Source organism: Streptomyces sp. MJM8645 (assembly GCF_001625365.1).
In the GTDB taxonomy this organism is placed as follows: domain Bacteria; phylum Actinomycetota; class Actinomycetes; order Streptomycetales; family Streptomycetaceae; genus Kitasatospora.
On record NZ_LJJF01000001.1, the window covers coordinates 3,303,237 to 3,415,784 of the forward strand.

At 72.1% G+C, this 112,548-nt stretch carries 107 protein-coding genes and 2 pseudogenes (2 of these 109 running past the window's edge); 43 read left to right on the forward strand and 66 right to left on the reverse strand.

Annotated elements, in window-relative coordinates:
• Positions 1-601: the start of a hypothetical protein gene (locus A6F73_RS13980; protein ID WP_063348108.1), read on the reverse strand. The gene continues 1,313 nt to the left of window position 1, outside the view; 601 of the gene's 1,914 nt are visible here — the first part of the coding sequence; it begins with the start codon at positions 599-601; its stop codon lies beyond the left edge, outside the window.
• Between the two features lie 338 nt (positions 602-939).
• On the opposite strand from A6F73_RS13980, the gene A6F73_RS13985 reads away from it, so the two are divergent.
• Positions 940-1,668, forward strand: a complete 729-nt coding sequence (locus A6F73_RS13985) for a chitinase (RefSeq protein WP_063348109.1) — start codon at positions 940-942, stop codon at positions 1,666-1,668.
• 81 nt (positions 1,669-1,749) lie between these two features.
• On the opposite strand, the gene A6F73_RS13990 is transcribed toward A6F73_RS13985, so the two are convergent.
• Positions 1,750-2,022: a hypothetical protein gene (locus A6F73_RS13990; RefSeq protein WP_063348110.1), complete on the reverse strand. Its 273-nt coding sequence runs from the start codon at positions 2,020-2,022 to the stop codon at positions 1,750-1,752.
• A gap of 304 nt (positions 2,023-2,326) precedes the next feature.
• On the opposite strand from A6F73_RS13990, the gene A6F73_RS13995 reads away from it, so the two are divergent.
• Entirely contained in the window at positions 2,327-3,043 is a 717-nt protein-coding gene (locus tag A6F73_RS13995; RefSeq protein ID WP_063348111.1) for a DsbA family oxidoreductase, read from the forward strand.
• A gap of 70 nt (positions 3,044-3,113) precedes the next feature.
• On the opposite strand, the gene A6F73_RS14000 is transcribed toward A6F73_RS13995, so the two are convergent.
• The 5 genes from A6F73_RS14000 to A6F73_RS14020 form a co-directional block, all read right to left on the reverse strand.
• Positions 3,114-3,518 carry a DUF3052 domain-containing protein gene (locus A6F73_RS14000; protein WP_063348112.1) on the reverse strand — a complete coding sequence of 135 codons (405 nt, stop codon included), beginning with the start codon at positions 3,516-3,518 and terminating at the stop codon, positions 3,114-3,116.
• A gap of 104 nt (positions 3,519-3,622) precedes the next feature.
• Positions 3,623-3,832, reverse strand: coding sequence for a hypothetical protein (locus A6F73_RS14005; protein WP_063348113.1), 210 nt, complete (start codon positions 3,830-3,832; stop codon positions 3,623-3,625).
• Between the two features lie 78 nt (positions 3,833-3,910).
• On the reverse strand, positions 3,911-4,300 hold the full coding sequence (locus A6F73_RS14010; RefSeq protein WP_063348114.1) for a hypothetical protein: 390 nt from the start codon (positions 4,298-4,300) through the stop codon (positions 3,911-3,913).
• A gap of 105 nt (positions 4,301-4,405) precedes the next feature.
• Positions 4,406-4,669, reverse strand: coding sequence for a hypothetical protein (locus A6F73_RS14015; RefSeq protein WP_063348115.1), 264 nt, complete (start codon positions 4,667-4,669; stop codon positions 4,406-4,408).
• Positions 4,669-5,040: an ATP-binding protein gene (locus tag A6F73_RS14020; RefSeq protein WP_063348116.1), complete on the reverse strand. Its 372-nt coding sequence runs from the start codon at positions 5,038-5,040 to the stop codon at positions 4,669-4,671. The genes A6F73_RS14015 and A6F73_RS14020 overlap by 1 nt, the downstream gene beginning before the upstream one ends.
• A 162-nt stretch (positions 5,041-5,202) precedes the next feature.
• Here A6F73_RS14020 and A6F73_RS14025 point away from each other — a divergent pair, with 162 nt between their 5' ends.
• The 11 genes and pseudogenes from A6F73_RS14025 to A6F73_RS14075 all read left to right on the forward strand — a co-directional run bounded on the left by A6F73_RS14025 (position 5,203) and on the right by A6F73_RS14075 (position 13,277).
• Entirely contained in the window at positions 5,203-6,090 is an 888-nt protein-coding gene (locus tag A6F73_RS14025; protein ID WP_159398454.1) for a helix-turn-helix transcriptional regulator, read from the forward strand.
• A 12-nt stretch (positions 6,091-6,102) separates the two neighbouring features.
• Complete coding sequence (locus A6F73_RS14030) at positions 6,103-6,303, forward strand: DUF397 domain-containing protein (RefSeq protein ID WP_063348117.1); 201 nt, start codon at positions 6,103-6,105, stop codon at positions 6,301-6,303.
• 84 nt (positions 6,304-6,387) lie between these two features.
• A complete protein-coding gene (locus A6F73_RS14035) occupies positions 6,388-6,963 on the forward strand; it encodes a DUF1707 domain-containing protein (RefSeq protein WP_063348118.1) in 576 nt (191 codons plus the stop codon).
• Between the two features lie 215 nt (positions 6,964-7,178).
• Positions 7,179-8,033 (forward strand): helix-turn-helix transcriptional regulator, encoded by an 855-nt coding sequence (locus A6F73_RS14040; RefSeq protein ID WP_063348119.1) that lies wholly within the window; start codon positions 7,179-7,181, stop codon positions 8,031-8,033.
• Between the two features lie 147 nt (positions 8,034-8,180).
• Positions 8,181-8,408: a hypothetical protein gene (locus A6F73_RS14045; RefSeq protein ID WP_063348120.1), complete on the forward strand. Its 228-nt coding sequence runs from the start codon at positions 8,181-8,183 to the stop codon at positions 8,406-8,408.
• Entirely contained in the window at positions 8,386-8,904 is a 519-nt protein-coding gene (locus tag A6F73_RS14050) for a DUF6879 family protein (protein ID WP_063348121.1), read from the forward strand. Before A6F73_RS14045 ends, A6F73_RS14050 begins: the two co-directional genes overlap by 23 nt.
• Before the next feature lie 3 nt (positions 8,905-8,907).
• Entirely contained in the window at positions 8,908-9,753 is an 846-nt protein-coding gene (locus A6F73_RS14055; protein WP_063348122.1) for a helix-turn-helix transcriptional regulator, read from the forward strand.
• 313 nt (positions 9,754-10,066) lie between these two features.
• Entirely contained in the window at positions 10,067-11,251 is a 1,185-nt protein-coding gene (locus A6F73_RS14060) for a methyltransferase domain-containing protein (protein ID WP_063348123.1), read from the forward strand.
• Positions 11,252-11,330: 79 nt separating this feature from the next.
• Positions 11,331-11,846, forward strand: a complete 516-nt coding sequence (locus A6F73_RS14065; protein WP_063348124.1) for a DUF6879 family protein — start codon at positions 11,331-11,333, stop codon at positions 11,844-11,846.
• Between the two features lie 188 nt (positions 11,847-12,034).
• Positions 12,035-12,547: pseudogene (locus A6F73_RS14070) on the forward strand (DUF4157 domain-containing protein); the annotation flags it as partial.
• Between the two features lie 259 nt (positions 12,548-12,806).
• Entirely contained in the window at positions 12,807-13,277 is a 471-nt protein-coding gene (locus tag A6F73_RS14075; RefSeq protein ID WP_063348126.1) for a hypothetical protein, read from the forward strand.
• Between the two features lie 23 nt (positions 13,278-13,300).
• Here A6F73_RS14075 and A6F73_RS14080 read toward each other — a convergent pair whose 3' ends face one another.
• Positions 13,301-14,785, reverse strand: a complete 1,485-nt coding sequence (locus A6F73_RS14080) for a BTAD domain-containing putative transcriptional regulator (protein WP_063348127.1) — start codon at positions 14,783-14,785, stop codon at positions 13,301-13,303.
• A 132-nt stretch (positions 14,786-14,917) separates the two neighbouring features.
• Here A6F73_RS14080 and A6F73_RS14085 point away from each other — a divergent pair, with 132 nt between their 5' ends.
• The 4 genes from A6F73_RS14085 (at position 14,918) to A6F73_RS14105 (ending at position 20,508) form a co-directional block, all read left to right on the forward strand.
• Positions 14,918-17,950: a BTAD domain-containing putative transcriptional regulator gene (locus tag A6F73_RS14085; protein WP_063348128.1), complete on the forward strand. Its 3,033-nt coding sequence runs from the start codon at positions 14,918-14,920 to the stop codon at positions 17,948-17,950.
• A gap of 132 nt (positions 17,951-18,082) precedes the next feature.
• Positions 18,083-18,982, forward strand: coding sequence for a CAP domain-containing protein (locus A6F73_RS14095; RefSeq protein WP_079135680.1), 900 nt, complete (start codon positions 18,083-18,085; stop codon positions 18,980-18,982).
• 45 nt (positions 18,983-19,027) lie between these two features.
• Positions 19,028-19,885, forward strand: coding sequence for a peptidoglycan-binding protein (locus A6F73_RS14100; protein ID WP_063348131.1), 858 nt, complete (start codon positions 19,028-19,030; stop codon positions 19,883-19,885).
• On the forward strand, positions 19,885-20,508 hold the full coding sequence (locus A6F73_RS14105) for an RICIN domain-containing protein (RefSeq protein ID WP_063348132.1): 624 nt from the start codon (positions 19,885-19,887) through the stop codon (positions 20,506-20,508). The genes A6F73_RS14100 and A6F73_RS14105 overlap by 1 nt, the downstream gene beginning before the upstream one ends.
• Positions 20,509-20,823: 315 nt before the next feature.
• On the opposite strand, the gene A6F73_RS14110 is transcribed toward A6F73_RS14105, so the two are convergent.
• Positions 20,824-21,465 carry a TetR/AcrR family transcriptional regulator gene (locus A6F73_RS14110; protein WP_244293385.1) on the reverse strand — a complete coding sequence of 214 codons (642 nt, stop codon included), beginning with the start codon at positions 21,463-21,465 and terminating at the stop codon, positions 20,824-20,826.
• Positions 21,466-22,015: 550 nt separating this feature from the next.
• On the opposite strand from A6F73_RS14110, the gene A6F73_RS14115 reads away from it, so the two are divergent.
• The 3 genes from A6F73_RS14115 to A6F73_RS14125 all read left to right on the forward strand — a co-directional run bounded on the left by A6F73_RS14115 (position 22,016) and on the right by A6F73_RS14125 (position 24,584).
• On the forward strand, positions 22,016-22,369 hold the full coding sequence (locus A6F73_RS14115; protein WP_063348134.1) for a DUF6542 domain-containing protein: 354 nt from the start codon (positions 22,016-22,018) through the stop codon (positions 22,367-22,369).
• Entirely contained in the window at positions 22,362-24,014 is a 1,653-nt protein-coding gene (locus A6F73_RS14120) for an LCP family protein (protein ID WP_079135681.1), read from the forward strand. Before A6F73_RS14115 ends, A6F73_RS14120 begins: the two co-directional genes overlap by 8 nt.
• Before the next feature lie 189 nt (positions 24,015-24,203).
• The gene (locus A6F73_RS14125; protein ID WP_063348135.1) at positions 24,204-24,584 is read left to right on the forward strand and encodes a VOC family protein; all 381 of its coding nucleotides are present in this window, start codon (positions 24,204-24,206) and stop codon (positions 24,582-24,584) included.
• Positions 24,585-24,700: 116 nt separating this feature from the next.
• Here A6F73_RS14125 and A6F73_RS14130 read toward each other — a convergent pair whose 3' ends face one another.
• From A6F73_RS14130 to A6F73_RS14225, 20 genes and pseudogenes are all read right to left on the reverse strand, one after another.
• Positions 24,701-25,756, reverse strand: a complete 1,056-nt coding sequence (locus A6F73_RS14130) for a 2-oxoacid:ferredoxin oxidoreductase subunit beta (protein ID WP_063348136.1) — start codon at positions 25,754-25,756, stop codon at positions 24,701-24,703.
• Positions 25,753-27,657: a 2-oxoacid:acceptor oxidoreductase subunit alpha gene (locus tag A6F73_RS14135; protein WP_063348137.1), complete on the reverse strand. Its 1,905-nt coding sequence runs from the start codon at positions 27,655-27,657 to the stop codon at positions 25,753-25,755. The genes A6F73_RS14130 and A6F73_RS14135 overlap by 4 nt, the downstream gene beginning before the upstream one ends.
• Positions 27,658-28,007: 350 nt before the next feature.
• On the reverse strand, positions 28,008-28,670 hold the full coding sequence (locus tag A6F73_RS14140; protein ID WP_063348138.1) for a response regulator transcription factor: 663 nt from the start codon (positions 28,668-28,670) through the stop codon (positions 28,008-28,010).
• A 115-nt stretch (positions 28,671-28,785) separates the two neighbouring features.
• Positions 28,786-29,796 carry a polyprenyl synthetase family protein gene (locus A6F73_RS14145; RefSeq protein ID WP_063351191.1) on the reverse strand — a complete coding sequence of 337 codons (1,011 nt, stop codon included), beginning with the start codon at positions 29,794-29,796 and terminating at the stop codon, positions 28,786-28,788.
• Positions 29,797-30,099: 303 nt separating this feature from the next.
• Positions 30,100-31,722 (reverse strand): NADH-quinone oxidoreductase subunit NuoN, encoded by a 1,623-nt coding sequence (gene nuoN, locus A6F73_RS14150; RefSeq protein ID WP_063351192.1) that lies wholly within the window; start codon positions 31,720-31,722, stop codon positions 30,100-30,102.
• An 11-nt stretch (positions 31,723-31,733) separates the two neighbouring features.
• A complete protein-coding gene (locus tag A6F73_RS14155; protein ID WP_063348139.1) occupies positions 31,734-33,368 on the reverse strand; it encodes an NADH-quinone oxidoreductase subunit M in 1,635 nt (544 codons plus the stop codon).
• Between the two features lie 34 nt (positions 33,369-33,402).
• Positions 33,403-35,298, reverse strand: a complete 1,896-nt coding sequence (nuoL, locus tag A6F73_RS14160) for an NADH-quinone oxidoreductase subunit L (protein WP_063348140.1) — start codon at positions 35,296-35,298, stop codon at positions 33,403-33,405.
• Between the two features lie 13 nt (positions 35,299-35,311).
• The gene (gene nuoK / locus A6F73_RS14165; protein ID WP_030060110.1) at positions 35,312-35,611 is read right to left on the reverse strand and encodes an NADH-quinone oxidoreductase subunit NuoK; all 300 of its coding nucleotides are present in this window, start codon (positions 35,609-35,611) and stop codon (positions 35,312-35,314) included.
• A 245-nt stretch (positions 35,612-35,856) separates the two neighbouring features.
• Positions 35,857-36,660 (reverse strand): annotated as a pseudogene (locus A6F73_RS14170) (NADH-quinone oxidoreductase subunit J); the annotation flags it as partial.
• Entirely contained in the window at positions 36,657-37,259 is a 603-nt protein-coding gene (gene nuoI / locus A6F73_RS14175) for an NADH-quinone oxidoreductase subunit NuoI (RefSeq protein ID WP_063348141.1), read from the reverse strand. The pseudogene A6F73_RS14170 and the gene nuoI, both read right to left, overlap by 4 nt.
• Positions 37,260-37,265: 6 nt before the next feature.
• Positions 37,266-38,594, reverse strand: a complete 1,329-nt coding sequence (gene nuoH / locus A6F73_RS14180; protein ID WP_063348142.1) for an NADH-quinone oxidoreductase subunit NuoH — start codon at positions 38,592-38,594, stop codon at positions 37,266-37,268.
• Positions 38,591-41,134 (reverse strand): NADH-quinone oxidoreductase subunit G, encoded by a 2,544-nt coding sequence (locus A6F73_RS14185; RefSeq protein WP_063348143.1) that lies wholly within the window; start codon positions 41,132-41,134, stop codon positions 38,591-38,593. The genes nuoH and A6F73_RS14185 overlap by 4 nt, the downstream gene beginning before the upstream one ends.
• Positions 41,131-42,492 (reverse strand): NADH-quinone oxidoreductase subunit NuoF, encoded by a 1,362-nt coding sequence (nuoF, locus tag A6F73_RS14190; RefSeq protein ID WP_063348144.1) that lies wholly within the window; start codon positions 42,490-42,492, stop codon positions 41,131-41,133. Before nuoF ends, A6F73_RS14185 begins: the two co-directional genes overlap by 4 nt.
• Entirely contained in the window at positions 42,492-43,271 is a 780-nt protein-coding gene (nuoE, locus tag A6F73_RS14195) for an NADH-quinone oxidoreductase subunit NuoE (protein ID WP_079135683.1), read from the reverse strand. Before nuoE ends, nuoF begins: the two co-directional genes overlap by 1 nt.
• Before the next feature lie 17 nt (positions 43,272-43,288).
• A complete protein-coding gene (locus tag A6F73_RS14200) occupies positions 43,289-44,665 on the reverse strand; it encodes an NADH-quinone oxidoreductase subunit D (protein ID WP_063348145.1) in 1,377 nt (458 codons plus the stop codon).
• Positions 44,665-45,378 (reverse strand): NADH-quinone oxidoreductase subunit C, encoded by a 714-nt coding sequence (locus A6F73_RS14205; protein WP_063348146.1) that lies wholly within the window; start codon positions 45,376-45,378, stop codon positions 44,665-44,667. The genes A6F73_RS14200 and A6F73_RS14205 overlap by 1 nt, the downstream gene beginning before the upstream one ends.
• Entirely contained in the window at positions 45,375-45,929 is a 555-nt protein-coding gene (locus A6F73_RS14210) for an NADH-quinone oxidoreductase subunit B (RefSeq protein ID WP_063348147.1), read from the reverse strand. The genes A6F73_RS14205 and A6F73_RS14210 overlap by 4 nt, the downstream gene beginning before the upstream one ends.
• A gap of 100 nt (positions 45,930-46,029) precedes the next feature.
• On the reverse strand, positions 46,030-46,389 hold the full coding sequence (locus A6F73_RS14215) for an NADH-quinone oxidoreductase subunit A (RefSeq protein WP_030060100.1): 360 nt from the start codon (positions 46,387-46,389) through the stop codon (positions 46,030-46,032).
• Positions 46,390-47,094: 705 nt separating this feature from the next.
• Positions 47,095-47,775 (reverse strand): response regulator transcription factor, encoded by a 681-nt coding sequence (locus A6F73_RS14220; protein ID WP_063348148.1) that lies wholly within the window; start codon positions 47,773-47,775, stop codon positions 47,095-47,097.
• Positions 47,772-48,896: a histidine kinase gene (locus A6F73_RS14225; protein WP_063348149.1), complete on the reverse strand. Its 1,125-nt coding sequence runs from the start codon at positions 48,894-48,896 to the stop codon at positions 47,772-47,774. Before A6F73_RS14225 ends, A6F73_RS14220 begins: the two co-directional genes overlap by 4 nt.
• Positions 48,897-49,089: 193 nt before the next feature.
• Between A6F73_RS14225 and A6F73_RS14230 the strand changes: the two genes are divergently transcribed.
• Entirely contained in the window at positions 49,090-49,644 is a 555-nt protein-coding gene (locus tag A6F73_RS14230; protein WP_063348150.1) for a hypothetical protein, read from the forward strand.
• A gap of 13 nt (positions 49,645-49,657) precedes the next feature.
• On the opposite strand, the gene A6F73_RS14235 is transcribed toward A6F73_RS14230, so the two are convergent.
• Positions 49,658-50,686 carry a DMT family transporter gene (locus A6F73_RS14235; RefSeq protein WP_107452885.1) on the reverse strand — a complete coding sequence of 343 codons (1,029 nt, stop codon included), beginning with the start codon at positions 50,684-50,686 and terminating at the stop codon, positions 49,658-49,660.
• A gap of 230 nt (positions 50,687-50,916) precedes the next feature.
• Positions 50,917-51,582 carry a CatB-related O-acetyltransferase gene (locus A6F73_RS14240; protein WP_208869079.1) on the reverse strand — a complete coding sequence of 222 codons (666 nt, stop codon included), beginning with the start codon at positions 51,580-51,582 and terminating at the stop codon, positions 50,917-50,919.
• 94 nt (positions 51,583-51,676) lie between these two features.
• Here A6F73_RS14240 and A6F73_RS14245 point away from each other — a divergent pair, with 94 nt between their 5' ends.
• From A6F73_RS14245 to A6F73_RS14255, 3 genes are all read left to right on the forward strand, one after another.
• Positions 51,677-52,360, forward strand: coding sequence for a TetR/AcrR family transcriptional regulator (locus A6F73_RS14245; RefSeq protein ID WP_279634902.1), 684 nt, complete (start codon positions 51,677-51,679; stop codon positions 52,358-52,360).
• 85 nt (positions 52,361-52,445) lie between these two features.
• Positions 52,446-53,144 carry a peptidylprolyl isomerase gene (locus tag A6F73_RS14250; RefSeq protein WP_244293386.1) on the forward strand — a complete coding sequence of 233 codons (699 nt, stop codon included), beginning with the start codon at positions 52,446-52,448 and terminating at the stop codon, positions 53,142-53,144.
• Positions 53,145-53,290: 146 nt separating this feature from the next.
• Positions 53,291-53,653: a MazG-like family protein gene (locus A6F73_RS14255; RefSeq protein WP_063348152.1), complete on the forward strand. Its 363-nt coding sequence runs from the start codon at positions 53,291-53,293 to the stop codon at positions 53,651-53,653.
• A 34-nt stretch (positions 53,654-53,687) separates the two neighbouring features.
• Here A6F73_RS14255 and A6F73_RS14260 read toward each other — a convergent pair whose 3' ends face one another.
• The 6 genes from A6F73_RS14260 to A6F73_RS14285 form a co-directional block, all read right to left on the reverse strand.
• On the reverse strand, positions 53,688-54,977 hold the full coding sequence (locus A6F73_RS14260; RefSeq protein WP_063351195.1) for a geranylgeranyl reductase family protein: 1,290 nt from the start codon (positions 54,975-54,977) through the stop codon (positions 53,688-53,690).
• Between the two features lie 134 nt (positions 54,978-55,111).
• Complete coding sequence (locus tag A6F73_RS14265; RefSeq protein WP_063348153.1) at positions 55,112-55,807, reverse strand: demethylmenaquinone methyltransferase; 696 nt, start codon at positions 55,805-55,807, stop codon at positions 55,112-55,114.
• Between the two features lie 212 nt (positions 55,808-56,019).
• Positions 56,020-56,607, reverse strand: coding sequence for a hypothetical protein (locus A6F73_RS14270; protein WP_159398455.1), 588 nt, complete (start codon positions 56,605-56,607; stop codon positions 56,020-56,022).
• A 247-nt stretch (positions 56,608-56,854) separates the two neighbouring features.
• Positions 56,855-57,589: a hypothetical protein gene (locus A6F73_RS14275; RefSeq protein ID WP_063348155.1), complete on the reverse strand. Its 735-nt coding sequence runs from the start codon at positions 57,587-57,589 to the stop codon at positions 56,855-56,857.
• Between the two features lie 16 nt (positions 57,590-57,605).
• Positions 57,606-58,826 carry a cyclic dehypoxanthinyl futalosine synthase gene (mqnC, locus tag A6F73_RS14280; RefSeq protein ID WP_063348156.1) on the reverse strand — a complete coding sequence of 407 codons (1,221 nt, stop codon included), beginning with the start codon at positions 58,824-58,826 and terminating at the stop codon, positions 57,606-57,608.
• Positions 58,827-59,032: 206 nt separating this feature from the next.
• Positions 59,033-59,935: a menaquinone biosynthesis protein gene (locus A6F73_RS14285; RefSeq protein WP_063348157.1), complete on the reverse strand. Its 903-nt coding sequence runs from the start codon at positions 59,933-59,935 to the stop codon at positions 59,033-59,035.
• A gap of 368 nt (positions 59,936-60,303) precedes the next feature.
• On the opposite strand from A6F73_RS14285, the gene A6F73_RS14290 reads away from it, so the two are divergent.
• Positions 60,304-60,507 carry a cold-shock protein gene (locus tag A6F73_RS14290; RefSeq protein ID WP_052580872.1) on the forward strand — a complete coding sequence of 68 codons (204 nt, stop codon included), beginning with the start codon at positions 60,304-60,306 and terminating at the stop codon, positions 60,505-60,507.
• A 290-nt stretch (positions 60,508-60,797) separates the two neighbouring features.
• Here the strand turns inward: A6F73_RS14290 and A6F73_RS14295 are convergent, their stop codons facing one another.
• Positions 60,798-62,144 (reverse strand): dicarboxylate/amino acid:cation symporter, encoded by a 1,347-nt coding sequence (locus A6F73_RS14295; protein ID WP_063348158.1) that lies wholly within the window; start codon positions 62,142-62,144, stop codon positions 60,798-60,800.
• A gap of 423 nt (positions 62,145-62,567) precedes the next feature.
• Between A6F73_RS14295 and A6F73_RS14300 the strand changes: the two genes are divergently transcribed.
• Positions 62,568-63,785 carry an MFS transporter gene (locus A6F73_RS14300; RefSeq protein WP_063348159.1) on the forward strand — a complete coding sequence of 406 codons (1,218 nt, stop codon included), beginning with the start codon at positions 62,568-62,570 and terminating at the stop codon, positions 63,783-63,785.
• A 73-nt stretch (positions 63,786-63,858) separates the two neighbouring features.
• Here A6F73_RS14300 and A6F73_RS14305 read toward each other — a convergent pair whose 3' ends face one another.
• From A6F73_RS14305 to A6F73_RS14320, 4 genes are all read right to left on the reverse strand, one after another.
• Positions 63,859-65,049, reverse strand: coding sequence for a LacI family DNA-binding transcriptional regulator (locus tag A6F73_RS14305; RefSeq protein ID WP_107452886.1), 1,191 nt, complete (start codon positions 65,047-65,049; stop codon positions 63,859-63,861).
• 29 nt (positions 65,050-65,078) lie between these two features.
• A complete protein-coding gene (locus A6F73_RS14310; protein ID WP_063348160.1) occupies positions 65,079-65,423 on the reverse strand; it encodes a DUF4229 domain-containing protein in 345 nt (114 codons plus the stop codon).
• Positions 65,424-65,560: 137 nt separating this feature from the next.
• A complete protein-coding gene (locus A6F73_RS14315) occupies positions 65,561-66,088 on the reverse strand; it encodes a GNAT family N-acetyltransferase (RefSeq protein WP_063348161.1) in 528 nt (175 codons plus the stop codon).
• Positions 66,089-66,133: 45 nt separating this feature from the next.
• Positions 66,134-67,381, reverse strand: a complete 1,248-nt coding sequence (locus tag A6F73_RS14320; protein ID WP_244293628.1) for an MFS transporter — start codon at positions 67,379-67,381, stop codon at positions 66,134-66,136.
• A 272-nt stretch (positions 67,382-67,653) separates the two neighbouring features.
• Here A6F73_RS14320 and A6F73_RS14325 point away from each other — a divergent pair, with 272 nt between their 5' ends.
• Positions 67,654-68,625 carry a helix-turn-helix domain-containing protein gene (locus A6F73_RS14325; RefSeq protein ID WP_063348163.1) on the forward strand — a complete coding sequence of 324 codons (972 nt, stop codon included), beginning with the start codon at positions 67,654-67,656 and terminating at the stop codon, positions 68,623-68,625.
• A gap of 450 nt (positions 68,626-69,075) precedes the next feature.
• Here the strand turns inward: A6F73_RS14325 and A6F73_RS14330 are convergent, their stop codons facing one another.
• The gene (locus A6F73_RS14330) at positions 69,076-69,549 is read right to left on the reverse strand and encodes an ATP-binding protein (RefSeq protein WP_063348164.1); all 474 of its coding nucleotides are present in this window, start codon (positions 69,547-69,549) and stop codon (positions 69,076-69,078) included.
• A 631-nt stretch (positions 69,550-70,180) separates the two neighbouring features.
• Between A6F73_RS14330 and A6F73_RS14335 the strand changes: the two genes are divergently transcribed.
• On the forward strand, positions 70,181-70,864 hold the full coding sequence (locus A6F73_RS14335; RefSeq protein WP_063348165.1) for a sigma-70 family RNA polymerase sigma factor: 684 nt from the start codon (positions 70,181-70,183) through the stop codon (positions 70,862-70,864).
• A complete protein-coding gene (locus A6F73_RS14340; protein ID WP_063348166.1) occupies positions 70,861-72,096 on the forward strand; it encodes a zf-HC2 domain-containing protein in 1,236 nt (411 codons plus the stop codon). The genes A6F73_RS14335 and A6F73_RS14340 overlap by 4 nt, the downstream gene beginning before the upstream one ends.
• Positions 72,097-72,142: 46 nt before the next feature.
• On the opposite strand, the gene purU is transcribed toward A6F73_RS14340, so the two are convergent.
• Entirely contained in the window at positions 72,143-73,018 is an 876-nt protein-coding gene (gene purU, locus A6F73_RS14345; RefSeq protein ID WP_063348167.1) for a formyltetrahydrofolate deformylase, read from the reverse strand.
• Between the two features lie 190 nt (positions 73,019-73,208).
• Positions 73,209-73,643, reverse strand: coding sequence for a hypothetical protein (locus tag A6F73_RS14350; protein ID WP_107452888.1), 435 nt, complete (start codon positions 73,641-73,643; stop codon positions 73,209-73,211).
• A gap of 255 nt (positions 73,644-73,898) precedes the next feature.
• On the opposite strand from A6F73_RS14350, the gene A6F73_RS14355 reads away from it, so the two are divergent.
• Positions 73,899-75,197, forward strand: coding sequence for an ABC transporter substrate-binding protein (locus A6F73_RS14355; RefSeq protein ID WP_063348169.1), 1,299 nt, complete (start codon positions 73,899-73,901; stop codon positions 75,195-75,197).
• 99 nt (positions 75,198-75,296) lie between these two features.
• Here A6F73_RS14355 and A6F73_RS14360 read toward each other — a convergent pair whose 3' ends face one another.
• Together A6F73_RS14360 and A6F73_RS14365 are read right to left on the reverse strand one after the other, a co-directional pair.
• Positions 75,297-76,520 (reverse strand): hypothetical protein, encoded by a 1,224-nt coding sequence (locus A6F73_RS14360; protein ID WP_063348170.1) that lies wholly within the window; start codon positions 76,518-76,520, stop codon positions 75,297-75,299.
• 208 nt (positions 76,521-76,728) lie between these two features.
• Entirely contained in the window at positions 76,729-78,105 is a 1,377-nt protein-coding gene (locus A6F73_RS14365; protein ID WP_063348171.1) for a hypothetical protein, read from the reverse strand.
• A gap of 315 nt (positions 78,106-78,420) precedes the next feature.
• On the opposite strand from A6F73_RS14365, the gene A6F73_RS14370 reads away from it, so the two are divergent.
• Positions 78,421-79,125 carry a bifunctional DNA primase/polymerase gene (locus A6F73_RS14370; RefSeq protein WP_244293629.1) on the forward strand — a complete coding sequence of 235 codons (705 nt, stop codon included), beginning with the start codon at positions 78,421-78,423 and terminating at the stop codon, positions 79,123-79,125.
• Between the two features lie 567 nt (positions 79,126-79,692).
• On the opposite strand, the gene A6F73_RS14375 is transcribed toward A6F73_RS14370, so the two are convergent.
• Complete coding sequence (locus tag A6F73_RS14375) at positions 79,693-80,385, reverse strand: metal-dependent transcriptional regulator (protein WP_063348173.1); 693 nt, start codon at positions 80,383-80,385, stop codon at positions 79,693-79,695.
• A gap of 222 nt (positions 80,386-80,607) precedes the next feature.
• Here A6F73_RS14375 and A6F73_RS14380 point away from each other — a divergent pair, with 222 nt between their 5' ends.
• The 3 genes from A6F73_RS14380 to A6F73_RS14390 all read left to right on the forward strand — a co-directional run bounded on the left by A6F73_RS14380 (position 80,608) and on the right by A6F73_RS14390 (position 83,379).
• A complete protein-coding gene (locus A6F73_RS14380; protein WP_063348174.1) occupies positions 80,608-81,372 on the forward strand; it encodes a sugar isomerase domain-containing protein in 765 nt (254 codons plus the stop codon).
• Positions 81,373-81,592: 220 nt separating this feature from the next.
• A complete protein-coding gene (locus A6F73_RS14385) occupies positions 81,593-82,501 on the forward strand; it encodes a DUF4231 domain-containing protein (RefSeq protein WP_063348175.1) in 909 nt (302 codons plus the stop codon).
• 23 nt (positions 82,502-82,524) lie between these two features.
• Positions 82,525-83,379 (forward strand): alpha/beta hydrolase, encoded by an 855-nt coding sequence (locus A6F73_RS14390; RefSeq protein ID WP_063348176.1) that lies wholly within the window; start codon positions 82,525-82,527, stop codon positions 83,377-83,379.
• Positions 83,380-83,401: 22 nt separating this feature from the next.
• Here the strand turns inward: A6F73_RS14390 and A6F73_RS14395 are convergent, their stop codons facing one another.
• The 3 genes from A6F73_RS14395 to A6F73_RS14405 form a co-directional block, all read right to left on the reverse strand.
• Complete coding sequence (locus tag A6F73_RS14395; protein ID WP_063348177.1) at positions 83,402-84,370, reverse strand: D-glycerate dehydrogenase; 969 nt, start codon at positions 84,368-84,370, stop codon at positions 83,402-83,404.
• 65 nt (positions 84,371-84,435) lie between these two features.
• Positions 84,436-88,356 carry an FxSxx-COOH system tetratricopeptide repeat protein gene (fxsT, locus tag A6F73_RS14400; RefSeq protein ID WP_063351197.1) on the reverse strand — a complete coding sequence of 1,307 codons (3,921 nt, stop codon included), beginning with the start codon at positions 88,354-88,356 and terminating at the stop codon, positions 84,436-84,438.
• A gap of 83 nt (positions 88,357-88,439) precedes the next feature.
• Positions 88,440-89,819, reverse strand: coding sequence for a TIR-like protein FxsC (locus tag A6F73_RS14405; protein ID WP_063348178.1), 1,380 nt, complete (start codon positions 89,817-89,819; stop codon positions 88,440-88,442).
• A 207-nt stretch (positions 89,820-90,026) separates the two neighbouring features.
• Between A6F73_RS14405 and A6F73_RS14410 the strand changes: the two genes are divergently transcribed.
• A complete protein-coding gene (locus A6F73_RS14410) occupies positions 90,027-90,221 on the forward strand; it encodes a DUF397 domain-containing protein (RefSeq protein ID WP_063348179.1) in 195 nt (64 codons plus the stop codon).
• Positions 90,222-90,419: 198 nt separating this feature from the next.
• Here the strand turns inward: A6F73_RS14410 and A6F73_RS14415 are convergent, their stop codons facing one another.
• Both A6F73_RS14415 and A6F73_RS14420 read right to left on the reverse strand, forming a co-directional pair.
• On the reverse strand, positions 90,420-90,671 hold the full coding sequence (locus A6F73_RS14415) for a hypothetical protein (protein ID WP_063348180.1): 252 nt from the start codon (positions 90,669-90,671) through the stop codon (positions 90,420-90,422).
• Positions 90,668-91,036, reverse strand: a complete 369-nt coding sequence (locus A6F73_RS14420) for an ATP-binding protein (RefSeq protein ID WP_063348181.1) — start codon at positions 91,034-91,036, stop codon at positions 90,668-90,670. Before A6F73_RS14420 ends, A6F73_RS14415 begins: the two co-directional genes overlap by 4 nt.
• Positions 91,037-91,200: 164 nt before the next feature.
• Between A6F73_RS14420 and A6F73_RS14425 the strand changes: the two genes are divergently transcribed.
• Together A6F73_RS14425 and A6F73_RS14430 are read left to right on the forward strand one after the other, a co-directional pair.
• On the forward strand, positions 91,201-92,070 hold the full coding sequence (locus tag A6F73_RS14425) for a helix-turn-helix transcriptional regulator (RefSeq protein ID WP_159398456.1): 870 nt from the start codon (positions 91,201-91,203) through the stop codon (positions 92,068-92,070).
• Between the two features lie 2 nt (positions 92,071-92,072).
• Entirely contained in the window at positions 92,073-92,264 is a 192-nt protein-coding gene (locus tag A6F73_RS14430) for a DUF397 domain-containing protein (protein WP_063348183.1), read from the forward strand.
• A gap of 66 nt (positions 92,265-92,330) precedes the next feature.
• Here A6F73_RS14430 and A6F73_RS14435 read toward each other — a convergent pair whose 3' ends face one another.
• The 5 genes from A6F73_RS14435 to A6F73_RS14455 form a co-directional block, all read right to left on the reverse strand.
• On the reverse strand, positions 92,331-93,566 hold the full coding sequence (locus A6F73_RS14435) for a cytochrome P450 (RefSeq protein ID WP_063348184.1): 1,236 nt from the start codon (positions 93,564-93,566) through the stop codon (positions 92,331-92,333).
• A gap of 89 nt (positions 93,567-93,655) precedes the next feature.
• The gene (locus tag A6F73_RS14440) at positions 93,656-94,786 is read right to left on the reverse strand and encodes a methyltransferase domain-containing protein (RefSeq protein ID WP_063348185.1); all 1,131 of its coding nucleotides are present in this window, start codon (positions 94,784-94,786) and stop codon (positions 93,656-93,658) included.
• 249 nt (positions 94,787-95,035) lie between these two features.
• Positions 95,036-95,875 (reverse strand): helix-turn-helix transcriptional regulator, encoded by an 840-nt coding sequence (locus A6F73_RS14445; protein WP_063348186.1) that lies wholly within the window; start codon positions 95,873-95,875, stop codon positions 95,036-95,038.
• On the reverse strand, positions 95,876-96,391 hold the full coding sequence (locus A6F73_RS14450) for a DUF6879 family protein (protein WP_063348187.1): 516 nt from the start codon (positions 96,389-96,391) through the stop codon (positions 95,876-95,878).
• Positions 96,375-96,602 carry a hypothetical protein gene (locus tag A6F73_RS14455; protein ID WP_063348188.1) on the reverse strand — a complete coding sequence of 76 codons (228 nt, stop codon included), beginning with the start codon at positions 96,600-96,602 and terminating at the stop codon, positions 96,375-96,377. Before A6F73_RS14455 ends, A6F73_RS14450 begins: the two co-directional genes overlap by 17 nt.
• Positions 96,603-97,286: 684 nt before the next feature.
• Between A6F73_RS14455 and A6F73_RS14460 the strand changes: the two genes are divergently transcribed.
• Positions 97,287-97,871, forward strand: coding sequence for a DUF6879 family protein (locus A6F73_RS14460; RefSeq protein ID WP_244293387.1), 585 nt, complete (start codon positions 97,287-97,289; stop codon positions 97,869-97,871).
• Positions 97,872-98,060: 189 nt separating this feature from the next.
• Here the strand turns inward: A6F73_RS14460 and A6F73_RS14465 are convergent, their stop codons facing one another.
• From A6F73_RS14465 to pdxH, 4 genes are all read right to left on the reverse strand, one after another.
• Positions 98,061-98,870, reverse strand: a complete 810-nt coding sequence (locus tag A6F73_RS14465) for an AAC(3) family N-acetyltransferase (RefSeq protein WP_063348189.1) — start codon at positions 98,868-98,870, stop codon at positions 98,061-98,063.
• Between the two features lie 15 nt (positions 98,871-98,885).
• Entirely contained in the window at positions 98,886-101,381 is a 2,496-nt protein-coding gene (locus A6F73_RS14470) for an FxsB family cyclophane-forming radical SAM/SPASM peptide maturase (RefSeq protein ID WP_063348190.1), read from the reverse strand.
• A gap of 41 nt (positions 101,382-101,422) precedes the next feature.
• The gene (gene fxsA / locus A6F73_RS14475; protein ID WP_063348191.1) at positions 101,423-101,605 is read right to left on the reverse strand and encodes an FxSxx-COOH cyclophane-containing RiPP peptide; all 183 of its coding nucleotides are present in this window, start codon (positions 101,603-101,605) and stop codon (positions 101,423-101,425) included.
• A gap of 495 nt (positions 101,606-102,100) precedes the next feature.
• Complete coding sequence (gene pdxH, locus A6F73_RS14480; RefSeq protein WP_063351198.1) at positions 102,101-102,733, reverse strand: pyridoxamine 5'-phosphate oxidase; 633 nt, start codon at positions 102,731-102,733, stop codon at positions 102,101-102,103.
• 416 nt (positions 102,734-103,149) lie between these two features.
• On the opposite strand from pdxH, the gene A6F73_RS14485 reads away from it, so the two are divergent.
• Positions 103,150-104,250 carry a citrate synthase 2 gene (locus tag A6F73_RS14485; RefSeq protein WP_063348192.1) on the forward strand — a complete coding sequence of 367 codons (1,101 nt, stop codon included), beginning with the start codon at positions 103,150-103,152 and terminating at the stop codon, positions 104,248-104,250.
• A gap of 232 nt (positions 104,251-104,482) precedes the next feature.
• Entirely contained in the window at positions 104,483-105,601 is a 1,119-nt protein-coding gene (gene serC / locus A6F73_RS14490; RefSeq protein WP_063348193.1) for a phosphoserine transaminase, read from the forward strand.
• 333 nt (positions 105,602-105,934) lie between these two features.
• Here the strand turns inward: serC and thpR are convergent, their stop codons facing one another.
• A complete protein-coding gene (gene thpR, locus A6F73_RS14495; protein WP_063348194.1) occupies positions 105,935-106,522 on the reverse strand; it encodes an RNA 2',3'-cyclic phosphodiesterase in 588 nt (195 codons plus the stop codon).
• Positions 106,523-106,567: 45 nt separating this feature from the next.
• Here thpR and A6F73_RS14500 point away from each other — a divergent pair, with 45 nt between their 5' ends.
• A complete protein-coding gene (locus A6F73_RS14500; RefSeq protein ID WP_208869080.1) occupies positions 106,568-107,086 on the forward strand; it encodes a GNAT family N-acetyltransferase in 519 nt (172 codons plus the stop codon).
• An 81-nt stretch (positions 107,087-107,167) separates the two neighbouring features.
• Here A6F73_RS14500 and A6F73_RS14505 read toward each other — a convergent pair whose 3' ends face one another.
• Positions 107,168-108,457 carry an MFS transporter gene (locus A6F73_RS14505; RefSeq protein ID WP_079136268.1) on the reverse strand — a complete coding sequence of 430 codons (1,290 nt, stop codon included), beginning with the start codon at positions 108,455-108,457 and terminating at the stop codon, positions 107,168-107,170.
• 357 nt (positions 108,458-108,814) lie between these two features.
• Positions 108,815-109,249 carry a MarR family transcriptional regulator gene (locus A6F73_RS14510; RefSeq protein ID WP_063348195.1) on the reverse strand — a complete coding sequence of 145 codons (435 nt, stop codon included), beginning with the start codon at positions 109,247-109,249 and terminating at the stop codon, positions 108,815-108,817.
• Positions 109,250-109,400: 151 nt separating this feature from the next.
• On the opposite strand from A6F73_RS14510, the gene A6F73_RS14515 reads away from it, so the two are divergent.
• Both A6F73_RS14515 and A6F73_RS14520 read left to right on the forward strand, forming a co-directional pair.
• Positions 109,401-109,832 (forward strand): VOC family protein, encoded by a 432-nt coding sequence (locus tag A6F73_RS14515; protein ID WP_159398457.1) that lies wholly within the window; start codon positions 109,401-109,403, stop codon positions 109,830-109,832.
• A 337-nt stretch (positions 109,833-110,169) separates the two neighbouring features.
• Positions 110,170-110,985 carry an MHYT domain-containing protein gene (locus tag A6F73_RS14520; RefSeq protein ID WP_063348196.1) on the forward strand — a complete coding sequence of 272 codons (816 nt, stop codon included), beginning with the start codon at positions 110,170-110,172 and terminating at the stop codon, positions 110,983-110,985.
• Positions 110,986-111,126: 141 nt separating this feature from the next.
• On the opposite strand, the gene A6F73_RS14525 is transcribed toward A6F73_RS14520, so the two are convergent.
• On the reverse strand, positions 111,127-112,548 hold the 3' portion of the coding sequence (locus A6F73_RS14525; RefSeq protein ID WP_063348197.1) for a hydrogenase maturation protein. 291 nt of this gene lie beyond the right edge of the window; only the last 1,422 of its 1,713 coding nucleotides appear in the window; the start codon falls outside the window, past its right edge; the stop codon is at positions 111,127-111,129.

A 112,548-nucleotide genomic window follows, 5' to 3' on the forward strand; every position in this document is an offset into this window, starting at 1 on the left:
CCAGTTCGGCGAGTTCGACGGCGCGGTCGGTGGCGCCGAGGCGGCGGGTGAGGCCGGAGGCCATCGCGAGCAGCAGCGCGTGGTCGCCGTGGCGGGCCACCACGGACTGGACGAAGTCCTCGAACGGCTGGACGGCTTCGGCGAGTTCGGGGGGAAGCGGGTCGGGCAGTCCGCCGCTGGCCCGGGCCACCGCCTGGGCGACGGCGTCCGGGTCGACGAGGGCGGGCAGGTCCTCGCGGGCGAGCCAGGCGGCGTGCGCCCAGGGTCTCGCGGGCTCGTACTGGATCGCGGAGGCGAGCAGGCCGACGGCGGTGTCCCAGTCCCCGGCGGCGGCCTCGACGTGGGCCCGGCAGGCGACGGTGCCCAGGTAGACCTGGCCGTCCAGCGGGAACAGGTCGCGGGCGGCGGCCGGGCCTCCGGCGGCGGCGCACAACTCGGCCAGCGCCTCGTGCAGTTCGGGCAGCTGAGGGTCGGCGAGGATCGCGTCGGCCAGGTGGTCGGCGGCGTGCGGGAGGTCCCCGGAGTCGATCGCCAACCGGGCCACCGCCACCTCGCCCTCAGCCGCCAGCCGCTCGTCACCCTCGTCGTCGGCGTGCCCCATGTGGTCGTCCCCCCGCTCGCGGTGTCTGCCATGTGCGCGGACGAGGCTATCCCGCGTATCTGATGACCGGATGATCAATCTGTCGGTGTGTCGGACGAGCTGGAATTGGCCTGAATCGCGCTCACCTTCTGGGCCGGATACACCCCGAACGAGTGGTTTGGGTGCTGGTCGGCGCCTTTTCCCGGAATCGGCGCACCACGATGTTCCCCGGCGCTTCGCTCCCGAAGCACCCGCCGGAGCACCCCTCGGAGCATCCCGAAGCGCCACCGAAGCACCCCCGCAGCACCCCCGAAGCGCCCCCGAAGCGCCCCCACCCCGACGACAAGCGAGAAGTGACAATGAAGCTCTCCCGCACCCTGTCCATGGCCGCCTCGGCCGCCGTCCTGAGCACCGTCGCCCTGGGCACCACCGCGCTCACCGGGCACGCCACACCAGCGGCCGCCGCCTCGTTCGTGGTCAGCGAGGCCCAGTTCAACCAGATGTTCCCGAGCCGGAACTCCTTCTACACCTACCGCGGCCTGACCGACGCCCTCAGTGCCTACCCCGGGTTCACCACCACCGGCAACGACGCCACCCGCAAGCGCGAGGCCGCGGCGTTCCTCGCCAACGTCAGCCACGAGACCGGCGGCCTGAAGTACGTCGTCGAGCAGAACACCGCCAACTACAGCCACTACTGCGACACCTCGCAGCCCTACGGCTGTCCGGCCGGCAAGAGCGCCTACTACGGGCGCGGCCCGCTCCAGATCAGCTGGAACTTCAACTACAAGGCGGCGGGCGACGCCCTGCACATCGACCTGCTCAACAACCCCTCCCTGGCCGAGAAGGACCCGGCCGTCTCCTGGAAGACCGGCCTCTGGTTCTGGAACTCCCAGAAGGGCGCCGGGACGATGACCGCGCACGACGCCATCGTCAACGGCAAGGGCTTCGGCGAGACCATCCGCAGCATCAACGGCGACCTGGAGTGCAACGGCAAGAACCCGGACGAGCGCAACGACCGCATCAACCTCTACAAGAAGTTCGTCGGCGTCCTCGGCACCGACGTCGGCGGCGGCAACATCTCCTGCTGACCGGCAACGGTTCGCGTGGGAAGTCGGCCGATCCGACTTCCCACGCGCGGGGTCGCCTGGTGGCCGCGGCCAGGAACGACGTCAGCGCCGGGCGTCGAAGCGAAGGTCCACGAAGGCCCCGACCAGCCCCCCGAGCGCGACGGCCGGCACGACCGCGTCCCCGGCACGGCCGGCCAGCGCACCCGTGACCAGCACGACCGCGACGGCAGTCAACGCGCCCGCCCAGGCCGGTCCCGATCGCGGCAGCAAGGGCACGGGCCTGCCGTTCCGCCGCAACCTGACCCACTTGACGGCGAGCAGGAGCACCGCGACCGCGAGGAGCGGCGGCACCATGACGTGCGCGGAGTTTCCCATCCTTGTCCGCCTTCCGTTCGGGCTGTCACCGACACGGTAACTGCCGTACCAGCAAACGGCGATGGCGCCTCCCCGGCCACCGTCGCCGATGCACGGAACGGCCTGCGGGCAGAGCGCCGAACACCTGGGCTCGGGGACGTGAGAAGCGTTCCTGTGGGCCTTCCCGCGACGGCGCGACTGCGCTGCGGCCGGTCCCGTCGGCCACCTGAATATTTCATCACGAGAAATATTCAGGTGGTCGGCGGCGTTGGCCACGAAGCCGGGTGCGGGAAGGCCCCGCACGGCTGGAGACGGGAGCGACGCCGTGCGCGTGGAGATCTGGACCGACATCAACTGCCCGTGGTGCTACATCGGCAAGGCCCGGTTCGAGCAGGCCCTGGAGCGCTTCCCCCACCGTGGGGACGTGGAGGTCGTCCACCGCTCCTTCGAGCTCGACCCGCACTCGCCGGCCGAGGCGCGGCCGGTCGTCCCGCTGATCGCCGCCAAGTACGGGCTCAGCCTGGAGCAGGCCGAGGCGGCGGAGGCCCGGATCGCGGACAACGCGCACGGGGAGGGCCTGGCGTACCTCCGCGAGGGGCGCGACGCGGCGAACTCCTTCGACATGCACCGCCTGCTGCACTTCGCCAAGGACCACAGGCGGCAGGGCCAGCTGCTGGACGCGCTGTACCGGGCCAACTTCGCCGACGCGCGATCCGCGTTCACGGAAGGACGGCTGGTGGAACTGGCCGTCGAGGCGGGGCTGGACGGCGAGGCCGCGGCGGCGGTGCTGGCCGATCCGGACGCCTACGCGGAGGCGGTGCGCGAGGACGAGGCGACGGCGGGCGCGATGGGCGCCACCGGGGTGCCGTTCTTCGTGTTCGACCGGCGGCTCGGGGTCTCGGGCGCCCAGCCGGCCGAGACGTTCACAGCGGCCCTGGAGCAGGCCTGGGAGAGTCGGACGGTGGTGCCCCTGCTGGTCGGCGGCGGCGACGGTGGCGGCGAGGCGTGCGGGCCGGACGGGTGCGAGCTGCCGCAGCGGTGAGGTGAGGGGCGCGGAGCAGGAAGTCGGCGGGGCCGACTTCCTGCTCCGCCGCCTTCCTGCTCCGGGCAGGTCAGCGCTTGGGGGCGATGAGGCGGGTGCCGGCCCAGTCCGGGGCGGCGCCGATGGCCTTGGTCGAGGCGAGGCCGGCGGTCTGGGCGGCCTCGTTGACGTCGCTGGGCTCGACGTAGCCGTCCCGGCCCGACTTCGGCGTGAGCAGCCAGATCGTGCCGCCCTCTTGGAGGAGACCGATGGCGTCGACCAGGGCGTCGGTGAGGTCGCCGTCGTCCTCGCGGAACCAGAGCAGGACGGTGTCGGCCACGTCCTCGTAGTCCTCGTCGACGAGGTCCTGGCCGGTGATCGACTCGATGCCCTCGCGGAGGTCCTGGTCGACGTCGTCGTCGTAACCGATCTCCTGGACGACCTGCCCGGGCTGGAACCCGAGCCGGGCCGCCGGGTTGGTGCGCTCTGTCGTCATGCCGGTGTTCCTTTGACTTGGAGGCGCCTGTCGCCTCGCATCCGGGTAGCCAATCAGACGCGGACGGTGGTCGGCGCTGAACACGCCCGGAGATTGACGGTACGTCAGATCTCGCGGCAGGAGACGATCCCGGACGAGCTGACGGCCAGCAGGAGTTGGGCGCCCCCGGCGGCATCGGCCCGGGTGATGGTGGCGCCCAGCTCGCCGGGCGGGAGGGGGAACGTGTGCGGGTGCAGGTCGGCGTCGTGCGCCACGACTGCGTCGCCCTCGACGTAGAGCAGCAGGTATTCGGCGACGTCGGGCACATCGGACACGTCGGGTCCCCTCCCCTGGGGTGGCTGGCGCTTGGCCCTGCCCACGCTAGGGGCCGCGCGGGGCGCGGTCGGTGGCATTCACCCGGCACCACCCCCACGGGTGAATCCGACGGAGGGCGGGCGGGGGTTGGGGCCGGGGTTGGGGCCGGGGTTGAGGTGGGGGTTGAGGCGGGCGGGGTGGCCGGCGGCGTTGCGACCGGCGGCCTCGCGGTAGGCGATGCGCTGGACGGCGGTGACCAGGCGGTAGAGGTTGAGGGCGGCGTCGGAGTCGTCGGCGGCGAAGCCCAAGTGGAAGATGAAGGCTTCGAGTTCGCGCCAGTCGAAATCGTCGGGGACGGGCTGGGCGACGCCGGGGGCGAGGGTGTTGAAGGCGGCGGCGACGGCGTAGTGGGTCGCGGCGAGGGCGTTGGCCAGGAGGTTGGCCAGGGGGTTGGGGCCGAAGTCGGGGTCCGGGTCCGGGTCGGGCATGTCAGGGGTCCTCCTCGTCGGGCTTTGCAACGTTGAGTGCGGCGATGACGCCCAGGACGACGGTGGCGATCGCCAGGGCGAGGAGGACGGCGAAGGCGGCGGCGATCAGAAAGCGCACGGGTCTTCGCGGTCTCGGTCGGCGGCGAGGAGGAGGGAGAGGAGGTTGAGGAGCGTGGAGGCCGGGGCGGTGTTGAAGCGGACGAGGACGCGGCCGTCGATGGTCCGGTCGATGGTGGCGGAGGGGAAGATGAGGCCGAACCTGCGGCCGCGCTCGTCGACTTCGGCGAGGAGCGTGCGGATGTGGTCGTCGGTGTAGTACCGGATCCGGGGATCGGTCGGGAGCATCGGGCGGCGGCGGGGAAGGGGCATCAGGCGGCGTCCAACTGCAGCTCGAACCAGACGGATTTGCCCTGCTTGCGCAGGTCGGCGCCGAAGCGGTGGGCGAGGGAACGGACGAGGTGCAGACCTCGGCCGGAGAGCGCGTAGGGGTCGGCGGGGGCGCACGGCTCGGGCGGGAGGGTCTGGCTGTCGTCACAGACCGAGACGCGGAGCCTGCGCTCCAGGAGGGAGAGCACGACGAGGGGCGCGAGGCTCCCGGCGTGCTTCCACGCGTTGAAGAAGAGTTCGTGGAGGGCGAGTTCGGCGTCGCAGATGGTGGGGGGCGGCCAGCCGGCGGTGGTGAGGAGGTCGCACAGTTCGGTGCGGGCGGCGGTCCAGTCGGGAGGGTTGGAAGCACGCATGGGAGACCCCGGGAGGGAGAGGGGGGAGTCACTGACGATCCGTCATGTGACCGATGCAACACTGAGAGTAGGGGGGTCTATGACAACATTGCAAGACCGTCACTCGTTGGTGGCATCCCGGATGGGTTGTGCGCGAGACTGCGCCGACAGGGAAGGATGATCGTGGGATACAAGGGACCAATCAGCCAGCGACAGCGCCGATTCGGCGAGGAGTTGCAGCTTCTGCGTACGGCCGCCGGGCTGTCTGCACCGGAAGCTGGCGCGCTGGTGGGCATGAAGGGTCCGGCGGTGAGCCACACCGAGGCTGGCCGGATCACCCTCAACCCCGAGCGCCTTGAGATCTGGCTCGACGCCTACGGGTGCAACGATCCGGCCTATCGCAAGATCCTGGCCGAGATGGGCCGAAGCACCGGCAAAGGCTGGTGGAGCAGCTTCGAAGGCAAGGTTCCCGACCTCTCACTCGACCTGGCAGAGCTCGAAGAGCGCGCAACCCGCCTCGACAACTACGAGACTCTCTACATCCCTGGGCTACTTCAGTTGCCCGAATACGCAGAGGCCATCTACAAGGATGCTTACCGCAACGGACGATGGGATCTGGCAACAGCAGTCCAGTTCCGCATGGATCGCCAGCGCATCATCGACAGCGAGATCCAACGGCAATTCCGGTTTGTCATCCACGAAGCGGCCTTGCGCATGCTGTTTCCCGGCGTGGAAGTCATGAGGGATCAGCTGGTTCACCTGCTGGACATGGCAGAACACCCCAATGTCGCCATCCAGATCCTTCCCTTTGCGGCAACCAGGAAGCCGCCCCATTCAAGCTCCTTCCTCCTCTGCGACCCCGGCTGCACCGACCTCTCGACAATTGTCTTGGAGGCACCCGGGCGCGCAGAACACACTGGCACCCCTGAGAACATTGCGGCGTACGGATGGAAGTTCCAGCAGTTGAGCGAGATCGCGTTGCCAGCCATCGACGCAACAGCATCACGCGATCGCAGCTCGCGCGACTCATGGGGGCTTCTTCAACACCTCCTCTACCCGCTGCAAGTATGAGAGGCGCCACAGATGCCAGAGCTCTCCTGGAAGAAGTCATCGTTCAGCGGCGGAGATGACGGCCAAGCGTGCCTTGAACTGGCCCTCGGCGCCGACGACATCCTCCACCTCCGCGAATCCGACGACCCCGACGTCATCATCACCACCACCGCCCCCAAACTCCGCACCTTCGTCCTCGGCGCCCAGGCCGGCGAGTTCGACCACCTCGCCTGAACCCCGGCGGTCAGCACACTTGGTGCTGACCGCCTCCGCCCAACTCCCTGTTCCGGGCCGCCCGCCCTGGGTTAGCGTGGACCCATGTCGAGAGACCTGCCCGCGCTACGGGCATCCCATCAGGACCGGGACCGCATCGTAGAAACGCTGCAGGTCGCCGCCGCAGACGGCCGGCTCACCCCCGAAGAACTCGAAACCCGGCTGGAAGCCGCGCTCTCGGCCCGGACGCTCGCCGAGCTGGCCGAGCTGACCACCGACCTGCCGAGCTTCGCGTCGGCCGTGGCCGTGCCGAAGGACGTGCTGGTCATCGACCAACGCGGCGGCAAGTACACCCGGGCGGGGCGCTGGGTGGTCCCCCGGCACATCGAGTTGCGGCCGAAACACTGCACGGTCGTCCTCGACTTCACCGAGGCGGTGATCACGGCCGACACCCTTCTGATCGATGTGTCCCTGCGGCACGGCAAGCTGCTCATCATCAGCCCGCCGGGCCTCGTCACCCTCGACACCGACGGTCTCACCCTGGTCTTCTCCAAGGTCAAGCAGCGCTCCGACGGCGGCGGCGACGCCACCAGGCCCCAGCTCCGGATCGAGCTCACCGGCACCCTCAAACACGCCTCGGTCGTCGCGCGCCCTCCCCGCCGCCGCCTCTTCGGCGCTTGAGACAGGCCCACTCCACAGCTACGCACCCTCGCCCGCTCGTCGATCCCGACGAGCGGGCGATCTCGTTACCCAGCCAGATTCCCGCCCTCAAAGCGCCCGCCACGACGCGCCGTTGGCCGATTCCGACCTTCCGTCACGACCACGCCGGTGAGAAACTTTGAGAAATTTCGGCTAGGAGGAGCAATCGTGAAGCTGCGACTCACCGGCAGCCCGCGTTGAGCACCACACGACAGGGCGTCCACGAAGCCCGCCTGGAACTCGGCCGACGCCTTCGCACGATCCGTACGGCGGCCGGGCTCGACGGACGCACCCTCGCGGGCCGGCTCGGCTGGCCCGCGAGCAAGGTGTCCAAGCTCCAGCAAGGGCGGCAATCCCCCACGGTCGCCGACGTCCGGGCCTGGGCCGACGCCTGCGACGTCCCCGAGGCCGCTGCGGAACTCGTCGTCCAACTGCACGAGCTGGACGACCGGTACGCCCAATGGCGGCACGAGCTGCGACAGGGCCACGCCGCAGTCCAGAAGTCCTGGGCCGACATGGAGGCCGCGGCACAGACCATCCGCGCATTCGAACCCTGCTGGGTACCGGGCCTTCTCCAGACCGCCGACTACGCGGCCGCACGGTTCCGCGAGCACGCCCAGCTCAACGACAGCCCGCCGGACACGGACGCCGCCGTGGCCGCCCGCCTCGCCCGTCAGCAGATCCTGTACTCGCACTCGCCCGGCGGCCGGCACTGGCACATCCTCCTCACCGAGGCCGCCCTGCTCTACGGGACCGCCTCCGCCGAGGTGATGCGCGCCCAGATCGACCGCCTGGTCTCCGCGACGACCCTCCCGGCCCTGCGCCTGGGCGTCGTGCCGTTCCGCACACGCCTGCCCGCCTCACCCGTGCACGGGTTCTGGATCTTCGACGACCAGTTGGCCTCCGTTGAGGTCGTCAGCGGCGAACTCCGGCTGGGTCTGCCCGAGGAGATCGCCCAGTACCGCAAGGTCTTCGACCTACTGGCCCCGAGTGCGCTCTACGACGCGGACGCCCGGCGGCTGCTCACCGCGGCTGCCGAAAGCTGGATCTGATAGGGCATCAAAAAGAATGTCAGCGTCTTCCACTGCATGAACCTGCTCGCTCTCGCCGAGCAAGTTCAAGCAAGTTCGTGGTGCGGGTACCGAATTGTGCGGCAAGCTCTCTCACAGCGATCGACTCCAACCACGAGGAGGCCCACGATGGCGCTGCACAAGCTCGGACAAGACCCCGACAGCCCCGAAGGCAAGTCCCCGACCGTCTACCTCGATGACGTGACGGGCAACTACATCCTCCAGGGCTGGAAGGTCCTCGACCCGGACCGTCTCGCGCAGATGGACGTCCCCGGGCACGAGACCGTGATCGAATTCCCCAGGCGAATGATGCAGTTCTTCCCGGAGGTGAACGGTGGCAGCGGCCCCCACGCTTGAGGACCTGCTGCGGTCCTGCACCCGCTCGGCGCTTCACCTTGAGATGCGCGACGGCTACATGCGAGACGATCCGCTGTTCGTCCGCTGGCTCGACGGGCTCCGCGACGACCCGGCCGACCGTTCGACGTGGTGGAGCCCTTGGTTGCAGTTGGTCCAGGAGACCACCGCCCGAGGCGTCGAGATCCGGCGCGCCCGCGTGGTGTCGGAGCCGGTCAGCGAGTACGTCCGGTTCGAGCACGAGATCACGTTCCGGAACATCGCCTCCGGCGAGCAGGTCAGCTGGCTTCCGCGTAGGCAGACGACCGACCTCGCGCTCCCCGGCAATGACTTCTGGCTGATCGACGGGCAGTACCTCGTCGTCCACCACTTCAGCGGCGAGGGCGACTTCGTCGACGACGAGATCAGCACCGACCCGGAGATCCTGAAGCTCTGCCACTCCGCGTTCGAGGCCGTCTGGGAGCGGGCAGTGCCGCACGAGGACTTCCGGCTGCACTAGACCGTGTCCGCGTCATCCAGCGTCCAGCAAGCCAAACAGGCTCTCGGCCAGCGTCTGCGCGATATCCGGCGAGACTCCGGACTCAGCGCGCGGGCGGTGGCCGAGGCCGCTGGGTGGCATGAATCGAAGTGCTCCAAGATCCAGAGTGGCCGGGTGATGCCGTCGGAGGCTGACATACGCGTCTGGACGGCCATCTGTGGCGTCCCTGATCAGGCCGCGGACCTCATCGCGACTGCCCGGAACATCGAAGGCATGTACGTCGAGTGGCGCCGCCTCGAACGAGCCGGACTCAAGCGGGCGCAGGAATCCGTACGCCCGCTGTTCGAGCGGACACGCCGCTTCCGCATGTATCAGTCGTGGGTCGTCCCTGGCCTGCTCCAGACCGCCGCCTACACGCGTGCGGTGCTCCACACGATCGTGTCGCTGCGCAACACGCCCGACGACGTCGATGAAGCCGTCGCCGTACGGATGGAGCGGCAGAACGTGCTGCACACCGGAGACCACCGCTTCGCCGTCCTGGTCGAGGAGTGGGTGCTGCGAACGGTCATCGGCACGCCGGACGTCCTCCTGGGCCAACTTGGCCATCTGATCGGTGTCGGTTCCCTTCCCTCGGTCAGCCTCGGAGTGATTCCCCTCGGGACAACCAGGGGTGCAGGATGGCCGGTTGAGTCCTTCACCATGTACGACGATGCGCAGGTGAACGTCGAGCTTGTCTCCGCCCACCTCACCATCACCCAACCAGCGGAGATCGCCGAGTACGGCCAGGCCTTCTCCGAGCTGGCGAGCATCGCGGTCTACGGCGCCGAGGCGCGTTCGCTCATCACCCAGGCCATCAACGCGCTCGGGTGAATCCGGGCAAGGTCGAGCAAGTTCATCGACCGGGCGCAGGCCCCCTCCCTACCGTTGAGGACACAACGAGCTGACAGGAGCAGGCCGTTGCAGGTCACCGATCCCCCGAAGCCGAAGAAGCCCGCCTCGCCCCCGTCGCCGAGGCCGCCGGACCTGTAGCCACGCGACGACCTCCACACCTCACCGACCAACAGGGAGGGCCAATGAGCGGAACGGCCGGCAAGCACGCGGGCCAGCAGGACCCGGGCAAGGACAAGCCGTCCAAGGACACCTCGCGCCCGAAGCCGCCTCCGAAGCACGAAAAGAAGGACCAGTGACGGAGAACATCCACCAGGAGCAGGCCGCCGTGCGCGGCCTGCTCCTGGCCATCAGCGAAGAACTCGGCAAGCCCGTCCCGCAGGAATGGAAGGACGCGGTCAGGGCGACCCCGCGTCACCGGTTCCTGCCGGACCGGATCTGGCTGGACGACGAGAACGGAGACCTCCGGCCCTGCGACCTCCGGGACGAGCCCGACCGGTGGTTCGAGGCCGCCTACGCCAACGGGCCTGTCGTCACGCAGGTCAACGACGGCGAGGAACCGGCCGACAGCGCGGAGGCCTGGGCGTCGTCCTCCGCCTCCTCGCCCGCCATGGTCGTGCGGATGCTCGACGACCTCGGTGTCTGGCCGGGCTTGAAGGCCCTGGAGATCGGCACCGGAACGGGCTGGAACGCCGCGCTGCTCGCCCACCGGCTCGGCGCCGACCGGGTCACCTCCATCGAGGTCGACCCTGACGTCGCCCGGCAGGCCCGCGCCTCGCTCAACGCGGCCGGGCTCGCCGTGGAGGCCGTCAGCGGGGACGGCGCCGACGGCTGGGCCCCCCGGCAGCCGTACGACCGGATCATCTCCACCTGCTCGGTCAGCAGGGTGCCGACGGCGTGGATCGAACAGACCGACCCCGGCGGCGTGATCGTCACACCGTGGGAGAGCCCGATGCTCTCCTTCGGACTGCTCCGGCTCGTCGTCGGCGAGCAGCACACCTACGGGAAGTTCAGCGCGCACGGGTCGTTCATGCTGATGCGCGCTCAGCGGACGGACCTGCGGATCTACCGGGACGTCGTGCGCGACCACCACCAGCCCGACGAGTCCACCACCCGGCTGTCGCCGTGGCAGGTGTGCGGCGAGGACCTGGACGTGCGGTTCGCGCTCGGTCTGAAACTCGGCGACGTGTGGACCGCCTGGCACCACGAACCCGACGTCGAGGGGGTGGCCACCCGCCTGTGGGTGGCCACCACGGACGCCACCTCGTGGGCCGCGGTGGACCACGACGGCCGCCAGGAGGACCGGTTCACGGTCTCGCAGTACGGGCCTCGCCGACTCTGGGACGAGATCGAGAAGGCCCACGGCTGGTGGGAGAAGGCCGACCGACCGGGCCCGGACCGGTTCGGGCTCCGGATCGTCGGCGACGAGCAGCAGGTCTTCCTCGACGGCCCGACCACCGTCATCAGCCGGGTGCCGTAGGACGAGGCCCCTCCCGCCCGCTCGTTGGAAGCCAACGAGCGGGCGGCAAAGCAGATCTGCGCGGCGATGAGGAGGAGCTATGACGAACCCGGTACTTGAGGGCCTGGCCACGGCCAAGGTTTCCGCCGTACACCTTGAGATGCGCGACACCTACCAGCCCAGCGACCCCGAGTTCATCGCATGGCAGCAGGGCGAACGCCTTGACCCTGCCGCCGAGCGATCGTCCTGGTGGCGCCCCTTCCTGGACGTGGTGGCCGAGACGACGGCACGCGGTGTCGCGATGAGGCGCGCCCGGGTCGTCTCCGAACCGGTCACCGACTACATCCGGTACGAGTACGACGTGACGTTCCCGAACGTCCGAGCGGGTGAACAGGTCCGTTGGCTTCCCCGCCGGAAGGCGGCCGACATCGCGCTGCCCGGCACCGACCTGTGGCTGTTCGACGGGTCGTCGGTGCTGTTCACGTACTTCTCGGGTGTCGGTGAGGTCGTCGACCGTGAATGGCGCACCGAGCCGGATGTCGTCGAACTGGTGAAGTCGGCATTCGAGGCAGTGTGGGAGCGAGCCATCCCGCACGAGGAGTACCGGCTCCGCTGATCCGCCATGGCCGCCTCGCCTGCACGCCCTACGCTCGACGGCAATCCTCCTGCCCTGCCCGCACGTTGGGGACCGGTCAGCGGGCGGCGCTGCCCCCGGGGGCAGCGTTGCTGCCCCCGCCATCCCTACCGCTCCGGGCGTGGGCGGGGTATCCAGGACTCACCGGCCACCGACCCGAAGGGACGCCGATGAGGACTCGTGACAGTGACGACAAGGCGCACACCCCCTCGACCAGCTCTCCCGCCTCCGCCCGGACACCGGCACCCGCGCTGCTCGGGCTCCAAGCGTCCGTCGGCAACGCCGCCGTCGTCCAACGGCTCCAGCGGGCCGGCCAGGTACAGCGCTCCGGCGCCGCCGTCCACGACGTGCTGCGCAGCGGCGGCCGCTCGCTCGACGGCGCCACCCGCGCCGACATGGAGGCCCGCCTGGGCGCCGACTTCTCGGACGTCCGGATCCACGACGACAGCGCCGCCCGGAGCTCCGCCGCCGAGATCGGCGCCCGCGCCTACACCTCCGGCAACCACGTCGTCATCGGCGACGGCGGCGGCGACCGGCACACCCTCGCCCACGAGCTGACGCACGTCCTCCAGCAGCGGCAGGGCCCCGTGGCGGGCTCCGACAACGGTTCCGGGCTGAGCGTCAGCGACCCGTCCGACCGCTTCGAGCGCGAGGCCGAGGCCAACGCCCGGCGGGTGCTGTCCGGCCCGGCCGCAGACCGCGCCGACCACACCAGCCACGCCGACCACACCGGCCACACCGGCCACACCGCCGCCCACGAGGACGAGGAACACGGCGGCTGAGCCGTCCCGCCCCCGCCCATCAACGGGATCGTTCATCGTTTGTCTACCGCCTTGCCCCATGGTCGTTCCCACGGGGCGCCCCGTACTTTCACGGGCGCGATATGGACGAAAGAGGTACCCGGGGATGAAGGCAGTGAAGGCAGTGAAGGCTGTGCGACGCATGGCCGTCGGGGTGGCGGCCGCGGCGCTGGCGCTGACGGGGACGATGCTGGGGGCCGGCACCGCGCAGGCGGCGTACGACCCGTCGACCCACACGCTCTGGAACGACGAGCCGCTCTACCCGGGCTGGCACGTCGACTCCGAGAACTCCCGGCTGATCATGCAGTCCGACGGCAACCTGGTCGTCTACCGCGGGTACAACACCCCGAACCCGCTGGCCGTGTGGGACTCCCGCACCAACGTGAACCACTGCGGGTACAAGGCGGTCATGCAGTCCGACGGCAACCTGGTCGTCTACTCAGCCTCCGGGGGCGTCTGCTGGTCCTCCGGCACGTACGGGCACCCGGGCGCCCGGCTGGTGGTGAAGAGGCTCGGCGGCGTCGCCATCTACTGGGGTGACGGCGAGGTCCCCATCGTCACCACGCCCACCAGCGACATCCGCATGTGGGCGATGTCCTCGGACCTCTACTAACCCCTCCCCGAACGGAGCGCCGCTCAGGCGCCCCGTTCGGCGAGCCAGCGGACCAGGTCGGCGACGGACCACTGCGGGCGGGCCGCGAGGCGCGCCGCCACCGACCGCAGGAGTACGGGCAGGTAGCCGCAGAGCTCGGCGACCTCGGCGGCCGGGCCCGGCTCCCGGCGGATCCGCTCGGCGCCGACGACCCGGGCCAGCAGCTCGTACGCGTCCTGCGGCTCCAGCGGGCCCACGGCCAGCCGGGCCGCGGTGGCGGGCAGCGCGCCCGGTTCGGCACCGGCCACGACGGCCGCGCAGCCCGCCACCGCGGGCAGCAGCGGCGCCGGGTCGGTGACGCCGTCGAGCACGACGAGCACCCGCCGCCCGGCGAGCGCGGCCCGGTAGCGGGCGCCCAGTTCGCCGACGTCGGCGTCCTCGACGGGCCGCTCCCCCAGGGCCCGCAGGAAGGCGGGCAGCACCGTGCCCGGCTCCGCCGTCTCGCCGGCCGCGTACAGCTGCCCGTCCGGGAAGGCGTCCTGGACGGTGTGCGCCAGGTGCACGGCGAGCGCGGAGGTGCCGCTGCCGGCCGGCCCGGACAGGCCGAGCACCGGCGAGGCCCCGACGTCGGCACCACCGCCGTCACCGCCGTCACAGGCCGTCCGCAGGATCCGCTCGGCCTCCCGCACCTGGGCCGCCCGCCCGACCAGGTCGGGGATGTCCGGCGGCAGTTGGCAGGGCCGGGCGGGCCGCCGCGGCGGTACGGGGGCGGACGGCGCCGCGAGCTCGGCGCCCCCTCCGCGGATGCGGGCGTGCAGGTCCGCGACCGCCGGTGCCGGTTCGAGCCCCAGCTCGCGGTCCAGCCGTTCGCGCAGGGCCTCGAAGGCGGCCAGCGCCTCGGCCGTCCGCCCGCAGCGGTGCAGGGCCAGCAGGTGGAGGCGCTGCACCTCCTCGTCGCGCGGGTGTGCGGCGGCGAGCGCGTCCAGCGCGGGCAGCGCCTCGGTGTGCCGGCCGAGCGCCAGGTCCAGGTCGTGCAGCACCTTGACGGCGGCGTGGTGGCCGGCGGCGAGCCGTTCGCGGGCGCGTTCGGCGAAACCGCCGGGCACGCCGTCCAGCGCGCGCCCCTCCCACAGCGCGAGCGCGCCGGCGAGCAACTCCCGGGCCCGCAGGGGGTCGTCGTAGCGCAGCGTGACGGCCTGGCTCACTCCGTCCTCGTAGCGGAACAGGTCGACGGCGGCCCGATCCACCTCCAGCCGGTAGCCACCGGCCGTGGCGACCAGTAGGCCGGGGGCCGCGAGGGCGCGGCGAAGCCGGTGCGCGTGGGTACCGATCTGGCCGGCCGGAGCCTTGGGCCAACGGGCGTCATCCTCGCCCCACAAGCCCTCGACCAGCCGTTCAGTGGGCACGAGCTGGCCCGGGGCCAGCAGCAGGGCGGCCAGCACGGCCCGCTGCTGCGGCCGACCGAGGTCGATCTCGTGGCCGTCGCACCGGGCCCGCAGCGGCCCCAGCACACGGAATTCGAGCCCCATGCCCCCACCCCTCGAAGCCATGAGTTTCAAGTACACAATCCGTGACAGAGCATAGGTGACCGGATCAGGGGGCGCCGCCGTCCGTACGGAAGTGGCGTGATCCGGGCACCGGACGACATTCGGGGACGGGACATGGTTGACATCGGGGCGTCCGGGCTGCGGTTCGGACTGCTGGGGCCACTGCGCGCCTGGCACGGGGAACGGGAGATCGAACTGGGCCGGCCGCAGCAGCGGGCCGTCCTGGCGGTGCTGCTGAGCGCCGCCGGACGGACGGTGGCGACGCCGGTGCTGGTGGAGGGGGTGTGGGGCGGGGCCGCGCCCGCCGACCCCCGCAAGGCCGTCCAGTTGGCCGTCTCCCGGCTGCGGTCGGCCTTCAAGCCGTACACCGGGCCGGATCCGCAGCGGATGCCGCTGGTGCGCGTCGGCGACGGCTACGCGCTGCGGGTGCCCGACGCGGAGGTGGACGCGGCCCGCTGGGAGGAACTGCTGGCCACGGCCGGACGGCTGCGCGACGAGCAGGCCCCGCCGCAGGAGGTCCGGGAGGTCCTGCTGGCCGCGCAGCGGCTGTGGGTCGGCGAACCGCTGGCCGGGCTGCCCGGGCCGCACGCCGAGGCCGTCCGCTCCCGCCTCGCCGAACAGCGACTTCACGCCAAGGAGACGCGGCTGGAGCTGGACGCGGAGATCGGCGACCACACCGGCCTGACGGCCGAGGCCGCCGCCCTCGCCCTGGAACACCCCGAACGGCCCCGGCTGACCGCCGTCCTGATGCGCGCCCTCTACCAGGCGGGCCGCAAGGCCGAGGCGCTCGCCGTGTACGAGGACGCCCGCCGATGGCTGCCGCCCGGCGGGGACGGGCCCACCCGGCACCAGGACACCCGCCGGCCGCCGACGGCCGCCGCCGCGCCGACGGCCGAGGACGGCCCCGCCGCACTGCACCTGCGGATCCTGCGCGAGGACCCGTCCCTGCTGCCCGCCCCCGCCGCCTCCGCCTCCGCCCGCGCCGAACCCGCCCCCGCCTGGCAGCCGCCCGACCAACTGCCCGACGGCCTGGCCGACTTCACCGGCCGCACCGACGAGGTCGAGACCCTGGTGGACCACCTCGCCGGGGCCGGCGGGCGAGCCGTCGTGGTCTCCGCCCTCGACGGCATGGGCGGGGTCGGCAAGACCACGCTCGCCGTGCACGTCGCCCGACAGGCCCACGGACGCTTCCCCGACGGGCGGCTCTTCGCCGACCTGCGCGGCGCCGACCACACCCCGCTGGACCCGGGCGCGGTGCTCGCCGGCTTCCTGCGCGCCCTCGGCGTGGCCGCCGCCGAGATCCCGCTCGACACCGGGGAGCGCTCCGCCCTCTACCGCTCGGCACTGGCCGGGCGGCGGGTCCTCGTCGTCCTCGACAACGCCGCCACCCTCGGCCAGGTCGAACCACTCCTGCCCGGCTCGTCCGGCTGCGCCGTCCTCGTCACCAGCCGCGTCCGACTGGCCGGCCTCGCCGGGGCGCACCAGATGCGCCTGGACACCCTGCCGCCCGCCGAGGCACTGGAACTGCTGACCCGGATCATCGGCGCCGACCGCGTCGACGCCGAACCCGGGGCCGCCGAGGAGATCGTGCGAGCCTGCGGACTGCTGCCGCTCGCCGTGCGCATCGTCGCCTCCCGACTCGCCGCCGACCCCGCGCTCACCCTGGCCGCGCTCGCCGACGGACTGCGCCGGGAACACCGACTGGCCGAACTCAGCGACGGCGAACGGACGGTGGAAGCCACCTTCGCCCTCTCCTACCACCGCCTCGACACCGAACTCGCCCGCGCCTTCCGCCTGCTGTCCCTGCCCGACGCCCCCGACGTCCCGCTGCCCTGCGCGGCCGCGCTGCTCGGCCGCACCGAAACCGAGACCGACGAACTCCTCGAAGCACTCGTCGACCTCAACCTGCTGCACTCCCCCCGCTTCGGCCGCTACGGCTTCCACGACCTGGTCCGCGACTACGCCCGCGGCCGGCTCGCCACCGAGGAACCCGCCACCGAACGCACCGCCGCCGCCGACCGGCTGGTCGACTACTGCCTGGCCACCGCCCGCAACGCCGACCGCGCCGCCCGCAAGGCCGACCCGGTCGAACTCAGCCTGCTCGACGCGCCCGTCCGCTCCCCCGGGAAGACGATCACGGACGGGCCCGCCGCCGTCCGCTGGATGCGCGAACAGGCCGGCGTGCACGCCGCCGCCATCGCCCTGAGCTGCGCCGACCCGGCGCTGCCGCTCGACCGCGCGGCCGAACTCGCCGACCGGATGGGCTCCGTACTCGCCGAACGCACCCAGACCAGCGACATCGCCGACCTCTCCGACCGCATCGCCCGCGAGGCCGCCGCCCGCGGCGACCACGGCCCGCTCGCCCTCGCCCGCTACGTGCGCGGCGGCATGCTCTGGCACATCAACCGCTACGCCGAGTCCGAACAGGACATCCACCAGGCCGTCGCACTCTGCCAGGACGACGACGGCGGCAACGGGGGCAGCGGCGACGGCCCGAAGGTCCGCGTCCTCGCCAAGGCCCTGCTCACCCTCGGCGGCAACGCCCGCGTCCACGGCCGCTACGCCGACGCCGCCCGACACGCCGGCCGCGCCGCCGACCTGTTCCGCCGCCTCGGCGCCGAACGCTCCGAGGGCAGCGCCCTAGGCGAGTTCGCGTTCAGCTGCGCCCAGACCGGCCGGCTGGCCGAGGCCCGGGACGCCGCCGAGCGCGGCGCCCGCCTGATGAGCGGCTCCGGCCCGGTGTCCGCCGCCACCGGCCGCTACTACCTGGCCAGGGTCCTGCGGCTGTGCGGCGACCCGGAGGCGGCACTCGCCCACGCGGTCGGCGCCCGCGACGAGTTCGCCGCCCTCCAGGTGACGGTGTTCGCGGCGGCGGCGGGCGACCTCGCCGCCCGGATCCACGCCGAGGCCGAGCGCTGGCTGCTCGCCGCCGACGCCGCCGAGGCGGCGCTGCCGCTCGCCCGCCGCACCAGCGCCGCCCTGGAGGCCGCACTGCTGCACACCCTGGGCACCGCGCTCACCGGCCTCGGCCGCCCCCGCCAGGCCCGCGCCTGCCTGGCGGACGCGCTGGAGGTGTACGAGCGGCTCGGACTCGCCAAGGACGCCGAGCAGACCAGGGCCCTGCTGGACGGCCTGCCGCAGCCCTAAAGCGTGTCCCCGACGGCCCTCCACCCCTTGTTGATCACTTGTCTACCGCGGTCCACGATCTTCTCTCTCGTCAGGTCGCGGACCGCACCAGTGCGGAGCCGGGGCCACTCCCACCGAAGATAGGCGCCACGCATGCCCACGCTCCCGCAGAACGGCCAGACCTGGACCCTCAAGTCCGCGAACGGAACGGTCGCCGACGTGCGCTCCAGCCAGAGCAGCCCGGGCACCCCGGTCCAGTCCTGGGGCCCCAACGGCACCACCGCCCAGGGCTGGGTCTTCTGGGCCAAGGACGGCGGCAGCTGGCTCCTGGAGACCCAGCTCACCAACGGCAAGCACGCCCCCGGCCAGGCCGTCGTCATCGACTACAACTACTCCACCGGCCAGACCTGGCTGTTCAACGAGCACGGGCAGCCCAACCAGCGCTGGGTGCTGGACGTCATCGACAACGACTGGTTCCGGGTCCGGACCGCCCGCGGCGACGAGGGCCAGCTGTTCCTCACCGCGGCCGCCCCCGGCGCCCCGCTCACCCTCACCAAGCAGGACGACAACAACCCGGCGCAGCGCTGGCAGCTCATCCCGGCCGGCGGCCAGAACGGCGGCGCCGGCGGCCAGCAGCAGCCGCAGCCCCAGCCGCAGCCCCAGCCCGGCGGCGACTTCCGCACCGAGATGCTGGCCTCCGTCAACACCGAGCGCGGCCGGGCCGGCCTCCAGCCGCTGCGGCTCGACGACCGCCTGAGCGCCGCCGCCCAGCGGCACGCCAACGACATGGCGTCCCACGACCTCACCCAGCACGACGGCACCGACGGCAGCAACCCGTGGGACCGCATCCACGCCGCCGGCTTCCAGTTCCGCTCGGCCGCCGAGAACGTCACCCCGGGCAACAGCGTGGCGGAGGCCATGCAGATGTGGATGAACAGCCCGCACCACCGCGACAACATCCTGGGCCGCGACTTCACCTCCATCGGCATCGGCTACACCCCCCGCCAGCGCGGCAACTGGGGCCGCTACGTCCAGACCTTCGCCCAGGCCTGACCTCCCCGTCCCCCCAGCAGCCACAGCAAGCAAGGAGCCACCCTCATGTCCTCGAACGCGGCGGACCTGATCCGCGTCGCCCGAGACGAGGTCGGATACCAGGAGGGCCGCAGCGGCTCGCACTGGAACAACATCCAGAAGTACTCCCCGGCCGTCCCCGGCCTGGAGTGGTCCCAGGGCGAGGCCTGGTGCGCGACCTTCGTCGCCTGGTGCGCCCGGCAGTCCGGCAACGCCGGGCTGTTCCCGGTGACGGCCTCCTGCGCCGAGGGCGTCGCCTGGTTCAGGGACCGCGACCGCTTCACCGACTACCCGGTGATCGGCGGCCAGGTGTTCTACGGCCCCGGCGGCGGCAGCCACACCGGCATCTGCGTCGCCTACACCAGCTCCACCATCACCACCGTCGAGGGCAACACCAACGACGACGGCAGCTCCGAGGGCGACGGCGTCTACCTCAAGACCCGCGACCGCAAGTCGAGTTGGGTGTACGGGTACGGCGTCCCGGACTTCGCCGACGGCGTCATCCTCGCCGACCCGCAGTGGCGGGACCGCCAGGGGGCGGTCTACTTCGGGCAGGAGGCCTCCGCCGCCGACCAGCCGAACGGCGGCGCCCGGCCCCAGGCCGACAGCGGCGGGGACGGGGGCGGGAGCGAGGGCGGCTACGAGCCCTTCCCCGGCGCCGACTTCTTCCAGGACGGCCAGAAGAGCGACGTCATCACCCGGATGGGAGAGCGCCTGGTCGCCGAGGGCTGCTCCGCCTACGCCGAGGGCCCCGGCCCCGAGTGGTCCGGGGCGGACCTCGAATCCTTCCGCAACTGGCAGCACAAGCTGGGCGACTCCGGCAGTGACGCCGACGGAATCCCCGGCCCCAAGCAGTGGGACGCCCTCCAGGTCCCGCGCGGCTGATGCCGCACCTCCACCACACCCGGATCCACCACACCCGGATCCACCACACCCAGAAGGAGAACCCGATGAAACCCGTCACCCGTACCCGCAGGTTCCTCGCCGGGCTCGGCGCCGTCGCGGCCGTCGCGGGGGCGGCCGTGGTCACCGCCCCGGCCGCGCACGCCGCCGGCTGCGAGCTGGCGCCGAACCTGCAGACCGTCACCTCCGTCTACAACGGCGCCACCGGCGCCCTCGACCTGCCGGCCAACACGGAGGTCAACGGCCAGCGGATCGGCGTCTACCAGGGCAACCAGAGCGCCGCGCAGACCTGGTCGTTCTGGGGCTACTGCGATGGCACCACCGCCATCTCGCACGGCTCGGCCGGCAAGGTCGTCGACCTCGACACCGGCTCGGGCGCCGTCCAGCTGTGGGACACCCCCGGCGGCTGGGACGGCCTCAACCGCCCGGCCGGCGACTGGCTGCCGGCCAACCAGAAGTGGATCCGCACCGACGAGGACCGCGGCTGGTACCTGATCCGCAACGCCGCCACCGGCCAGTGCCTCAAGTCCAACGGCGTCGCCCAGCTCACCTCGGTGACGTCCTGCAACGGCAACGACCCGGCCCAGCGCTGGAAGATCGGCTGACGGCTCGCCGAGAGGGGTCCGACGGTTCCCGCCGGGGGCGCGAACCGTCGGACCCGCCCCGTCCCCGGTCCGTTCGCCGGCCTCGGCGAGCGGACCGGTCCGCGCCCACCACCCTCCTCCCGAGCCACCCCTGGGCCGGCGGAGGGGTTCGTGGGCGAGCCGGTCCTCGACCTGCTCGCCCACGAGTGGGCCCCGTGACGCGCCGCCGAACCCCTCCCCGGCGGCGCGTCACGGTCAGGCTTCCGCCGCCACCGTGCCGCGGGCGTCTCACGCTCCGGCACCCGCGCCGTCACCGCGCCACCGGCACCCGCGCCGTCACCGCACCGCGGGCACCCGGTGGATCCGCAGGAAGGCGTCGACACCGAGCGCCGAGATCCGGGCGAGCTCCTCGTCCGACACTGGCAGGGCGCCCCAGAACGAGCGCTCGGCGACGCCGTGGAAGGTCAGCAGCGTGAACTGCTCGGCGGTCTGCGGGGCGTCGTCGACGGCCAGCAGGCCTCGGTCCGCGATCGCCTCGAACCGCTGCGCGAGGTCGCGCTGCGAGGCGATCGGGCCGGCCTCCAGCCACGCCTCCAGGACGTCGGCCGGGATGTTGGCGACCTCGGCGCGGATGGCCCGGCCGAGCGCGCCGCGATCCCCGGCCGAGAGGACGGCCCGGGCCCGTTCGACCGCGAAGTCGGTGAGGTCCTGGCGCAGGTCCACCACCCGGTCGAGGTACTTGTCCATCAACTCGCGTATGACCTCGGTCAGTTCGGCCGAGTCCTGGAGTGCGACGGAGAGGAAGAGGGTCTCCTTGTCGGCGAAGTGGTTGTAGACCGTGCGCTTGGACACCCCGGCCTCCGCCGCGATCGCGTCCATGCTGGCCCGGACGTAGCCCTCGCGCCCGAACACCGCCGTCGCGGCCCGCGTGATCGCCTTGCGCTTCTCCGGCCGTCCCGCTCCGCCCGTCGCCGCCACGGCGTCACTCCTCATCTACCGGGGCTCTCGAAAACTGCCCGGTGTAGTGTCTCCCGAGCCCGCCTGAGCCGGGTTGCCATCGAACAAGGGTGCTCTATGCTGCCTACAACCTCTACACCCGTGTAGAGGGAATTCAACAGCACGCCTGCCCCCGACCGGAAAACGGAAGCCGAGCGCGGGAACCGGCCGGCCGAACAGCAGCGTCCAGAAGTGGCAGCGCACAACGGCTCATCACACGAGGACCGGGCGCAGGCGCCACAGGGGCGCAGAGCACGGGAACACCGGGGGTGAGTGCGTGGCGGGGCGGCGAGGACGGACGTCCAACCAAGAGGCACGCGGGCGAACGCCCGGCCAGGAGACGCAGGCGCGGACGACCGACCAACGGACGACCGACCAACGGACGACCGGCCAGCGGACGACCGGCCGGCAGGCACCGGGGCGGACGACCGACCAGCGGACACCGGGGCGCACCTCCGACCAGGGAGCCCGCCGGCGGGCGAACAAGGCCCCCGCCCGCCCCCGCCCCTTCCCCGGCGGAGCGGCCCTGCCCGTGGCCCTGGCCGTGGGGCTGCCGGCGGCAGGCGCCGGGATCGACGAGCTCTCCGGCCCCGGCATGGGGACGGCCTTCCTGGTGGGCGCCGTGCTCGGCACCGGCCTGGCGGCCGCACTCAGCAGCCGCAACGGCTGGTGGTGGGTCCTCGCCGCCTCCCCGCTACTGGTCCTGGGGGTGACGGCCGGCGCGGAACTGCTGGCCAACGGCGACGCCTACCAGGGCAAGAACCTGGCCACCGGCTCCGCGAAGTGGGTGGTCCACGACTTTCCCGTGATGGCCGCGGCCGTCGCAACGGCCGCCCTGGTGATCGTGGTCCGGCTGGTCCGGGACCGGAGGAGGGACCATGGCTGAGAACCCGCAGACCCGGGACGGCGGCCGCACCGCCGCACCCCCGACCCGCCGCACCTCCCCCCTGCTGATCGCGGGCCGGACGCTGGCCTGCTCGGTCGCCCTGGCGGTGTTCGCCGCCAGCGGGGTGGTCTGGTACGAGGTGACGTCCCTCACCGACGGGATGACCACCTCCAACGCCATCGCCGAGACCAAGAAGAACGCGCCCAAGCACCTCGACAACTCGGTCAACATCCTGCTGATCGGCCTCGACAGCCGCAAGAACATGGACGGGACGGACCTGCCGCCGGAGTTCGTCCAGGACGAACTGCACGCCGGCCACAGCTCCGACATCGGCGGCTACAACACCAACTCCCTGATCCTGCTGCACATCCCCGCCGGCGGCGGCAAGGCGCAGGCCGTCTCCATCCCCCGTGACGACTACGTCATGACCTACACCGGGGACGGCAAGCAGGCCGGCATGCGCAAGATCAAGGAGGCCTACGGCGAGGCCAAGGAGAAGGCCACCCCGGCCCTCCAGGCGAAGGGACTCAAGGGCGCGGACCTGGAGAAGGCCGGCCGCGACGCCGGCCGGGCGGCCACCATCCAGACCGTGCAGAAGTTCCTCGACCAGCCCGTCGACCACATAGCCGAGGTCAACCTGATGGGCTTCTACGACATCGCCAAGGCCGTCGAGCCGATCGAGGTCTGCCTCACCCACGACACCAAGGACCCGGCCATGGAGGGCCAGGGCTCCGGCGCCGACTTCCACAAGGGCATCAACAAGCTCAACGCCTCCCAGGCACTCTCCTTCGTCCGCCAGCGCCACAACCTGGACGGCCCGGACGGCAACAGCGGCGACTTCGCCCGCACCCACCGCCAGCAGGCCTTCATCTCCTCCGTCGTGCACAAGCTCAAGCAGGACGGCGTCATCAGCGACCTCGGCAAGCTGCAGCAGCTGTTCGGCGTGGTGCAGAAGGACCTGGTCATCGACAACGAGTGGAACGTCCTCGACTTCGCCCAGCAGGCCCCCAACCTCACCGGCGGCAACGTCGAGTTCAACACCCTGACCTTCGACGGCTTCGGCACCCGCAACGGCCAGGACGTCAACCTCGTCACCCCCGCGAAGCTCCAGAAGGTCGTCAAGCAGATCTTCGGCTACGCCGACTCCGCCCCGGCCGCCCCCGACGCGGCGGGCGACACGCCCACCCCGGCGGCCTCCTCCGCGCCGGCCACGACCCCGCCGCCCACCACCAAGGCCGCCGCCCCCACCACCGTGGACGTCTTCAACGCCTCCACGGCCGCCGGGGTCTCCTCCACCGCCGAGTCCAAGGCCCTGGTCGCGATGGGCTTCAAGGCGGGCAAGACCGGCAGCGCCGCCGCGAAGCCCAAGACCACCACCGTGGCCTACGGCAAGGGCGCCAAGGAGGCGGCCGACCAGATCGCCGCCCGCTACGGCGTCACCGCCACGGAGTCCGCGTCGGCCCCCGCCGACCGGGTGGTCGTCACCCTCGGCACCGGCTTCACCGGCGTTACCGACGACAAGACCGGCGCCGCAGCGCCGGGCGGCGGCGCGACCGGCTCCCCGTCCGACCCGGCGGCCAACCTGCCCGTGCAGGGCCCGTCGGTCGACGCCCAGAGCGACGGCGGCATCCCCTGCGTCTTTTGACACACCGCACCTGACGCACCGCACCGAGCCGTAGGGAGGCTCCCACCCGGGAGCCTCCCTACGGCTTTTCCCCGCGCCTTCCCCCGCGTCCGGGCCCAGGCCGCACATCCCTCGCGCAATTCTCCGTACTATGTATAGTGTACTGCGTACGGGATAACCGCGCGCTCGCGCCGACGAGAGGGCTCCGCCATGCAGATCACCACCACCACCCTCGCCCTGACCGTCGAGGACGTCACCGCCTCCGCCGCCTTCCTCCAGCGGCACTTCGGCTACACCGAGGAGATGTCGGCCGACGGCTTCGTCTCGCTCCAGCACCCCGGCGGCGGGGTCAACGTCGTCTGCCTGCGACGCGGCCTGGAGGTGCTGCCCGAGGGCCAGCGCGACCGGACCGCGTCCGGCGTCATCCTGGCGTTCGTCGTCGAGGACCTCACCGGCGAGGAGCGGCGGCTGCGCGGCGAAGGGGTCGAGATCACCCTGCCGCTGCGCGAGGAGCCGTGGGGCGAGAAGCTGTTCCAGGTCACCGACCCGAACGGGGTCGTGATCGAACTGGTCGAGTGGGCCAAGCAGTAACCACGCGCCCGAGCAGTGACCGCGCGCCCGAAGCGACGGCGCCCCCTCGGCCGATGGCCGAGGGGGCGCCGCGGTGACCGGACCAGGCCGGACCGGACCGGACCGGACCGGACCGGTCAGTCCACCGTCCAGGTGTCGCCGCCCGCCAGCAGCGCGGCCAGGTCGCCCGGCCCGCGATCGGCCTGCGCGGCCGCCAACTGCCCCGCCATCAGCTCGTCGTAGACAGGCCGCCGCACATCGCGCAGGACACCGATCGGGGTGTGGTGCAGGGTGTCGGCGTCGGCGATCCGGGACAGCGCGAAGGCCGCCGTCGGGTTGGCCGCGTGCGCGTCGTGGACCAGCACCCGCGCCTCGTTGTCCGCCGTCACCGGGGCGGTGAACAGCTCGCCGTCCGGGCCGCGGAACACGCCGCCGGCCAGGTCCGCGCCGAAGCGGATCGGCTGGCCGTGCTCCAGCCGGATCAGCGCCTCGTCCCGGGTGCCGGGCTGCTTCAAGGCCTCGAACGCGCCGTCGTTGAAGATGTTGCAGTTCTGGTAGATCTCCACCAGCGCGGTGCCCTCGTGCGCGGCCGCCGCCCGCAGCACCGACTGCAGGTGCTGGCGGTCCGAGTCGATCGTCCGGGCGACGAAGGACGCCTCGGCGCCGATCGCCAGCGAGAGCGGGTTGAACGGCGCGTCCAGCGAGCCCATCGGCGTCGACTTGGTGATCTTGCCCAGCTCGCTGGTCGGCGAGTACTGGCCCTTGGTCAGGCCGTAGATCCGGTTGTTGAACAGCAGGATCTTCAGATTGACGTTGCGCCGCAGCGCGTGGATCAGGTGGTTGCCGCCGATGGACAGCGCGTCGCCGTCCCCGGTCACCACCCACACGCTCAGGTCCTGCCGCGCGGACGCCAGCCCGGTCGCGATCGCCGGCGCGCGCCCGTGGATCGAGTGCACCCCGTAGGTGTTCATGTAGTACGGGAAGCGCGAGGAACAGCCGATCCCGGAGACGAACACGGTGTTCTCGCGCTTGATGCCGAGCTCCGGCATGAAGCCCTGCACCGCCGCCAGGACGGCGTAGTCCCCGCAGCCGGGGCACCAGCGCACCTCCTGGTCGGTCTTGAAGTCCCGTGCGCTCTGCGGTTCTTCGGCCTTGGGCACCAGGCGCAGGGAGGGGAAGCCGTTCTCGCTCATCGGTGGTCCTCCTCGTCCAGGGTGCCGATCGCCGCCGACAGCACGTCCGCCAACTGTGCCGCCTTGAACGGCAGTCCACGCACCTGGTTGTAGGACTCCGCGTCCACCAGGTACTTCGCCCGCAACAGCAGCGCGAGCTGGCCGAGGTTCATCTCCGGCACGACGACCTTCTCGTAACTCCTGAGCACCGCACCCAGGTTGGCCGGGAAGGGGTTCAGGTGGCGCAGGTGCGCCTGGGCGACCTCCCCGCCGTCCGCCCGCACCCGCCGCACGGCCGCGGTGATCGGCCCGTACGTCGAACCCCAGCCGAGCACCAGCACCCGCGCCTCGCCGCTCGGGTCGTCGACCTCCACGTCGGGGACGGCGATCCCGTCGATCTTCGCCTGCCGGGTGCGGACCATGAAGTCGTGGTTCGCCGGGTCGTAGGAGATGTTCCCCGTCCCGTCCTGCTTCTCGATCCCGCCGATCCGGTGCTCCAGCCCCGGCGTGCCGGGCAGCGCCCACGGCCTGGCCAGGGTCTTCGGATCCCGCAGGTAGGGCCAGAACGAGCCGTCCTCGCGGTTCGGACCGGTCGCGAAGTCCGGGCTGATCAGCGGGAGTTCGTCCACCTCCGGGATCCGCCACGGCTCCGAGCCGTTCGCCAGGTAGCCGTCCGAGAGCAGGAACACCGGCGTCCGGTACGTCACCGCGATCCGCGCCGCCTCCAGCGCCGCGTCGAAGCACTCGGCAGGCGTCGCCGGGGCGACGATCGGCACCGGCGCCTCGCCGTTGCGCCCGAACATCGCCTGCAGCAGGTCCGCCTGCTCCGTCTTGGTCGGCAGGCCGGTGGAGGGGCCGCCGCGCTGGATGTCCACGACCAGCAGCGGCAGTTCCAGCGACACCGCCAGGCCGATCGTCTCGCTCTTCAGCGCCACCCCGGGGCCCGAGGTCGTCGTCACGCCGAGCGCGCCGCCGAAGGACGCGCCGAGCGCGGCGCCGATCCCGGCGATCTCGTCCTCGGCCTGGAAGGTACGGACCCCGAAGTTCTTGTGCCGGCTCAGCTCGTGCAGGATGTCCGAGGCCGGCGTGATCGGGTACGAGCCCAGGTACAGCGGCAGCCCCGAGCGCTGCGCGGCGGCGATCAGGCCGTAGGAGAGCGCCAGGTTCCCCGAGATGTTGCGGTAGCGCCCGGCCGGGAGCTTGGCCGGCGGCACCTCGTAGGAGACCGCGAAGGTCTCCGTGGTCTCGCCGAAGTTCCAACCCGCCTTGAACGCGCTGATGTTCGCCTCGGCGATCTGCGGCTTCTTCGCGAACTTGCTGCGCAGGAAGGTCTCCGTCCCGTGGGTGGGGCGGTGGTACATCCAGGACAGCATCCCCAGCGCGAACATGTTCTTGGCCCGCTCGGCGTCCTTGCGCGCCAGCCCGCTGTCCTTCAACGCCTCCAGGGTCAGCGTCGTCAGCGGCACCTTGTGCAGGTGGTAGCCCTCCAGCGAGCCGTCGGCCAGCGGATCCGCCGCGTAACCGACCTTCGCCAGCGCGCGCTTGGTGAACTCGTCCGTGTTGACGATGATCTGCGCGCCGCGCGGCAGGTCCTCCAGGTTCGCCTTCAGCGCCGCCGGGTTCATCGCCACCAGCACGTTCGGCGCGTCCCCCGGGGTGAGGATGTCGTGGTCCGCGAAGTGCAGTTGGAAGCTCGACACGCCCGGCAGCGTCCCGGCGGGCGCCCGGATCTCGGCCGGGAAGTTCGGCAGCGTGGAGAGGTCGTTGCCGAACGACGCCGTCTCCGAGGTGAACCGGTCACCGGTGAGCTGCATGCCGTCACCCGAGTCGCCGGCGAAACGGATGATCACCCGGTCGAGTCGGCGAATCGGCTTGCCGTGCCTCGGCGGCGAACCTCCCGGGGCCGTTGGATCGGCGGGCACGGCCGCACCGGGGCGTCCGTCACCACTCCCGGAACGACCACCGTCGCCGTCCGAGCCGTCCACTGCCTCTGACTGATCGACCTGACTGGTCACTGCCGCGGACCTCCTCGAGGGCACACCACCGCGGGCGCGGCCCCGTGCCCCGTCCGCTTGGTGCACCTCCCGCATCCTATGCGCGGGCACTTGATCCCGGACGGAACTCCCACGTGCGGCGGGAAAACACCGGCCCGCGCCCGAACCGCACACGGGGTACAACGTCCGACCGCCGGAGATCATTCCGCGTCCGACGGCCGCTCCCCCGGCCCCCTGCCCCCGCTCTCCGCCCCCGAGCTGCCCGGCCGCCCGGCCGGCTACGAGTTGAGGTAGGTGAGCACCGCCAGCACCCGGCGGTGGTCCTCCGGGCTCTGCGCCAGGCCCAGCTTCAGGAAGATGTTGCTGACGTGCTTCTCCACCGCGCCGTCCGAGACCACCAGCTGCTTGGCCACCGCGCTGTTGGTGCGGCCCTCCGCCATCAGCCCGAGCACCTCCCGCTCGCGCGGGGTGAGGTTGGCCAGCACATCGCCCTTGCGGCTGCGGCTGAGGAGTTGCTGCACCACCTCCGGGTCCAGCGCGGTGCCGCCGTCGGCGACCCGGACCACCGCGTCCGCGAACTCGCGCACCTCCGCGACCCGGTCCTTCAGCAGGTAGCCGACGCCCCGGGTCGAACCCGCCAGCAGCTCGGAGGCGTACCGCTCCTCCACGAACTGCGACAGCACCAGCACGTTCAGCTCCGGGTAGCGGCCGCGCAGCTCGACGCAGGCACGCAGGCCCTCGTCGGTGTGGCTCGGCGGCATCCGCACGTCGGAGACCACGACGTCCGGCAGCTGCCCGGCCGCGGCCAGGTCGTGGATGGTCTTCACCAGCGCGGCACCGTCCCCGACACCCGCCACGACCTCCAGGCCCCGGTCGGTGAGCAGCCGGGTCAGACCCTCCCGCAGCAGTACGGAGTCCTCGGCTATGACGACACGGCGCATGGTGACCTTCCCGGCAGGGCTGAGCTGACAGAGGCCAGTCTCCCCCATCCGGGCAACCACCCGACCCACCGTCCGCGGATCCGCCGGCCGGGGGCCACCGCCCGCCGCGCCCCGGTCACATGGTCCGGATCGCCACCGCGTCGCAGAGCCCCTCCAGGGCCGCCTTCGCCGCGCAGTCCGGCAGCGGGGCGAGCAGCGCCCGGGCGTCCTCGGCCTGGCGCAGCGTCTCCCGGCGGGCGCGCTCCAGCGCGGGGTGGCGGCGCAGCAGCCGCAGCGCCTCGGCGTGCAGTTCGTCGTCGGCGAGGTCCAGGGTGAGCAGTTCGCGCAGCCGGGTGTCGGCCGGGTCGGCGGGGTCGGCCGGCATCTGCTCCAGCAGCAGGGTCGGCAGGGTCGGCACGCCCTCGCGCAGGTCGGTGCCGGGGGTCTTGCCGGACTCCTGGCCGTCGCTGGCGATGTCCAGCACGTCGTCGGCCAGCTGGAAGGCGATGCCGATCCGCTCGCCGAACTCGCTGAGGGTGTCCACCATCCACGACTCGGCGCCGGCCATCAGTGCTCCTATCCGGCAGGAGACCGCGATCAGCGAACCGGTCTTGCCGGCCAGCACGTCGAGGTAGTGCAGCAGCGGGTCGCCGTCCGGGCCGGGGCCCCGGGTCTCCAGGATCTGGCCGGTGACCAGCCGCTCGAAGGCGTCGGCCTGCATCCGCACCGCCTCGGGGCCGAGGTCGGCGAGCACCTGGGAGGCGCGGGAGAACAGGAAGTCGCCGGTGAGGATGGCCACCGAGTTGTCCCAGCGGGAGTTGGCGCTGGGGGCGCCGCGGCGCACCGGGGCCTCGTCCATGACGTCGTCGTGGTACAGGGTCGCCAGGTGGGTGAGCTCGACGACGACGGCGGCCGGCACCACCCCGGGTGCCCCCGGGTCGCCGAACTGCGCCGCCAGCAGCAGCAGCAGCGGGCGGAAGCGCTTGCCGCCGGCCTCGATGAGGTGACTGGCGGTGATGGTGATGAACGGGACGTCGCTCTTGACGGCCTCGGCGAGAGCCGTCTCCACCGCGTCCAGTCCGGCCTGAACGTCCCGGGTCAGGTCGCGGTCCTGCACGCTGAGCCCGAAGGGTCCCACGACGGTCACGAAGACCACTCCTCTGTCCCTGGTCGATCTAGCGGCCTGGTCCCTGAGTGCCGCCGCTGGCCATACAGGCAGGGTATCCGGTCACGAGTGGATCACTGCACGGGCGTGCGGATCCTGTCATGATCGGGCCGGATGCCCTGGTCAGGGCGGCTGTGGGGGCAGTACTGCGGTGGGGGCGAATTCAGCTGGAAAACACGGGCCGGAGCCCCTGCGCCGGCAGGCCGGCGGCAAACGCGCGTCCGGACCGCGCGCCGAGGGCGCGGCCCGGACGGGCCCGGGGCGGCCGCGCCGCCCCGGCGGCGGTCAGCGGACGAACAGCGCGGCCTTCGACGCCAGGTCCAGGAAGTACTGCGGCAGCAGGCCGAGACCCAGCGTGACCAGCACCCCCACCCCGATCGCGGTCGCCGTGAAGGCACTCGGGATCGCCACCGTCGGACCGCCCGGCTTCGGGTCGGAGAAGAACATCAGCACGATGACCCGGATGTAGAAGAACGCGGCCACCGCCGAGCTCAGCACACCCACGATCACCAGCGGCGTCGCCCCGCCGGCCGCCGCCGCCTGGAACACCGCGAACTTCCCGGTGAACCCGGAGGTCAGCGGGATCCCGGCGAAGGCCAGCAGGAACAGCGCGAACACCGCCGCCACCAGCGGCGAGCGCCGGCCCAGCCCGGCCCAGCTGGACAGGTGGGTCGCCTCGCCCTTGGAGTCGCGTACCAGGGTGACCACGGCGAACGCGCCGAGCGTCACGAAGGAGTACGACAGCAGGTAGAACAGCACCGAGGACAGGCCCTGCTTGTTGGTGGCGATCACGCCCGTGAGGATGAACCCGGCGTGCGCGATCGAGGAGTACGCCAACAGCCGCTTGACGTCCTGCTGGGTGACCGCCAGCACCGCGCCCACCACCATGGTGAGGATCGCCACCCCCCACAGCACTGGCCGCCAGTCCAGCCGCAGGCCCGGGAAGGCGACGTAGAACAGCCGCAGGAACGCCCCGAAGGCCGCGACCTTCGTCGCCGCCGCCATGAAACCGGTCACCGGGGTCGGCGCGCCCTGGTACACGTCCGGGGTCCAGGAGTGGAACGGCACCGCGCCGACCTTGAACAGCAGGCCGACCGCGAGCATCGCCAGGCCGATCAGCAGCAGCGCGTCACTCTGGGTGCTGCTCAGCTGCGCCGGGGTGGTCATCGCCTTGCCGGAGATCACGTCCGAGATGTCGCCGAGCTTCACGCTGCCCGCGTAGCCGTACAGCAGCGCGGTGCCGAACAGGAAGAACGCCGAGGCGAAAGCGCCCAGCAGGAAGTACTTGACGGCCGCCTCCTGGGAGAGCAGCCGGCGGCGCCGGGCCAGCGCGCAGAGCAGGTACAGCGGGAGGGAGAAGACCTCCAGCGCCACGAACATCGTCAGCAGGTCGTTGGCCGCGGGGAACAGCAGCATCCCGCCGACCGCGAACATGGTGAGCGGGAAGACCTCGCTGGTGGCGAAGCCGGCCCGGACCGCGGCCCGCTCCTGCTCGCCGCCGGGGGTGGCGGCGGCCTGGGCCGCGAAGGCGTCGGCGGGCAGGCCGCCCGCCTTGGGCTCCAGCTTCCGTTCGGCGTAGGTGAGCACCGCGACGACGGCGACCAGCAGGATCACGCCTTGCAGGAACAGCGCCGGGCCGTCCAGCGCGACCGACTCCATGGCCAGCAGGTCGACCCGGGTGGAGCCGAAGCCCTGGGAGGCCAGCACCACCACGGCGACGAAGGAGCCGATCAGCCCGGCCAGGGCGAGCGACACCTGCGTCCAGTGCCGGTACCGGCGGGGCACGAAGGCCTCCACCAGGATGCCGGCCACGGCGGCGCCGAACACCACCAGCATCGGGGAGAGCTGGCCGTACTCCAGGTGCGGCGCCGGGATGCTGGCGGTGTTGCCGCCGGCGGCGGCGAGCATGCCGGTGGTGCTCACTTCTGCTCACCTCCTGAGGTGGCGGCGACCGGGTGGGCCGGCGCCGGGTCGGTCTCGTGGACCTGCGAGAGCGTCGCGTTCACCGAGGGGTTGACCAGGTCGGTGAGCGGCTTGGGGTAGACGCCGAGCAGGATGGTCAGCGCCACCAGCGGGGCGACCACGGCCAGTTCGCGGACCTTGAGGTCGGGCATCCCGCCGACGCCGGCCTTCACCGGGCCGGTCATGGTGCGCTGGTACAGCAGCAGGGCGTACAGCGCGGCCAGCACGATGCCGAAGGTCGCCACGATGCCGATCGCCGGATAGCGGGTGAACGTGCCCACCAGCACCAGGAACTCACTGACGAACGGGGCCAGCCCGGGCAGCGACAGGGTCGCCAGACCGCCGACCAGGAAAGTCCCGGCGAGCACCGGCGCGACCTTCTGCACCCCGCCGTAGTCGGCGATCAGCCGCGAACCGCGACGGGAGATCAGGAAGCCCGCCACCAGCATCCACGCGGCGGTGGAGATGCCGTGGTTGACCATGTAGAGGGTGGCGCCGCTCTGGCCCTGGCTGGTCAGCGCGAAGATGCCCATGATGATGAAGCCGAAGTGCGAGATCGACGCGTAGGCGACCAGCCGCTTGATGTCCTTCTGGCCGACCGCCAGCAGCGCGCCGTAGATGATCCCGATCACCGACAGGACCAGGATCGCCGGGGCGAAGGTCTTCGAGGCGTGCGGGAACAGCCCGAGGCAGAAGCGCAGCATCGCGAAGGTGCCGACCTTGTCCACCACGGCGGTGATCAGCACGGCGGTACCGGCGGTGGCCTCGCCCATCGCGTTCGGCAGCCAGGTGTGCAGCGGCCACAGCGGGGCCTTCACCGCGAAGGCGAAGAAGAAGCCCAGGAACAGCGCCTTCTCGGCGGTGCCGGACAGCTGCAGCTTGCCGTCGGCGATCGCCGAGGTGAGGGTCTGGAGGTCGAAGGTGCCGAAGCCCTGGTCCTGCGCGATCACGTACAGGCCGATCACGGCGGCCAGCATCACCAGGCCGCCGAGCAGGTTGTAGAGCAGGAACTTCACGGCCGCGTACGAGCGCTGGCGCGCCGCGTCGGGGCCGCCGGCCCGGTCACCGAAGCCGCCGATCAGGAAGTACATCGGGATCAGCATGGCTTCGAAGAACACGTAGAAGAGGAAGACGTCGGTGGCGTAGAAGGAGACGACCACCATCGCCTCCACCGCCAGGATCAGGGCGAAGAAGCCCTGGGTGCGGCGCCTGCCCTCAAAAGTGTCGGGGGCGAAGGTGCCGTCGGGGCCGGCCGGCCCCGGGTCGGCGTCGTGCCAGGAGGCCAGCATCACCACCGGCACCAGGACGGCGGTGAGCAGGGCGAGGACGGCGCCGATGCCGTCCACGCCGAGCGAGAAGGTGATGCCGAAGGAGCGGATCCAGCTGTACGACTCGGTCAGCTGGTAGCGGTCGCCGTGCGGGTCGAAGCGGGTCGCCACCACGGCCGCCAGCACCAGGGTGACGACCGAGACGCCCAGGGCGACGGCCTTGGTGGTCGAGCGGCGGCGCTCGGTCGACCCGGCGGGCAGCGCGGCGGTCAGCACCGCGCCGGCCGCCGGGACGGCACAGGTGGCGGTCAACAACGCGCTCATGGCCGCACCCCCCACGTGGAATCTGCGCGAGTCATCAGACGGACCTCATCAGGAGAGTCGTGGCGACCAGCACCAGCGTGCCGCCGAACATGGAGAGCGCGTACGAGCGGACGAAGCCGTTCTGGATCCGCCGCAGCCGACTGGACACCCCGCCGATGGTGGCGGCCAGGCCGTTGACGAAGCCGTCCAGGCCGCGGCTGTCGAAGTAGACCAGCGTCGCGGTGAGCGCCGAGCCCGGGCGGACCAGGACGGCGTGGTTGAAGTCGTCCTGGAGCAGGTCGCGGCGGGCGGCCCGGGTGAGCGGGGAGCCGACCGGCGCCACCACGGGGACGGCGGAGCGCCCGTACATCAGGTACGAGACGAGGACGCCGGCCAGCATGCAGGCCGTGGTGAGCACGGTGACCACCAGCGGGGCGAGCGGCGAGTTGCCCTCGGAGTGTCCGGTGACGGGCTCCAGCCAGGTCAGGAACGAGTCGTTGAAGGCGAACAGCCCGCCCGCGAAGACCGAGCCGAAGGACAGCAGGACCATCGGGATGGTCATGGTCTTCGGCGACTCGTGCGGGTGCGGGGCATTGCCCTCGGCGTCCGGCTGCCAGCGCTTCTCTCCGAAGAAGGTCAGCAGCATCACCCGGGTCATGTAGAACGCGGTGACGGCGGCGCCGGTCAGCGCGCACAGGCCGAGGATCCAGCCCTCGGTGCCGCCCTTGGCGAAGGCCGCCTCGATGATCTTGTCCTTGGAGAAGAAGCCGGACAGACCGGGGAAGCCGATGATCGCCAGGTAGCCGAGGCCGAAGGTGACGAAGGTGACCGGCATGAACTTGCGCAGGCCGCCGTAGTGACGCATGTTCACCTCGTCGTTCATGCCGTGCATGACCGACCCGGCGCCGAGGAACAGCCCGGCCTTGAAGAAGCCGTGCGTCACCAGGTGCATGATCGCGAAGGCGTAGCCGATCGGGCCGAGCCCGGCCGCCAGCACCATGTAGCCGATCTGCGACATCGTCGACCCGGCCAGCGCCTTCTTGATGTCGTCCTTCGCGCAACCGACGATCGCACCGAACAGCAGCGTGACCGCGCCGACCACCACCACGGCGGTCTGCGCGGCCGGCGCCAGGTCGAAGATCGCCGACGAGCGGGTGATCAGGTAGACGCCGGCGGTCACCATGGTGGCCGCGTGGATCAGCGCCGACACTGGGGTCGGGCCCTCCATCGCGTCGCCCAGCCAGGACTGCAGCGGCACCTGCGCCGACTTGCCGCAGGCCGCCAGCAGCAGCATCAGGCCGATCGCCGTCAGCTTGCCCTCGCTCGCCTGCGCCGCCCCGCCGAAGACCGGTTGGAAGGCGAAGGAGCCGAACTCGGTGAACATCAGCATGATCGCGATCGACAGGCCCAGGTCACCGACCCGGTTGACGATGAACGCCTTCTTCGCCGCCGTCGCCGCGCTCGGCTTGTGCTGCCAGAAACCGATCAGTAGGTACGAGGCGAGGCCCACGCCCTCCCAACCGAAGTACAGCAGCAGGTAGTTGTCGGCGACCACCAGCAGCAGCATGGCGGCCAGGAACAGGTTCAGGTACGCGAAGAAGCGGCGCCGACGCTCATCGTGCGCCATGTAGCCCACCGAGTACAGGTGGATCAGCGTGCCGACGCCGGTGATCAGCAGGACGAAGGTCATCGACAACTGGTCGAGCCGGAACGACATGTCGGCCTGGAACCCGTTCACCGGGATCCAGCTGAACAGGTGTTGGGTGACGGCCCGGTGCTCGGCCTCGCGGCCCAGCATGTCCCAGAACAGCGCCAGGCCGAAGCCGAACGAGAGCGCCGCGAGGGCGGTGGCCAGCCAGTGGCCGAAGCGGTCCAGCGCGCGGCCGCCGAGCAGGAGCAGGGCGGCGCCGGCCAGCGGGGCCGCCACCAGCAGCGGAATGAGAGAGTTCACCGAGGCCCTCCGCCTACAGCTTCATCAGATTGCTGTCGTCGACCGAAGCGGAGTGCCTGGTCCGGAAGATGGAGACGATGATGGCGAGGCCGACCACGACCTCGGCCGCCGCGACCACCATCGTGAAGAACGCGATGATCTGGCCGTCCAGGGTGCCGTGCAGCCGGGAGAAGGTCACCAGGGCGAGGTTCGAGGCGTTCAGCATCAGCTCCACACACATGAACAGCACGATCGCGTTGCGCCGGATCAGCACTCCGGCCGCGCCGATGGTGAACAACAGGGCCGCGAGGTACAGGTAGTTGACCGGGTTCACTCCGCTCCCCCCTCGTCGGCGCGGCCGTTCAGGCCGTCCTTGCCGTTCAGGCCGTCCTTGGCGTTCAGGCCGTCCTTGCCGTTCAGGCCGTCCTTGGCGTTCAGACCGCCGTTGGCATTCAGACCGCCGTTGCCGTTCAGACCGTTCGGACCGCCGTTGCCGTCCTTGCCGTTCACCGACGCCGGCACCGACGCCGGCACCGGCTCCAGGGACTTGCGCGGTCCGGCGACCGCCGGCCGCTCGGACGACGGCCGGCCCAGCCAGTCCGCCGTGGTGTTCTCCAGCTCGGCCATCCGCCGCAGCATCTCCTGACTGACGTCCCGGACCTGGCCGCGCTCGCGCAACGTCGCCATCACCGAGTCCTCGGCGATCGTGCCGTCCGGCAGCAGCGCCGGAACGTCCACCGCGTTGTGCCGCGCGTACACGCCCGGCGCCGGCAGCGGCGGCAGCTGCAGGTTGTCCACGACCCGCTGGGCGGCCAGCTCGCGCTGCGTCTTCGGCGCCTTCACGTGCTCGCGGTGGGTCAGCACCATCGCACCGATCGCCGCGGTGATCAGCAGCGCGCCGGTGACCTCGAACGCCCACACGTACCGGGTGAAGATCAGCCGGGCCAGGCCCGGCACATTGCCCTCGGCGTTCGCCTCGGACAGGCCGGTGAAGTGGTCCAGCCGCGCGTTGGCGATCCCGGCGATCAGCAGCACGCCGAAGCCCAGCCCGCACAGCACCGCGGCGACCCGCTGGCCCTTCAACTGCTCCTTCAGGGAGTCCTCGCTGGTGACGCCGACCAGCATCACCACGAACAGGAACAGCATCATGATCGCGCCGGTGTACACGACGATCTGCACCACGCCCAGGAACACCGCGCCCTGCGCCATGTAACAGACCGCCAGCGCCATCATCGTGGCCGCCAGGCACAGCGCGCTGTGCACGGCCTTGCGCATCAGCACCATGCCGAGCGCGCCGCCGACCGCGAGCACCGCGAGCACCCAGAACTGGACGGCCTCCCCGACGGAGGTCGTCCCGGTCGCGGCCAGGTTGAGGGAGGTCACTGCTGGACCTCCCGCTCCCGGTCGGTGCGCTCCTGCTGGACCGTCCCGGGCGCCGCCGCGGTGATCTCGCCCCGGTAGTACGCGCCCTCGTCGGCGCCCGGGAAGATCGAGTGCGGGGAGTCCACCATGCCCTCGGACAGGCCGACCAGCAGCTGCTCCTTGGTGAAGATCAGGTCCCGGCGCGAGGAGTCGGCCAGCTCGTACTCGTTGGTCATGGTGAGCGCGCGGGTCGGACAGGCCTCGATGCACAGCCCGCACAGGATGCAGCGGGCGTAGTTGATCTGGTAGACCGCGCCGTAGCGCTCGCCCGGCGAGTAGCGCTCCTCCTCCCGGTTGTCCGCGCCCTCCACGTAGATGGCGTCGGCCGGACAGGCCCACGCGCACAGCTCGCAGCCGACGCACTTCTCCAGGCCGTCCGGGTGCCGGTTCAGCTGGTGGCGGCCGTGGAAGCGCGGAGCGGTGGGCTTCTTCTGCTCCGGGTACTGCTCGGTGAGCCGCTTCTTGAACATGGCCTTGAAGGTCACGCCGAAGCCGGCGGCCGGGCCGAGGATCGACGGCTTGTCGGGCCGTTCGGCCCGCTCCGTCTGGTCGGACGACATCTCGGTTCAGCTCCCTTCGGTATGGTCGGCCCCGTTGAGGGCGTCCTGGAGTTGCTTCGGGGCCCGGCTGCGCCGGCGCGGCACCGGCGGGAGCTCCTGTCCGGGCAGCGGGGGCACCGGGTAGCCGCCCGCCATCGGGTCGAACTCCCCCTTCGGCAGGGTTGGTTCGTGCTCGGGTTCCTTCTTCAGGAAGTCCCGCAGCAGGGCGAGCAGCAGGATCGCCCCGACCGGCGCGCCGACGTACAGCACCACCTCGCCGAAGCCGTAGCCCTCGTTGCGCAGCGCCCGCACGCTCGCGATCAGCACCAGCCACACCAGCGAGACCGGGATCAGCACCTTCCAGCCCAGCTTCATGAACTGGTCGTAGCGGAACCGGGGCAGCGTGCCGCGCAGCCAGATGAAGAAGAACAGCAGCAGCTGGATCTTCAGCGTGATCCACAGCATCGGCCACCAGCCGTGGTTGGCGCCCTCCCAGAAGGTCGACACCGGCCACGGGGCCCGCCAGCCGCCCAGGAACAGGGTGGAGGCCACCGCCGAGACGGTCACCATGTTGACGTACTCGGCCAGCATGAACATCGCGAACTTCAGCGAGGAGTACTCGGTGTTGAAGCCGCCGACCAGCTCGCCCTCGGCCTCCGGGAGGTCGAACGGCGCCCGGTTGGTCTCACCCACCATCGCGATGATGTACACGATGAACGACACCGGCAGCAGCGCCGCGAACCAGGTCGGCTGCTGGTGCGCCACGATCTCCGAGGTCGACATCGACCCCGAGTAGATGAACACCGCCGCGAAGGACAGGCCCATCGCGATCTCGTAGCTGACCATCTGCGCGGCCGAGCGCAGCCCGCCCAGCAGCGGATACGTCGAACCGGACGACCAGCCGGCCAGCACGATGCCGTAGATGCCGATCGAGGCCGTCGCCAGGATGTACAGCAGCGCCACCGGGAAGTCGGTCAGCTGCATCGCCGTCCGGGTGCCGAAGATCGACACCTCGTTGCCGGCCGGCCCGAACGGGATCACCGCGAAGGCCATGAACGCCGGGACGGCGCAGACGATCGGGGCCAGGATGTAGACCACCTTGTCCGCGCCCTTGACCACCAGGTCTTCCTTGAGCGCGAGCTTCACGCCGTCCGCCAGGGACTGCAGCATCCCCCACGGCCCGTGCCGGTTCGGCCCGATGCGCAGCTGCATCCAGGCCACCACCTTGCGCTCCCAGACGATCGCGATCAGCACCGTCAGGACCAGGAAGCCGAAGCAGAACACCGCCTTCAGCAGCACCATCCACCACGGGTCCTGCCCGAAGAAGTGGAGCGTCTCGTACGGCTGCGGAGTCATCGCTCCTCCCCTTCACTGCCCGCGTCGCCCGCCGCGGCCTCGGCCCGGACGGCCGGCTCGGGGGCGGCCACGGCGATCGTGACCAGATGGCCGACGGTGGTGCCGAGCGCGCGATGGGCGCCGCCCGGCGTGGAGTTGAGCGGGATCCAGACCGTGCGGTCCGGGATCGAGTCGGTGACCTCCAGCGGCAGGGTCAGCGAGCCGGCCGGGCCGGTCAGCCGCAGCACCCCACCCTCCCCGCCCGCCTCGGCGCCGGTGTCCTTCGCGCCGATCTCCTTCGCGGTGGCCGGCGAGACCCGGGCCACCGCCCGGTGCCGGGTGCCCGCCAGGTGCGGATCGCCCTGCTGCAACGTGCCGTTGTCCAGCAGCTGGCGCCAACCCGCCAGCACCGCCTGGCCGGTGGCCGGGCGGGGCAGCACGCCGGGGTGCGCGGCCGGGTCCGCGGACCGGTCACCCGCCCACGGGGTGAAGTGGTCCAGCTCCAGCCGGGCCGCCCGGACGTCCGGCAGACCCAAGCGGTGGCCCAGCGCCTCCGCCAGCATGGTCAGCACCCGCAGGTCCGGGTACAGATGGCGGCCCATCTGCTGATCGGGCTTGAGCGCCGCCTCGAACATCCGCAGCCGGCCCTCCCAGTCCAGGAAGGCACCGGCCTTCTCCGCCACCGCCGCCACCGGCAGCACCACGTCCGCGCGCGCCGTCACCGCGGAGGGCCGCAGCTCCAGCGACACCACGAACGGCACCGCCGCCAGCGCCGCGTCGGCCAGCGCCGGATCCGGCAGGTCGTCCGGGTCGACGCCGCCGACCAGCAGCGCGTCCAGCTCACCGTGCGCCGCGGCCGTCAGGATCTGCTCGGTGTCCCGGCCCGGCCCGGACGGCAGCTCCGCCACCCCCCACACCCCGGCGGCCTCCGCCCGGGCGGCCGGAGCCGCCACCGGACGGCCGCCGGGCAGCAGCCCCGGCAGCAGGCCCGCCTCGACCGCACCGCGCTCACCCGCCCGGCGCGGCACCCACGCCAGCCGGGCGCCGGTCGCGTGCGCCAGCCGCAGCACCGCCGTCAGCGCGCCCGGGGCCGCGGCCAGCCGCTCGCCCACCAGGATCACCGCGCCCGGGCCGCGCAGCAGCTCGGCGGCCCGCCCGGCCTCGTCGTTCAGCGGCTCGTCGGCGGCCAGCGCGGCGAACCACTCCGCCTCCGTGCCCGGGGCGGCCGGCAGCAGCGCGCCGCGCAGCTTGGCCAGGCCCCGGGAGGCGAACGCCGCCACCGAGTACACCTTCAGGCCCCGGTCGCGGCTCGCCTTGCGCAGCCGCAGGAAGACGATCGGCGACTCCTCCTCCGGCTCGAAGCCCGCCAGCAGCACCGCCGGCGCCTGCTCCAGCTGCTCGTAGGTGAGGCCCTCGCCGTCCACGTCCACCCCGCGCCCGGCGACGGCGGCGGCCAGGAAGTCCGCCTCCTCGCCGCTGTGCGGGCGGGCCCGGAAGTCCACGTCGTTGGTGCCGAGCACCACCCGCGCGAACTTCCCGTACGCGTAGGCGTCCTCGACGGTCACCCGGCCACCGGTCAGCACCCCGGCGCGGACGCCGCGCAGTCCCTCAGCGGCCCGGGCCAACGCCTCCGGCCAGGAGACGGGCACCAGCTCGCCGTCCACCCGCACCAGCGGGGTCGCGATCCGATCCCGCTGCTGGGCGTACCGGAACGCGAACCGGCCCTTGTCGCAGTTCCACTCCTCGTTGACCGCCGGGTCCTCGCCCGCCAGCCGGCGCAGCACCTTGCCGCGCCGGTGGTCGGTGCGCTGGGCGCAGCCCGCGGAGCAGTGCTCGCACACGCTCGGCGAGGAGACCAGGTCGAACGGGCGGGAGCGGAAACGGTAGGCCGCCGACGTCAGGGCGCCCACCGGGCAGATCTGGATGGTGTTCCCGGAGAAGTACGAGTCGAGCGGCTCATCGTCCCCGGTGCCGACCTGCTGGAGCGCGCCGCGTTCCAGCAGGTCGATGAACGGGTCCCCGGCGATCTGCTGCGAGAAGCGGGTGCAGCGCGCGCACAGCACGCAGCGCTCCCGGTCCAGCAGCACCTGGGTGCTGAGCGGGATCGGCTTCTCGTAGGTGCGCTTCATCCCCTCGAAGCGGGTGTCGGCGTCACCCGTGGACATCGCCTGGTTCTGCAGCGGGCACTCGCCGCCCTTGTCGCAGACCGGGCAGTCCAGCGGGTGGTTGATCAGCAGCAGCTCCATCACGCCGCGCTGCGCCTTCTCGGCCACCGGCGAACTCACCTGGGTGCGCACCACCATGCCCTCGGCGACCGGGATGGTGCAGGAGGCGACGGGCTTGCGCTGGCCCTCGATCTCGACGATGCACTGCCGGCAGGCGCCGGCCGGGTCGAGCAGCGGGTGGTCGCAGAAGCGCGGGATCTGGGTGCCGATCCGTTCGGCGGCCCGGATCACCAACGTCCCCTTGGGGACCTGCACTTCGACGCCGTCGATGGTGAGCGTGACCAGCTCGACCGCGGCCTTGTCGCCCGTGGAGGTGGATGGCTCTGTGATCGTCACGCGTGCACCTCCCTTTCGGTGGCGGACTGGTGGCCGGGGCGGGGGCCGTCGGCCCAGACGGTGGAGGCGGCCGGGTCGAACGGGCAGCGGCGCTCGGCCAGGTGCTGCTCGTACTCGGCCCGGAAGTGCTGGAGGGAGGAGACGATCGGGCTCGCGGCGCCGTCGCCCAGTGCGCAGAAGGACTTGCCGTTGATGTTGTCGGCGATGTCGAGGAGCTTCTCCAGGTCCCCCTCGACGCCCGCGCCCGCCTCGATCCGCTTGAGCAACTGGACCAGCCAGTAGGTGCCCTCGCGGCAGGGGGTGCACTTGCCGCAGGACTCGTGGGCGTAGAACTCGGTCCAGCGGGTGACCGCCCGCACCACGCAGGTGGTCTCGTCGAAGACCTGCAGCGCCTTGGTGCCGAGCATCGAGCCGGCCGCGCCGACACCCTCGTAGTCCAGCGGGACGTCCAGGTGCTCGTCGGTGAACATCGGGGTGGACGAGCCGCCCGGGGTCCAGAACTTGAGCCGGTGCCCGGGGCGGACGCCGCCGCTCATGTCCAGCAGCTGGCGCAGCGTGATGCCCAGCGGCGCCTCGTACTGGCCGGGGTTGGTGACGTGGCCGGAGAGCGAGTACAGCGTGAAGCCGGGGGACTTCTCGGTGCCCAGGCCCTTGAACCACTCCTTGCCGCGGGCCAGGATCGGCGGCACCGAGGCGATCGACTCGACGTTGTTGACCACCGTCGGGCAGGCGTACAGGCCGGCGATCGCCGGGAACGGCGGCCGCAGCCGGGGCTGGCCGCGGCGGCCCTCCAGCGAGTCCAGCAGCGCCGTCTCCTCGCCGCAGATGTAGGCGCCGGCGCCGGCGTGCACGGTGATGTCGAGGTCGACGCCGGAGCCGAGGATGTCCCGGCCGAGCAGCCCGGCCTGGTACGCCTCGGCGACGGCCGCGTGCAGGCGGCGCAGCACCGGGACGACCTCGCCGCGCAGGTAGATGAACGCGTGGTCGCAGCGGATCGCGTAGGAGGCGATGATCATGCCCTCGATCAGCGCGTGCGGGTTGGCGAACAGCAGCGGGATGTCCTTGCAGGTGCCCGGCTCGGACTCGTCCGCGTTGACCACCAGGTAGTGCGGCTTGCTGTCGTTCTGCGGGATGAACTGCCACTTCATCCCGGTGGGGAAGCCGGCGCCGCCGCGACCGCGCAGCCCGGAGTCCTTCACCAGGGCGATCACGTCGTCCGGCGGCATCGCCAGGGCCGCCTTGAGGCCGTCGTAGCCGTGGTGGCGGCGGTAGGTGGCCAGCGTCCAGGGCCGGTCGTCGTCCCAGGAGGCGGACAGGACGGGGGTGAGCAGCTTCTCGGCCGGCTCGGCGGCGGTCATCACGCTTCCGTCCCTTCGTGGCCGGTGCCCTCGTGGCCGGTGCTCTCGTAGCCGGCGCCCTCGTGGCCGATGCCCTCGTGGCGGGGCGCGACGACCTTGGTGCCGCCGGTGCCGGGCAGCGCCTCGCCCTTGGCCAGGCGCAGGCCCGCCAGCGAGGGCGCGCCACCCGCGCCGGACTCGTCGTTGGCACCCGGGCGCTCGTCGGGGAAGCCCGCCAGGATCCGGGCGGACTCCTTGAAGGTGCACAGCCGGGCGCCGCGGGTCGGCCGGACCTCCCGGCCCGCGCGCAGGTCGTCGACCAGCCGCTTGGCGCTCTCCGGGGTCTGGTCGTCGAAGAACTCCCAGTTGACCATCACCACGGGCGCGTAGTCGCAGGCCGCGTTGCACTCGATGTGCTCGATCGAGATCTCGCCGTCCCCGGTGGTCTCGTTGTTGCGCACGCCGAGGTGCTGCTGGAGCTCGTCGAAGATCTGGTCGCCGCCGAGCACCGCGCACAGGGTGTTGGTGCAGACCCCGACGTGGTACTTCCCGGCCGGGCGCCGCCGGTACATGGTGTAGAAGGTCGCGACGGCGGTCACCTCGGCGGTGGTGAGGTCCAACTGCTCGGCGCAGAACCGGATGCCGGTCGGGCTGACGAAGCCCTCCTCGGCCTGCACCAGGTGCAGCAGCGGCAGCAGCGCCGACCGGGCCTGCGGGTAGCGGCCGATCAGCTCCGCGGCGTCGGCGGCCAGCCGGGCGTGCACCTCCTCGGGGTACGGTGTGGCCGGCAGCGCCGGCATCCCCAACTGAACGTCTGTCACCGGTCCACGCCTCCCATCACCGGGTCGATCCCGGCCACCGCGACGATCACGTCGGCGACCTGGCCGCCCTCGCACATCGCCGCCATCGACTGCAGATTGGTGAACGACGGGTCCCGGAAATGGACCCGGTACGGGCGCGTCCCGCCGTCGCTGACCACGTGCACGCCCAGCTCGCCCTTGGGCGACTCGACCGCCGCGTACGCCTGGCCGACCGGGACCCGGAAGCCCTCGGTGACCAGCTTGAAGTGGTGGATCAGGGCCTCCATCGAGGTGCCCATGATCTTGCGGATGTGGTCGAGCGAGTTGCCCATCCCGTCCGGTCCGACGGCGAGTTGGGCGGGCCAGGCGATCTTCTTGTCGGCCACCATCACCGGGCCCGGCCGCAGCCGGTCCAGGCACTGCTCGACGATCCCCAGCGACTGCCGCATCTCCTCCAGGCGGATCAGGAAGCGGCCGTAGGAATCGGCGCTGTCCGCGATCGCGACCTCGAAGTCGTAGTCCTGGTAGCCGCAGTACGGGTCGGTCTTGCGCAGGTCGTGCGGCAGGCCGGTGGCGCGCAGGATCGGGCCGGTGGCGCCGAGGGCCAGGCAGCCGGGCAGGTCGAGGAAGCCGACGTCGACCAGGCGGGCCTTGAACACCGGGTTCCCGGTGGCGAGTTTGTCGTACTCGTGCATCCGGGAGCGCAGGGTCTTCACGCACTCGCGGATCTGGTCGACGGCGCCGGGCGGCAGGTCCTGGGCGAGGCCGCCGGGGCGCACGTACGCGTGGTTCATGCGCAGGCCGGTGACCAGCTCGAAGACGTCCAGGATCAGCTCGCGGTCGCGGAAGCCGTAGATCATCAGGGTGGTGGAGCCGATCTCCATGCCGCCGGTGGCCAGGCAGACCAGGTGCGAGGCGATCCGGTTGAGCTCCATCATCAGCACCCGGATCACGGTGGCCCGGTCCGGGATGTCGTCGGTGATGCCGAGCAGCTTCTCGACGGCCAGGCAGTACGCGGTCTCGTTGAACAGCGGGGTCAGGTAGTCCATCCGGGTCACAAAGGTGGTGCCCTGGACCCAGTTGCGGAACTCCATGTTCTTCTCGATGCCGGTGTGGAGGTAGCCGATGCCGCAACGGGCCTCCTTCACCGTCTCGCCGTCGATCTCCAGGATCAGCCGCAGCACGCCGTGGGTGGACGGGTGCTGGGGGCCCATGTTGACGATGATGCGCTCGTCGTCGGCCCGGCCGACCGCCTCGACCACCTCGCCCCAGTCGCCGCCGGTGACCGTGAAGACCCGGCCCTCGGTGGTCTCCCGGGCCTCTGCCTGCTCGGCTCCTTCGTGGGGACGAGTCCCTTCGTCGTGCCGAGCCTCTTCGTCGTGCCGAGTACTCATCAGCTGTACGACCTCCGCTGGTCGGGAGCCGGGATCTGGGCGCCCTTGTACTCGACGGGGATGCCGCCGAGCGGGTAGTCCTTGCGCTGCGGGTGGCCCAGCCAGTCGTCCGGCATCATGATCCGGGTGAGCGCCGGGTGGCCGTCGAAGACCAGGCCGAAGAAGTCGTAGGCCTCGCGCTCGTGCCAGTCGTTGGTCGGGTAGACGCTCACCACGGAGGGGATGCGCGGGTCGGCGTCCGGCGCGGTGACCTCCACCCGGATCAGCCGTCCGTGGGTGATCGACCGCAGGTGGTAGACCGCGTGCAGCTCGCGGCCCTTGTCGTCGGGGTAGTGCACGCCGCTCACGCCCAGGCACAGCTCGAAACGCAGCGCCGGGTCGTCGCGCAGGGTGCGGGCGGTCCGGAGCAGGTGGGCGCGGTCGATGTGGAAGGTGAGCTCGCCGCGGTCGACAACGGTCTTCTCGATCACCTCGGCCGGGTCCAGGCCCTGCTCCTCCAGGGCACCCTCCAGCTCGTCGGCGACCTCGTCGAACCAGCCGCCGTACGGCCGTTCGCTCGGGCCGGGCAGCACGATCGGCGCGGCCAGGCCGCCGAAGCCGGAGGTGTCACCGCTGCCCAGGGCGCCGAACATGCCCTGCCGGCGGCCGACCACCTCGACCGGGATCTCGCGGACCGGGTGCTCGCGACGCGTCTCGGGTACCTGCTCGTTCATCGCAGCAGCCCCCGCATCTCGCTGACCGGGGTGGCCTTGAGGGCGAGCGCCTCGCCGAGCTCCTCGGCCCGGATCCGGTTCGCGCCCAGCGGCTCGTGCTGGATCTTGTCGTGCAGCTTCAGGATGGCGTCCATCAGCATCTCCGGGCGGGGCGGGCAACCGGGCAGGTAGATGTCCACCGGGACGATGTGGTCGACGCCCTGCACGATCGCGTAGTTGTTGAACATCCCGCCCGAGGAGGCGCAGACGCCCATCGAGATGACCCACTTCGGGTTGGCCATCTGGTCGTACACCTGGCGCAGCACCGGGGCCATCTTCTGACTCACCCGACCCGCCACGATCATCAGATCGGCCTGCCGGGGGGAGCCCCGGAACACCTCCATGCCGAACCGGGCCAGGTCGTAGCGGCCGGCACCGGTGGTCATCATCTCGATCGCGCAGCAGGCCAGACCGAAGGTGGCCGGGAAGAGTGACGCCTTGCGCACCCAACCGGCGGCCGTCTCCACGGTCGTGAGCAGAAAGCCGCTCGGCAGCTTCTCCTCGATTCCCATCAGATCCCTCTCAATGCCCTCAAGAAGCCCTCAAGTCCTGTGGTACGTCGGCCCGTTCGGGCTTGTCCGCTCGTTCACAAAGGCGGCGGCCACCCCGCGCTCAGTCCCACTCCAGGCCGCCGCGGCGCCACACGTAGGCGTAGGCGACGAAGACCGTGGCGATGAACAGGAGCATCTCGACCAACCCGAAGATCCCCAGGGCGTCGAAGGTCACCGCCCAGGGATAGAGAAAGACGATCTCGATGTCGAAGACGATGAAGAGCATCGCCGTCAGGTAGTACTTGATCGGGAACCGACCGCCGCCCACGGGCTGCGGGGTCGGCTCGATGCCGCACTCGTACGCCTCCAACTTGGCCCGGTTGTAGCGCTTGGGGCCGGTGAGTGAGGCCATCACGACGGAGCCGACCGCGAACGCCGCCGCGATGGCACCGAGTACGAGGATCGGCGCGTAGGCATTCATAGCCCCCGCTCCCTCCGTCCAGTCGTCCTTGACTGCAGATCGGAACCGGCGAGTCACGCTGAGGTGAACCCGCGTTCCGGTTCCCGGGATCCACCTCATGTGAGGCAGTTCACAAAGCCTGGAACGAGCGCATCCTATGCCCGTCGGCTTGTGATCTGCGACACGCAGTTCAACGTCATCTTTGTGATCTACGCCACGATGGGAATCGTGCCGAATATGAACATGCCCAGAGTTGTCGACACAAAGAAGTCAAATGGTCACAACCAGTCGCATTTACTTGTGAAGCGGCTGGTCAGAGCCGCGCTCCTATATCAACTATGCGTCGACGGGAGCAAATTTCGAGGCGCCATGTTGACGTGTTATAGCGGCTCACTCTGAGGGGTGGCGGGGGGCCGAACGCTCGCTTGACCCTTCGTTCACAAGCGCGCGAAACGGTCCTTGGGGCCCTCCCCCCTCCCCCCCACCCCGCCCGCCGCCCGCCGCCCGCCGCCCGCCGCCCGCCGCCCGCCGCCCGCCCGACCCTCTCCTGCGCTGGGCCATGCCCGGCCCAGCGCGCGGCGCCCCGACCTCCGTGCGCTGCCCTTCCCGCGCCGCCTTCCCTGGGGCCCTTTCCTGGGGGCCCTTCCTCGGGGCCGCTGCCCTCTGCCCTCGCGCCCGCGTCCGGGCTCGCCCCACCGTTCACCGGGGCCGGTTACCGGCTACCGGCTACCGGCCCTGCTCCCAGACCCAGGCCGCGATGCCCACCCGGTTACGGGCACCGAGCTTGCGCTGGACGTTGGCGAGGTGGTTCTTGACCGTCCCCGGCGAGATGAACAGCCCCGCTCCGATCTCGGCGTTCGTCGCGCCGTCTGCCACCTGTTCGGCGATCTCCCTTTCTCTCGCGGTCAGTTCCTCGATCGGGCCGGCTATCGGCGGCGCCGCCGCCGAAGGCCCTGCTCCGGCCGTACGGTCGCTCCCGGGCGCCGTCATGTGCCGCAGCAGCCGGACGGTGACCTGTGGACTGATCAACGCGTCCCCGGCCATCGCCGCCCGCACCGCCTCGATCAGCAGCACTGGCCCCGATCGCTTCAGCAGGAAGCCGGCCGCCCCATGCCGCAGGGCCGTATGCACGTACTCGTCCAGGTCGAAGGTGGTCACCACGATCACCTTGCACTCGCCGGCCAGCTGCCTCGTGACCTCCAAGCCGTCGAGCCTAGGCATTCGAATGTCCGCGAGCACGACGTCCGGTCTAAGCCGTCGGGCCTCCTCCACCGCCGCGGCGCCGTCCGCCACCTCCGCCACCACCGACATGTCCGGCTGAACGTCCAGGATCATCCGGAACGCGGTGCGGACATCGGCCTGGTCGTCCGCGACCAGGATCCGGATCGGCCCTGTGCTGCCGATCATTTCCACCTCTCCCCTGAACTGGTCCTCACCGGAATCACTGGTTTCTCCTGACTCTCCTGTCGTTCCTGCCTCTCCAGCGGCAGTCTCGCCGCCACCCGCCAGGCCTCCCGCTCCTCCGTGCCTGCCGCGAACGTGCCGCCGAGCGCCTCCACTCGGGCCGCCAGCCCCGGCAGTCCGCTGCCGCCGCCACCGCGCGGGCGCCCACCCGCGCCGGGTGCGAGTCCGTCGTTCGTCACGGTCAACTCCAGCCACCCGCCCGCGCGACGGGCACGGACCTCGACCGTCCGGGCGCCCGCAGCGTGCCGCCGAACGTTGGTCAGCGCCTCGACCACGATCCGGTGGACCGTGCCCTCCACCTCCCGGGGGACCGGCCTGTCCGGCAGCTCCAGCCGGACCTCGGCGCCGCCCAAGGCGGTGAACCGTTCTGCCACCTCCGCCAGTTCGGCCAGCCCCTGTTGCGGTCCGCGCCCGCTCCCCTCCTCCGTGCGCAGCAGCTGAACCGTCCGGTCCAACGAGGCCAGGGCTCGCTGCCCGGCCTGTTCTATCCGCTCGAACATCTCGACCGCCCGGGCCGGGTCAGCCGCGGCCAGGTACACCCCGGCCTGAGCCTGGGCGACCATGCCGCTCACGTCGTGCGCCACGAAATCGTGCAGGTCGTGGGCCAGTTCGAGCCGCTGGGAACGCCTGGCCTCGGCCACCGCCCGACACCGCCCCTCGTCCAGGCCGCGCAGGTAGAGCCCGGTCAGGACGGCCGGCAGGGCCAGCATCGACCCGAATCCGAAGAGGGTGAGCACGTCTCCGGGCCCGCCGATCGCCTCGAACCGGGACGGCCAGAGCGCGACCGCGCCGCAAGCCGTCCACGTCGCCAGCGCGCACCGGAGGCCGTCCTCGGCGCGCAGGGCGAGGACCACGGACAGCAGGAGGGCGGCCAGTTCGACCAGGCCGACCAGCCCGGGCCACCGGTCCGACTCCGTCCAGCGGCCGGTGAGCCAGACGGCAACCGTGACCAAGGCCGACATTGCCCCGGCCGTCGCGGTCACGACCGCCATGCCCTGGCGCCTGCGCGCCGCCCGGACCAGCGGAAGCGCGGCCGGGACGATCACCGCCAGCATCTGATTCATCGCCATCTCCTCCCTTCGACTGCCGCCACGTTACGACGCGGCGCAGGTTGCCCGCCTGTGCCGATCGGCATATTTCAGAGGCCTGTTGAGCAGGGAGAACAGCCCGATCGGCAGCTGCCGCTCGCCGCGTGGAACGGCCAGGCTTGAGCCATCGAAGCGGCCGGAGGGCTGGCCGCGAAGGGAGTTCACCACCATGTCAAAGCTCGCGATCAACGCCCGGACCACCACCCGTCCGGCCGTCCCGCCCGCACCACGCTGGGCCGAGTTCGCCGCCAAGGCCACCGTGCTGACCACCGTTCCCTCGGGGCTGTGGCGGATCGCGTTCGGCTTCGGCGTCCCGGTCGGCTTCACGGGTGCCACCGCCGCACGGTACGCCGAGCACCAGCCGGGCTGGGGCACGGTCTACGTCGTGGTGCTGAGCGCCCTGGCCGAAGCGCTGGCCTTCTTGACCGTCGGGCTGGTCCGGCCCTGGGGCCAGCTGGCGCCGCGCTGGATCCCGCTGATCGGCGGCCGGGCGGTGCACCCGCTCGCCGCGATCGTTCCGGGCGCGCTGGGCTCGGCGTTTCTGACCGTGCTCGGGATAACCGCGGCGGTCGGCGGCTGGGGCCGGAACATGGCGGAGCCGGACTCCCCGCACGGTGCCGCCGGCCTGGTAATGACCCTCGCCTACCTGCCGCTGGTGGCATGGGGTCCGCTGCTCGGCGCGGTCACCATCGACTACGCCCGTCGGACGCTGAGTCGCCGGTGACCACCGCAGCGGATCACACCGGAGCCGGCTCCGGGCCCCGCTCCCCGACCCCGGTCGCGGACTCGGACTCGGCAACAACAGATCCAGCGGCCTCGGACTCGACGACCTCGGACTCAGCGGCTTCGGTCTCCCCGCGCCGGACGGGGGCGGGAGCGGTGCGGCGGCCCCACTCGGTGGCGACCACGACCAGGGCTCCGCCGACCAGGGCGAGCGGCCCCATCCGGTTCCCGGCGATGGTGATGCCGAAGACGGCGGCCCACAGCGGTTCGGTGCCGAGCAGCAGACTCACCCGGGACGGCGAGGTGGCGCGGACAGCCCACATCTGAACGAAGAAGGCGAACAGCGTGCACAACAGGGACAGGTGCAGCAACCAGGCCCACTGGCCGGGCCCGTACAAGCGGGCGACGGCCCACGGCGACGGCCCTACGGCTGGTGCGACGGCCGCGAACACGGCGGTCGCGACGGCGAGTTGGACCCAGGTCAGGGCCAGCATGTCGGTTTCGCGGACGGCGCGGACGCGGGCCGTCGCCAGGACGAAGGCCGAGCGAACCAGGGCAGCTCCCAGCACCAGCAGGTCGCCGAGCGAAGGCGGGCGCAGCCCGCCGTCCCCGGTGAGCAGGGCGACGCCGAGCACGGCCAGCGCGGCGGCCGCGAGGAAGGCGCGGGGCGGTGCCGTTCGGCTGAGGACGCTCTCGCCGAGCGGGGTGAGCACCATCGCGAGGCTGATGATCAGCCCGGCATTGGTGGCGGAGGTGTGCACGGCGCCGTACGTCTCCAGCAGGAAGATCCCGCTGAGCACCAACCCCAGTGCACCGCCGCCCAGCCACTCGGCGCGGCTCAGCCTCCGTAGCGCCGGCCAGGCGACCATCCCGAGCAGCGGCAGCACCAGCCCGAACCGCAGGACCAGCATCGCCACGGCCGTCCCGGGCTCCGCCACCCGCTGGACGGCGAGGAAGCTCGACCCCCACACCGCTGCCACCAAGAGAACCGGCAGGTCGCGAAGGGCCGATGAGGACGAAGACATGGACAGGGAGGCACGCATGAGTCAGATCCCTCCGAGCGAACGGAACCGGCGGGGCGCGAGTACCGTACGGCGTCGGACGGACCCTGGAGCTGGGCGAAGGGCACAGCTATCGACGGGGCGGAGCATGGAGCAGGGGAACGCCATCCTCCCGCACCGGCCCACCCGTGATCAACGCCCTGCCGTAACTCGCTGGATCTCCGGAGGGATCCAGCGTCCCCGGGGCCAACGCCTTTCCCAGGCCCGGCAGGTCAGCGGGCGAGCAGGCCGTTCGCCGCGGCGATCTCCTCGATGTCGGCCGGGGTCCCGGACATGATGGCGCGGACGTGCTCGGTGACGAGCTCGACCGGCCAGTCCCACCAGGCCGCACGGAGCAGGCGCTCGACGTCGGCGCCCTCGAAGCGGCGCCGGATCGGCCGGGCCGGGTTGCCGCCGACGATGGTGTACGGCTCGACGTCGGCGGTGACCATCGCACCGGCCGCGATGATCGCGCCGTCACCGATCCGGACGCCGGGCAGGACGGTGGCACCGAAGCCGAACCAGACGTCGTTGCCGATCACGGTGTCGCCCCGGCTGGGCAGGCCGGTCACGAGGTCGAGGGTCCGCTCGGTCCACTCACCGCCGAACATCGTGAACGGGAAGGTGGACACGCCGATGGTCGGGTGGGCGGCGCCGGCCATCAGGAAGCGGGCCCCGGTGGCGATCGCGCAGTACTTGCCGATCACCAGCCGCTCGGGTCCGTAGGCGTAGAGGACGTTGCGCTCCTCGAAGCGGGTGGCCCCCTCGGGGTCATCGAAGTAGGTGTACTCACCGACCTCGATCCGCGGGTCGGTGACGAGCGGGCGCAGCAGGACGACCCGGTCGTGGCCGGCGAGCGGGTGCAGGGCAGTGGGGTCGGGAATGGCGGTGGCGGTCACGCAGGCTCCTCTCGTAACGCGACCAAAGTCGCATTACGATGAGCATGGCACGACCGCCACACCGCAGCAAGCCTTAACGCGACTGGAGTCGACTTTGAACGAGAACGCCCCGGAGCCGACTCACCTCGAAACGACCCACCCAGAGCCCCGCACCCCGACCCCGCGCCCCGGCGGCCGCAGCGCCCGGGTCCGCGAGGGGGTGGTCGCCGCCACGCTCGCCGAGGTCACCGAGAAGGGGTACGACGACCTCACCATCGAGGCGGTCGCGAGCCGCTCCGGCGTCCACAAGGCGACGCTGTACCGGCGGTGGGGCGGAGTGGACGGCCTGGTCGCGGACGCCCTGACCGCCTCGGCCGACCAGCCCTGGCCGCTGCCCGACACCGGCGACCTCCGCGAGGACCTGCGACTGATCACCCAGGAGGTGTTCACCGTCTTCACCGATCCCGACCTGGGGGCCACCCCCACCGCGCTGATCTTCGCCGCCCAGCGCTCCGACACCGGCGCGACCGCCCTGCGCGCCTTCTTCGCCTCCCGTCACCGCCAGGCCGCCGAGGTCGCCGAACGAGCCGTCGCCCGAGGCGAGTTGCCCACCGGAACCGACGGTGCCGAGGTGGTCCGGGCCGCCACCGCCCCGCTCTACTACCGGCTGTTCGTCACCGGCGAGCCGCTGGACGCCCGCACCGCCGAGCGGGCCGCCGACGCCGCCGCACTGGCCGCCCGCACCGGACTGTTCACCCCCGCCCCCCGGGTCAACCCCGTTCCCCCGGAGTCCTCCTGACCCTCCACCCGCCCGACGGGGCCTGAACCCCACCGCTCCCTACCGCCCCCTACCGGATCGCCGCCCCGGCGTGGATGATGGCGCCATGCCAACCCCGCCGTCCACCACCCTTCGGAAGGCCCGTCACGTGAAGCGCGCACCCTGGGCTCTGCTCGCCGTCGCCACCGTCCTCCCGCTCACGGCAAGCACCGGCACCGCCGTCGCGGACACCACGCCGCCCGCGCCCGCCTGCACCTACACGCCCGCGGTGCCAGCCGACAACTTCAAGGGCATCCCGGTCTTCGACGCCAAGAAGGCCGCCCAGCCCTACCGCGCCACCCTGCGCACCAGCCAGGGCGCGATCACCTTCCAGGCGTTGACCGACAAGGCGCCCTGCACCACCTTCTCGTTCCGTTTCCTCGCCGAGCACGACTACTTCGACCACAGCCACTGCCACCGCCTCACCACCCAGCGGCTCTACGTCCTGCAGTGCGGCGACCCGACCGGAACGGGCAGCGGCGGGCCCGGCTACTCCTTCCCGGACGAGAACCTGACCGGCGCCACCTACCCGGCCGGCACAGTGGCGATGGCCAACGCCGGTCCGAACACCAACGGCAGCCAGTTCTTCTTCGTCTGGAAGGACACCAAGCTCTCCCCCGCCTACACCCCGTTCGGCCGGATCACGGCGGGCCTGGACGTCCTGCAGAAGATCGCCGCGGGCGGCGAGGACGACCAGAACAACCCCGGCGACGGCTTCCCCACCCTCCCCGTGAACATCCGCCACGTGAAGATCAGCACCCGCTGACCGGGAGCCCGCCCCTCACCGCCAGCCCCTCACCGTCCACCCCTCACCGCCCGTGCCTCACCGCCAGCCCCCACGCCGTTCCCGTGCGTCGGCAGCGCCTCCCGTACGGTGGCAGCACCAACGGACACCGCACGGGAGCAGCGCGCATGGACAGCCGGATCTGGGAGAGCGTGGACCACCTCGTCGCGTGGCTCGACGAGCAGGGCACGCAGTCGCCCCGGGAGGAGCGCCTGCTGCGGATCCTCAAGCTCTCCGAGGAGGTCGGCGAGGTGGGCGCCGCGGTGATCGGCGCCACCGGCCAGAACCCGCGCAAGGGCGTCACCCACAGCTGGGAGGACGTCCAACACGAGCTCTGCGACGTCGTCTTCACCGCCCTCGTCGCCCTCCGGACGCTCACCCCCGACGCGGCCCGGGTCTTCGCCGACCGCCTCGCCTACGTCGAACAGCGCTCCGCCGCCTCCCGCCGCCCGGCGGACGGGGAGCGGAAGGCGGCGGAGGAGACGCCTTGAGGTCCTGGAAAGGACCAGGGGAAGGCCCAGGCCGCTACGCGTTGGGCGCGACCTTCGCGAGGCCGTTGATGATGCGGTCCATCGCGTCGCCGCCCTGCGGGTCGGTGAGGTTGGCGAGCATCTTGAGGGTGAAGCGCATCAGCATCGGGTGGGTGAGGCCGCGCTGGGTGGCGATCTGCATCACCTTGGGGTTGCCGATGAGCTTCACGAAGGCGCGGCCCATCGTGTAGTAGCCGCCGTAGACGTCCTTGAGGACGCGCGGGTAGCCCTGCAGAGCGCGCTCGCGCCCGGTCTCGGTGACCCGGGCGTGGGCCTGGACGATGACGCCGGCGGCGATCTGGCCGGATTCCATCGCGTAGGCGATGCCCTCGCCGTTGAACGGGTTGACCATGCCGCCCGCGTCGCCGACGAGCAGCAGGCCGCGGGTGTAGTGCGGCTGCCGGTTGAAGGCCATCGGCAGCGCGGCGCCGCGGATCGGGTCGGTCATGTTCTCGGGGGTGTAGCCCCACTCCTCCGGCATGCCGGCGCACCAGGCCTTGAGCACCTCGCGCCAGTCGAGTTCGCCGAACGCGGGCGAGGAGTTGAGGATGCCGAGGCCGACGTTGGAGGTGCCGTCGCCCATGCCGAAGACCCAGCCGTACCCGGGCAGCTGCTTGCGCTGGCCGCCGCGGGTGTCCCACAGCTCCAGCCAGGACTCCAGGTAGTCGTCGTCGTGGCGCGGCGAGGTGAAGTACGTCCGGTAGGCGACGCCCATCGGGCGGTCCTCGCGGCGGTGCAGGCCCATGGCGAGCGAGAGCCGGGTGGAGTTGCCGTCGGCGGCGACCACCAGCGGGGCACGGAAGGTGACCGGCCGCTTCTCGTCGCCGAGCTTGGCGGTGACGCCGACGATCCGGCCGGTGCGCTCGTCCAGGACGGGCCCGCTGACGTTGCAGCGCTCGTAGAGCCGGGCGCCGGCCTTCTCGGCCTGACGGACCAGCAGCTCGTCGAAGTCGGCGCGCTTGCGAACCAGGCCGTAGTCGGGGAAGGCGGACAGCTCGGGCCAGTCCAGCTCCAGCCGGACGCCGCCGCCGATGATGCGCAGGCCCTTGTTGTGCAGCCAGCCGTTCTCGGTGGAGACGTCGATGCCCATGTCCACCAGCTGCTTGGTGGCGCGGGGGGTGAGGCCGTCGCCGCAGACCTTCTCGCGCGGGAACGCGGTCTTCTCCAGCAGCAGCACGTCCAGCCCGGCCTGGGCGAGGTAGTACGCGGTGGTGGACCCGGCCGGACCCGCGCCGACCACGATGACGTCGGCCGTGCTCTCGACCGGGCTGTCCGGCTTCGTCAGATCGGCTGCGGTCTCGGACACGGTGGACACTCTCCTGGAGCTGCGGCTGTGGGGACGGCGGCTTTTGTCTCCGGCAGTCTAGTTCCGTCCCCGCCGCCGGAAACGACCACGCCCCCATCCCGCCGGTGCAGCGGCTACCCGAGCTTGTACGCCCGGTGCAGCGCGACGATGCCGCCGGTGAGGTTGCGCCAGGCGACCTTGGACCAGCCGCTCTCCTGCAGCCGGGCCGCCAGCTCGGGCTGGTCGGGCCAGGACCGGATGGACTCGGCGAGGTACACGTACGCGTCCGGGTTGCTGCTGACCGCGGTGGCGACCGGCGGCAGGGCGCGCATCAGGTACTCGGTGTAGACCGTCCGGAACGGCGTCCAGGTCGGGGTGGAGAACTCGCAGATCACCAGCTTGCCGCCGGGCTTGGTGACGCGCTGCATCTCGCGCAGCGCCGCGTCGGTGTCCTGGACGTTGCGCAGCGCGAAGGAGATCGTCACCGAGTCGAAGGTGCCGTCCGCGAACGGCAGCCGGGTGGCGTCGCCGGCGGTGAGCGGCAGTTCGGGGTGGCGGCGCTTGCCCTCGACGAGCATGCCGACGGAGAAGTCGCACGGGACGACCTGCGCGCCGGCCTCGGCGAAGGGCAGCGAGGAGGTGCCGGTGCCGGCTCCGAGGTCGAGCACGAGGTCCCCCGGTCCGGCGGCCACCGCCTCGGCCACCGCCCGGCGCCAGGCGCGGGCCTGGCCGAGGGACAGCACGTCGTTGGTGCGGTCGTACTTGGCCGCGACGTCGTCGAACATGGCGGCGACTTCGTGCGGCTGCTTGTCCAGAGAGGCTCGGGTCACGCCCCCATTGTTCACCCTGGCGCCGACAGCCCGACCAACGGGGCACGCCGCGGGGCGTCCGCACCCACCACACGGGCCCCGCCGCACAGACCCGTCCACCCGGCACCCGTCGCACGGACGTCGCCGCGCGCCCCCGCCGCCCAGCTCCCCCGCCCAGTTCCCCCGCCCAGCCCACCGGCGCCCCACCCGGCCCACCAGTGCTACGCGCCCCGTCAGTGCTGCGCGCGCCGCCCGCCCGCGCGCCGCCGGCGCCGGGAGCGCTTGCCGTGGGTTATCGCGGGCATCCCGTCGGCCAGCGCCCCGGTCGCCAGCGCGACGGTGGTGGCCAGCCGGCCCTGCCCGGCGCGGACCGCGAGCGCCCGCCGGTGCCGCCGGATACGCAGCACGCAGATCACGAACATCCCGACCGCGACCGGCACGCTGAACCGGGCCAGGCCGACGCCGACCGGCTGCGGGTAGGTGTCGCCGCAGATCCGCACCGCCCCCGGGTCGTCGGCGGCGTGCTCCAGGCAGATCGGGTCGCCGATCCTGGCGCCGTCGGCGAGCGGCAGCGCGGCCGCGGTGTGCGACTGGCCGGACGCCCGGTAGCTGACGGCACTGTAGGAGCCGCCGCCGGTGGGGAGCTGGGTGACGACGCCTTCGACTCTCACGGGGTGGGCGCCGATCCGGTCGGCCTGGTCGGCCTGGCGCCAGCCGAGCAGGCACATGCCGACGGCCAGCACGGCGCTGAGCACGGCGGCGAGGTACCAACCACGGCCCATCCGCGGGGATCGCGGCGGGGGGACGGTCGCGGATCGCATGGTTCCTGTCCTGGCTTGCCTTCGGGGCCTGGGACACGGCCCCGCCACCCGCGGGCACGGGCGGTAGGTGGTGAGGGTACGGAGTGAGCTGTCCGGGATCGTATCCGCTGGCGGGCCCTCAGGTCACGGCGAAGGGGGAATCACCCCACAGGGTGGACAGTGGAGTTCGGCGGCACACGAAGGAAGTGCCGTACGCCGCAAGGAAGTCCGACTACCGGCGAGTACGTCGCCCGGTTCCCGGCCTCGTTCAGCGCCGCCGGTACACCAACCGCCCGCCCAGTACGGCGGCCAGGCAACCGCCCGGCGATGGCTGGGCGAAGCCCTCCCCAACGGCCGGGAACACCGCGAAGTCGGCCCGGCCGCCCGCCGCCACCCGGCCGTGCACGGCCGCCGCGAGCGGCAGCACCGACAGCGGGTCCAGCGGGCCGTCTCCCAGGCCCAGCAGGCAGTCCCCCGCGCCCACCGCACCAGGGCCACCCCCCGCGCCCGGGCCACTCCCCGCCTCAGGGCCACCCCCCGTGCCAGGGCCGCCCCCCGTGCCAGGGCCGCCCGGCAGCGCGACCAGCCCGGAGCGCGCCACGGCCGTGCGCACCGCGGCCCGCTCGAACGGCCCGACCACCGCCGTCACCCCGAACCCGAGCATCCGTTGCAGCCCGCGCCGGGCGCTCGCGCCGCAGCGCCCCTCGTCGGCGGAGCCCGTCAGCCCGTCCGCGACCGGCTCGACGCCGATCTCCTCGCGCGGGTCCGGGTGGTAGGCGTGTTCCAGCAGCCGGTGCCCGTACGGGTTGCGCAGCCCCGGCGTGAGCACCGCGGCGCCCCAGTCCCGCAGTCGCGCCCCCGGGTGCGCGGCGGCCAGTTCCCGGTACGGTCCGACAGCCTCGACGCGGTCACCGCGCACCAGCACCGCCCCGTCCGGGAGGGACGGGGCGGTGGGGTCGGCCGGGTGGGGCAGCACCAGGGCCGCCCGGTGCAGGGTCAGCACAGCGGTGCCCCGGGCCTCAGTTGTCCAGGATCTTCAGCTCGGGGTGCGCGGTGCCGCCCTCGATCGCCGTGGAGGCGATGTGCGAGGCGACCCGCGGGTCCACCGGGTCGTTGGCCGGGTCGTCCAGCACCCGCAGGTGCTCGTACGTGGTCGCGCGCTGCGCCGGGACGCGGTCGGCGGCCCGGATGAGGTGGATCAGCTCGGTGAGGTTGGAGCGGTGCTTGGCACCGGCCGCCGAGACGACGTTCTCCTCCAGCATGACCGAGCCGAGGTCGTCCGCACCGTAGTGCAGCGACAGCTGGCCGGCCTCCTTGCCGGTGGTGAGCCAGGAGCCCTGGATGTGGGCGATGTTGTCGAGGAACAGGCGGGCGATCGCGATCATCCGCAGGTACTCGAAGACGGTGGCCTGCGTCGAGCCCTTCAGGTGGTTGTTCTGCGGCTGGTAGGTGTAGGGGATGAAGGCCCGGAAGCCGCCGGTGCGGTCCTGCACGTCGCGGATCATCCGCAGGTGCTCGATCCGCTCGGCGTTGGTCTCGCCGGTGCCCATCAGCATGGTGGAGGTGGACTCCACGCCGAGGCCGTGCGCGGCCTCCATGATCTCCAGCCAGCGCTCGCCGGACTCCTTGAGCGGGGCGATCGCCTTGCGCGGCCGCGCGGGCAGCAGCTCGGCGCCGGCGCCGGCGAAGGAGTCCAGGCCGGCCCGGTGGATCCGGGTGATGGCCTCCTCGATCGAGACGCCCGAGATCCGGGCCATGTGGTCGACCTCGGAGGCGCCCAGGGAGTGGATCACCAGCTGCGGGAAGTCGGCCTTGATGGCCGAGAACGCGCGCTCGTAGTACTCCACGCCGTAGTCCGGGTGGTGGCCGCCCTGGAACATGATCTGGGTGCCGCCCAGTTCGACGGTCTCGGCGCAGCGGCGCAGGATCTCGTCGAGCTCGCGGGACCAGCCCTTGTCGCTCTTCGGCGGCACGTAGAAGGCGCAGAACTTGCACGCCGTCACGCAGACGTTGGTGTAGTTGATGTTGCGCTCGATGATGTACGTCGCGATGTGCTCGGTACCGGCGTAGCGGCGGCGGCGCACCGCGTCGGCGGCGGAGCCGAGCGCGTGCAGCGGCGCCGAGCGGTACAGCTCCAGCGCCTCCTCCGGGGTGATCCGGCCACCGCCGGCGGCCCGGTCGAGCACGGCCTGCAAATCGGTGCTGGGCGCATCGAGGGTGGTCGCTGCGAGCTCGGTCACCTGGCCGCCTTCTCTCTCTCGGATACTGCAGTTCTCGGCGCTGCCGCCCCCCGGACGACGGGCGTCCGGGTACGGCCGAACCAGCCTACGCCAGGCCTTTCGAGCGTCCGCGTCAGCCCGCTGCCCGTCGGCCCCGGAGCACCTGAGCACCTGAGCACCTGAGCACCTGAGCCGGCGCACCAGCGCACCGGAGCGCCCCGCCGCACTCAGCCGACCGGCAGCGCCGCCGGCTCCAGCAGCCGCACCGCGACGTCCGACGCGAAGCCGCTGTCGTGCGCGACCCGGCGGGCGAACTCGGCGACGCCGGCCAGCTGCCGCTCGCCGAGCGAGAAGTCGAGGGCCTCGCTGAAGTACCGCTCCAGCACGTCCGCGCCGAAGGCCTCCCAGCGGGCGGCCTGTTCGGCGACCTTGGCGGCCTCGACCAGTGAGAGGTCGCGGGACTCCAGGAAGGCCCGGTGCACGGCCGCGGTCAGTTCCGGACGGCGCTCGGCGAACTCGCGGCGCACGGCCCAGACGGCGAAGACGAACGGCAGGCCGGTCCACTCCTTCCACATCTCGCCGAGGTCGTGGACGGTCAGTCCGAGGTCGGCGGCCTGGCCGAGGTAGGCGCGCAGCGCCGGGTCGCCGATCAGGACGGCGGCGTCGGCCTCGGCGAGCATCGAGCTGAGGTCGGGCGGGCAGCTGAAGTAGTCGGGGCGGACGCCCTCGCGTTCCTCCAGCAGCAGCCGGGCGAGCCGGACGGAGGTGCGGCTGGTGGAGCCGAGGGCGACGCGGCGGCCGTCCAGGTCGGCGAGCGGCACCTTGCTGACGATGAGGCAGGACATCACCGGGCCGTCGCTGCCGACCGCGATGTCGGGCAGGACCAGCAGGTCGTCGGCGTTGCGCAGGTACTCCACGCAGGTGATCGGACCGATGTCCAGCGAGCCGTCGACGAGCTGGTCGCTCAGCTTCTCCGGGGTGTCCTTGGTGAGGTCGAGGTCCAGGAGGTTGCCGGTCCTGGCGAGGCCCCAGTAGAGGGGTACGCAGTTCAGGAACTGGATGTGGCCGACGCGAGGCCTGACCGGGGTGTGTTCCTGGGGCTCCCGCGATTGTCCGTCCGGTGCTGCCACTGCGCCGCTCCCTTGTACTGTTCGTGCGCTTTCCCGCAGCGTATGCCTGCTGTTCACAAAGGCCTGCACCGGGCACCCGACACGCGCTCGCGAGGCCTGCGGGACGCGCCTGCGAGGGCCTACGACACGCGTCGTGGGGGCCGCAGTTCACCCCTGGTCGTCACAGCGACCGCATGCTAGCGTTGCCCTCAGTTGCAGTTTGATTCCCCTTGCAGTACTTGAAGCCTGCGGAGCATGTAACCGCGGGCTTTTTGTAGTTTTTCAGCAATATCGAAAAACTTCGGACTCGTCCGGAGGCAGGGCGATCAGCGCAGCGGACCGGGTGCCACACGGTGTGGCCCCGACACGTCCCTCGCAAGGAGAACGGCATGGCCACGGGAACCGTCAAGTGGTTCAACGCTGAGAAGGGCTTCGGCTTCATCGCCCAGGAGGGCGGCGGCCCCGACGTCTTCGTCCACTACTCCGCCATCAACGCGAGCGGCTTCCGCTCGCTGGAGGAGAACCAGGCGGTGAACTTTGACGTCACCCAGGGCCCGAAGGGCCCGCAGGCGGAGAACGTCACCCCCATCTGACCATCTTCTGATGTTCTGATCGCTCGGGACCCCAGCGGGTCCGTCGGCGGCTCCCGACAGCCGTCACCATGAGCACAAGAGCAACACCCAAGGGGGCCCGCCCAACCGGCGGGCCCCCTGCCTTTTCCCCTGGCCTTTCCACCGCCCCTTTCCCCCGGCCGCCGCCCCGGGGAGCAGCACACGAGCCCGCGCCGGTGCCGCCGCCCCCGCGCCCCGCGGCACGCACAAGGGCCCGCTGCCGCACCGGGGAACGGTGCGGCAGCGGGCCCTTGTCGCCGAGCCGGCGGGGATCAGGCGGCCACCGGGGCCGCCTTGTCCGCCTGCGCCGGGACGACGGCCGACGGCGCGTCCTCGTACAGGTCGCCGGAGGGGCGGTTGTAAGCGGCGACGTCGAGGATCTTCTCCCGCGAGGCCACCAGGACCGGCACCAGCACCTGGCCCGCGACGTTGGTCGCGGTGCGCATCATGTCGAGGATCGGGTCGATGGCGAGCAGCAGGCCGACGCCCTCCAGGGGCAGGCCCAGGGTGGAGAGGGTGAGCGTCAGCATGATGATCGCGCCGGTGAGGCCCGCGGTGGCGGCCGAGCCGACGACCGAGACGAAGGCGATCAGCAGGTAGTCCCGGATGCCGAGGTCGATGTTGTAGACCTGGGCGACGAAGATCGCGGCGATCGCCGGGTAGATCGAGGCGCAGCCGTCCATCTTGGTGGTGGCACCGAACGGCACGGAGAAGGACGCGTACTCGCTGGGGACGCCGAGGCGCTCGGTGACGCGGCGGGTGACCGGCAGGGTGCCGACCGAGGAGCGCGAGACGAAGGCCAGCTGGATCGCGGGCCAGGCGCCCTTGAAGAAGTTGACCGGGTTCAGGCCGGCGGCGAACTTGAGCAGCAGCGAGTAGACGACGAACAGCACCAGCGCGCAGCCGACGTAGATGTCGAGGGTCAGCGTGGCGAAGGGCTTGAGCAGGTCCCAGCCGTACTTGGCGACGGACTTGCCGATCAGGCCGAGGGTGCCGAGCGGGGAGAGCCGGATGACCCACCACAGGGCGGTCTGGGTCAGCTCCAGGACGGACTCGCTGAGCTTGAGGACCGGCTCGGCCTTGCTGCCGAGCTTGATGATCGCCGCGCCGACCACGACCGCCATGAAGACGATCTGCAGGACGTTCACCTTGGCGAAGGCGTCGACGATGTTGGTCGGGAAGATCCCGGTCAGGAAGTCGATCCAGGAGCCCTTGGAGTCGAGCGCCTTGAGGCCGTCGGTCTTGAGGTTGGTGCCCTGGCCGGGGTTGGTCAGCAGGCCCAGGCCCAGGCCGACGGCCACCGCGATCAGCGAGGTGATCATGAACCAGAGCAGCGTGCGGGTGGCCAGGCGGGCCGCGTTGGTGACGTTGCGCAGGTTGGCGACGCTCACCACGATCGCGGTGAACACCAGCGGCGGGACGGCCAGCTTGAGCAGCTGGACGAAGATCTTGCCGATGGTCTCCAGGGTGGTGGCCAGCCAGGAGATGTCGGCGGCGCGGGCCAGGTAGCCCAGGCCGACGCCGAGCAGCAGGCCGCCGACGATCTGGACCCAGAACGGGGTCTTGCGGATTCTCGCGAGCACGGACGGCGACGGGGTCGCCTCGGGCGCTGTGGACATGACGGTGCGGCTCCGGGGGAGGGCGTTGCTGACGGTGGGGTGTGACGGAGGAGGCGGCACGGCGCGCGGGCCGGGTGGGGAGGTCCCGGCCCCCGGTCAGGGGCGTGCCGCCGGGATACAGCTCGTGGCGCGACAACGGCGCGGGCTGTCCACAGCACCGGTCAGAGCGCACCGGCGGGCGGCGCCGGGCAGCGAGCCCTGGCCGTTCTTCCGCGATGCGTCTGAGGTGGTCATGGCCGACACATTAGCAGCAAAGGTTTGAGATGTTCAAAGTAGTTGTTTGAGGTTGGGGTGAGATCCGGACACGAACGAAGCTGACGCACCATCAGATCGTCCTCACCGGCCCGATTGACCGCTGAGCGGTTATACGTATAACTTTGACGGCGTCCCCGCCCTCGCCTGCCCAGACCGGAGAAGACGCCGATGGGCTACCTCGCCCTGCTCCGCGCCCCCCACGTCAGCCGCCTGCTCCTCGGCACCCTGCTCGGCCGCCTGCCCGCCGGCATGACCGCCCTGGTGATCGCCCTCGCCCTGCGCGAGGCCGGCGCGCCGTACGGGCGGATCGGACTGGCCACCGCCGCCTACGCGATCTCCGCCGCCGTCGGCGGGCCGGTGCTCGGGCGGATCGTGGACCGCACCGGGCAGCCCCGCGTCCTGCTCGCCTCCGCCGTGCTCGCCGGCGGCGGGTACGCGCTGCTCGCCCTCGCCCCCGGCTCCGGGATCGCCGCCCCGCTCGGCGCCGCGATCGCCGGGCTCGCCATGCCCCCGCTCGAACCCTGCCTGCGCTCGCTCTGGCCGGACGTGGTGGAGGAGGAGCAGCTCGACACCGCCTACGCCTTCGACTCCGCCTCCCAGCAGATCCTCTACGTGGCCGGCCCGCTGGCCGTCGCCGGGATCGCCGGCCTGTTCAGCCCGGTCGCCGCGCTCTGGATGGCCGCCGGACTGGGGCTGGCCGGCGCGCTGATCGTGGCCACCACCGCCCCGGCCCAGGCCTGGCGCGCCCCGGCCCGCGCACACTCCGCCGGGCTGCTCGGCCCGCTGCGCTCCCCCGGCCTGGTGCTGCTGCTGGTCGGACTGGCCGGGGCCGGCTGGGCCGTCGGCGCGCAGAACGTGCTGTTCATCGCCTACGCCGAGCACCACGCCGACGCCCTGCCCGGCGGCGCGGGCACCCTGCTGGCGCTGGCGGCGCTCGGCGGCCTGCTCGGCGCGCTCGCCTACGGCGCGGTGAAGTGGCGCAGCAGCACGGCCACCCGCACCTGGGTCATGGCGCTCGCGATGGCCGCGTCCTACCTGCCGCTGGTGCTGCTGCCCGGGCCGTACCCGATGGCCGCGCTGGCCTTCCTCTCCGGGATCGGGCTGGCGCCGCTGCTGGCGGCGGCGTTCGTGCTGGTCGCCGAGCTGGCGCCGACCGGGACGGTGACCGAGGCGTTCGCCTGGCTGGTGACGCTGTTCGCGACGGGCAACTCGCTCGGCTACGCGGTGTCCGGCAACCTGGCCGAGGACTCGCTGCGGCCGGTGGCGCTGTGCGCGGCGGGCGGGATCGCGCTCGGCGCCCTGCTGCTGTTCGGCGCCCGCCGCTGGTTCCACCCGGTGCCGCCGGCGCCGTCGGTGCAGCCTGTGCAGCCGGTGCCGGTGGGCTGAGGCCCCCCACAGACGACCGCGCCCACCGGGGTCTGGCCGGCGGGCGCGGTCTTTCGTTCTCCCCTACTACTACCTACTGCTTCGCGCCCCGCCCCGGCCCGCCGACCGCCGGCGCGGTGGAGGAGCGCAGCACCAGCGAGGTGGCCAGCGGCAGGACGGGCGCCGCCCGCTCGCCGCGCAGCAGGCCCGCCAGCGCCGCCGCGCCGACCCGGCCCAGCTCCTCGCCGGGCAGGTCGACGGTGGTCAGCGGCGGGGCCAGCAGCGCGGCCACCGCGACGTTGTCCATGCCGACCACCGACAGGTCGGCCGGCACCCTCAGCCCCAGCTCGGCGGCGGCCTGGTACACCCCGGAGGCGACCACGTCGTCGTCGCAGATCACCGCGCGCGGGCGGTCCGGGCGCTCCAGCAGGCGGTGCGCCACCGTCCGCGCGGCCGGCTGGCCCTCGTTCAGGCTCACGCCCAACTCCACGACCTCCAGGTCGAGTTCGGCGGCGACCTGCTCGAACGCGGCCTGCCGCACCCGGAACGTGTACGCGGAGTGGGTGGAGCGCAGCCGCCCGATCCGGCGGTGGCCGAGCCCGGCCAGGTGCTCGACGGCGGCGCGCATCCCGCCCGCCACGTCGAGTTCGACGGTCGGCCGGGCCCGGTCGGTGCCCGGGTCGGCGTCGAGGAAGACGACGGGGGTGTCGGCGGGCAGCTCGCCGAGCTGGCTGTCGTCCGGGGAGCAGATCAGCAGGCCGTCGAAGCGGCTGGTGGTGGCGGCCTCGGCGAGGGTGGCGCTCCCCCAGCCGGAACTGACCACGACCGCCAGGCCGTGCCGGCCGGCCTCCTCGTGGACGCCCTCCAGCACCCGGCCGAAGAACGGGCCGAGGATGTTCGGCACCGCCAGCAGGATCATCCCGCTACGGCCGAGCCGCAGCTGCCGGCCGGCCGCCTGCGGGCGGTAGCCGAGGCTGCGGGCGGCCTCCCGGACCCGCTCCCGGGTGGCGTCGGAGACCCTGCGGCCGGCCTCGGCGCCGGAGAAGACCAGTGAGACGGTGGCTTGGGAGACCCCGGCGAGCCTGGCCACGTCCCGGCCGGTGGGCCGGCGCACCGGGGCCGGCCAGGTCCCGGCCTCCGCCTCGACGGACGACCCCTCGACGGCCGACCCGCGCAACGCGGACGGCCCGGACGGCGGGTCGGCCGGTCCGGGCTCGGAAGCCGCAGAAGCGGAAGCGGGGTCGGGGTCGGAAGCGGAGGCGTCCGAGGCGGCGGAGTCGGGCACGGCGGCTGCGGTCGCGGGTCCGGCCGGGGTCAGCTCTGCCGGACGGCGGCCGTCCGGGCCGCCTCGTCGACGGCGTCCTCCTCGGCGTTCTGCGCGGCGATCCGCTCGGCGGTGCGGCTGCGCAGGCCGGAGACCTTGGTGGTGATCTGGGCGGACATGTCGTCGCGCTGACGGCTCAGCAGCACGTAGCTGAGCGGCGCGGACGCGATCGCGGCCAGCAGGAACAGGAAGATCACGCCGGCCTGGCCACTGACCGGGATGATCTTGAAGTGCCCGAGCAGCAGGGCGACCAGCAGGCAGCCGAGGAAGATGCTGACCCGCAGGGAGGTGTAGCGGAGCGTGGCGTGCGACTTCTCCTGGCCGGTGCTGCTCACGGGACACATCCTTTTCACTGGTCTGGCTTTTCACTGGTCTGGGCGGGGGCCGGTCTCCCAGTGAAGCATGCCTGACGGGCGGCGAGGGGAAGGGGGCGCCCGTCCCCCGCCCGCCGCCGCCCGACCGGACCCGCCGCTCAGCGCAGGTCGAGCCAGAGGGTGATGTCGTCGCGGTCGTCCCCGGGGGCGACCCGGATCGCGGCCGGCACCCGGCCGACCTCCCGGTAGCCGCAGCGGGTGTAGAAGCGCTCCAGGCCCTGGCCGCCGCGCGCGGTCAGCCGCAGGCTCTCCAGGCCCCACTCCCGGGCTATCCGCTCGGCCTCGGCGAGCAGCCGGGCACCGTAGCCGCGGCCCTGGCAGTCGGGGTGCACCATGACCCGCTTGAGCATCCGCCAGTGCTCCATCAGGTCGAAGCGCATCGACTCGAAGAAGAGGACACCGACCAGCCGGCCGGTGTCACTCTCGTGGGCGACCAGCAGCCGGTCCGGGCCGTCCGGCTCGACCCCGGCGAACTGGTGGTCGGCGGTGTCCCAGACCTCGTCCTCCGTCACCGGCGCCACGAAGCCGACCGCGCCGCCGGCGTTGGTGACGTCGGCCCACAGTCGGACGACGGCGGTGCGCAGGTCCGGGTCGAGCTTCGGGTCCAGGGTGAAGGTGAGCGCCATGGTCGCGGAGCCTAGCCGTCCGGTCCGACAGGCCCCCGGCCCGCCCTACGAGAGGGCCGGGACGGGGCGGTCCGGCCGGCTGGTGCGCAGCGCCAGGCAGAGCCCGACGGCGACCACGCACAGGGCGCCGGCGCCGTACCAGGTGAGGTCGTAGTTCCCGAGCGCGTCGCGGGCCAGGCCCGCCAGCCCGGCGACGACGGCCGCGCCGATCTGGTGGCTGGCCAGCACCCAGCCGAAGACGATCGGGGCGTCCCCGCCGAAGTGCCGGCGGCACAGCGCGACGGTCGGCGGCACGGTGGCCACCCAGTCCAGGCCGTAGAAGATGACGAAGGCCAGGATCGGCGGTTGCAGCGAGCCGGCCAGCAGCTGCGGCAGCAGGAGCAGCGAGATCCCGCGCAGCCCGTAGTAGGTGACCAGCAGGATCCGGGAGTCGACCCGGTCGGTGAGCCAGCCGCTGAAGATGGTGCCGACCACGTCGAAGACGCCGATCATGGCGAGCAGGCTGGCCGCGGTGGTCACCGGCATGCCGTGGTCGTGGGCGGCCGGGATGAAGTGGGTGCCGACCAGGCCGGCGGTGGTGGCGCCGCAGATCGCGAAGGAGCCGGACAGCAGCCAGAACGCCCGGCTCCGGGCGGCGTCCCGCAGCACCCGCAGCGAGCGGGTCAGGGCGCGGCCGTCGGCGGCGGGCGCCGGGGGCTCCTCGGTCGCCCCGTACGGGAGCAGGCCGAGGTCGGCGGGCCGCTCGCGCATCAGCAGCAGGACGGGGACGGCGACCGCGCTGGCCGCGAGCGAGACCACGATCACCGCCGAGCGCCAGCCGTGGTGCTCGACCAGCCAGGCGCCGACCGGCAGGAACACCAGGTTTCCCGCTGCCCCGGCGGCGGTCAGCACGCCGGTGACCAGGCCCTGGCGGGCCTGGAACCAGCGGCCGGTGATGGTGGTGGCGAAGGCGCCGGCCATCGAGCCGCTGCCCAGGCCCACCAGCACGCCCCAGCAGAGCACCAGTTGCCAGGGCTCGCGCATCAGCATGGTGAGCCCGGAGCCGACCGAGATGGTCAGCAGCGCGCAGACCACCACCAGGCGCACGCCGAAACGGTCCATCAGGGCGGCGGCGAAGGGGGCGGTGAGGCCGTAGAGGGTCAGGTTGACGGAGGTGGCGCTGGATATCGTCCCGAGCGACCAGCCGAACTCGTTGTGCAGGGCGTCCATCATCAGGCTGGGCGTGGACCGGAAGCCGGCCGAGCCGAGCAGGACCAGCAGCGAGACACCGGCCACCACCCAGGCGTAGTGCACCCGGAAGCGGGCCGGACGGGCGGGGCGGACGGGTCCTTCGGGGGCGGGCGCGGGGGCGGGGGCGAAGGCGTTGCGTTCGGTCACGCGGACGAGTGTCCCGAAGCGGCGCGGCCGCGACGAGTGGCCTGAATGACAGCTTTCGCAAGAATCGGGCCACGGTCCCGGCGTACCCTGGCCCGAACCGGCCGGACTGGCCCGAACCGACCCAACCGACCCGACCGGCCGAACCGACCCGACCGGCCCGGGCGGCCGCACCACCGAAGGGGAACGGCATGGCCCACCTGGTCGCGGTACTCGCCCTCGACGGCGTGATCGCCTTCGAACTCGGCATCCCCGCCCGCATCTTCGGCGGCGCCAAGGACCCGGCCGGGCGGCCGCTCTACGAGGTCGCCACCTGCACGCTGGACGGCCGGCCGATCGCCACCAGCGCGGACTTCCGAATCAGCGTCGACCACGGGCCCGAACTGCTGGAGCGGGCCGACACGGTGGTGATCCCGGCCTCCGCCGACGCGAGCACGGCCACCGTCGACGCCGCCTTCACCCCCGAACTGGCCGCCGCCCTGGGCCGGATCCGGCCCGGCACCCGGCTGATGTCGATCTGCACCGGGTCCTTCCTGCTGGCCGCCGCCGGACTGCTGGACGGCCGCCCGGCCACCACCCACTGGCGCTACACCCGGCGCTTCGCCGAGCTGTACCCGAAGGTGCGGCTGGACCCGGACGTGCTCTACACCGACGACGGCGACGTCCTCACCTCCGGCGGGGTGGCCGCCGGGGTGGACCTGTGCCTGCACGTGGTCCGCCGCGACCACGGCAGCGCGGTGGCCAACGCGGTGGCCCGCAACTGCCTGGTGCCGCCGTGGCGCGAGGGTGGCCAGAAGCAGTACGTCGAGGCCCCGAGCCCAGTGGACTCCACCGGCCAGGGCACCGCCGCCGTCCGCGCCTGGGCGCTGGAACACCTGGACCAGCCGCTGGCACTGAGCCGGCTCGCCGACCGGGCGGGCATGAGCCTGCGGACCTTCACCCGGCGCTTCCGCGAGGAGACCGGCGCCAGCCCCGGGCAGTGGCTCACCGTGCAGCGCACCGAGCGGGCCCGGCAGCTGCTGGAGCGCACGGACCTGACGATCGACCAGGTCGCCCGGGAGTCCGGTTTCGGCACCGCCGCCTCGCTCCGGCTGCAATTGCGCGGCCGGCTGGACGTCGCCCCGAGCGCCTACCGGCGAACCTTCCGCGCCGTCCCCGGGTGACCCCGGGCGGCTTCAGGTGCCCTGGACGGCTCTCGGCCGAGTGGCCGGAAAGCGCCGCCGGACAACGGCGGATCGGACGGCGGCCGGCCGCGTGCACCCCGAGCACGGCGCGGCCGGCCACCATCCAATCGCGACGCGCGGGCCCTGAACCCGCGCCGCACCCTCCGCACTCGCCAAGGAGCGCCCGCGACCGGCGGTCCACGGCCCCCCTGCTGGCGTGGTCCCCCTGGACAACAGCACCGCGGCGGCGTTCGGGCGTCCCCTCGGCGTCCCCTCACTGACGGAGAGCCGCACCCAAGCGTGATCAGTCGGATACGTCACGTCAATGGGTAGTCCGAAATTCGGAATGGTTGCGTCAACTTTCGGCCGGTGATCTCCACCAGTGATCTCCGCCGACGATCACCGGCGGGAACGGCAGCGAACCGAGCAGGTCCCGGGCTGCCGCTGCCACTACTGCGCCAACGCCGCCCAGTCCACGCCCGCCAGCGGGTCCGCCGGCCGGGCGTCCGCGCCGATCTCGCACCACACCCGCTTGCCCGAGCCGTCCGGGAACCAGCCCCAGCGCTCGCAGAGCAGCTCGACCAGCTCCAGGCCGCGCCCGTTGGTGGCGTTCTCGTCCGCCCCGGCGTGCCGTGGGGCGGGGGCCGTCCGGCTGGCGTCGGCGACCTCCACCCGCAGCGGACCGGCCGGCTCGCCGCCCGCCTGGTCCTCCTCCACCGGCAGGCAGAGCCGCAGCACCGCCGGACACCCGGTGTGCACCACGGCGTTGGTCACCAACTCGGAGACCACCAGCACCACCGTCTCGGCGACCGGCGCGTCCGGGTCCACCCCATGGTTCAGCAGCCGCGAGCGCACCCACCGACGGGCCCGGCCGACCTCGGCCGGGTCCGCCTGCACCGCCAGCTGTACCTGAAGAACCTGCACCGCTCCACCACCCGCACTCGCAGTTCGGCCATCGTCCCGATCGGGCCGGATCGTCCAGCCGGCGAACCCTCGCACATCGCCCGGTGCCACCCGGGCCCTCGGCCGGGCTCCCGCCCGGCGCTCACCCGAGCTGTCCCGTCCGGGCCAACTCGTCCGGGCCAACTCGTCCGTCGCGCACTGGCCGCGACTCGATTACGCCTCAGGATGAGTGGGCGGACGGACCTCGGCAAGCGCTTCGGGCATATTCCAGCGATCGGGGGACAGCGCAGTGCATACTGTCCCGTTCACTCTCGCGAGCCTCGTACCGGCACTCGTCCGGCCCGGGCCGACCCGCCGGTCCCGCAGTGGCGAACCTACCTCCGGACGCCCCGCGCACCCGGCCCGCCACTCGCGAACCACCCGTGCGACATATGTCCAACGGCCTTCGAACAGCGGCCTCCACGGACCGCCCCGCGCACGGGCCACCGGTACGAGCGACGACCGGGCGCCGGGCCGGATGACGATCCGGATGACGGCCCGGGTGACGATCCGCAGGCCCGGGTTCCGTTCTTCGGGGAATGCTCCCGCCGCCGACCGGCCGCAAGATACCGTTGGGTACGCCAGCGAAACCCGGGCAGGAGGGTGGTTCCCGATGGCCACCCCCGACCGCGCGCCGCGCTGGGACGAGCAGCTCCAACGCCGCCTCGCCCGCGGCGAGGAGACCGCGCTCGGCGAGATCTACGACCAGCTCGCGCCGATGGTGCACGGACTGGCCGGGCGGATACTCGCCGACCAGGCCGCCGCCGCCCAGCTCACCCGGGAGATATTCGCCCACGTCTGGGAGCACCCCGAGGACTTCGACCCCGCCCAGGGCTCGCTGCGCTCCTGGCTCGGCGCGCTCACCCACCGCCGCGCGGTCGACCGGCTGCGGGCGCGGCGGGCCGCCGAGCGGGTACCGGGCGGCCCGGGCAGCGGACTTGACGGCCCGGGCGGCGGCGAGGGCGCGGCCGAGGCGGAGATCCGCGCCGTGGCCACCGCCGCGCGCATGCAGTACGTGGTGGACTCCCTGCCCCAATCCCTGCGTGAGACCATCGCGGTGACGTACTACGACGGCCGCACCTACCAGGAGACGGCCCGGCTGCTCGGCATCAGCGAGCAGGCCGCCAAGCAGCGGATGCGGCTCGGCCTGGAACTGCTGGCCACCGAACTGGCCGAGGAGCGCGCCCGCCACGACGAGCGGCACGGCCGCGAGGACGGCCGGGCCGACGACCGGGCCGACGACCGGGACCACCGGGACGACGCGGGCGACAGGGACGACGGGGACAGGGGCGCATGAGCGAGCGGAGCGAGCCCACCACCGAGGAGCGCCACGACGCCCTGCGCTCGCTGCTCGGCGCCTGGGCCCTCGGCGCCTGCCCGAGCCGTGACGCCGCCGAGCTGGAGCAGCACCTGCGCACCTGCCCGGAGTGCACCGAGGAGGCCGCCCGGCTGCGTGAGGCGGCGGGGTGGCTCGCCCTGGACGAGCCGCTCGACCAGCCCAACTCGCTGCGCCAGCAGGTGCTCGACTGGTGCCTGGCCCGCCGCCCGGCCGAACTGCCCGTCCCCGCCTGGGGCATGCCGTACACCGCGGAGACGGCCAAGCTCGACGCGCTGCTGCGCGACCTCGGCCCGGAGGAGTGGCAGGAGGTGGCCGACCTGCCGTGGCACGGCGGCACCGGGCGGCTGCGTCCGGCCGAGGTGCTGTGCCATCTCGCCGCCGTGGACGGCTATCTGGCGCTCGCCCTCGGCCTGCCCGACCCGGTGCCGGCCGGCCCGGGCGCCACGCCGGCCCCGGCCGCCCGGCGGGTGCCGCCGCAGGAGCCGGCCGCGCGGCCGCCGGCGCCCCTGCTCCTGCCCCGGGTCCCGCTGCAGGGCGGGCCGTACGCCGGGATCGCCGAGCGCACCGCCCGGCTGGTCGCCGACCGGGCCGGCCTCCCGCCGCAGTCGGTGCGGGAGCGGTGGCGGCGGCAGACCCACGACCTGGTGCGCACCGCCGCGCTCGCCCCGCGGGGCAACACCCCCGTCGACTACGGCTTCGCCGTGCTGCCGCTGCGCGACGCCTTCGTGGACCGCGCCTTCGAGTGCTACGTGCACGGCGAGGACGTGGCCCGCGCGGTCGCCTACCCGTACGACCCGCCGGCGCCCCAGCACCTGCGGCAGATGGTGGACCTGGCGGTCCGGATGGTCCCGCGGGCACTGGCCGACCTGCGCGCCGCCCGCGCCACCCGTCCCGAGCCCGCCGGGGCGCCGGCCCTCCCGCCCGTGGCGGGCCAGGGCCAAGGCCGGGGCCGGCGGCTGCGGCTGGTGATCGACGGCCCGGCGGCCGGCGAGTGGCTGATACCGCTGGACGGGCCGGAGTCGGGGCCGTCCGGCGGCGAGCCGGTGGCCTCGATGGTGCTGGACGGCCTGGAGCTCTGCCAGTTGGCCGCCGCGCACCGCGATCCGGACCGGCTGCCGGTCGGCGAGCACGGCGACCGGGCCGCGATCCGCGAGGTGCTGCACGCCCTGCCGCTGCTGTCGCGGCCGTAAACGGCCACAGCCGCGCCGACCGTCCCAACTGCGCGCCCCGACCTCGCTACGCGAAGACCACCGTGCGGGTGCCGTTCAGCAGCACCCGGTGCTCGCTGTGCCACTTCACCGCACGGGCCAGCGCCTGGCACTCGACGTCCCGGCCGAGCGCGACCAGCTGGTCCGGGGTGACGTCGTGGGTCACCCGGGCCACCTCCTGCTCGATGATCGGGCCCTCGTCGAGGTCGGCGGTGACGTAGTGCGCGGTGGCGCCGATCAGCTTCACGCCCCGGGCGTGCGCCTGGTGGTAGGGCTTGGCGCCCTTGAAGCTCGGCAGGAAGGAGTGGTGGATGTTGATCACCCGGCCGGACAGCGCGGTGCACAGCTGGTCCGAGAGCACCTGCATGTAGCGGGCCAGCACGACCAGTTCGACGTCCTCCTTGGCGACCAGGTCCAGCAGCTGCTGCTCGGCGTCGGCCTTGGTGTCCCGGGTGACCGGGATGTGGTGGAACGGGACGCCGTAGCTCTCGGTCAGGTCGCGCAGGTCGGTGTGGTTGGACACCACCGCGGCGATCTCCACCGGCAGGGCGCCGATCCGGGTGCGGTAGAGCAGGTCGTTCAGGCAGTGTCCGAACTTGCTGACCATGAGGACGATCCGCATCCGCTGCTCGGTCGGGTGGATCTGCCAGTCCATCCCGAACGAGGCCCCGATCGCCGCGAAGCTGGCCCGCAGCTTGTCGGCGGTGACCGGCTCGGCGGCGGAGAAGTGCACCCGCATGAAGAACAGCCCGCTGTCCCCGTCGCCGAACTGCTGGCTGTCGATGATGTTGCAGCCGGTCATGAAGAGGTAGCTGGAGACGGCGTGGACGATGCCCTGCTTGTCGGGGCAGGACAGCGTGAGGACGTACTGGGCGCTGGCCGGCTGCTGGTCCACTGGGGGTATCCCGTCCTGAGGTCGTGGCGTTCGTGGGTGGTCCAGCGTGTCACATCCTGGACAGTCGCCGCCCCGCTGCCCGTACTGCGGGACGGCACTGCTCAGCGGCCCGACCGAAAGCCCGACCAGGCACCCGGTTAGGCCGCCGACCAGGCGCCCGGCCGGCGGCCCCGCCGTGGACCCGAACTCAGACCCAGGCTCAGACCCGGGTGAGGATGCGCAGCACGTCCAGCGACTTGGGCGCCGCGTCCGGGTCGTCCCCGTCGTTCACCGCCAGCGCGACGTGCGCCTCGCGCGCGGCCCGGACCGCCTCCGGCCAGCCGGGGTGGCCGAAGTAGGCGGAGGCGTGGGCGTCCGCGCCGACCTCGTGCAGCAGCTGGACCACGCGCAGCACCGCGACGTCGACCAGGGCGGCCTCGGCGGAGTCGCGGAAGATCGTGCCCACGTACTTCTCGGCCGACCAGTGGTCCAGCCAGGTGTCCTCGACCAGTCGGTAGACGGCGTCGGTCACGTCGCCGTACCCCTCCCGGCCGTTCAGCCAGGTCTCCTGCTGGAAACCGGGGTCGGACAACATGTGCAGCGCCGAGCGCAGTCGGGCTCGCCAGCGCCACCAGGGCAGGTCGTTGAGCGGCATGCCGTTCATCGTGCTGGAGCGGTGGCCCGGACGAGAAGTGTTTCGGGCAGACCGATGCGAAGAATCTGTGCTGGCGGACATGGAGAACGATCGTACGTTCCCTGTCCGTTCGTACTCCACTCCCGATCTACACGCGTGCCCCGCCGGATTTCAGCTCCCGTTATCCGACCGTTCGCACTTCGGCCCTCTCGGCGTGTGGCGCCGGGGCTTGGCTTGCTCCGGTGCGCCGGATGGCGCCCCAGAGAGGGAAGACCGATGACCAGCCGAAGGGACCCGTTCCAACCCCGGCACCAGTTCGCGCGGCGCCGCCGCCGCCCGATCGCCGCGGCCGCCACCGCCGCGGCCCTGCTCCCCACCCTCTTCTCGGCCTCCGCGTGCGGCGGACCGGCCGATGCCTCCACCAACGGCGGCGACCTCACCGTGATGACCTGGTCCCCGTCCGGCACCGGCTCCGCCGACCGGCCCGGCATGACCGCGCTCGCCGAGGCGATCGGCCGGGACGTCAACCTCAAGGGCGGGCTGAACGGCCGCCGGCTGCAGGTGCTCACCTGCAACGAGCACAACACCTCCGAAGGCGCCAAGGCCTGCGCCCAGCGGGCGGTGGACGCCAAGGCGGTCGCCGTGATCGGCTCCTACAGCCAGTACGGCTTCGACTTCATGCCCGTCCTGGAGCGCGCCGGCATCCCCCTGATCGGCGGCTACGGGCTCTCCCAGCCCGAGTTCAGCAGCCCGCTCTCGTACCCGGTGGACGGCGGCATGCCCGCGCTGATCGGCGGCAGCGGCCGTCAGCTGGTCGAGGCCGGCTGCAAGGCCGTCGCGCTGGTCCGCCCGGACACCCCGTCCGGCGACAACCTGCTCGGCTACCTGGCCAACGCGCTCAAGCCGGCCGGCATCAAGCTGCTCGACGTCAAGGCGCCCGAGCAGTCCACCGACTACACGGCGGTGGCCCGCAAGGCGATCGGCAAGGACGAACCGGCGAACTGCGTCACCAGCGCCCTCGCCGCCGAGCCGACCGGCAACCTGCTGGACTCCTACCGCCGGCTGAACCCGAGGAACACCCGGTTCGCCTCGGTGATCGGCAGCGTGCAGCAGTCGGTGGTCGACTCCACCGGCGGCGACTCCGGCCCGCTGGCCGGCACCTACGTCACCAGCTGGTACCCGCCGGAGTCGGCGAAGGTCTGGGACGGGCTGCGCGCGGTGGTGCGCGCCGACGCCACCGGCGGCCACACCATCGACGTCTCCGATCCCGGCGTGCAGACCACCTGGGTCGCGTACGAGGTGTTCCGGCTGGTCGCCGAGAAGGTCGCGGCGTCCGGCCGGCAGGTCACCGAGAAGACCGTCACCGGGCTGCTGGACAGCGGCGAGGGCATCGACGTCGGGCTCACCCCGCCGCTGAACTGGGGCACCCCCAACATGCTGCCCAGCACCGAGTCACCGCGGCTGGTGAACACCTGGGTCACCTACCAGGTGGTCAAGGGCGGCCGGATGACCCTGCAGCAGCCGGGCTTCGTGGACATCCGCTGGGTGCTCACCGGGGGCCGCCCACCGGCGTGACGCCCGGACGACGCAGAACGGACGACGAAGGACCAATGACGAAGGACGGACGACGGAGGGGCGGGCCGGCGGGCCCGTTCCCCCGTCCGTTCGTCCGTCCTACAGGTCGCCGTCGCTGCGGCTGGGCAGGCCGGTCTGGGTGGCGATCGCGTTCCACAGGGTCGAGGCCTGCTTCTTCGCGGTGGTCGCCGCGCCGCTGGCCTGGACGGCGTTCTTGTAGTGCTGGTTGTCCAGCTTCTTGGGGTCGCAGGCGCCCTGCGAGTCCCCGGCCCAGGCCGCGTACTCGTCGTCGGCCTGCGCGGAGGCGGTCCACGCCGCGTTGAGCTGCTCGACCAGCTGCTGGCCGCCGGGCAGCTTGTCCGCCTTCAGCTGGCCGAGCTTGGTCTGGAGTTCGCGCCGCTTGCCGGCCGCGCCGGTGAGCGCCTGCTGCGACTCGGGCAGCTTGTCGCACTTCTGCACCGAGGCGACCGCGCCGACCACCGCCGAGCGGCTGTCGCTCGCGGTGCCGAGCAGGTCCGACAGCGGCTGTGCCTGGGCCTTGACCGCCGGGTCGACGGTGGTGCCCGAGCTGCTCGCGCTCGCCGTGCCGGGGGTGGCGCTGCCGGTGGCGGCCACCGGGAGGGTCTTCTTGGTATCGGCGGCGGGGGTGGTTTCGTCCCCGTTCACCAGGACGGCGACCAGGATGCCGGCCGCCGCGAAGCCGGCCACCACCCCGCCGATGATCAGTTTGTTGGACGGGCGGCCGCCACGGGCGGACGGGGCCTGCGCGCCCGCCTGGGTGGCGTCGAAGCCCTGCCCGTGGTCCTGTCCGTAGCCCTGCCCCTGCCCGTGGTCCTGGGCGTAGCCCTGGCCGTAGTTCTGCCCGTAGTCCTGACCGGGGTAGGCCGGCGCCGGCTGCGGCTGCCCGGCCTGCGCGTAGCCCTGGTAGCCGCCCGGGCCGGGCTGCTGCGGGTAGCCGGCCTGGGACTGGCCCGTGGGGTAGCCGCCCGCGTGCGGGTCCGCGCCCGGGTAGGGCGGGAGGTGCTGCGTCTCCGGCGCCGGCTCGTGCTGCGGGACGCCGTAACCGGGCTGCGGAGCACCGGCCCACGGGGCGGGCTGGGCCGGCATGGCCTGGGTCGGCCGCGCGTGCCCGCCCTCGCCGAGGTACTCCGGCTGCCCGGACGGCTGCCCCACCGGCGGCACGCCCGTCTGCCCCTGCGGGTGGCCCTGGGGATGACCCTGCGGCTGGCCCGGCACGCCGCCCTGGGTCTGGCCGGGCTCGGGGCGGAACAGGTCGTCCAGGTTGAAGTCACCCGAGTTGGGGTACGAGCGGCGCTGGCTCAACGCGATTCCTCACCTGTGCACGACCGCGCGCTGACGGCGGACCACATCTCGTCGGTTCTTGGGGGCATCACAGTTCCTTGGACGTCGCGCCCACGCTACCGGTTCGCCGAACCGGGTGGCCACGCGGGCGGGACATCCCTCACGCTCCCCTCACCCCGCCCCGCCGGGGCCCGGGGCCGTGGGCGGGCCCTGGTGCCCCGGGCAGGGCCTAGGCAGCCTCCGCATCCGCCCTGGCGTGGAACTCGCGGACCACCCGCTGCTCCCGGTACGGCTCCAGCCGGCGCCGGAACTCGTCCAGGTACTCCACGCCCCGGTTGGACCGCAGCCCGCTCAGCAGCCGGACCGCCTGCGCGCCCGTCTCACAGGCGCGTTCGAGGTCCCGCTGCTGCAACTGGGCGGTGGCGAGCAGGACGAGGTCCACCGCACGGCGGCGGACCCGGGTCGGCGGGTGCAGGTCGAGCGCCCGGCGGGCGTAGTGCTCGGCCTGGCCAGCCTGCTCCAAGTCCCGGTGACAGTGGGCCAGTTCGTCCGACAGATAGGCGTCGTCGAAGTGGGCGATCCAGTCCGGGTCGTCCTCCGGGCGGCGCTTCTCCATCATCTCCAGCGCCTTGGCCGACACCGCCTCGCAGGAGCGGGCGTCCCCCAGCAGGGCGTGGCCGCGGGCCTCGGCGGCGTAGAACATCGCCATCGCCGTCGGGGTGGCGACCGTCCGGGCGCCCTCCTGCGCGGCGCGGGCGAGCTGGGCGATCTCCCGCGGGTTGCCGAGCGTCGCCGCCAGGTGGCTCATCGACGCCGCCAGCACGTAGCCGCCGTAGCCGCGGTCGTCGGCCGCCTGGGCGAGCCGGAGCGCCTGGATGTAGTAGCGCTGGGCCAGGCCGGGCTGGCCGGTGTCCACCGCCATGTAACCGGCCAGTTCGGTCAACCGGGCCACCGCGGCGAAGAGTTGGCGCCCGGTCTCGTCCCGGTACGCCCCGCCGAGCAGGCTGGAGACCACCGAGTTGAGGTAGTGCACGACCACCGGGCGCACGTGACCGCTGCCGAAGCGGTGGTCCAGGTCGACCAGCATCGCGGTGGTGGCCTTGATCGCGGCCACGTCGGTCGGGCCGACCCGGGGGCCGCCGGTGCGGGCCACCACCGGGTCGGGCGGGGTGATCAGCCAGTCCCGGCTGGGTTCCACCAGCGCGGAGGCCGCGACCGTGGCCCCGGTCAGGAAGTCCCGCCGGCCGACGTCGCTGCGCCAGAGCTCGCAGACCTGCTCCAGGGCGGCGTTCAGGGTCGGCGCGAACTGGAGCCCGATGCCGGAGCTGAGGTTCTTGCCGTCGGCCATGCCGATCTCCTCGACCGACACGCTGCGGCCGAGCTTGCGGCCGAGAGCCTCGGCGATCACCGCCGGCGCCTGCCCGCGCGGCTGCTGCCCGCGCAGCCAGCGGGCGACGGAGGTCTTGTCGTACCGCAGGTCCAGACCGTGCTCGGCGCCGCAGAGGTTGACCCTCCGGGCCAGGCCGGCGTTGGAGCAGCTGGCCTCCTGGATCAGTTGCTGCAGACGCTCGTTGGGCTGTCGTGCGACGAGTGGTCTTGCGGCCATTGGGTTTCGCCTCCCCACACCCTCCGGTCCCGGCCGGCGGGCGACGATTCTGCTGATCTGTTGCCGACTGTCCGACCGTCCAAGGAATCTGACACCAGGTTAGCGATCAGCAACGCCAGCGGGATACCCACGGTGACGATCCGCACCCCCCACGCGCCCTGGGAAATGCTCCTGTGCGCCCCCACTGCGCCTGCCCCCGCCCGCCTCAACTCGGTCGAGTAACCGGTTCGAGTGACATTGCCGGTATGCGCCCAACCGGCTTGCGCCGGGCCGTAACCAGCCTCACACACGGTAGTTGAGCTTCGCGTGGAAGACATCCCCGACTCCCCCGACCAGGGCAAGAACGCCGCACTGCCCCCGCTGCTCATCGAAGCCGTCGGCTACGCCGAGAACCGCCACTGGGAGGTCGCTCCCGGCGCCTGGCTGATCGACGGCGACGGGCCCGCCCGCTGCTCCTGCGGCGACCGGCGCTGCCTGCTGCCGGGGGCCCACCCGCTCGACGCGGACTGGGCCCGCAAGGCGAGCGCCGGGCCGGGGGCGGTACGGCGCTGGTGGACCGAGCGGCCGCAGGCCTCGATCCTGCTGCCCACCGGCCGGTCCTTCGACGTCCTGGACGTCCCGGAGACGGCCGGATGCCTGGCGCTGGCGCGGATGGAGCGGATGGACCTCCAGCTGGGCCCGGTCGCGGTGCTGCCCGCCTCGCCCGGCCGGATCGGCCGGCGGCTGCACTTCCTGGTGCTGCCCGGGGTCGCGGCCAAGCTGCCGGAGATGCTCCGCAAGCTCGGCTGGCCGCCCGGCCGGCTGGACCTGGTGGCCCGCGGCGAAGGGGACTGGACGGTCGCCCCGCCGTCCCGGATCGGTGGCACCGGCTACGCCCAGTGGGCCCGCTCCCCCTCGGCGCTCAACCGCTGGCTGCCCGACGCCGCCGAGCTGATCAGCCCGCTCGCCTACGCCTGCGGGCGCGAGGCGCCCGCGGCCGCCCACCCCCAGCCCGCCCAGCCGGCGGCAGCGGTGCGCTGAACGGGCGTAGCAACGGTTCACCACCCCGGTTCACCGCCCTGGTTCACCACCCCGGTTCACCGCCCTGGTTCACCACCCCGGTTCACCACCCCGGTTCACCGCCCTGGTTCACCACCCCGGTTCACCACCCCGTGAACGGCCGCCCTCCGCCTATCGGGTGAGGGCGCGCAGCGCGCGACACCCCGCGCACGGCTGACGGGCCTTGTCTCCCACCGGAGACGGGGCCCGTCACACGCATGTGCGGATAAGGCCTCCGTGTACCCGCTGATCATGGACGAAAGCCCCCCGGACGAGTGACAACGCTCAAGGATTGCCATGATCGGCCGAGGGGAGGAATTGCGGTGCGAGGGGACGCCGGAGGGAGCGCTCGGACGGGGAAGCCGGGCGCGGCGGTGGAGGGGCCGGGAGGGAACGGAGGGGATGGAGGGGACGGGAGGGACGGAGGGGACAGGGAGGGAACGGGGAGGCGAAAGGGCCCGCTGCACGGGGAGCAGCGGGCCCTTCTCGTCGTTCCGGGAGGCGCGTTCCCCGGGCCCGGAAGCGTTCCGGGCCCGGGGGGCGCGTTCCTCAGGCCTGGGCGACGAAGACGTGCTGGGCGATGTCCTTGCCCAGCTCCGCCGCGTTCTCCCCGGTGCCGACCAGCACGCCGGCGACGCCGGCGCTGACCCGCACGGTGGAGCCCGGCCGGATCCCGGCCCGGCGCAGCGTGCGCATCAGCTCGCCGTCGGTCTGGATCGGCTCGCCGATCCGGCGGACCACCACGCTGGCACCGCCGTCGCCCGGCTTGACGGTGTCCAGCGGGACGAGCGCGGCGTCGAAGCCCTCGCCCTCGGCCTTGGCGTCGCCCAGCTCGTCCAGGCCCGGGATCGGGTTGCCGTACGGGGACTGGGTCGGGTGGCCGAGCATGGCGAGCACCTTGCGCTCGACCGTCTCGCTCATCACGTGCTCCCAGCGGCAGGCCTCCTCGTGGACCTGCTCCCACTCCAGGCCGATCACGTCGACGAGCAGGCACTCGGCGATGCGGTGCTTGCGCATGACGCGTACGGCGAGCCGGCGCCCGTCATCGGTCAGTTCGAGGTGGCGGTCCCCCGCGACCTGCAACAACCCGTCGCGCTCCATCCGGCCGACCGTCTGGCTGACCGTCGGGCCGCTCTGCTCCAGTCGCTCGGCGATCCGGGCGCGCATCGGGACGATGCCTTCCTCCTCCAGCTCCAGGATGGTGCGAAGGTACATCTCAGTGGTGTCGATCAGCCCAGACATCGCCGCTGGCTCCGTTCCTCGGTGTCCTCACCGCCAATTCTGACGTACTGCACCGACAACCGGGCCCGCGCAAGGGCCCCGGGTCCCGGTTTTCGTTCCTGTTGACAGCGGTGCCGCCGGGGCGCCACGGTGCTCGCCGTAGCTTTCTCCACTGGCGGCCCGGACCCTCCCGGCCCGCCCCACCCGGCCGGCGCCCCCACCGGCAGAGAGCGAAGGCAACAGATGAACGACCTGGTCGGCCGGTACTTCGACGCCGCGATCGCCCATCTCCAGCGGGTCCGGGAGGAGGAGGCCGACGCCATCGAGGCCGCCGCGGCGCTGCTCGCCGAGGCGATCGCCGAGGGCCGCCGGGTGTTCACCTTCGGTGCCGGGCACTCCGCGCTGCCGGCCCAGGACGTGGTCTACCGGGCCGGCGGGCTGGTCCCGATGAACCTGCTGAACGTCCCCGGGATGGCGGGGGTGACGGTGATGCCCGCGCCGCTGTCCAGCGCGCTGGAGCGGGTGTCCGGCCTGGCCACCACCACCCTGGACCTGACCCCGGCCGCCTCCGGCGACCTGCTGTTCGTGATCTCGCTGTCCGGCCGCCAGGTGATGCCGGTCGAGCTGGCCCGGTACGCCCGAGACCGCGGTCTGAAGGTGATCGGCGTGACCTCGCTGGCGTACCCGGGCGAGGTGCCCCCGGCGCACCCGTCCGGCACGTACCTGAAGGACAACTGCGACGTGGTGCTGGACAGCAAGATCGCGGTCGGGGACGGCGAGCTGACCCACCCGGCCGCCGAGACCACCTTCGGCCCGGTCTCCACCATCGTGACCAGCGCGCTCATGCAGGCCGTGGTCGCCTCGGCGGTCGGCCGGCTGGCCGACGCGGCGGCCGACGGCACCACCGCGGCCCCGCCGCTGTTCCGCTCCGGCAACGTCCCCGGCGGCACCGAGTGGAACGCCAAGCAGATGGCCGACAACGCCGACCGGATCCTCTACACCTACTGACGCCCACCGGTCGCGCCCACGGGCACGCCGGGACACGCAGGGTGTCCGCCCGCCCACCGAACGTACCCGGGCCGGACAATCCACCGGGGCATCCCGGCCATTGCGGGCGGCCCGGGGGTGGGTCAGGCGTACCGGGAAGCCGCCCGGGGCAGGAGAGCGGTGCGACCGGAGCGACGGGTGGGGGCCGAACATGGCGTCTGGGGCGGGACGGACGGGGTGGATGCGCGAGCGGGAGCTGCTGCCCGGGTTCTTCTGGGCCGCCGACGCGGCCTCGCTGCGCGGCCAGCGGCGTTCGGTGCTGCTCTCCGCCTGGGAGCTGCTCCTGCTGGTGGCCGCCGCCGCGACCGGCTCGGCCGACGGCGAGCCGTGGGCCTGGCCGGCGGCCGCCGCCTACCTCGGCGCGATCGTCCTCGCGGTGGTGATCAGCCGGCAGAACCCGCAGGGGCTCTGGTACGAGGGCCGGGCCGCCGCCGAGTCGGTCAAGACGCTGGCCTGGAAGTTCGCCGTCCGGGCGGACGCCTACCAGCCGCCGCCGCACACCCTGCCGGACGCGGAGGGCCTGTACCGCGTCCAGCTCGGCGGGGTGCTGGGCGCCTTCCGGGACGGCCGGGTGGTCGCACCGGGCGCCGGGGCGGAGCTCGCCGGGATCACGGCGGCGATGCGCGACCTGCGCGAGCAGCCGCTCGCGGTGCGGCGCGAGGTGTACCTGCGGGAGCGGATCCAGGTGCAGCACGACTGGTACCGCGCCAAGTCCCGGCACTGCGCCCGGGCCGGGGCGCTGGCGGGGGTGCTGGGCGTGGTGCTCCCGGCGCTCGGGCTGGTGCTCGCGGTGCTGCGGGCGCTCGGCGCGTTCACCTACGACGCGCTGGGCACCGTCTCGGCGGTGGCCGCCTCGATCACCGCATGGGCGCAGCTGCGCCAGTACCGCCCGCTGGCCGCCGCGTACGGGCTGGCCGCCGACGAGCTGGAGCTCATCCGGTGCCAACTGGCCCGGCTGGACGTGGAGTCGGCGGATGCCGAGGAGCTCTGGGCCCGGCTGGCCCGGGACGCCGAGGACGCGGTCTCCCGCGAGCACACCACCTGGCAGGCCCGCCGGGAGATCCGCACCACCACCGACCGGGACCACTGAGGAGGCCGCAGGTGTCGTTACGGATGGTCAAGGCCCCGGACGGTCGCGCCCTCGCCGTCGAATCCCTGGGCGACCCGCGCGGCCGCCCGGTGTTCCTGCTGCACGGCATGCCCGGCAGCCGGGTGGGCCCGCACCCGCGCAGCACCGTGCTGTACCGGCTGGGGGTGCGGCTGATCTCCTACGACCGGCCGGGCTACGGCGACTCGACCCGGCAGTTCGGCCGCCGGGTGAGCGCGGCGGCGGCCGACGTGCGGGCCATCGCGGACGACCTCAAGCTGGACGGCTTCGCGGTGCTCGGCCGCTCCGGCGGCGGCCCGCACGCGCTGGCCTGCGCGGCGCTGCTGCCGCAGCGGGTCAGCCGGGTGGCGGTGCTGGTCGGCCTGGCGCCGCGCAACGCGGCCGGCCTGGACTGGTACGCCGGGATGACCCCGTCGAACGTGCACGCCTACCAGGAGGCGGAGCGCGGGCACGGCCGGATCGCCGATGCGATGGAGTTCCGCTCCCGGCAGATCAAGGACGACCCGGTCCGGCTGCTGAACGGGCTGCGGCCCGAACTGTCGCCCGCCGACCGGGAGGTGGTGGCCGACAACGGGCTGCGGCGGATGCTGCAGAGCAACTACCGGGAGGCGTTCCGGCACGGCGCGGACGGCTGGATCGACGACGTGCTGGCGTTCACCGCCGACTGGGGGTTCAAGGTCGAGGACATCGCGGTGCCGAGCTGGCTGTGGCACGGCACCGACGACCAGTTCTCCCCGGTCGAGCACTCCCGCTGGCTGGGCGACCACATCCCCGGCGCCGAGCTCTTTCTGGAGCCCGGCGCAGCGCACTTCGGCGCGTTCCGGGTGCTGACCACCGCCCTGGCCTGGGCGGCGGGCTGAGGCCTCAGGCTGTCATGAGGCCTCAGGCTGGCACCGGGGTGACCGGCGCTCCCCCGCCCAGCACGGCCAGGACGTTGTCCACCGCCAGGCCGCCCATCGCCTGCCGGGTGGCGACGGTGGCACTGCCCAGGTGCGGGGCCAGGACGGCGCGTTCCTGGGCGAGCAGCGCGGGCGGGACGGCCGGCTCGTGCTCGAAGTTGTCCACGGCGGCGGCGAACAGCGCGCCGGACTCCAGCGCGGCGGCCAGCGCCTCCTCGTCCACCACTCCGGCGGTCATGCTGACCACCACCGCCCCGCGCGGCAGCAGGGCGAGGCGGCGGGCGTCCAGCAGGTGCCGGGTGGCGGCGCTGAGCGGGGCGGTGACGACCAGCACCGTGGAGTGGGCGAGCAGGTCCTCCAGCGGCCGCCAGGTGGCGCCGTCGGCCTGCTCGGGCGGCAGCTCGCGGCGGTTGTGGTAGCTGACCGGCATGTCGAAGGCGCGGGCCCGGCGGGCCACCGCCTGCCCGATCCGGCCCATGCCGAGCACGCCCAGCGGGGTGCCGGCCAGCTCCATGCCGAGCAGGAAGTTCGGTGCCCAGGTCCAGGGGCTGCCGGAGCGCAGCAGGCGCTCGCCCTCGCCGAGGCGGCGGGTGGCGGCCAGCAGCAGCGCCCAGGCCATGTCGGCGGTGGCGGTGGTGAGCACGCCGGGGGTGTTGGAGACCAGCACGCCGCGGTCGGCGCAGGCGGCCAGGTCGATGTTGTGGTGCCCCACGGCGTGGTTGGCGACGATCTCCAGGGACGGGCCGGCCGCGTCCAGGAACTCGCCGTCGACCCGGTCGTCCAGGGTGGTGAGCACGGCGCGGCGGCCGCGGACGGCGGCCAGCAGGTCGGCCCGGGCCATCGCCTGGTCGGAGTCGTGGCAGGTGACGGCGTGGCGCGCGGTGAGCCGTTCGATCACCCCGGGCGCGAGGCGCCGGGTGACCAGGACCGGGGGCGGCGTCTGCTTGCTCATGGTCCCGCAGCGTACCCGCCGCCCCCGGCCGGAGGCCGTGCTCTCACCGGCGCCTGCACCGCCGCTTACACCGGCTGCGGCTCCAGGTCCCGGTTGATCCGCTTCCAGCCGCGCGCCGCGACCGTGTTGGGGTGCTCCTCGCCGAACTGGCGGATCAGCTCGCCGATCGCGCGGGCCCGCAGTTCGGCGGCCTGGGTGTGCCGGCCGGCCGAGCGCAGGGTGATCGACAGGTTGGCCTCGCAGGCGACGGCGTCCGGGTGCCGGGGCGTGTAGCGCTCGCACAGGCCCTGGTAGGCGGCCCGGCCGAGTTCCTCGGCGAGGCCGATCTGGCCGTCGTCGCCGTAGGCGTTGGCCAGGTTGATCACCGCGTTGAGGGTGTACGGGTGGTCCGGCCCGACGGAGTCGGTCAGCCCTTCGACGGTGAGCCGGCCGCGTTCGATGGCGCCCTGGATGTCGCCGCTGCCGCGCAGGTAGATGCCGAGGTTGTTGGCGCAGGCCAGGGTGAAGGGGTGTTCGTCGCCGAAGAGGCGGCGGTGGCCTTCGAAGACGGTGGAGCAGAGGTCGCGGGCGGCCTCCTTGTCGCCGGAGGCGCTGTGGTCGGCGGCCAGGTTGAGCGCGCAGGCGAGCGCGTCGGGGGCGTCGGCGCCGTAGCGCTCCAGGTAGCGCTCGTAGGTCTCCTTGGTGATCCGGCGGGCTTCGGCGAGCGCGCCGATGCGGCGCAGCGAGACGGCCAGGGACTTGGCGTTGCGCAGGTTCTCCGGCAGGTCGGGGTCGAGGACGTCGCCGAGGTCGGAGGTGACTTCCTGGAGCAGGTCCACCGAGCCGCGGTAGTCGCCGAGTTCGCGCAGGTCGCGGGCGAGGTTGGACTTGGTGGAGAGGGTGTAGGGGTGCCGGGGGCCGAGGACGGCGGTGCGCCGGTCGAGGGTTTCCTGGTCGAGTTCGCGGGCGGCCTCGCTGTTGCCGACGAGCCGGTAGTCGATGGCCAGGTTGTTGGCCATCGAGAGCGTGCGCGGGTTGTCGTCGCCGAACAACTCGCGGAACTGGTCGAGGATTTCGCGGTCGAGGTCGAGGGCGGCCTGGAACCGGCCGAGTGCCCGGCGGTCGGCGCCGAGGGAGCCTGCCGTCATCAGGGTGTACGGGTGGTGCTCGCCGAGCAGGGCCCGCTGGCGTTCCAGGGTGTCCTCGTCCAGGGCCAGGGCTTCGGCGTAGTTGCCCTGGGAGCGCAGCACGTTGGCGAGTTGGAAGCGCAGCAGCAGGGTCTGCCGGTCGTTCTCGCCGAGCTTGTTGGTCCACTCGGTGTCGAGGGCGTGGCCGAGGTCGCGGGCGCGGTCGAGTTCGCCGCGCTTCCAGAGGTAGCGGACGCGGTCGATGAGCAGTTGACGGGTGTCCGCCTCGTCGCAGTTGTGCGCCTTGGAGGGCGACAGGTGCGGCCAGATCTCGTCGAAGGCGGGCCAGTTGGCGGGGTCGTCGGTGTCGCCGAGGACGGGCCGGGCGCCGGTGAGGATGCGATGCACCTCGTGGACGGCGATCTCCTGCTCGTCGTCGGTCATCTCGGCCCGGATCACCGCCTGGACGAGCCGGTGCACCTGGAAGCTGTTGCTGCCGGCGTCGACCTTGGCCAGCGCGTACCGGCCGATCGCCTGGATCACCTTGCCCAGCATGAACTTGTCGCTGAGGTCGGCGTCGTACTTCACCAGCGCCCGGATCATCTGGTCGCTGTAGAAGAGGTTCATCGAGATCGGCTCGGGCGCGAAGAACGCGCAGAGCTGCAACAGCCGGACGGCGGCCGGGGATTGCTGGCGCAGCCGGCCGATGGAGACGTTCCAGGTGGCGCCGACCGGGGTCGGGTAGTCGGCGGGGCGGGCGACGGCCAGTGCGCGGGCCGCCTCGGCGTGCAGTTGGGCGACGTAGGTCTCCACCGGGGTGCCGGTGGTGTCCAGCCAGGCGGCCGCGACCTCGACGGCGAGCGGCAGGTCGCCGACCGCCTCGGCGACCCGGTCGGCGTCCGGGCGGGAGAGGCCGCGGGCGCGCCGGCACAGGTGTTCGACGCTCTCTCCGCGGGTGAAGACGTCCACCTCCAGCGCCTCGGCGTGCCCGGTCCAGGCCTGGTTGCGGGAGGTGACCAGGATGTGGCCGGAGCCGCCGGGGAAGAAGCGGCGGATCTCGGCCGGTTCGTCGGCGTTGTCGAAGATCAGCAGCCAGCGCGAGGTGGGCACGCCGCGGCGCAGCGCCTCCCGGGCGGCCTCGGCGGCTTCGGTGACGGAGTCGCCGACGCGCAGGCCGAGCCGGCGGGCGAGGTCGGCGAGGGCGGGTGCGACGAGTTCGGTCTGCTCGGCGTCGATCCACCAGACCAGGTCGTAGTCGGACATGAACCGGTGTGCGTACTCCAGCGCGACCTGGGTCTTGCCGACGCCGCCGAGCCCGTACAGCGTCTGGGGGGTGGGCAGGACGGCCGCCATGCCGCCGCGCAGTTGGTTGCGCAGCTGCTCCAGGACGGCGGCGCGGCCGGTGAAGGAGGGGTTGCGCGGCGGGACGTCCCACACGGTCGGCTTGCTGCCGGGGAAGCGCGGTCCGCTGCCGTTGGGCTCGGTCAGGGCGACGTCGCCGCGGCCGAGGGCGCGCAGCAGGGTCTGGACGGACTGCGTCTCGTCGCGGCCGACGAGGTCGACGGGGTTGCGGTTGCTGAAGGGCGCGGTGAGCCTGACGTCGCCGACGCGGACGGGGACGAGCTGGCGCCGGGTGCCGGCGGGGTCGGAGTTGACCACGGACTCCCACAGCGCCCGGGCCTGCGGGGAGCGCTGGTAGGCGGGCGAGAGCACGGCGACGGTCCGGTAGGCGGCGTCGATGCCGCGTTCGGTCTCCTCGCGCGGGTCGGTGCCGGCGCTGAGGTCGCGGGGCAGCACCCGGAAGCCGGCCCGGGTGAGCACGGACTCGATCCAGTCCGCCCACATCCGGTCCTCGGGGACGTAGGAGAGGTAGAGGTCGGCGGGGACGGACGGGCGGCGGCGGGTGAACGCGTCCACGTAGCGCAGCCGCAGTTCCTCGTCCATCACCGGCAGGGAGGTGACCTTGCGCTGGGTGATCATCGCGGTGAGGCGCTCGCAGGCGGCGAGCATCGAGGTGGGGGTGCCGGTCTGGTCGCCGAAGGTGGCGAGGATCTCCTCGTAGGCGTAGAACGGCCGGTACGGGATCTCCACCGAGCCCCAGTAGGCGGCGAGTTCCTCGCCGTTGAGGCCGGCCGGCAGCCCGTCGAAGCGGACCCGGGCGAGGGAGCGGCCGGCGTCGGCCTTCTCCTTCTCGCCCTCGTCGATGCGCATCGGGACAGGCAGGATGCGGATGCCGCGCTCGCGGTAGCGGTCGTGGATGTGCTGGGCGATCCGGGAGGCGCCGTCGATGGACTGGTCGCTCAGGGTGAAGCAGACCACCAGGTCGTCGGGCATCTGGACGGTGCAGATCTCGGCGATGTCGGACAGGCCGGTGCGCGAATCGATGAGCACGTAGTCGTACCGCTTGCTCATGTCGGCCTTGAGGGCGTCGAAGAACTGCCCGCCGTCGAAGCGGTCGTAGAAGATGTCCCAGTCCAGGTGGGTGACGGCCTCGGAGTAGTCCCGGTTGAACTGGCCGGCGGACAGGAAGTCCAGGCTGCCACCGGTCGGGAACAGCGGCCAGGACAGCGACAGCGCGTGCGGGTGCACCCTGGCGAAGTCCAGGTGCCAGCCCTCGGCGTGCTCGACCGGGCGCAGGGCCTCCTCGCGGTACTCGGCGATCAGGTCCATCATCCCGGTCGTGCCGGCCAGCGAGGCCGGGTCGAGGAAGGGGTGGAAGAACTTGGCCAGGCCCGGCGCCTCCAGGTCCCAGTCCACGGTGAGCACCCGGTAGCCGTTGGCGGCCAGGATCCAGGCGGTGTTGGCGAGCGCCATGGTGCGCCCGGTGCCGCCCTTGTAGGAGTAGAAGGTGATGATCCGGCCGTTGCGGTCCTGCTCCACGGACCGTCGTTCGGCCTCCCGCTGGGCGGCCAGTTCGGCCACGGTGAGGCCCCCGACGCGGAAGTTCCTGGTGGGGTTCTCGCTCATCTGGGTCGTCCTCCCAAGGGCGCCATCCCGTCATCGGGGTCATCGCCGTCGTCACGGTCTGGGTGGTCGTCGGGTCCGGAGTCGTCCTGCCCGAGGGGGGCGTCCCGGCCGAACGGGGCCGCGCCCGGGCCGCGCCGGAACGCGTCCCGCAGGTTCGGGCGGGGCGGCGGCGGATCCTCCGGCTCGGCCCTGGTGCGGCCCTCGAAGGCGTACTTGGCCTTCATCGCGGCCCGGGGCAGCGCGTCGTCGAAGTCCTCCAGGGTGTTCAGCCCGGTCGGGCCGCTCACCCCGAGGAAGCTGGGGCGGCTCGCCCGCCGGGTGATGCGCAACGCCTGGTCGCTCAACTCGCCGAGGTCGCCGCCGCGTTCCTCGCACTCGGGGTCCTCGGTGTTCCACGGCTCCAGGACGCTCACCCAGGTGGCGTCCGAGCGGTCGAAGCGGCGGACGAGCTCCCGGCGGTCCGGATCGCGCAGCGCCCACCGGTCGAGCAGGAGCAGGCCGGGGGCGGCCGCCTCCCCCTCGATGATCGACTCGACCTCGTCGTCGAACTCGTGCACGGTCGGCTGGAACCCCAACTGCCGGGCCAGCCGCACCGCGTGCTGGGCGATCGGCGAGCCGGCCGGGCGATAGGGGTGCCAGTCGGTGCGCCGGGAGCCGTAGAAGTCGGGATTGCGGTCGGGCGGCAACTCGCCCTGGTGGTAGGAGAGTACGGAGATCCGCAGCTGCTTGGTCGGCGCGCTCACGTTGAAGGCGCTGGGCAGCCCGTTGAAGTCCAACCGCCGCCCGACCGGGATCACCGTCTCCTCCGCCACCTGCACGATCCGCGCCGCCAGCCGGTGCACGGCCAGCTCGTAGGCCGAGCGGAAGTAGGTGAGCTTCATCAGCGCGTACAGGCCCTCGGTGGCGTAGTCCGGCCCGAAACTGGCGTGGTTGAACTGGAGTTCACTGGCGACCTTGGGCAGCCGGTAGCGGCTCATCGGCGCCCACAGCACCGGCACGATGCCGCTGGTGCGCTCCGCGTCGATCGTCGCCGGGTACACCGGGCGGCGGGTGAAGGCGTGCCACTCCTGCCCGCACGGGACGCTGTTGAAGTACCGGGGAGAGTACAGCGGCACGAACACCCGGCACGTCGCCAGCTCCTCCGACAGCCGCTCCGCCCACAACTCCCCCTGGTGCATGGACTCGTCCATGAAGCCGACCGGCACCCCGGCCGGGACCGTGGTCAGCTGCAGCACCGCCTCGCACAGGTCCCGGTACAGCTGGCGGACCCAGTGGTTCGGATCACCGGCGCCGCGCGTGCCGGCCTTCGGGGTGTGCGCGTAGGAGAGGAAGAAGTACGGCCGGGCATCATCCTCGTCCCAGCCACGGTCGTTCACACGCGCCTCCCCCGGGCCCGTCGGCAACCTGGTTCCCGCAGCCCCCGTGCGGCGGGGTCTCAGTGTAGGAACGAGTGAGGACCCAAGGGAATAGCACAACGAGTCGCACGAATTGACATGACCGAAACGACACGGCTGTGCGCCCGCTTATCGTGGCTCCCGGGGCCTGCTCCAGCGCGCCCGACACGGAGTACAGGGAAGGTAGCCATGGACCACCTCAACTGGCAGAAGCCGAGCTTCAGCGGTGACCAGGCGGACTGCATCGAGATCGCCTCCGAGGGCGACTTCGTCTACCTCCGCGAGTCCGACAATCCCGGCCACATCGTCACCACCACCCGCACCAAGCTCAACGCCTGGCTCCTCGGCGCCAAGGCCGGCGAGTTCGACCACTTCATCGCCTGACCCGCACGGACTGGCGGCCTCGCGAGTCAGCAGGAGCCGCCGTGGCACCCGAAATGGCGCGGGCCCGCCTGGGGAAGGCGGGCCCGCGTGCCATGCATGGCACCTATGTCCGATCCCGTCGATCCCGAAGCCGCTCGGACCGGGCCTGACAGACACCGCCGACGGCGGCGGCCAGCAGGATCAGGACCAGCATGCCCGTCACGCCCGGCCCCGCCGGCGCTTGAACTCGCGCAGCAGAGCCAGCAGGTTGATCAAGGTGCTGGCCGGGATGTTGCCGATGGAGACCAGGGCGCTGCCGTTCAGATTGGTCTCGCCGGGCCGAGCGGACGGCCAGAGGAGACCGAACTCGCGGCCCTCCGTGCGGAGATCGACGATCAGTTCGGTGATCTGCCGACCGGTGAGCTGCCGCAGGGCCGGGTCGGCGGGGTGGATCGGGTGGTGGGCGATCACGCGGCGCCGTCCAGCTCGAACCAAACGCGCTTGCCGAGCTTCTGCGGCTCCGCACCCCAGCGGTGCATGAGCCCCTCCACCAGCATCAACCCCCGCCCGGACTGGGCGAACGGGTCGGGCTTCCGCTGCTCGGGCAGCACGGGACTGCGGTCCGCGACGGTGACGCGGAGCGTCCCGTGGACGACGGCGACCAGGACGACGGGCGCGGCGGTCAACCCGTGCCGCCAGGCGTTCACCACCAGCTCCACGAGCGCGAGTTCGGCATCCCCGATGGAGGAGTTGGGGTACCCGGCGCGCGCCATGGTGTCGCGCAACGCCTCGCGAGAGACGGTGAGGGAGGGGGAGTTGAGGTTGGGGTCACACATGGGGAATCTCCCAGCGGTGCAGAGGGGCTACGCACAGACGCAACTGACGACCCGTCTGATGCGCGGTTGTGGTTGGACTGTAAGGGGACAAGGTCCAACGATGCAACACTAACTGTAATTTCCCCCGCACTGCGAGTAGCGTGAGCGCGCAAGGAGGCATGCCCGTGGGACTCAGGACCGAGATCAGTGAACGACAGCGCCGCTTCGGTGAGGAACTGCGCCGTCTACGCGACGCCGCAGGCGTGTCGGCACCGGAGATCGGCGCGCTGATGGGCATGAAGGGGCCAGCCGTCAGCCACACCGAGGCCGGGAGGCTGAGTCTCAACCTCGACCGCCTGCACATCTGGCTCGACGCTTGCCACGCCAACGATCCCGAGTACCGCGCTGCTCTTCTCGCCATAGGCCAGAGCAACGGCAAGGGCTGGTGGACCGACTACCGTGGCTACGTTCACCCCTCAGCACTCGATCTCGCCGAGTACGAGGCCGATGCGACCCGCTTGGAAAGCTACGAGACTCTTCTGATCCCAGGGCTGCTCCAGACCAAGGCCTACAGCGAGATCATCCTCGAATACGCCGAGAAGAAGGTCGAGTTTCGCCGCGCCCGCCAGGAGATCCTGAGCGTCGAGAGCGGAACACCCTTCCATGCCGTGATCCACGAGGCCGCGCTACACGCGATGTACGGCGGTCCAACCGTCATGCGCGACCAGCTGAACTACCTGATCGATGTCGGCAAGCTACCCCATGTGACCATCCAGATCCTGCCGTTCGGCTGCACAGTCTTCGCCTCGACCGACATCCCGTTCATGCTGCTACACGGTCAGCACCCGAAGCTGGACACCGTCTTGATGGAGCAGCCACACGGCGTCCCGTTCCTGGGCGATCCTGAAGCAGTATCGTCATACCGGCGGAAGTTCGAACGCCTCAGAGGCGCGGCGCTCCCACCCCTGAGCGCCTCTGCACCCGGACCCTCCCCCGCCTATCGCGACTCATGGGGTTTGCTCCAGCACATTCGTTACGCAGTACAGGGAAGGTAGGCATGGAACGGCTCATCTGGCAGAAGTCCAGTTTCAGTTACGAGACCAACTGCGTCGAAATTGCATCCGCCGGCGACCTCGTCTACATCCGCGAGTCCGACGACCCCGCCCACATCGTCACCACCACCCGCACCAAGCTCAACGCCTGGATCCTCGGCGCCAAGGCCGGCGAGTTCGACCACTTCACCGCCTGACCCACACAGCGCCGAAGGGCGGCTCCCGCGAACTCGCGGGAGCCGCCCTTCCCCCAGGCGCCGCCGTCACACTGCGGCAGGCCTCGGGACGATCCAGAGCTCGGCCGGGCCGCTTATGATCACGGACTCCAGACGGGCCGGCGTCGGGCTGGCCGGGTCCAGGGCGCTACCGGGGTAGGCGCCGAAGAGGCCTTCCAGGGCCACTTCGGCCTCCAGCCGGGCCAGGGGTGCGCCGAGGCAGAAGTGCGGGCCGTAGCCGAAGGACAGGTGCTCCTTGTCGGGGCGGGTCGGGTCGAAGTCGTCCGGCCGGTCCGGGTGGACCTCCGGGTCCCGGCCGGCCGCGCCGAATCCGAGCAGGATCGGCTCGCCCTCGCGGATGACCACGCCCTCGCCGAGGTCGATGTCCTCCAGCGGGTAGCGGAGCGGGATGTGCATCACCGGGCTCTCGTGGCGCAGGGTCTCCTCGATGACGTCCTCCCACGCGAGGGTGCCCTCGTGGACCTGGGCCAGGTAGCGGGGGTGGGTGAGGAGCGCCTGGACGGCGCTGGTGATGAGGTTGACCGCGGTCTCGTACCCGGCGCCGAGCATCAGGAAGAGCTCGTCGCGGGACTCCTCCTCCGCGCGGCCCGTGTCGCCGCCGGTGCTGACGGCGGCCACGTCGCTGGCGAGGTCGGGGCCGGGGTCGCGCCGTTTGAGCTCCAGCAGTTCGACCAGCACCACGTTGATCTCCGCCCGCGCGACCGTCATCTGCTCGGTCGTCGCCGTCGTCGTCAGCAGGGTGTCCATCGACCGGCCGATCTGCGGCCGCATGTCGGCGGGTACGCCGAAGAGGTCGCAGATCACCGTCATGGTGAGCGGGAGTGAGAGGGCCCGGCGGATGTCCACGGCCTCGCCGGGGGCGAGGTCGCGGAACGCGCCGACCAGGGCGGCGGTCGTCGCCTCGATCCCGGGCCGCAGCGCGGACACCCGGCGGGGCGAGAACGAGGGCGCCATCCGTCGCCGTGCCGAGCGGTGTTCGTCGCCGTAGCGGTTGAAGAAGTTCTGCTGGAACGCGATCGGGCCCATCGGCCACCCCTCGGGCACCGCGGCCAGGCCGGGCCAGTGCTTGCGCGGGTCGCGGGAGACCCGCGGATCGCCGGTCAGGGCGCGGATCACCGAGCTGCGGGTCACGGACCAGGCGACGATGCCGCCGGGGAGTTCGACCCGCACGGCGGGCCCGGCGGCGCGGAGCTCCGCGTTCTGCTGGTGCAGGGCCCGGCCGGTCATGTCCAGCACCGGGCAGCCGTTGTCGTCTGGAGCCATGGCATTGCTCCTCAGGATCTCTCGGGGGGCGCCCCCGGCAGTCCGTGTCCGGGGCCTGTGCTCCGTTCTAGAGCGGCACGGAGCGGTCGTCAACGGACCGCGACGGTGTTACCAGGATCATCCAGCCAGACGGACTGTGCACCGTCTACACCGACGGTCACGCCGAACCGGCCCAGGTCCGGCCTCCCCTCCTCCCCCCACCACCACCGGCGGGCGCCCACGATCTCGTCCCACAGCCGGCGGGGCCCGCATTGCTGAACAGCGTCCTCGCCGTTCCACCTGGCGTAGCGAACCGAGGCCCACGATCCGGCACCGTCGGACAGTTGCATGCGAAAGGTGCCGCTGGGGTCGGCCTCGTCCCAGACGTGTTCGTACCGGACACCGGGCACTCGCAGGCCGATGGCGAAGGCTGCGTGCACGTCCTCCAACGCCAACTCCGGGTCCATTGCGGAAGGGCCCTGCCGGTAGTGGTCCGGCGCATCAGACAGCGGGCCGGTCACGGCATGCGGGCGCTGGGCTCGCATCCACATGAAGCTGACGTTGCCGACGAACCGGCCGTGCGACGCCTGGCCCCTCTCGCCGACCACCAGGCGCAGGAGCCCGGCATTGGCGTAGGAGGTGCCCCACGGGGTGACGATGACACCGCCGGGGCGGGTCTGCTCGATCCATGCCCAGGGCACCCTGCGGACGGCTGCGGTCGAGTGGATGCGGTCATAGGGAGCGGCGTGGGGCCACCCGGCCAACCCATCGCCCACCACACGGTTCGGCGCGAATCCAGCGGCCCCCAACCTCAGCGCCGCCTCTGCCGCCAGAACCGGATCCACCTCGACAGTGGTCACCTGCTCGTCACCGAGTCGGGCGCACAGCAGGGCACTTGTCCAACCGGTTCCGGTACCGACGTCGAGCACGGCATGCCCGTCGCTCACCTCCAGGTGACGAAGCATGTCCGCCACCAGGGACGGCATGGAGGCCGACGACGTCGCGGTGCCGGGCCCGCCACCGATCCCGTCGTCCACCTGCGTGACGACCACAGCGTCGGCGTCGACCAGCGCCCACCAGCCGTCCGGGTCGTCGCCACGGCTGATCCGCCGGTAGCCGGTCGGAGCGCCGCCGTCCGGGGCCCACACCTTCTCCGGCACGAAGGCAGAGCGCGGGGCACGCTCGAACGCGCCCCGCCACTCCTCGCCCAGCCCGGCCATCAACTGTGCGAATTCCTCCATCAGTTGAAGCTCACTTCTTCGGCGGAGTGACGGGCTTGGTCCACTGGCCGTCCGACTCCTTCGGGGACTGCTTCTTGTCCCCGACCTCGCCGCCCTTGCCGTCTCCGTGCTCCCCCATGTCTGCGCTCCTTCCCGCCCGTCAGACCGGTCAGTCGGTGCCGGTGGCCACAGTGGCATCCAGCGACATCGACGGGCGAGAACACGCTAGGGGGATTCCTGCGAGAATTTCAACAATATTCCAGTGATCGACTAAAGATCTCCACGGAATATCGCAGACCACTCGTAGAGCTGCCGCCTTGCGCAATCCCCGAACAACGCATTCATCTCATAGCGGGAAAAAACTTCAATATGCTCGGAGATGTCCCTGGGGTCCCGGAAAACTATGCGCCCAGTAAATACCTCCACCGTGGCCAACCGCTCATCGTAAATCGTGAAAGTGTTCATCGGGCCCTGCGGCAGGACAACCCCGAACGGAATCACGCCGATTCGGATATTGGGCAGGCGGGAAAGTGCGGCCAGACGCTCGATCTGAACCGACATGGCCATCGGACCGACCACCGCCCACTTGACGGCCTGCTCAGTCAGAAGGAACGTGAACGACTTGGACGTGTCATAGAGGACCGCCTGCCGCTCCAACTTCCGAGCCACCGCTTTGCCGATATCACCGGGCGAGTAGGCAAGACTGGCCCTGACGTACTCGGGCGTCGCCAGCAACCCCGTCACCATCGCCGGAAGGAAATACCGCAGGACGGAGGCGTCCTGCTCCAGCGCTGCGAGCTCCGCCTGCCGCTTCTCCAGCCCGACCCTCCAGGACGCCCGGACCTCCTGCCACTGCGTATGAGCAACCCGCGCGAGCGATGAGATTTCCTCGGCTATCTCCGACGGTACGCCAAGCGCGAAAAGAATTCGCTCGACCTCTACAAGGGTCGGTATCTTCTTCCCCGTCTCAATCTTGCTGATCGTGCTCTGCGTCATGGCACAACGCACAGCGAGCCGGGCCCCCGTAAGGCCGGCTCGCTTGCGCAGCTCTCGCAGCTTCTTCCCCAGCTCGGACTTGGACTGTCCGAGCCGTTCCGGATCCAGAGACACTCAGCCGCTTGCTCTCACGTACTCCGAGAAAGGAACGGACTCGGATACGGCCAAGCGCTTCCACTCGACGAATCGGCTCGGGTCGCCGTCGAACACCTCGCGGCTGATCTGCGTCCCGTCCGGGCGGTAGTTCATCAGGACCACCCTGGACTCGTCGAACATCCAAAAATCCTGATCCGGTAGGCCCGGATTCTCGCGGCCGGTCAGGTCGAGAATCCGGATGTCCTCGCCGGCCGCGACGTTGTGGGCGTAGTGCGCGAACTCGAAGCGGAGATAGTCCGTCAGGGGTCGGGTGATCGCGTGGACGCGGCCGACGGTCCGACCGCTCTCACGGAAGCCCCTCACGCGCCTGGTCCAGGCCGCGGTGTCCTCCGCAGTGACCGGTCCACCCGCCAGGAAGCGCCGGATGGCGTCCTCTTCCTGCGGCATGGTGTAGACGGAACGGGTCTCCAGCCGCCAGGCATCGCTCGCCATGGCGTCGAAGTAGTCCCGCCAGTCCTTACCATCCAAGAGCACGGACGGCCTCCCTGAGAATGTGCTCGGGAATCTCCACCAGGCCCTCGCCTTCGGGCGCGGTGAAGCCGTCGAACAGGTCGCCCTGAACCACGAACGAGCCACGGTCGGTGGCGTACACGTTCGGGCAGTCATCCCCGCCGCACTCCCCCGAGCCGCTGCCGCTGCCGTTGCCGTTGCCCGTCAGCCGCGTAAGCACCGGTTTCCCTGCCATGCCAACCTCCCACCCGCCGAACCCTGCTGGACCTTGCAGATACGAAGCTAGGGACACCTTGCGGGAGTGTCCATGCCGACTCGGCGATATTCCCGTGTTCGACTAATGATCTTGCCTTGGAGCCACCCACCACGTTTCGATCGCCCGGGAAGTCGACCCCGTCGGCTTCCCGGGCGATCGCGACGAACAGCTCCGTCGCCACCGAACCTGCTGCGGGGGTTGCACAAGAAGTCGACTCCACCGACTTCTTACGCGGCACCGCACCCGCTGACCCGCATCCTGAGCGGCAGGCCTCACCATGCTGCCGCACTGCCGACACGTTCGACCATGTCCTCGCTGACAACTCCCGGTATGTTCCGGCAGCTCCTCAGAGCGAAGGCCCCAGGCAAGGTCCTTATCCCAGACCCGGAATATGCCCGATACTGCATGGACAGGCATCGAAGGCAGCCCTAGCGTCGTTGACGAGTTGGGAGGCATAGCGAGGTCAGCATGGCTGAGCCCCCGCAGCTACTGTCTCCTGCCAGCAAGTTCAACGGCCCACGCTGCGACGATGACGACTGCCCAACCGTGTACTCCACCGATCGCGGGACGTTCGCGGTCCAGAGCGACCACTTCACGGCCCTGAAGGCACCCATCGGGAGTCCGCCGTCGAGATTCCCCGACACGTTCTGAAGGAGGCCATCCGTGCTCCTGGATGGTGACCAGTGGCGCGCCCACTTCGACAGCTACCAGCACGAAGCGTTCCGGTTCGAGGCGCAGCCCGCCTACACCATGCCCAGGGAAGCAGAGAGCCTCGCCCGCTTCCTGCGCGGCGAGCCGAAGCCGATCGATCACAACGCGGCGTGGCACCGGAGGGTGCACGGCTTCGTCTCCTCGGGACGGAAGATCGGCCGCGTCCGGGTGGTGCGCCAACCCCTCACGGACTACCAGCGGTACCAGTTCGCCTGGGGTATCCCTGGCAACATCGCCGCCGGAGAAGACATTCGGATCCTGGACACCACTGAAGGGAACTTCGGTATCCCCGACCAGGACTGGTGGCTGTTCGATGACACCTCGGCAGTCCACCTGAACTTCCGATCTGACGGCACCCAGATCAACCGGGAGCTCGTCAGCGGCGACATGCGCCGCCACCGCGAGTGGAAAAGAATCGCCCTGGCTCACTCCGTGCCGTTTTCCGAATACCTGAAGTCGGCCCCACCGACTTCTTGCGCAACACCGCATCCGTCGGCCCGCGTCCCAGGTGTCCTGGGGCGCGGGCCGACGTCATGACCGGGCCGGGCCTGTGCGGAGAGCGCAGGCCCGGCCCTCTCCGCAGGTAGGAGCGTCCTTGTGCGTAGGAAGTCGGTGAGGCCGACTTCCTACGCACAAGAGACCTGGACAGGACCGTCGCCGCTTCGGCGGGGCCGACTTCCTACGCACCAGGACGCTGAAAAGGACCGGCCGGGGCGCGCGGGGGGCTCAGGGGCGGAGGAGGTGTTCGGCGAGGTCGACGGCTTCGCGGAGGGGGACGAGGCGGCAGTCGGCGGTGCCGAGGTGGGTGGTGGTGATGCCGGTGGCGGCGGCGAGGACGCGGATGCCGAGGTCGGCGAAGTGGAGGTCGTCGAGCTCGGGGGCCCGGAAGGTGAGCCAGCCGTCGGGGCCGACGCAGCGGTATTCGCGCAGGGGGACGTCGGGCATGCGCTGGTCGGCGAGGTGGAAGGCGGTGAAGCGGGCCATCGGGACGCCGAGCATCAGCACCCGGGCGTCGAGGTCGTAGAGGCGTCCGAGCGGGGACTCGGGGCCGAGGTGGGAGGTGAGGGGGTGGTGGGCGGTGATCTCGCGGGCGTGCCGGCCGAGGGCCGTCCAGGAGGTCTGGGGGTGGCGGCTGCGCAGGGCGCCGGGGCGGGTGCGGATCTCCTCGGAGAGGGCGCCCATGGTCGGCGAGCAGGGGGTGGTCGCCGGGTCGAACCGCGGCATCCGGGCCCGGTAGGCGGCGGTCTCGGCCGGGGTGAGGCCGGCGGTGGCGGTCTGGTGGATGCGCGAGGTGGCGGAGTTCTCGGGGGTGGCGGTGTAGGCGACCAGGGTGCCGCCGGGGCCGAGGACGTGGAGCAGCGCGTCGGCGACGGTGGCGGCGCCGCCGTCCACCGGGCCGAGGGCGCGCAGGGAGGCCTCGACGTGCACCACCATGCCCGGGCGGACGCCGAGTTGGGCGAACCCGGCGGCCAAACCCCCAGCGGTGAGGGCGGTATCGGCGAGAGCAGTGCCGGTGAGAGCAGTGACGGTGCGCATGGCCGCTCCTCTGGGTCAGACCTCGGCGTGGCGGGCGTGGCCGCGCTCGTGACCGCGCTCGTGGCGGGCCCGTTCGGCGGCCCGTTCGGCGGCGGCGGGCACCGGTACGGCGAGCCACGGTGCGACGCTCTCACGCATGCCGTCGGCGAAGCGCAAGCCGAGCGCCGTGAGGGCACCGGATCCGGCCAGCCGGTCGACGGCTTCGGCGGTGTACCGGCGCCAGAGCGCGAACTGGGTGCGAGCCCGGTCGGCGGCCTCGCCCGGCAGCCCGTCGTAGGCGAGCGCGCGGGTGCCCCAGTACTCGGTGACGGCGAGGTGCGCGTAGGTGCCCTGGAGCAGGCCTTCCAGCGGGCGCGGGTCGGGCCGCCAGGGCGCGAGGTACAGCTGGTCGTCGGCCGGGTCGTGGAGGTCGAACAGGTCGAGTACGGCGCCGAGTTTGACGTGCTGGAACTCGTGCGCGAGCAGCAGTGCGAGCGTCGGCGCGGTCGCGGGCCGGGCGATGCCGACCGCGCCGTGGGCCTGCCGGGCGGCCGAGCTGACGTCCCGCCCGGTGGGGCCCGGCCGTAGCGGGGTGATGGTGGTGAGGCCGGCCCGGAGGCCTTCCGCGTACGCGGGCAGGTCGTGCCCGAGCAGTTCCCAGGCTTCGCGCAACGCGCCCGTCCAGTCGAGCAGTTCGCCGTCGGAGAGCCGGCCGGCCACGGCGTGGTCGTGGCTGTCGCGCAGCGGGTCGACGTCCTCCAGGGTGACCGTCCACCCTCCGGCCAGCCGGACCCGCCGCAGCGGCTGGTCCAGGGCGGCGGACACCGATCCGTCGGACGCCCGCACGCTGAACCCGTCGGCCAGGCCGGTGACGACCGCCTCCCCGTCCGGGGCGGCGGTCCGCCCGAGGGTCGGCAGGTGCAGCCACCCGCCGCGCACCGGCACCGCGACCGCGTCCCCCCGCCCGGCGCGGACGGCGGCGGCGGCGGCCAGGGTGGCCAGCGGGCCGAGCCCGACGGTGAGGTCCCCGGCGAGCCGGCGGGCGGCCCAGGCGCGGGCGTACGGGTGGGTGAGGACGGTGTCGACGGCGGCGGGTGCGCTCGCGTCGAGTTCGGACAGCAGCGCCCAGGCCGCCGATCCGGGCTGCCCGGAGGCGTCCCAGGCGGCGGCCAGCATGGCCCGGGTGAGGGCGAGTTGGGCGCGGGACAGGGCCCGCACGGTGTCCTGGTCCCCGTACCCGCGGGCGAGCTGGTCGAGCTGCCGCTCGGTGAGGGTGGCCGGCACCACCGGCTCCCCGGCCTGGGCGGGCACGGAAGGACCCACCGCGGCGGCGGAACCGGCGGCGGAACCGGCGGCGGAACCGGCGGCGGAACCGGCCGCGGAAGCGGCGGCGGAACCAGCGGCGGCAGCGGACCCGGCGGCGTCGCCGGCGAGTTCGTTGATGAGCTTCATGAGGTCACCGCAGTAGACGGAGGGATTGTCGAAGCCCGTGTCGGCCCGGTACCGGTGGGCGTACAGGCCGCCGCCGCAGCTGCGGACGACCGGGCAGGCCCGGCAGGCGGCGCTCAGCCCGGCCAGCCCCGACTGGCGGGCGACCATGCCGGGGTGCAGCGCGACCTGGTCGAGGCTGTGTGCGAAGACGTCGTACCCCGTCTCCGGCGCGCCGTCGTAGGCGGTCTTGAGGCTGTCGGCCTGTTCGAAGCTGCCGTCCGTCTCCAGGACGACGAGGTCGGAGGGTTCCAGGCCGAGCGATTCGGTGAGGCTGGAGAGCCCGTGCAACGTCCGGTGGACGGATTCGAAGGTGCGGACGGCGAACGGGCGGCCGTCGGCGTCCCATCTCCGGTACACAGCCAACAGCCAGTCCGCGTACGGTGTTTGCGCACCGTCGGCGGCCGGTTTCGGCCGGTCCTCCCAAGTGGCGTGCGGCAGCAGGAAGTCGACGGCGGGGGGGTCGAGTTCGGCCAGGGCCCGGTAGACGGCGTCCGGGTCGTTCTCGATGTCGACGGTGCAGAGCAGCCCGGCGTAGAGGTGCCGGTACGCGGGCCGGCGCAGCCGCTCGACCGCCCGCAGGACGTGCGGGTGGCTGCTGCGGCCGTCGGCGAAGCGGCGGTGGCGGTCGTTGGCGGCGCGGTCGCCGTCGAGCGAGATGCCGACCCTCATGCCGACTTCGGCGAAGAGTTCGCAGTAGGCGTCGTCCAGTTGGACGCCGTTGGTGTGGATGCGCAGGTCGAGTGCGCAGCCGGGCGGCAGGGCCGCCCGGAGCGCCTTGGCCGCGTGGCGTAACCGGTCCGGGCCGGCGAGCAGGGGTTCTCCCCCGTGCAGGACGACCCGGACGGCGGGCAGCCGGTGTGCGGCCGCGTGGTCGCCGATCCGCTCGGCGATCTTGTTCAGGACTTCGTCACCGATGACCTTGGGGCGTCGACGCCAACTGGTGTCGGCGTGCTCGTATACGTAGCAGTGATCGCAGGCAAGATCACACCGGCTGTGTACTTTCACGACGAATTGGGTGAAAGGCAGCGGAGTTGGCGTCATGGTCGATCGGATTCAGCCGGAGCCGACGGTCAGTCGGCCGATCAGATGGAGGAGTTGAAGGCCGCGACCGGCACCGCACCCGCACCGGTGTCGGGCAGGGCTCGTCGGATCCTGGCAGAGAGTTCCTCGGCGCCGAGCTGGGCGAGGTCGGCCAGTGAAGGCCGGATTTCGCCCTGAGGCTCCGTCAGTTCAGTGCGGGGCATGGTGTCCAGTGCGGGTGTCATGTTCGATTCTCTTCCACGATGGGGGTTAGAGAGAAGCAGGGCCGGGTATATACGTCGGCCTAGTCGACCAGGGTACTGCCAGCACGTGGGCTGCGCCGTGCTCTTGCGCGCCCCTAACAGCCCACTACCCCCTTCACGCAGCGAAGTCTCGCCAAAAGTTCACCCACTCGGCGGTCGCGTGACGGCACCTGACCGGCGCACAGGGGCACGGCTTCGCGCCGCCGAACCCACCCCGGCGGCGCCCCTGCGCCAACGTACGGCCGCCGCCCCGGCCCGACCCGCTCCCCCGGCGCGGCCGGAGCCCCCTCCCCTGACGCTCGCGCCCCACCCGAACCACCGGTCGGCGAAGGCCGGTTGGCGCGATTCGACAGCGCCCAACACTCTCCCGCCTCCGCACGACGGCGAGCCCGACGGCGGACCCGACGAACCCGACCAGCCCAACGGCGGACCCGCCGACGGACCCGCCGGTATTCGAACGCCTCGCAGACCCGCCCGCTACGGGCAGAGCCGCTCCACCCGCCAGCCGCCCGCTCCGGCCGGATCGGCGAAGTAGCGCAGCCGGTCGTGCAGCCGGTTCTCCCGCCCCTGCCAGAACTCCACGCTCTCCGGGATCACCCGGTACCCGCCCCAGAACGGCGGCACGGGCACGCCCTCGCCCTCCGGGTAGCGGCGCTCCAGTTCGGCGTAGCGCTGTTCGAGGACGTCGCGCCCGCCGACCGGGCTGGACTGCTCGCTGGCCCAGGCGCCGAGCTGCGAGCCGTGCGGCCGGGTGCGGAAGTAGGCGGCGGTCTCGTCCCGGCCGACCTTCTCCACCCGCCCCTGGACGATCACCTGGCGGGCCAGCGCGATCCACGGGAACAGCAGCGCGGCGTGCGGGTTGGCGGCGAGCTCGGAGCCCTTGCGGGAGCCGTAGTTGGTGAAGAAGACGAAGCCGCGCGCGTCGTAGCCCTTGAGCAGGACGGTGCGCGAGCTGGGCCGCCCCTGGGCGTCGGCGGTGGAGAGCACCATCGCGTTGGGCTCGACCACCCCGGCGTCGTCCGCTTCGTGGAACCAGCGGGTGAACTGGGCGATCGGCTCGGGCGCGAGCTGTTCCTCGACCAGGCCCTCGTGGGTGTAGTGCTTGCGCATCACGGTGAGGTCCGGTCCGGGCCGGGCATCGTCGGCCAGGATCCGGGTGGCGGGGCTCAGGGGCGTCGACTGGGCGCGTTCCGGGGTCTGCACGTCAACATCATCCCGTACGACAAGCAACCGGCACCGCTACCTCCGGACAAACCCCGGTGGGAGATAAGGTGTCCCGCCACCACTCGACCGCCCCCCGTAAGGTGAATTGTCCCGAACCAGGCGTTTGGTTCCGGAGATTCCCGGGCACGACCGACCCTCGGCGGAAAAGTCAAGCGGGCCCAAGCGCAACATCACCATGGTGGTGTATGGCGCAATGCACCCGGTGCCTGTCACTCTGGCACCGAGTGCCAACCACCATTCGGTCACTGGCGCGCCGCCCCACCACGGCGCAGCGCCGATCGCAGAACTGAAGGAGCCGTCGTATGTCCGACTTCGTACCCGGGCTTGAGGGAGTCGTCGCGTTCGAGAGCGAGATCGCCGAACCCGACCGTGAAGGCGGCGCGCTGCGGTACCGCGGTGTCGACATCGACGACCTGGTGGGCCACGTCTCCTTCGGCCACGTCTGGGGCCTGCTGGTGGACGGCAAGTTCAACCCCGGCCTGCCGGCCGCCGAGCCGTTCCCGATCCCGGTGCACTCCGGTGACATCCGGGTCGACGTACAGTCCGCGCTCGCCATGCTCGCCCCGGTCTGGGGCCTCAAGCCGCTGCTCGACATCTCCGCCGAGCAGGCCCGCGACGACCTCGCCCGCGCCGCCGTGATGGCGCTGTCCTACGTGGCCCAGTCGGCCCGCGGCCAGGGCCTGCCGATGGTCCCGCAGAGCGAGATCGACAAGGCCGAGACGGTCGTCGAGCGGTTCATGATCCGCTGGCGCGGCGAGCCGGACCCGAAGCACGTCAAGGCCATCGACGCCTACTGGACCTCCGCCGCCGAGCACGGCATGAACGCCTCCACCTTCACCGCCCGCGTCATCGCCTCCACCGGCGCCGACGTGGCGGCCGCGCTCTCCGGCGCGGTCGGCGCGATGTCCGGCCCGCTGCACGGCGGTGCGCCGTCCCGCGTGCTCGGCATGATCGAGGAGATCGAGCGCACCGGCGACGCCACCGCCTGGGTCAAGAACGCGCTGGACCGCGGCGAGCGCCTGATGGGCTTCGGCCACCGCGTCTACCGCGCCGAGGACCCGCGCGCCCGCGTGCTGCGCCGCACCGCCAAGGAGCTCGGCGCGCCGCGCTTCGAGGTCGCCGAGGCGCTGGAGAAGGCCGCGCTGGAGGAGCTGCACAACCGCCGCCCCGACCGCGTGCTGGCCACCAACGTCGAGTTCTGGGCCGCGATCATGCTGGACTTCGCCGAGGTGCCGGCGCACATGTTCACCTCGATGTTCACCTGTGCGCGCACCGCGGGCTGGTCGGCGCACATCCTGGAGCAGAAGCGCACCGGCCGGCTCGTGCGCCCCGCCGCGCGCTACATCGGCCCCGGCCCGCGCCGCCCCGAGGAGATCGAGGGCTGGGACGCCATCGGCCACTGAGCCCACCGAGCGCCCCGAGCGCCCCGAGCGCCCCGAGCGCCCGCCGAACGCCCCCGGGCGCCCCGGGCGCTCCGCGTCCGCACCACCCCCGAGCAGCGGGTCCGGCGTCCGTCGGGCCCGCTGTTTCCGCAGTTCGGGCCCGCTGTTTCCGCAGCTGGGAGCCGTGAAGATCACAGTCTCAGCGTGCGGACGACCGTACCCCGGGCGGCGCCCCGGCCGGTAGGCTGCGCGCGTGGCTCAGATCCAGATCCCCGCTGACATCAAGCCCGCAGACGGCCGTTTCGGCTGCGGACCGTCCAAGGTGCGCCCCGAGGCCCTGAGTGCCCTCGCCGCCACCCAGACCTCCCTGCTCGGCACCTCGCATCGCCAGGCCCCGGTCAAGAACCTGGTCAAGCGCGTACGCGAGGGCGTGAGCAGCCTCTTCTCGCTCCCCGAGGGCTACCAGGTCGTCCTCGGCAACGGCGGCTCCACCGCCTTCTGGGACATCGCCGCGTTCGGCCTGGTGCGGGAGAAGTCCCAGCACTTGGACTTCGGCGAGTTCTCCTCCAAGTTCGCCTCCTCGGTCAAGGCCGCGCCGTGGCTCGCCGAGCCGAGCGTCATCAAGACCGCCCCGGGCACCCACCCGCTGCCGGTCGCCGAGGCCGGCGTCGACGTCTACGGGCTCACCCACAACGAGACCTCGACCGGCGTCGCGATGCCGATCAAGCGCCCGGTCGGCGCGGACGAGGGCTCGCTGGTCCTGGTGGACGCCACCTCGGGCGCCGGCGGCCTGCCGGTGGACATCACCGAGACCGACGTCTACTACTTCGCCCCGCAGAAGTCCTTCGCCTCCGAGGGCGGCCTGTGGCTGGCCGCGTTCTCCCCGGCCGCCCTGGAGCGCGCCGCCGAGATCGCCGGCTCCGGCCGGTACATCCCGCCGTTCTTCGACCTGCCGACGGCCATCGACAACTCGTCGAAGGACCAGACGTACAACACCCCGGCGATCTCCACCCTGTTCCTGCTGGCCGACCAGCTGGAATGGCTGAACGGCAACGGCGGGCTCGACTGGGCCGTCGCCCGTACGGCTGATTCCTCGTCCCGGCTGTACGCGTGGGCCGAGAAGTCCTCCTACGCCAGCCCGTTCGTGGCGAACCCGGCCGAGCGCTCCCAGGTGGTCGGCACCATCGACTTCGACGAGTCGGTGGACGCCGCAGCCGTCGCCAAGGCACTGCGTGCCAACGGCATCGTGGACACCGAGCCGTACCGCAAGCTGGGCCGCAACCAGCTGCGCGTCGCGATGTTCCCGGCGATCGACCCGGCGGACGTCGAGGCGCTCACCCACTGCATCGACTACGTGGTCGAGCAGCTCTGAGCGATCCCGTGCACGGCTGAGGGCCACCGCCTCCGGGCGGTGGCCCTCAGCCGTTGCGGCGGGGCCGACCAGCCGGGCCGGGCAGGCGGGCCCGCCGGCCGGGCCTACCCGCCGACCATCGAGCTGATCAGCACGACGACCAGCAGCAGCACCAGGGTGCCGGTCACGATACGCATACGAGTCTTGGGATCCACGGTCAACGAGCGTACCTCCGGCCCACCCGCCGACGGACCGGAGCCCCGGGCCCAACGGCCGCTCCGGGCCCAACGGCCACCCCGGCCGAAACGACCACCCGGACCCAAACCGCCGCCCCGGGCCCGACCGCGCCCCGGCTCAGCTCCAGTCGGCGAGCGGCCAGGCGCGCAGCGACGAGTAGTGGGCGAAGCCGCCGTCCAGGTCGCTCTGCATCAGGTGCAGCTCGGCGGCCTCCCACTCGGGCCCCCGGTAGTCGGCCAGCGCGGCCGCCAGGGTGTCCAGCTCGGCCGCCGCGAGCCGCTGGACGGCCCGCCGGTGGCCGCGCGAGGAGCCGGCCCGGGCGAGCGTGAGGTGCGGGTGGAAGGCGAAGGCGTCGACCTCCCCGGTCACCGCGGCGGTGGCCTGGGACACGGCCTCGGCGAGCCGGCGCAGCGCCCAGGTCTGCCCCTCCACCCCGACCCAGAGCACCCGGTCGCCGAACCGGCCGGCGCCGGACAGCCGCAGCCGGTGCACCGGGTGCACCTCGGCGACGGCGGCCAGGCCCGCCTCCAGCTCCGGCAGTTCCTCGGCCGGCACCTCGCCGAGGAAGGCCAGGGTCAGGTGCCAGCCCTCGACGGTGGTCCAGCGCAGCCGGTCCGCCCCGGGCAGCCCGCGCACCGGCGCCACCGCGTCCGACAGCCCCTGCAGCACGTTGACCGGCGGCAGGACCGCCACGAAGAGCCTCATGGAGACATCTTCCCGCGCGAGGCGGTTTGGGCTAGAACGTTTCCTATGAAGATCCGCACCGGGGGACCGGACGACATTCCCGACATCCTCGCCCTGCTCGACAGCGCCGTGGGCTGGCTGGCCGGCCAGGGCCGTACCGGCCAGTGGGGCGACCAGCCCTTCAGCACCATCCCGGCCCGGGTCGAGCAGGTCTCCGAGTACGCCACCGAACCGTTCCTGATCCGCCTCGCCGAGGACGACGAGGGCCGCACCATCGGCTGCTGCGTGCTGTCCGAGCAGCGGGGGAAGTACATCCCCGCAGTGGACGAGCCCGAGCTGTACGTCCGCATCCTGGTCACCGACCGCAGCCGCAAGGGCTCGGGGATCGGCACCGCGCTGATCGCCGACGCGGTCGAGGAGACCCGCCGGCGCAGCCTCGGCCTGCTGCGGGTGGACTGCTACGCGGGCGCCGACCGCAGGCTGGTCGGCCAGTACCGGGCGCTCGGGTTCACCGAGACCGAGTCCTTCGAGGCCGAGCAGCCGAACGGCATCTGGCCCGGCCAGGTCCTCGCGATCCGGCTCTGACCCTTCGGCCCTGCACCGAAGGACCCCCGACCCTGCACCGAAGCCCCGGGGCGGACCACCACCCCGGGGCATGGCGCTTCGTCAGCAGGCGGGCGCCAGCTCCGACTTGGCGGCGGTGATGGTCCGCGGCACGAAGGCCACCACCCGGCCGCCACGGCCGGGGTGCAGGTCGAACCGCACCCGCAGGTCCGCGCTGCGGGCCAGCACCAGGCCCACCACACCGGCCGCCAGCGCGGACACCAGTCCGCAGGCCAGCAGGCCGAGCCGGGGCCCGTACGAGGCGGTCACCCAGCCGACGATCGGGGCGCCGATCGGCGTGCCGCCGGTGAAGACCAGCACCAGCAGGCCCATCACGCGACCGCGCATCGCGGGGTCGGTGGCCAACTGCAGCATGGAGTTGACGGAGGTGTTGAAGCTGAGTCCGAACACCCCGATCAGCGTCAGCAGCACCGCGAAGGTCCAGTAGTCGGGTGCGAACGCGGCCACCACCTCCAGCGAGCCGAAGGCCAGCGCCGCCACCACCAGCCGGCGCAGCCTGGGCACGCCCCGGCGGGCCGCGAGCAGCGCGCCGGCCAGCGAGCCGACCGCCATCGCGGTGTTCAGCAGGCCGTACTGCCCGGCGCCGACCTTGAAGGTGTCGTAGGCGAAGCCGGAGAGCAGCGTCGGGAAGTTGAAGCCGAAGGTGCCGATGAACCCGGCCAGGACCATCGGCCAGAACAGCTCGGGCCGCTCCTTGACGTAGCGCAGGCCCTCCCGCAGCTGGCCCTTCTCGCGGGCGATCGGCTCGGTCGGGCGCAGTTCGCTCTCCCGCATGGCGAGCAGCCCGCCGATCACGGCGGCGAAGGACAGCGCGTTGACGGCGAACGCCCAGCCGCTGCCGACCACGGCGATCAGCAGGCCCGCGACGGCGGGGCCGACCAGCCGGGCGGTCTGGAAGTTGGCGGCGTTCAGGCTGACCGCGTTGGCGAGGTCCTTGGGCCCGACCATCTCGGACACGAAGGCCTGCCGGGTCGGGTTGTCGACCACGGTGACCAGGCCGAGCAGCAGCGCGAAGGCGTACACGTAGTACGGCGTCACGACGCCGCCGATGGTCAGGACGGCCAGGCCGGCGGCCAGCAGGCCCATGGCGCCCTGGGTGTAGATCAGCAGCCGGCGCTTGGGCATCCGGTCGGCGAGCACGCCGCCGAACAGGCCGAGCAGCAGCATCGGCAGGAACTGCATGGCGGTGGTGATGCCGACCGCGAGGGGGCTGCCGGTGAGGCTGAGGACCAGCCAGTCCTGGGCGATCCGCTGCATCCAGGTGCCGGTGTTGGACACCACCTGGCCGGCGAAGTAGTAGCGGTAGTTGCGAACGCGCAGGGAGGAGAACATCCCCCCGGGCCTCGTGAAGCGGGCACCTGTGGGAGACGTGGACGCGTGGGTGCGTCCGGGAGCGGCGGGGTCGTCCGCCGCGGTGCGTTCGTCGGGGTCGTCGTCGCCGCTGCCGGGCAGCCCCGTGGGGGCGGGTGCCTGGAGGTCGGCGGCCGCGGCGCCTGCCGCGGCGGGGTCGGTGGTCTGGTCGTCGGTGCGGATGGCGGCGGCGCTGGCTGCGGCCGGCGGTGTCACGGTGGTCTCCCCTCGCGGCGCGACGGCCCGAACTGCGGCCGTCGCGCTCCTGGTTTCTGTGGTCGGTGCTGCGGTGATGCGGTACTCCTTCTTCTCCCGGCCGGCGGGCCGGGGTCGGCGTGCCTAGAGGTGTGCGAGCTTGTAGAGCACGGGCGCGGCCTCCCGGAGGACGGCCCATTCCTCCTCGTCGAGCCCCTCGGCGAGCTCGGCGAGCCAGACGTTGCGGCGCCGGCGGCTCTCGGCGAGGATCGCCTCGGCCTGCTCGGTGCTGCTGACGACCACCTGGCGGCGGTCCTCGGGGTGCGGCTCGCGCCGCACCAGCCCCTTCTCCTCCAGCATCGCGACGATCCTGGTCATGGAGGGCGGCTGCACGTGCTCCTTCCGGGCGAGCTCACCCGGTGTCGCCTTTCCGCATCTGGCGAGGGTGCCGAGCACCCCCATCTCGGTGGGGCTCAGCGACTCCTCGACCCGCTGGTGTTTGAGTCGACGGGAGAGGCGCATCGTGGACGATCGCAGCTGATTGATCGCTGCGAGGTCCTGCTCGGACATCTCGGGCATGTTCTTTAGCTTACGTCATTACTCTCGCTAAGGAAAATGCGTTCCCATTCCACCTCGCCGGCCCCGTCCGTTCACCGCGCGCCGGAAGATCGACCCGGTGCGATGCTGGTGCTGGGTCTCGAATGATCTCGACTGGAAGGGCCGACCAGACATGTCCGACCTCGCCGCCGACCCCGCCGCCGGCCCCGCCTCCGGCCTCACCGCCGCGCCGGGCGACACCGGCTTCGCCCGCCTCGCCATGGTCACCATCGACTGCGCCGACCCGATCGCGCTGGCCGGGTTCTACGGCGAGCTGCTGGGCTGGGAGAGCCGTCACCTGGACGAGCAGTTCGCGATCCTGGACAACCCGGAGGGCGGCAGCCCGCTGGGCTTCGGCCGGGTCTCGGGCTACCGGCCGGAGCCGTGGACGGAGCCGGACGGCGGCAAGCACTTCCACCTGGACTTCTACGTGGACGACCTGGACGAGGCCATCGCGAAGGCGCTCGCACTCGGCGCGACCGAGCCGACGTACCAGCACGGCCGGACGCTCAAGGTGCTGATCGACCCGGCCGGCCACCCGTTCGGGCTAGCCCCGCTGGAGTGACGAACCCGGAGTGACGAACCCGGAGCGACGAGCCCGAGGTGACGAACCCGGAGTAACGGACGAACCGACCGGGTGCCGTGCGCAGGCGGTGTCAGGAGTTGGTGCCAAGATCATGCAGGCCGCGTAAAGGTCCATCCTGACCTGGGACTTCACGAAAAGCGCGAACCTTGTGCGACCGTCCGGTAGTGGCTACTGTCCCCCGTTGTCAGGGGCACCACACGCCAGGTCTCCCTTCGGCGGCGCCGTTCCCGCGCCCGTTGCCGCGTTCCTTCCCGACCATCCGTGTCCGCCCGAGGCCTGGCGCCCTTCCTCCCCCGCATCCGTCCTGGGAGCTCTCTTGGGTGAGATCCATCATGCCGACCACGGCTGGGTGACACCGGCGGTCTCGTACTTCGTCGCCTGCCTCGGCGCCTTCGTCGCCCTGCGCAGCGCCCGCTGGGCACTCGTCTCGCAGGGCCGGACCAGGGTGGTCTGGCTGCTCTTCGCCTCGACCTCGCTCGGCGCCGGGATCTGGTCCATGCACTTCATCGCGATGCTCGGCTTCTCCGTCACCGGGGTCGAGATCAGCTACCGCCCCGGGCTGACCGTGCTCAGCCTGCTGGTCGCCATCGCCGTCGTCGGCATCGGCCTGTTCACCGTCGGGTACAGCCGCCGCCCCGTCCTGTCCCTGCTGGCCGGCGGGCTGACCACCGGCCTCGGGGTCGCGGCGATGCACTACCTCGGGATGGCCGCGATGGTCCTGCCCGGCCACCTCGACTACGACCGGCTCACGGTCTGGCTGTCCGTCGCCATCGCCGTGTTCGCGGCCACCGCCGCGCTCTGGGCCACCCTGAACATCCGCGGCACGCTCGCCGTCCTGGCGGCCGCGCCGGTCATGGGCGTGGCGGTGTGCGCGATGCACTACACCGGCATGGCGGCGCTCTCGGTGCGGCTCGACTACTCGCACTCCACCCAGGGCGGCGTGATGGCGCTGCAGTTCATCTTCCCGCTCGGGGTCGGGCTCGGCTGCTACGTCTTCTTCGGCTCGCTGGCCTTCGCGGTCTCGCCGAGCCGCAGCACCACGCAGCCGCTCCTGCTCGGCCCGGCGGCGCCGCTGGTCCCGCTGGTCCCGCGCCAGCGGCGGCAGCGGGACGAGGCCGGCACCAGGCGCTGAGCCGGGCGGGCCCCAAGGCCCCGAAGCCCCTGAAGCCCCCGAAGCCCCCCGTCTCCCAGTCCCCCCAAGCCCCGAGGGCGTCCGACCGGGTCCCCCACCCCAGCCGGACGCCCTCGGCTCACTCCGGCCGACGCCGCCCGCTCACTCCGGCCGCCCCAGCAGCCCGGTCAGGTGCGCGGGCGTGGCCACCGGGCAGACCTTGTGCACGAAGTCCCGCCGCAGCGCGTGGTACGGCTCGCCCGCCCGGTAGAAGTTGGCGTGCATCCGCCGCAGTTCCTCCGCCCGGTACTCGGCCAGCGGCTTCGCCTCCTCGTCGACGGACCGGCGGCGCTTCTTGTCGACCAGCCGCCCGGTGAGTTCGGGCGAGGCGCCGAGCGCGGCGGCCTCCCGGACCACCCAGCGCCGGAAGGCGGCCGCGTCCCCGCCGCAGGTGCGGTCCACCAGGCCGATCCGGCGGGCGTGTTCGGCGCCGACCGGCAGCGCCTCGGTGGTCAGCCGCGCGGCCTGCTCATCGCCGACCCGGCGCGGCAGGGTGTACGTCCAGTACTCGGAGCCGTAGAGGCCCATCAGCCGGTAGTGCGGGTTGAGCACCGCCGACTCCCTGCACCACACCTCGTCGGCGGCGAGGGCCGCCATCAGGCCGCCGGCCGCCGCGTTCCCGGCCAGGGCGGCGACGGTGAGCTTGTCGGTCGTGGTGAGGACCGCGTGGACCAGGTCGTCCATCGCGTTGATGTTCTCCCAGGACTCCAGCGCCGGGAAGGCCGCACCCTCGATGACGTTGAGGTGGATCCCGTTGGAGTAGAAGTCCCGGGGCGCCCCGAGCACCAGCACCGAGGTGGGCCGGTCGGCGGCCTCGCGGTAGGCGGCGAGCAGCCGGCGGCACTGCCCGGTGCTCATCGCCCCGCCCGCGTAGGCGAATTCGAGGTAGCCGACGTCGCCCTCCTCGCGGTAGCGCAGCTCCGACCAGGTCTCCCGGCGGGCCGCCGAGGTCGGTGTCACCGGGACTTCGCGGACCCGGTGCAGCAGGCCGGCGAGCACCGTCGCGGCCGGCTGCTTGAACGTGGCGGGCCCGCCCGGGGTGCGGCGCGGGCGCAGCTGGGGGATCCAGACCGCGCCGTCCACGGTGGCGCGGCAGATCGCGCCGTCGCGGGTGGCGAGCACGGCGCCGGGCACCGGGCCGCGCAGCTCGTCCTCGGGGTGGCCGCCGTGCAGGAAGTGCTCGCGCCCGAACAGCTCGTCGAGCACGCCGGGTTGGGAGTCGGCGGCGCGGAGCTTGCGCAGCACGATGGCGGTGTCGTCGGCGGCCCAGTCGATCCGGCGCGCGTCCTGCCGCAGGAGGGGCCGCAGTCTGCCGTGGACGTCCGGCCGGTCGTAGTCGAGCGGTTCGGGGGTGAACAGCCCGCCCTCGAAGCGCTGGACGGCGAGCAGGACGGCCTCGACGGCGGCGTCGGCGACCTCGCCCCGGTACAGCTCGCTCTTGCCGCAGTCGGTGACGGGGAACTCGACGGACGCCCAGATGTCGCCGGCGTCCATCTCCTCGACGGCCTGGAGGACGGTCACGCC

Excerpts from the sequence above, each read along its gene's own strand:
- A6F73_RS13985 (WP_063348109.1), top strand. The coding sequence starts at position 940 with ATGAAGCTCTCCCGCACCCTGTCCATGGCCGCCTCGGCCGCCGTCCTG.
- A6F73_RS13990 (WP_063348110.1), bottom strand. The coding sequence starts at position 2,022 with ATGGGAAACTCCGCGCACGTCATGGTGCCGCCGCTCCTCGCGGTCGCG.
- A6F73_RS14000 (WP_063348112.1), bottom strand. The coding sequence starts at position 3,518 with ATGACGACAGAGCGCACCAACCCGGCGGCCCGGCTCGGGTTCCAGCCC.
- A6F73_RS14010 (WP_063348114.1), bottom strand. The coding sequence starts at position 4,300 with ATGCCCGACCCGGACCCGGACCCCGACTTCGGCCCCAACCCCCTGGCC.
- A6F73_RS14015 (WP_063348115.1), bottom strand. The coding sequence starts at position 4,669 with ATGCCCCTTCCCCGCCGCCGCCCGATGCTCCCGACCGATCCCCGGATC.
- A6F73_RS14020 (WP_063348116.1), bottom strand. The coding sequence starts at position 5,040 with ATGCGTGCTTCCAACCCTCCCGACTGGACCGCCGCCCGCACCGAACTG.
- A6F73_RS14030 (WP_063348117.1), top strand. The coding sequence starts at position 6,103 with ATGCCAGAGCTCTCCTGGAAGAAGTCATCGTTCAGCGGCGGAGATGAC.
- A6F73_RS14035 (WP_063348118.1), top strand. The coding sequence starts at position 6,388 with ATGTCGAGAGACCTGCCCGCGCTACGGGCATCCCATCAGGACCGGGAC.
- A6F73_RS14045 (WP_063348120.1), top strand. The coding sequence starts at position 8,181 with ATGGCGCTGCACAAGCTCGGACAAGACCCCGACAGCCCCGAAGGCAAG.
- A6F73_RS14065 (WP_063348124.1), top strand. The coding sequence starts at position 11,331 with ATGACGAACCCGGTACTTGAGGGCCTGGCCACGGCCAAGGTTTCCGCC.
- A6F73_RS14075 (WP_063348126.1), top strand. The coding sequence starts at position 12,807 with ATGGCCGTCGGGGTGGCGGCCGCGGCGCTGGCGCTGACGGGGACGATG.
- A6F73_RS14080 (WP_063348127.1), bottom strand. The coding sequence starts at position 14,785 with ATGGGGCTCGAATTCCGTGTGCTGGGGCCGCTGCGGGCCCGGTGCGAC.
- A6F73_RS14085 (WP_063348128.1), top strand. The coding sequence starts at position 14,918 with ATGGTTGACATCGGGGCGTCCGGGCTGCGGTTCGGACTGCTGGGGCCA.
- A6F73_RS14095 (WP_079135680.1), top strand. The coding sequence starts at position 18,083 with ATGCCCACGCTCCCGCAGAACGGCCAGACCTGGACCCTCAAGTCCGCG.
- A6F73_RS14100 (WP_063348131.1), top strand. The coding sequence starts at position 19,028 with ATGTCCTCGAACGCGGCGGACCTGATCCGCGTCGCCCGAGACGAGGTC.
- A6F73_RS14105 (WP_063348132.1), top strand. The coding sequence starts at position 19,885 with ATGCCGCACCTCCACCACACCCGGATCCACCACACCCGGATCCACCAC.
- A6F73_RS14120 (WP_079135681.1), top strand. The coding sequence starts at position 22,362 with ATGGCTGAGAACCCGCAGACCCGGGACGGCGGCCGCACCGCCGCACCC.
- A6F73_RS14125 (WP_063348135.1), top strand. The coding sequence starts at position 24,204 with ATGCAGATCACCACCACCACCCTCGCCCTGACCGTCGAGGACGTCACC.
- A6F73_RS14130 (WP_063348136.1), bottom strand. The coding sequence starts at position 25,756 with ATGAGCGAGAACGGCTTCCCCTCCCTGCGCCTGGTGCCCAAGGCCGAA.
- A6F73_RS14140 (WP_063348138.1), bottom strand. The coding sequence starts at position 28,670 with ATGCGCCGTGTCGTCATAGCCGAGGACTCCGTACTGCTGCGGGAGGGT.
- nuoN (WP_063351192.1), bottom strand. The coding sequence starts at position 31,722 with ATGCTCGCCGCCGCCGGCGGCAACACCGCCAGCATCCCGGCGCCGCAC.
- A6F73_RS14155 (WP_063348139.1), bottom strand. The coding sequence starts at position 33,368 with ATGAGCGCGTTGTTGACCGCCACCTGTGCCGTCCCGGCGGCCGGCGCG.
- nuoI (WP_063348141.1), bottom strand. The coding sequence starts at position 37,259 with ATGTCGTCCGACCAGACGGAGCGGGCCGAACGGCCCGACAAGCCGTCG.
- nuoH (WP_063348142.1), bottom strand. The coding sequence starts at position 38,594 with ATGACTCCGCAGCCGTACGAGACGCTCCACTTCTTCGGGCAGGACCCG.
- nuoF (WP_063348144.1), bottom strand. The coding sequence starts at position 42,492 with ATGACCGCCGCCGAGCCGGCCGAGAAGCTGCTCACCCCCGTCCTGTCC.
- nuoE (WP_079135683.1), bottom strand. The coding sequence starts at position 43,271 with ATGCCGGCGCTGCCGGCCACACCGTACCCCGAGGAGGTGCACGCCCGG.
- A6F73_RS14200 (WP_063348145.1), bottom strand. The coding sequence starts at position 44,665 with ATGAGTACTCGGCACGACGAAGAGGCTCGGCACGACGAAGGGACTCGT.
- A6F73_RS14205 (WP_063348146.1), bottom strand. The coding sequence starts at position 45,378 with ATGAACGAGCAGGTACCCGAGACGCGTCGCGAGCACCCGGTCCGCGAG.
- A6F73_RS14210 (WP_063348147.1), bottom strand. The coding sequence starts at position 45,929 with ATGGGAATCGAGGAGAAGCTGCCGAGCGGCTTTCTGCTCACGACCGTG.
- A6F73_RS14215 (WP_030060100.1), bottom strand. The coding sequence starts at position 46,389 with ATGAATGCCTACGCGCCGATCCTCGTACTCGGTGCCATCGCGGCGGCG.
- A6F73_RS14220 (WP_063348148.1), bottom strand. The coding sequence starts at position 47,775 with ATGATCGGCAGCACAGGGCCGATCCGGATCCTGGTCGCGGACGACCAG.
- A6F73_RS14225 (WP_063348149.1), bottom strand. The coding sequence starts at position 48,896 with ATGAATCAGATGCTGGCGGTGATCGTCCCGGCCGCGCTTCCGCTGGTC.
- A6F73_RS14230 (WP_063348150.1), top strand. The coding sequence starts at position 49,090 with ATGTCAAAGCTCGCGATCAACGCCCGGACCACCACCCGTCCGGCCGTC.
- A6F73_RS14235 (WP_107452885.1), bottom strand. The coding sequence starts at position 50,686 with ATGCGTGCCTCCCTGTCCATGTCTTCGTCCTCATCGGCCCTTCGCGAC.
- A6F73_RS14250 (WP_244293386.1), top strand. The coding sequence starts at position 52,446 with ATGCCAACCCCGCCGTCCACCACCCTTCGGAAGGCCCGTCACGTGAAG.
- A6F73_RS14255 (WP_063348152.1), top strand. The coding sequence starts at position 53,291 with ATGGACAGCCGGATCTGGGAGAGCGTGGACCACCTCGTCGCGTGGCTC.
- A6F73_RS14270 (WP_159398455.1), bottom strand. The coding sequence starts at position 56,607 with ATGCGATCCGCGACCGTCCCCCCGCCGCGATCCCCGCGGATGGGCCGT.
- A6F73_RS14290 (WP_052580872.1), top strand. The coding sequence starts at position 60,304 with ATGGCCACGGGAACCGTCAAGTGGTTCAACGCTGAGAAGGGCTTCGGC.
- A6F73_RS14295 (WP_063348158.1), bottom strand. The coding sequence starts at position 62,144 with ATGTCCACAGCGCCCGAGGCGACCCCGTCGCCGTCCGTGCTCGCGAGA.
- A6F73_RS14300 (WP_063348159.1), top strand. The coding sequence starts at position 62,568 with ATGGGCTACCTCGCCCTGCTCCGCGCCCCCCACGTCAGCCGCCTGCTC.
- A6F73_RS14315 (WP_063348161.1), bottom strand. The coding sequence starts at position 66,088 with ATGGCGCTCACCTTCACCCTGGACCCGAAGCTCGACCCGGACCTGCGC.
- A6F73_RS14325 (WP_063348163.1), top strand. The coding sequence starts at position 67,654 with ATGGCCCACCTGGTCGCGGTACTCGCCCTCGACGGCGTGATCGCCTTC.
- A6F73_RS14335 (WP_063348165.1), top strand. The coding sequence starts at position 70,181 with ATGGCCACCCCCGACCGCGCGCCGCGCTGGGACGAGCAGCTCCAACGC.
- A6F73_RS14340 (WP_063348166.1), top strand. The coding sequence starts at position 70,861 with ATGAGCGAGCGGAGCGAGCCCACCACCGAGGAGCGCCACGACGCCCTG.
- A6F73_RS14350 (WP_107452888.1), bottom strand. The coding sequence starts at position 73,643 with ATGCCGCTCAACGACCTGCCCTGGTGGCGCTGGCGAGCCCGACTGCGC.
- A6F73_RS14355 (WP_063348169.1), top strand. The coding sequence starts at position 73,899 with ATGACCAGCCGAAGGGACCCGTTCCAACCCCGGCACCAGTTCGCGCGG.
- A6F73_RS14365 (WP_063348171.1), bottom strand. The coding sequence starts at position 78,105 with ATGGCCGCAAGACCACTCGTCGCACGACAGCCCAACGAGCGTCTGCAG.
- A6F73_RS14375 (WP_063348173.1), bottom strand. The coding sequence starts at position 80,385 with ATGTCTGGGCTGATCGACACCACTGAGATGTACCTTCGCACCATCCTG.
- A6F73_RS14380 (WP_063348174.1), top strand. The coding sequence starts at position 80,608 with ATGAACGACCTGGTCGGCCGGTACTTCGACGCCGCGATCGCCCATCTC.
- A6F73_RS14385 (WP_063348175.1), top strand. The coding sequence starts at position 81,593 with ATGCGCGAGCGGGAGCTGCTGCCCGGGTTCTTCTGGGCCGCCGACGCG.
- A6F73_RS14390 (WP_063348176.1), top strand. The coding sequence starts at position 82,525 with ATGGTCAAGGCCCCGGACGGTCGCGCCCTCGCCGTCGAATCCCTGGGC.
- A6F73_RS14395 (WP_063348177.1), bottom strand. The coding sequence starts at position 84,370 with ATGAGCAAGCAGACGCCGCCCCCGGTCCTGGTCACCCGGCGCCTCGCG.
- A6F73_RS14410 (WP_063348179.1), top strand. The coding sequence starts at position 90,027 with ATGGACCACCTCAACTGGCAGAAGCCGAGCTTCAGCGGTGACCAGGCG.
- A6F73_RS14420 (WP_063348181.1), bottom strand. The coding sequence starts at position 91,036 with ATGTGTGACCCCAACCTCAACTCCCCCTCCCTCACCGTCTCTCGCGAG.
- A6F73_RS14430 (WP_063348183.1), top strand. The coding sequence starts at position 92,073 with ATGGAACGGCTCATCTGGCAGAAGTCCAGTTTCAGTTACGAGACCAAC.
- A6F73_RS14435 (WP_063348184.1), bottom strand. The coding sequence starts at position 93,566 with ATGGCTCCAGACGACAACGGCTGCCCGGTGCTGGACATGACCGGCCGG.
- A6F73_RS14440 (WP_063348185.1), bottom strand. The coding sequence starts at position 94,786 with ATGGAGGAATTCGCACAGTTGATGGCCGGGCTGGGCGAGGAGTGGCGG.
- A6F73_RS14455 (WP_063348188.1), bottom strand. The coding sequence starts at position 96,602 with ATGGCAGGGAAACCGGTGCTTACGCGGCTGACGGGCAACGGCAACGGC.
- A6F73_RS14465 (WP_063348189.1), bottom strand. The coding sequence starts at position 98,870 with ATGCGCACCGTCACTGCTCTCACCGGCACTGCTCTCGCCGATACCGCC.
- A6F73_RS14470 (WP_063348190.1), bottom strand. The coding sequence starts at position 101,381 with ATGACGCCAACTCCGCTGCCTTTCACCCAATTCGTCGTGAAAGTACAC.
- fxsA (WP_063348191.1), bottom strand. The coding sequence starts at position 101,605 with ATGACACCCGCACTGGACACCATGCCCCGCACTGAACTGACGGAGCCT.
- pdxH (WP_063351198.1), bottom strand. The coding sequence starts at position 102,733 with ATGCGCAAGCACTACACCCACGAGGGCCTGGTCGAGGAACAGCTCGCG.
- A6F73_RS14485 (WP_063348192.1), top strand. The coding sequence starts at position 103,150 with ATGTCCGACTTCGTACCCGGGCTTGAGGGAGTCGTCGCGTTCGAGAGC.
- thpR (WP_063348194.1), bottom strand. The coding sequence starts at position 106,522 with ATGAGGCTCTTCGTGGCGGTCCTGCCGCCGGTCAACGTGCTGCAGGGG.
- A6F73_RS14500 (WP_208869080.1), top strand. The coding sequence starts at position 106,568 with ATGAAGATCCGCACCGGGGGACCGGACGACATTCCCGACATCCTCGCC.
- A6F73_RS14505 (WP_079136268.1), bottom strand. The coding sequence starts at position 108,457 with ATGTTCTCCTCCCTGCGCGTTCGCAACTACCGCTACTACTTCGCCGGC.
- A6F73_RS14510 (WP_063348195.1), bottom strand. The coding sequence starts at position 109,249 with ATGCCCGAGATGTCCGAGCAGGACCTCGCAGCGATCAATCAGCTGCGA.
- A6F73_RS14515 (WP_159398457.1), top strand. The coding sequence starts at position 109,401 with ATGTCCGACCTCGCCGCCGACCCCGCCGCCGGCCCCGCCTCCGGCCTC.